Annotated in this window: 113 protein-coding genes, 5 pseudogenes and 4 riboswitches (1 of these 122 only partly in view); of the genes and pseudogenes, 87 read left to right on the forward strand and 31 right to left on the reverse strand. The window is 39.2% G+C overall.

All coding sequences use genetic code 11. From position 1 onward, the window contains the following. Both sigI and K7887_RS07390 read left to right on the forward strand, forming a co-directional pair. Positions 1 to 176: the 3' end of an RNA polymerase sigma factor SigI gene (gene sigI, locus K7887_RS07385; protein ID WP_223492896.1), read on the forward strand. 607 nt of this gene lie to the left of the window's left edge; only the last 176 of its 783 coding nucleotides appear in the window; its start codon lies off the left edge, out of view; its stop codon occupies positions 174 to 176. Next, complete coding sequence (locus K7887_RS07390; protein ID WP_223492897.1) at positions 145 to 1,320, forward strand: anti-sigma factor domain-containing protein; 1,176 nt, start codon at positions 145 to 147, stop codon at positions 1,318 to 1,320. Before sigI ends, K7887_RS07390 begins: the two co-directional genes overlap by 32 nt. A 91-nt stretch (positions 1,321 to 1,411) precedes the next feature. Here the strand turns inward: K7887_RS07390 and K7887_RS07395 are convergent, their stop codons facing one another. Continuing rightward, positions 1,412 to 1,600: an alpha/beta-type small acid-soluble spore protein gene (locus tag K7887_RS07395; protein WP_088017762.1), complete on the reverse strand. Its 189-nt coding sequence runs from the start codon at positions 1,598 to 1,600 to the stop codon at positions 1,412 to 1,414. A gap of 149 nt (positions 1,601 to 1,749) precedes the next feature. On the opposite strand from K7887_RS07395, the gene K7887_RS07400 reads away from it, so the two are divergent. From K7887_RS07400 to K7887_RS07425, 6 genes are all read left to right on the forward strand, one after another. Beyond that, positions 1,750 to 3,108, forward strand: a complete 1,359-nt coding sequence (locus tag K7887_RS07400; protein WP_223492898.1) for a TrkH family potassium uptake protein — start codon at positions 1,750 to 1,752, stop codon at positions 3,106 to 3,108. 159 nt (positions 3,109 to 3,267) lie between these two features. Continuing rightward, on the forward strand, positions 3,268 to 4,272 hold the full coding sequence (locus K7887_RS07405) for a LacI family DNA-binding transcriptional regulator (protein WP_223492899.1): 1,005 nt from the start codon (positions 3,268 to 3,270) through the stop codon (positions 4,270 to 4,272). 120 nt (positions 4,273 to 4,392) lie between these two features. After that, positions 4,393 to 6,495 (forward strand): amylo-alpha-1,6-glucosidase, encoded by a 2,103-nt coding sequence (locus K7887_RS07410; protein ID WP_223492900.1) that lies wholly within the window; start codon positions 4,393 to 4,395, stop codon positions 6,493 to 6,495. Positions 6,496 to 6,602: 107 nt separating this feature from the next. Continuing rightward, the gene (locus K7887_RS07415; protein ID WP_223492901.1) at positions 6,603 to 7,850 is read left to right on the forward strand and encodes an ABC transporter substrate-binding protein; all 1,248 of its coding nucleotides are present in this window, start codon (positions 6,603 to 6,605) and stop codon (positions 7,848 to 7,850) included. Positions 7,851 to 8,029: 179 nt separating this feature from the next. Beyond that, entirely contained in the window at positions 8,030 to 8,935 is a 906-nt protein-coding gene (locus tag K7887_RS07420; protein WP_223492902.1) for a carbohydrate ABC transporter permease, read from the forward strand. 12 nt (positions 8,936 to 8,947) lie between these two features. Then, positions 8,948 to 9,775 carry a carbohydrate ABC transporter permease gene (locus tag K7887_RS07425; protein WP_223492903.1) on the forward strand — a complete coding sequence of 276 codons (828 nt, stop codon included), beginning with the start codon at positions 8,948 to 8,950 and terminating at the stop codon, positions 9,773 to 9,775. A gap of 136 nt (positions 9,776 to 9,911) precedes the next feature. Here K7887_RS07425 and K7887_RS07430 read toward each other — a convergent pair whose 3' ends face one another. Continuing rightward, positions 9,912 to 10,259 (reverse strand): DUF3905 domain-containing protein, encoded by a 348-nt coding sequence (locus K7887_RS07430; RefSeq protein WP_223492904.1) that lies wholly within the window; start codon positions 10,257 to 10,259, stop codon positions 9,912 to 9,914. Between the two features lie 84 nt (positions 10,260 to 10,343). Between K7887_RS07430 and K7887_RS22945 the strand changes: the two genes are divergently transcribed. The 3 genes from K7887_RS22945 to K7887_RS07440 are packed head-to-tail and all read left to right on the forward strand — an operon-like array spanning position 10,344 to position 10,851. Further along, positions 10,344 to 10,475, forward strand: coding sequence for a hypothetical protein (locus K7887_RS22945; protein WP_263290341.1), 132 nt, complete (start codon positions 10,344 to 10,346; stop codon positions 10,473 to 10,475). 35 nt (positions 10,476 to 10,510) lie between these two features. Continuing rightward, on the forward strand, positions 10,511 to 10,666 hold the full coding sequence (locus K7887_RS07435) for a hypothetical protein (RefSeq protein WP_010192332.1): 156 nt from the start codon (positions 10,511 to 10,513) through the stop codon (positions 10,664 to 10,666). Between the two features lie 14 nt (positions 10,667 to 10,680). Then, complete coding sequence (locus K7887_RS07440) at positions 10,681 to 10,851, forward strand: hypothetical protein (RefSeq protein WP_223492905.1); 171 nt, start codon at positions 10,681 to 10,683, stop codon at positions 10,849 to 10,851. A 6-nt stretch (positions 10,852 to 10,857) separates the two neighbouring features. Here K7887_RS07440 and K7887_RS07445 read toward each other — a convergent pair whose 3' ends face one another. Further along, on the reverse strand, positions 10,858 to 12,621 hold the full coding sequence (locus tag K7887_RS07445; protein WP_223492906.1) for a B12-binding domain-containing radical SAM protein: 1,764 nt from the start codon (positions 12,619 to 12,621) through the stop codon (positions 10,858 to 10,860). Positions 12,622 to 12,950: 329 nt separating this feature from the next. Here K7887_RS07445 and K7887_RS07450 point away from each other — a divergent pair, with 329 nt between their 5' ends. From K7887_RS07450 to K7887_RS07465, 4 genes are all read left to right on the forward strand, one after another. Beyond that, complete coding sequence (locus K7887_RS07450; protein WP_223492907.1) at positions 12,951 to 15,161, forward strand: PAS domain-containing sensor histidine kinase; 2,211 nt, start codon at positions 12,951 to 12,953, stop codon at positions 15,159 to 15,161. A 30-nt stretch (positions 15,162 to 15,191) separates the two neighbouring features. After that, positions 15,192 to 15,680, forward strand: a complete 489-nt coding sequence (locus tag K7887_RS07455) for a methylated-DNA--[protein]-cysteine S-methyltransferase (protein ID WP_223492908.1) — start codon at positions 15,192 to 15,194, stop codon at positions 15,678 to 15,680. Positions 15,681 to 16,019: 339 nt separating this feature from the next. After that, the gene (locus tag K7887_RS07460) at positions 16,020 to 16,598 is read left to right on the forward strand and encodes a DUF2087 domain-containing protein (RefSeq protein ID WP_223493603.1); all 579 of its coding nucleotides are present in this window, start codon (positions 16,020 to 16,022) and stop codon (positions 16,596 to 16,598) included. A 223-nt stretch (positions 16,599 to 16,821) separates the two neighbouring features. Then, complete coding sequence (locus K7887_RS07465) at positions 16,822 to 17,166, forward strand: DUF6176 family protein (protein WP_223492909.1); 345 nt, start codon at positions 16,822 to 16,824, stop codon at positions 17,164 to 17,166. 201 nt (positions 17,167 to 17,367) lie between these two features. On the opposite strand, the gene mtnA is transcribed toward K7887_RS07465, so the two are convergent. Then, a complete protein-coding gene (gene mtnA / locus K7887_RS07470; RefSeq protein WP_223492910.1) occupies positions 17,368 to 18,417 on the reverse strand; it encodes an S-methyl-5-thioribose-1-phosphate isomerase in 1,050 nt (349 codons plus the stop codon). 3 nt (positions 18,418 to 18,420) lie between these two features. After that, the gene (gene mtnK / locus K7887_RS07475; protein ID WP_223492911.1) at positions 18,421 to 19,617 is read right to left on the reverse strand and encodes an S-methyl-5-thioribose kinase; all 1,197 of its coding nucleotides are present in this window, start codon (positions 19,615 to 19,617) and stop codon (positions 18,421 to 18,423) included. Positions 19,618 to 19,718: 101 nt separating this feature from the next. Further along, positions 19,719 to 19,878: riboswitch (SAM riboswitch) on the reverse strand. A gap of 319 nt (positions 19,879 to 20,197) precedes the next feature. Here mtnK and cspD point away from each other — a divergent pair. Next, the gene (gene cspD, locus K7887_RS07480) at positions 20,198 to 20,395 is read left to right on the forward strand and encodes a cold-shock protein CspD (RefSeq protein ID WP_010192350.1); all 198 of its coding nucleotides are present in this window, start codon (positions 20,198 to 20,200) and stop codon (positions 20,393 to 20,395) included. 376 nt (positions 20,396 to 20,771) lie between these two features. Here cspD and K7887_RS07485 read toward each other — a convergent pair whose 3' ends face one another. Next, positions 20,772 to 21,554, reverse strand: a complete 783-nt coding sequence (locus tag K7887_RS07485) for a carbon-nitrogen family hydrolase (protein ID WP_223492912.1) — start codon at positions 21,552 to 21,554, stop codon at positions 20,772 to 20,774. Between the two features lie 98 nt (positions 21,555 to 21,652). On the opposite strand from K7887_RS07485, the gene K7887_RS07490 reads away from it, so the two are divergent. The 7 genes from K7887_RS07490 to cbpA all read left to right on the forward strand — a co-directional run bounded on the left by K7887_RS07490 (position 21,653) and on the right by cbpA (position 28,807). Then, complete coding sequence (locus tag K7887_RS07490) at positions 21,653 to 22,825, forward strand: pyridoxal phosphate-dependent aminotransferase (RefSeq protein WP_223492913.1); 1,173 nt, start codon at positions 21,653 to 21,655, stop codon at positions 22,823 to 22,825. Between the two features lie 86 nt (positions 22,826 to 22,911). Continuing rightward, a riboswitch (SAM riboswitch) is annotated at positions 22,912 to 23,017 on the forward strand. 74 nt (positions 23,018 to 23,091) lie between these two features. Further along, positions 23,092 to 24,336: a 2,3-diketo-5-methylthiopentyl-1-phosphate enolase gene (mtnW, locus tag K7887_RS07495; RefSeq protein ID WP_223492914.1), complete on the forward strand. Its 1,245-nt coding sequence runs from the start codon at positions 23,092 to 23,094 to the stop codon at positions 24,334 to 24,336. Next, positions 24,333 to 24,998, forward strand: a complete 666-nt coding sequence (locus K7887_RS07500; RefSeq protein ID WP_223492915.1) for a 2-hydroxy-3-keto-5-methylthiopentenyl-1-phosphate phosphatase — start codon at positions 24,333 to 24,335, stop codon at positions 24,996 to 24,998. Before mtnW ends, K7887_RS07500 begins: the two co-directional genes overlap by 4 nt. Beyond that, the gene (locus K7887_RS07505; protein ID WP_223492916.1) at positions 24,995 to 25,633 is read left to right on the forward strand and encodes a methylthioribulose 1-phosphate dehydratase; all 639 of its coding nucleotides are present in this window, start codon (positions 24,995 to 24,997) and stop codon (positions 25,631 to 25,633) included. The genes K7887_RS07500 and K7887_RS07505 overlap by 4 nt, the downstream gene beginning before the upstream one ends. Before the next feature lie 18 nt (positions 25,634 to 25,651). After that, positions 25,652 to 26,185, forward strand: a complete 534-nt coding sequence (locus K7887_RS07510) for a 1,2-dihydroxy-3-keto-5-methylthiopentene dioxygenase (RefSeq protein WP_223492917.1) — start codon at positions 25,652 to 25,654, stop codon at positions 26,183 to 26,185. A gap of 516 nt (positions 26,186 to 26,701) precedes the next feature. Continuing rightward, positions 26,702 to 28,039 carry a CoA-disulfide reductase gene (locus tag K7887_RS07515; protein ID WP_223492918.1) on the forward strand — a complete coding sequence of 446 codons (1,338 nt, stop codon included), beginning with the start codon at positions 26,702 to 26,704 and terminating at the stop codon, positions 28,037 to 28,039. 129 nt (positions 28,040 to 28,168) lie between these two features. Further along, positions 28,169 to 28,807, forward strand: a complete 639-nt coding sequence (gene cbpA, locus K7887_RS07520) for a cyclic di-AMP binding protein CbpA (protein WP_223492919.1) — start codon at positions 28,169 to 28,171, stop codon at positions 28,805 to 28,807. 67 nt (positions 28,808 to 28,874) lie between these two features. On the opposite strand, the gene K7887_RS07525 is transcribed toward cbpA, so the two are convergent. After that, on the reverse strand, positions 28,875 to 29,648 hold the full coding sequence (locus K7887_RS07525; protein ID WP_223492920.1) for a divergent polysaccharide deacetylase family protein: 774 nt from the start codon (positions 29,646 to 29,648) through the stop codon (positions 28,875 to 28,877). Between the two features lie 234 nt (positions 29,649 to 29,882). On the opposite strand from K7887_RS07525, the gene K7887_RS07530 reads away from it, so the two are divergent. After that, positions 29,883 to 30,056 carry an aspartyl-phosphate phosphatase Spo0E family protein gene (locus K7887_RS07530; RefSeq protein WP_223492921.1) on the forward strand — a complete coding sequence of 58 codons (174 nt, stop codon included), beginning with the start codon at positions 29,883 to 29,885 and terminating at the stop codon, positions 30,054 to 30,056. Between the two features lie 30 nt (positions 30,057 to 30,086). Here the strand turns inward: K7887_RS07530 and K7887_RS07535 are convergent, their stop codons facing one another. Then, positions 30,087 to 30,818, reverse strand: coding sequence for a ZIP family metal transporter (locus K7887_RS07535; RefSeq protein WP_223492922.1), 732 nt, complete (start codon positions 30,816 to 30,818; stop codon positions 30,087 to 30,089). Between the two features lie 374 nt (positions 30,819 to 31,192). Here K7887_RS07535 and phnD point away from each other — a divergent pair, with 374 nt between their 5' ends. The 11 genes and pseudogenes from phnD to K7887_RS07585 all read left to right on the forward strand — a co-directional run bounded on the left by phnD (position 31,193) and on the right by K7887_RS07585 (position 40,024). Further along, positions 31,193 to 32,143, forward strand: coding sequence for a phosphate/phosphite/phosphonate ABC transporter substrate-binding protein (gene phnD, locus K7887_RS07540; RefSeq protein ID WP_223492923.1), 951 nt, complete (start codon positions 31,193 to 31,195; stop codon positions 32,141 to 32,143). 79 nt (positions 32,144 to 32,222) lie between these two features. Continuing rightward, entirely contained in the window at positions 32,223 to 32,996 is a 774-nt protein-coding gene (phnC, locus tag K7887_RS07545; RefSeq protein WP_223492924.1) for a phosphonate ABC transporter ATP-binding protein, read from the forward strand. After that, a complete protein-coding gene (gene phnE, locus K7887_RS07550) occupies positions 32,993 to 33,793 on the forward strand; it encodes a phosphonate ABC transporter, permease protein PhnE (RefSeq protein ID WP_223492925.1) in 801 nt (266 codons plus the stop codon). The genes phnC and phnE (K7887_RS07550) overlap by 4 nt, the downstream gene beginning before the upstream one ends. Then, a complete protein-coding gene (gene phnE / locus K7887_RS07555; protein ID WP_148964850.1) occupies positions 33,793 to 34,590 on the forward strand; it encodes a phosphonate ABC transporter, permease protein PhnE in 798 nt (265 codons plus the stop codon). Before phnE (K7887_RS07550) ends, phnE (K7887_RS07555) begins: the two co-directional genes overlap by 1 nt. 81 nt (positions 34,591 to 34,671) lie before the next feature. Beyond that, the gene (locus K7887_RS07560; RefSeq protein ID WP_223492926.1) at positions 34,672 to 36,252 is read left to right on the forward strand and encodes a bifunctional metallophosphatase/5'-nucleotidase; all 1,581 of its coding nucleotides are present in this window, start codon (positions 34,672 to 34,674) and stop codon (positions 36,250 to 36,252) included. Between the two features lie 106 nt (positions 36,253 to 36,358). Next, a complete protein-coding gene (locus K7887_RS07565) occupies positions 36,359 to 36,805 on the forward strand; it encodes a MarR family winged helix-turn-helix transcriptional regulator (RefSeq protein WP_223492927.1) in 447 nt (148 codons plus the stop codon). Between the two features lie 134 nt (positions 36,806 to 36,939). Then, positions 36,940 to 38,085: pseudogene (locus K7887_RS07570) on the forward strand (M3 family oligoendopeptidase); the annotation flags it as partial. A gap of 392 nt (positions 38,086 to 38,477) precedes the next feature. Then, positions 38,478 to 38,891, forward strand: a complete 414-nt coding sequence (merR, locus tag K7887_RS07575) for a mercury resistance transcriptional regulator MerR (RefSeq protein WP_223492928.1) — start codon at positions 38,478 to 38,480, stop codon at positions 38,889 to 38,891. Positions 38,892 to 38,935: 44 nt separating this feature from the next. After that, a pseudogene (locus K7887_RS22950) lies at positions 38,936 to 39,222 on the forward strand (putative mercuric transport protein). Between the two features lie 162 nt (positions 39,223 to 39,384). Beyond that, a pseudogene (locus K7887_RS23065) lies at positions 39,385 to 39,540 on the forward strand (heavy-metal-associated domain-containing protein); the annotation flags it as partial. Between the two features lie 22 nt (positions 39,541 to 39,562). After that, positions 39,563 to 40,024, forward strand: coding sequence for a putative iron-sulfur cluster-binding metallochaperone (locus tag K7887_RS07585; protein WP_223493605.1), 462 nt, complete (start codon positions 39,563 to 39,565; stop codon positions 40,022 to 40,024). 351 nt (positions 40,025 to 40,375) lie between these two features. Here the strand turns inward: K7887_RS07585 and K7887_RS07590 are convergent, their stop codons facing one another. Together K7887_RS07590 and K7887_RS07595 are read right to left on the reverse strand one after the other, a co-directional pair. Continuing rightward, on the reverse strand, positions 40,376 to 40,591 hold the full coding sequence (locus K7887_RS07590; protein ID WP_223492929.1) for a hypothetical protein: 216 nt from the start codon (positions 40,589 to 40,591) through the stop codon (positions 40,376 to 40,378). Then, positions 40,581 to 40,934 carry a hypothetical protein gene (locus tag K7887_RS07595; RefSeq protein ID WP_223492930.1) on the reverse strand — a complete coding sequence of 118 codons (354 nt, stop codon included), beginning with the start codon at positions 40,932 to 40,934 and terminating at the stop codon, positions 40,581 to 40,583. The genes K7887_RS07590 and K7887_RS07595 overlap by 11 nt, the downstream gene beginning before the upstream one ends. A 525-nt stretch (positions 40,935 to 41,459) precedes the next feature. Here K7887_RS07595 and K7887_RS07600 point away from each other — a divergent pair. Both K7887_RS07600 and K7887_RS07605 read left to right on the forward strand, forming a co-directional pair. Then, positions 41,460 to 41,828, forward strand: coding sequence for an ArsR/SmtB family transcription factor (locus K7887_RS07600; protein WP_223492931.1), 369 nt, complete (start codon positions 41,460 to 41,462; stop codon positions 41,826 to 41,828). Further along, entirely contained in the window at positions 41,821 to 43,959 is a 2,139-nt protein-coding gene (locus K7887_RS07605; protein ID WP_223492932.1) for a heavy metal translocating P-type ATPase, read from the forward strand. Before K7887_RS07600 ends, K7887_RS07605 begins: the two co-directional genes overlap by 8 nt. Positions 43,960 to 44,216: 257 nt before the next feature. Here K7887_RS07605 and K7887_RS22955 read toward each other — a convergent pair whose 3' ends face one another. The 7 genes from K7887_RS22955 to K7887_RS07635 all read right to left on the reverse strand — a co-directional run bounded on the left by K7887_RS22955 (position 44,217) and on the right by K7887_RS07635 (position 51,853). After that, complete coding sequence (locus K7887_RS22955; RefSeq protein WP_263290342.1) at positions 44,217 to 44,351, reverse strand: hypothetical protein; 135 nt, start codon at positions 44,349 to 44,351, stop codon at positions 44,217 to 44,219. 194 nt (positions 44,352 to 44,545) lie between these two features. Continuing rightward, complete coding sequence (locus tag K7887_RS07610; RefSeq protein WP_223492933.1) at positions 44,546 to 44,734, reverse strand: hypothetical protein; 189 nt, start codon at positions 44,732 to 44,734, stop codon at positions 44,546 to 44,548. Positions 44,735 to 44,814: 80 nt separating this feature from the next. Then, a complete protein-coding gene (locus tag K7887_RS07615; protein WP_223492934.1) occupies positions 44,815 to 45,564 on the reverse strand; it encodes a hypothetical protein in 750 nt (249 codons plus the stop codon). Continuing rightward, positions 45,548 to 47,290 carry a hypothetical protein gene (locus K7887_RS07620; RefSeq protein WP_223492935.1) on the reverse strand — a complete coding sequence of 581 codons (1,743 nt, stop codon included), beginning with the start codon at positions 47,288 to 47,290 and terminating at the stop codon, positions 45,548 to 45,550. Before K7887_RS07620 ends, K7887_RS07615 begins: the two co-directional genes overlap by 17 nt. An 11-nt stretch (positions 47,291 to 47,301) precedes the next feature. Beyond that, positions 47,302 to 49,947, reverse strand: a complete 2,646-nt coding sequence (locus tag K7887_RS07625) for a hypothetical protein (protein WP_223492936.1) — start codon at positions 49,945 to 49,947, stop codon at positions 47,302 to 47,304. Next, positions 49,944 to 51,260: a hypothetical protein gene (locus K7887_RS07630; RefSeq protein ID WP_223492937.1), complete on the reverse strand. Its 1,317-nt coding sequence runs from the start codon at positions 51,258 to 51,260 to the stop codon at positions 49,944 to 49,946. Before K7887_RS07630 ends, K7887_RS07625 begins: the two co-directional genes overlap by 4 nt. 53 nt (positions 51,261 to 51,313) lie before the next feature. Continuing rightward, the gene (locus K7887_RS07635) at positions 51,314 to 51,853 is read right to left on the reverse strand and encodes a helix-turn-helix domain-containing protein (protein WP_223492938.1); all 540 of its coding nucleotides are present in this window, start codon (positions 51,851 to 51,853) and stop codon (positions 51,314 to 51,316) included. Between the two features lie 319 nt (positions 51,854 to 52,172). Between K7887_RS07635 and K7887_RS07640 the strand changes: the two are divergent. From K7887_RS07640 to K7887_RS07655, 4 genes and pseudogenes are all read left to right on the forward strand, one after another. Beyond that, positions 52,173 to 52,721: pseudogene (locus K7887_RS07640) on the forward strand (M3 family metallopeptidase); the annotation flags it as partial. Positions 52,722 to 52,916: 195 nt separating this feature from the next. Continuing rightward, positions 52,917 to 54,407: a UDP-N-acetylmuramoyl-L-alanyl-D-glutamate--2,6-diaminopimelate ligase gene (locus K7887_RS07645; protein WP_223492939.1), complete on the forward strand. Its 1,491-nt coding sequence runs from the start codon at positions 52,917 to 52,919 to the stop codon at positions 54,405 to 54,407. A 116-nt stretch (positions 54,408 to 54,523) separates the two neighbouring features. Further along, complete coding sequence (locus K7887_RS07650) at positions 54,524 to 55,435, forward strand: polysaccharide deacetylase family protein (RefSeq protein ID WP_223492940.1); 912 nt, start codon at positions 54,524 to 54,526, stop codon at positions 55,433 to 55,435. A gap of 79 nt (positions 55,436 to 55,514) precedes the next feature. After that, positions 55,515 to 55,847, forward strand: coding sequence for a hypothetical protein (locus tag K7887_RS07655; RefSeq protein WP_223492941.1), 333 nt, complete (start codon positions 55,515 to 55,517; stop codon positions 55,845 to 55,847). A gap of 478 nt (positions 55,848 to 56,325) precedes the next feature. On the opposite strand, the gene K7887_RS07660 is transcribed toward K7887_RS07655, so the two are convergent. After that, positions 56,326 to 58,458, reverse strand: coding sequence for an ATP-dependent Clp protease ATP-binding subunit (locus K7887_RS07660; RefSeq protein ID WP_223493606.1), 2,133 nt, complete (start codon positions 58,456 to 58,458; stop codon positions 56,326 to 56,328). Between the two features lie 321 nt (positions 58,459 to 58,779). Then, a riboswitch (SAM riboswitch) is annotated at positions 58,780 to 58,893 on the forward strand. A gap of 71 nt (positions 58,894 to 58,964) precedes the next feature. Between K7887_RS07660 and K7887_RS07665 the strand changes: the two genes are divergently transcribed. The 4 genes from K7887_RS07665 (at position 58,965) to K7887_RS07680 (ending at position 63,710) form a co-directional block, all read left to right on the forward strand. Next, a complete protein-coding gene (locus K7887_RS07665; protein WP_223492942.1) occupies positions 58,965 to 60,284 on the forward strand; it encodes an O-acetylhomoserine aminocarboxypropyltransferase/cysteine synthase family protein in 1,320 nt (439 codons plus the stop codon). A gap of 16 nt (positions 60,285 to 60,300) precedes the next feature. After that, complete coding sequence (gene metX / locus K7887_RS07670) at positions 60,301 to 61,383, forward strand: homoserine O-acetyltransferase MetX (protein ID WP_223492943.1); 1,083 nt, start codon at positions 60,301 to 60,303, stop codon at positions 61,381 to 61,383. After that, entirely contained in the window at positions 61,371 to 62,576 is a 1,206-nt protein-coding gene (locus K7887_RS07675; protein ID WP_223492944.1) for a homoserine dehydrogenase, read from the forward strand. The genes metX and K7887_RS07675 overlap by 13 nt, the downstream gene beginning before the upstream one ends. Before the next feature lie 81 nt (positions 62,577 to 62,657). Beyond that, the gene (locus K7887_RS07680) at positions 62,658 to 63,710 is read left to right on the forward strand and encodes a YkvI family membrane protein (protein ID WP_223492945.1); all 1,053 of its coding nucleotides are present in this window, start codon (positions 62,658 to 62,660) and stop codon (positions 63,708 to 63,710) included. 597 nt (positions 63,711 to 64,307) lie between these two features. Here K7887_RS07680 and K7887_RS07685 read toward each other — a convergent pair. Then, positions 64,308 to 64,709, reverse strand: coding sequence for an ATP synthase subunit c family protein (locus K7887_RS07685; RefSeq protein ID WP_223492946.1), 402 nt, complete (start codon positions 64,707 to 64,709; stop codon positions 64,308 to 64,310). 103 nt (positions 64,710 to 64,812) lie between these two features. Next, positions 64,813 to 65,376 (reverse strand): CPBP family glutamic-type intramembrane protease, encoded by a 564-nt coding sequence (locus K7887_RS07690; RefSeq protein WP_223492947.1) that lies wholly within the window; start codon positions 65,374 to 65,376, stop codon positions 64,813 to 64,815. A gap of 115 nt (positions 65,377 to 65,491) precedes the next feature. Here K7887_RS07690 and K7887_RS07695 point away from each other — a divergent pair, with 115 nt between their 5' ends. From K7887_RS07695 to K7887_RS07705, 3 genes are all read left to right on the forward strand, one after another. Beyond that, entirely contained in the window at positions 65,492 to 65,611 is a 120-nt protein-coding gene (locus K7887_RS07695) for a DUF6254 family protein (protein ID WP_223492948.1), read from the forward strand. Between the two features lie 123 nt (positions 65,612 to 65,734). Next, on the forward strand, positions 65,735 to 66,499 hold the full coding sequence (locus K7887_RS07700) for a hypothetical protein (protein WP_223492949.1): 765 nt from the start codon (positions 65,735 to 65,737) through the stop codon (positions 66,497 to 66,499). Positions 66,500 to 66,516: 17 nt separating this feature from the next. Beyond that, positions 66,517 to 66,975, forward strand: coding sequence for a hypothetical protein (locus K7887_RS07705; protein ID WP_223492950.1), 459 nt, complete (start codon positions 66,517 to 66,519; stop codon positions 66,973 to 66,975). A gap of 70 nt (positions 66,976 to 67,045) precedes the next feature. Here the strand turns inward: K7887_RS07705 and K7887_RS07710 are convergent, their stop codons facing one another. Beyond that, the gene (locus K7887_RS07710; RefSeq protein ID WP_223492951.1) at positions 67,046 to 68,377 is read right to left on the reverse strand and encodes a DUF2254 domain-containing protein; all 1,332 of its coding nucleotides are present in this window, start codon (positions 68,375 to 68,377) and stop codon (positions 67,046 to 67,048) included. Positions 68,378 to 68,489: 112 nt separating this feature from the next. Further along, positions 68,490 to 68,535, forward strand: a riboswitch (PreQ1 riboswitch). A 128-nt stretch (positions 68,536 to 68,663) separates the two neighbouring features. Between K7887_RS07710 and queC the strand changes: the two genes are divergently transcribed. The 7 genes from queC (at position 68,664) to K7887_RS07745 (ending at position 73,651) form a co-directional block, all read left to right on the forward strand. Beyond that, positions 68,664 to 69,335: a 7-cyano-7-deazaguanine synthase QueC gene (queC, locus tag K7887_RS07715; RefSeq protein WP_223492952.1), complete on the forward strand. Its 672-nt coding sequence runs from the start codon at positions 68,664 to 68,666 to the stop codon at positions 69,333 to 69,335. Beyond that, a complete protein-coding gene (queD, locus tag K7887_RS07720) occupies positions 69,332 to 69,772 on the forward strand; it encodes a 6-carboxytetrahydropterin synthase QueD (RefSeq protein WP_223492953.1) in 441 nt (146 codons plus the stop codon). The genes queC and queD overlap by 4 nt, the downstream gene beginning before the upstream one ends. Continuing rightward, a complete protein-coding gene (gene queE / locus K7887_RS07725) occupies positions 69,769 to 70,488 on the forward strand; it encodes a 7-carboxy-7-deazaguanine synthase QueE (RefSeq protein WP_223492954.1) in 720 nt (239 codons plus the stop codon). Before queD ends, queE begins: the two co-directional genes overlap by 4 nt. Positions 70,489 to 70,505: 17 nt before the next feature. After that, the gene (gene queF / locus K7887_RS07730) at positions 70,506 to 71,003 is read left to right on the forward strand and encodes a preQ(1) synthase (protein WP_223492955.1); all 498 of its coding nucleotides are present in this window, start codon (positions 70,506 to 70,508) and stop codon (positions 71,001 to 71,003) included. 510 nt (positions 71,004 to 71,513) lie between these two features. Further along, complete coding sequence (locus tag K7887_RS07735; protein WP_223492956.1) at positions 71,514 to 72,527, forward strand: DUF3231 family protein; 1,014 nt, start codon at positions 71,514 to 71,516, stop codon at positions 72,525 to 72,527. A gap of 59 nt (positions 72,528 to 72,586) precedes the next feature. Next, the gene (locus K7887_RS07740; protein ID WP_223492957.1) at positions 72,587 to 73,255 is read left to right on the forward strand and encodes an oxidoreductase; all 669 of its coding nucleotides are present in this window, start codon (positions 72,587 to 72,589) and stop codon (positions 73,253 to 73,255) included. Between the two features lie 81 nt (positions 73,256 to 73,336). After that, a complete protein-coding gene (locus tag K7887_RS07745) occupies positions 73,337 to 73,651 on the forward strand; it encodes an AbrB/MazE/SpoVT family DNA-binding domain-containing protein (protein ID WP_223492958.1) in 315 nt (104 codons plus the stop codon). A 52-nt stretch (positions 73,652 to 73,703) separates the two neighbouring features. Here the strand turns inward: K7887_RS07745 and K7887_RS07750 are convergent, their stop codons facing one another. Then, entirely contained in the window at positions 73,704 to 73,886 is a 183-nt protein-coding gene (locus tag K7887_RS07750) for a YkvS family protein (protein WP_088017801.1), read from the reverse strand. A 350-nt stretch (positions 73,887 to 74,236) separates the two neighbouring features. Between K7887_RS07750 and K7887_RS07755 the strand changes: the two genes are divergently transcribed. After that, positions 74,237 to 74,437 carry a hypothetical protein gene (locus K7887_RS07755; RefSeq protein WP_399209418.1) on the forward strand — a complete coding sequence of 67 codons (201 nt, stop codon included), beginning with the start codon at positions 74,237 to 74,239 and terminating at the stop codon, positions 74,435 to 74,437. Positions 74,438 to 74,571: 134 nt separating this feature from the next. On the opposite strand, the gene K7887_RS07760 is transcribed toward K7887_RS07755, so the two are convergent. Then, positions 74,572 to 75,075, reverse strand: coding sequence for a sigma-70 family RNA polymerase sigma factor (locus K7887_RS07760; RefSeq protein WP_223492960.1), 504 nt, complete (start codon positions 75,073 to 75,075; stop codon positions 74,572 to 74,574). A 203-nt stretch (positions 75,076 to 75,278) separates the two neighbouring features. Here K7887_RS07760 and K7887_RS07765 point away from each other — a divergent pair, with 203 nt between their 5' ends. From K7887_RS07765 to K7887_RS07795, 7 genes and pseudogenes are all read left to right on the forward strand, one after another. Next, complete coding sequence (locus tag K7887_RS07765; RefSeq protein WP_223492961.1) at positions 75,279 to 75,605, forward strand: hypothetical protein; 327 nt, start codon at positions 75,279 to 75,281, stop codon at positions 75,603 to 75,605. A 145-nt stretch (positions 75,606 to 75,750) separates the two neighbouring features. After that, positions 75,751 to 77,271, forward strand: coding sequence for a spore germination protein (locus K7887_RS07770; protein ID WP_223492962.1), 1,521 nt, complete (start codon positions 75,751 to 75,753; stop codon positions 77,269 to 77,271). Between the two features lie 18 nt (positions 77,272 to 77,289). Next, positions 77,290 to 78,399, forward strand: a complete 1,110-nt coding sequence (locus K7887_RS07775; RefSeq protein WP_317849243.1) for a GerAB/ArcD/ProY family transporter — start codon at positions 77,290 to 77,292, stop codon at positions 78,397 to 78,399. Beyond that, on the forward strand, positions 78,386 to 79,468 hold the full coding sequence (locus tag K7887_RS07780; RefSeq protein ID WP_223492965.1) for a Ger(x)C family spore germination protein: 1,083 nt from the start codon (positions 78,386 to 78,388) through the stop codon (positions 79,466 to 79,468). The genes K7887_RS07775 and K7887_RS07780 overlap by 14 nt, the downstream gene beginning before the upstream one ends. A gap of 58 nt (positions 79,469 to 79,526) precedes the next feature. Then, a pseudogene (locus tag K7887_RS07785) lies at positions 79,527 to 80,470 on the forward strand (nucleoside hydrolase). A 91-nt stretch (positions 80,471 to 80,561) separates the two neighbouring features. Further along, entirely contained in the window at positions 80,562 to 80,939 is a 378-nt protein-coding gene (locus K7887_RS07790) for a cytochrome-c oxidase (RefSeq protein WP_223492966.1), read from the forward strand. Positions 80,940 to 81,060: 121 nt separating this feature from the next. Beyond that, positions 81,061 to 81,405 (forward strand): TIGR04104 family putative zinc finger protein, encoded by a 345-nt coding sequence (locus K7887_RS07795; protein WP_223492968.1) that lies wholly within the window; start codon positions 81,061 to 81,063, stop codon positions 81,403 to 81,405. Positions 81,406 to 81,447: 42 nt separating this feature from the next. Here K7887_RS07795 and K7887_RS07800 read toward each other — a convergent pair whose 3' ends face one another. Next, positions 81,448 to 81,603 carry a hypothetical protein gene (locus K7887_RS07800; RefSeq protein WP_010193242.1) on the reverse strand — a complete coding sequence of 52 codons (156 nt, stop codon included), beginning with the start codon at positions 81,601 to 81,603 and terminating at the stop codon, positions 81,448 to 81,450. A 290-nt stretch (positions 81,604 to 81,893) separates the two neighbouring features. Between K7887_RS07800 and K7887_RS07805 the strand changes: the two genes are divergently transcribed. From K7887_RS07805 to K7887_RS07835, 7 genes are all read left to right on the forward strand, one after another. After that, positions 81,894 to 82,673, forward strand: a complete 780-nt coding sequence (locus K7887_RS07805; RefSeq protein WP_223492969.1) for a hypothetical protein — start codon at positions 81,894 to 81,896, stop codon at positions 82,671 to 82,673. After that, positions 82,670 to 83,047 carry a GntR family transcriptional regulator gene (locus tag K7887_RS07810; RefSeq protein WP_223492970.1) on the forward strand — a complete coding sequence of 126 codons (378 nt, stop codon included), beginning with the start codon at positions 82,670 to 82,672 and terminating at the stop codon, positions 83,045 to 83,047. The genes K7887_RS07805 and K7887_RS07810 overlap by 4 nt, the downstream gene beginning before the upstream one ends. After that, entirely contained in the window at positions 83,044 to 83,736 is a 693-nt protein-coding gene (locus K7887_RS07815) for an ABC transporter ATP-binding protein (protein ID WP_223492971.1), read from the forward strand. The genes K7887_RS07810 and K7887_RS07815 overlap by 4 nt, the downstream gene beginning before the upstream one ends. A 12-nt stretch (positions 83,737 to 83,748) precedes the next feature. Then, positions 83,749 to 84,525 carry a hypothetical protein gene (locus K7887_RS07820; protein ID WP_223492973.1) on the forward strand — a complete coding sequence of 259 codons (777 nt, stop codon included), beginning with the start codon at positions 83,749 to 83,751 and terminating at the stop codon, positions 84,523 to 84,525. Positions 84,526 to 84,540: 15 nt separating this feature from the next. After that, a complete protein-coding gene (locus K7887_RS07825; RefSeq protein WP_223492975.1) occupies positions 84,541 to 85,458 on the forward strand; it encodes an ABC transporter ATP-binding protein in 918 nt (305 codons plus the stop codon). Between the two features lie 2 nt (positions 85,459 to 85,460). Next, positions 85,461 to 86,426 (forward strand): ABC transporter permease, encoded by a 966-nt coding sequence (locus K7887_RS07830; RefSeq protein ID WP_223492977.1) that lies wholly within the window; start codon positions 85,461 to 85,463, stop codon positions 86,424 to 86,426. Positions 86,427 to 86,569: 143 nt separating this feature from the next. Continuing rightward, positions 86,570 to 86,824 carry a hypothetical protein gene (locus K7887_RS07835; RefSeq protein ID WP_223492978.1) on the forward strand — a complete coding sequence of 85 codons (255 nt, stop codon included), beginning with the start codon at positions 86,570 to 86,572 and terminating at the stop codon, positions 86,822 to 86,824. A gap of 151 nt (positions 86,825 to 86,975) precedes the next feature. Here K7887_RS07835 and K7887_RS07840 read toward each other — a convergent pair whose 3' ends face one another. The 3 genes from K7887_RS07840 to K7887_RS07850 form a co-directional block, all read right to left on the reverse strand. Next, positions 86,976 to 87,431, reverse strand: coding sequence for a DUF2269 family protein (locus tag K7887_RS07840; protein ID WP_223492979.1), 456 nt, complete (start codon positions 87,429 to 87,431; stop codon positions 86,976 to 86,978). A 76-nt stretch (positions 87,432 to 87,507) separates the two neighbouring features. Then, a complete protein-coding gene (gene argS, locus K7887_RS07845; RefSeq protein WP_223492980.1) occupies positions 87,508 to 89,193 on the reverse strand; it encodes an arginine--tRNA ligase in 1,686 nt (561 codons plus the stop codon). 464 nt (positions 89,194 to 89,657) lie between these two features. Beyond that, positions 89,658 to 89,843: an aspartyl-phosphate phosphatase Spo0E family protein gene (locus tag K7887_RS07850; protein ID WP_223492982.1), complete on the reverse strand. Its 186-nt coding sequence runs from the start codon at positions 89,841 to 89,843 to the stop codon at positions 89,658 to 89,660. A gap of 351 nt (positions 89,844 to 90,194) precedes the next feature. Between K7887_RS07850 and K7887_RS07855 the strand changes: the two genes are divergently transcribed. Next, a complete protein-coding gene (locus K7887_RS07855; RefSeq protein WP_223492983.1) occupies positions 90,195 to 90,473 on the forward strand; it encodes a hypothetical protein in 279 nt (92 codons plus the stop codon). Between the two features lie 41 nt (positions 90,474 to 90,514). Here K7887_RS07855 and K7887_RS07860 read toward each other — a convergent pair whose 3' ends face one another. The 3 genes from K7887_RS07860 to K7887_RS07870 all read right to left on the reverse strand — a co-directional run bounded on the left by K7887_RS07860 (position 90,515) and on the right by K7887_RS07870 (position 92,038). Beyond that, positions 90,515 to 91,282 carry an alpha/beta fold hydrolase gene (locus K7887_RS07860; protein WP_223492984.1) on the reverse strand — a complete coding sequence of 256 codons (768 nt, stop codon included), beginning with the start codon at positions 91,280 to 91,282 and terminating at the stop codon, positions 90,515 to 90,517. Positions 91,283 to 91,286: 4 nt separating this feature from the next. Continuing rightward, complete coding sequence (locus tag K7887_RS07865) at positions 91,287 to 91,760, reverse strand: hypothetical protein (protein ID WP_223492985.1); 474 nt, start codon at positions 91,758 to 91,760, stop codon at positions 91,287 to 91,289. Positions 91,761 to 91,945: 185 nt separating this feature from the next. Beyond that, positions 91,946 to 92,038: a YjcZ family sporulation protein gene (locus K7887_RS07870; RefSeq protein ID WP_010192368.1), complete on the reverse strand. Its 93-nt coding sequence runs from the start codon at positions 92,036 to 92,038 to the stop codon at positions 91,946 to 91,948. A gap of 173 nt (positions 92,039 to 92,211) precedes the next feature. On the opposite strand from K7887_RS07870, the gene K7887_RS07875 reads away from it, so the two are divergent. The 12 genes from K7887_RS07875 to hutG all read left to right on the forward strand — a co-directional run bounded on the left by K7887_RS07875 (position 92,212) and on the right by hutG (position 107,870). Next, on the forward strand, positions 92,212 to 93,108 hold the full coding sequence (locus K7887_RS07875; protein WP_223492986.1) for a manganese catalase family protein: 897 nt from the start codon (positions 92,212 to 92,214) through the stop codon (positions 93,106 to 93,108). Between the two features lie 317 nt (positions 93,109 to 93,425). Further along, positions 93,426 to 94,451, forward strand: a complete 1,026-nt coding sequence (locus K7887_RS07880) for a C40 family peptidase (RefSeq protein ID WP_223492987.1) — start codon at positions 93,426 to 93,428, stop codon at positions 94,449 to 94,451. A 1,094-nt stretch (positions 94,452 to 95,545) separates the two neighbouring features. After that, a complete protein-coding gene (locus K7887_RS07885; protein WP_223492989.1) occupies positions 95,546 to 97,696 on the forward strand; it encodes a zf-HC2 domain-containing protein in 2,151 nt (716 codons plus the stop codon). Next, on the forward strand, positions 97,696 to 99,756 hold the full coding sequence (locus tag K7887_RS07890) for a hypothetical protein (RefSeq protein ID WP_223492990.1): 2,061 nt from the start codon (positions 97,696 to 97,698) through the stop codon (positions 99,754 to 99,756). Before K7887_RS07885 ends, K7887_RS07890 begins: the two co-directional genes overlap by 1 nt. Positions 99,757 to 99,841: 85 nt before the next feature. Further along, positions 99,842 to 100,144 carry an ArsR/SmtB family transcription factor gene (locus K7887_RS07895; RefSeq protein ID WP_010192379.1) on the forward strand — a complete coding sequence of 101 codons (303 nt, stop codon included), beginning with the start codon at positions 99,842 to 99,844 and terminating at the stop codon, positions 100,142 to 100,144. 113 nt (positions 100,145 to 100,257) lie between these two features. Next, complete coding sequence (locus K7887_RS07900; RefSeq protein WP_223492991.1) at positions 100,258 to 101,043, forward strand: SDR family oxidoreductase; 786 nt, start codon at positions 100,258 to 100,260, stop codon at positions 101,041 to 101,043. 40 nt (positions 101,044 to 101,083) lie between these two features. Then, the gene (locus tag K7887_RS07905; RefSeq protein ID WP_223492992.1) at positions 101,084 to 101,698 is read left to right on the forward strand and encodes a hypothetical protein; all 615 of its coding nucleotides are present in this window, start codon (positions 101,084 to 101,086) and stop codon (positions 101,696 to 101,698) included. A gap of 92 nt (positions 101,699 to 101,790) precedes the next feature. Then, positions 101,791 to 102,231 (forward strand): histidine utilization transcription antiterminator HutP, encoded by a 441-nt coding sequence (gene hutP / locus K7887_RS07910; RefSeq protein WP_223492993.1) that lies wholly within the window; start codon positions 101,791 to 101,793, stop codon positions 102,229 to 102,231. A gap of 136 nt (positions 102,232 to 102,367) precedes the next feature. Then, entirely contained in the window at positions 102,368 to 103,867 is a 1,500-nt protein-coding gene (gene hutH, locus K7887_RS07915; protein WP_223493607.1) for a histidine ammonia-lyase, read from the forward strand. Between the two features lie 120 nt (positions 103,868 to 103,987). Next, entirely contained in the window at positions 103,988 to 105,646 is a 1,659-nt protein-coding gene (hutU, locus tag K7887_RS07920; protein ID WP_399209679.1) for a urocanate hydratase, read from the forward strand. Positions 105,647 to 105,649: 3 nt separating this feature from the next. Next, the gene (hutI, locus tag K7887_RS07925) at positions 105,650 to 106,909 is read left to right on the forward strand and encodes an imidazolonepropionase (protein WP_223492995.1); all 1,260 of its coding nucleotides are present in this window, start codon (positions 105,650 to 105,652) and stop codon (positions 106,907 to 106,909) included. Further along, a complete protein-coding gene (gene hutG / locus K7887_RS07930) occupies positions 106,902 to 107,870 on the forward strand; it encodes a formimidoylglutamase (RefSeq protein ID WP_223492997.1) in 969 nt (322 codons plus the stop codon). Before hutI ends, hutG begins: the two co-directional genes overlap by 8 nt. A 43-nt stretch (positions 107,871 to 107,913) precedes the next feature. Here the strand turns inward: hutG and K7887_RS07935 are convergent, their stop codons facing one another. After that, entirely contained in the window at positions 107,914 to 108,801 is an 888-nt protein-coding gene (locus K7887_RS07935) for an NAD(P)-dependent oxidoreductase (protein ID WP_223492999.1), read from the reverse strand. A gap of 284 nt (positions 108,802 to 109,085) precedes the next feature. Between K7887_RS07935 and K7887_RS07940 the strand changes: the two genes are divergently transcribed. The 4 genes from K7887_RS07940 (at position 109,086) to K7887_RS07955 (ending at position 115,093) form a co-directional block, all read left to right on the forward strand. Continuing rightward, positions 109,086 to 110,933 (forward strand): PAS domain S-box protein, encoded by a 1,848-nt coding sequence (locus K7887_RS07940; RefSeq protein WP_223493000.1) that lies wholly within the window; start codon positions 109,086 to 109,088, stop codon positions 110,931 to 110,933. Between the two features lie 162 nt (positions 110,934 to 111,095). After that, positions 111,096 to 112,442 (forward strand): sodium-dependent transporter, encoded by a 1,347-nt coding sequence (locus K7887_RS07945; protein WP_223493002.1) that lies wholly within the window; start codon positions 111,096 to 111,098, stop codon positions 112,440 to 112,442. A gap of 259 nt (positions 112,443 to 112,701) precedes the next feature. Next, a complete protein-coding gene (locus K7887_RS07950; RefSeq protein ID WP_223493003.1) occupies positions 112,702 to 113,847 on the forward strand; it encodes a S8 family peptidase in 1,146 nt (381 codons plus the stop codon). A gap of 106 nt (positions 113,848 to 113,953) precedes the next feature. Then, positions 113,954 to 115,093 carry a S8 family peptidase gene (locus K7887_RS07955; RefSeq protein WP_223493004.1) on the forward strand — a complete coding sequence of 380 codons (1,140 nt, stop codon included), beginning with the start codon at positions 113,954 to 113,956 and terminating at the stop codon, positions 115,091 to 115,093. The last annotated feature ends 250 nt before the right edge of the window (positions 115,094 to 115,343 follow it).

The raw sequence follows: 115,343 nt of genomic DNA on the forward strand, positions 1-115,343 counted from the left end.
TGCTGCCAATGAAACAGTTGGAAGGCTTGGTGGATGTGAGTAGAAAAACAATAGAACGCAACCGGAAATACATTATTGCCGTTTCCATTATATTATCGGGGGATTATATATATTTGAAAGATTATTTAAAAGGGGCGATTACGAGTGAAAAAAGGGATTGTGCTCGAAGTTCATGATGAACATGTCACCATTCTGACCCCTGAGGGTGAGTTTTTGAAATCGAGAAAACAAAAGGGGCAAGTGGTTTTAGGGGAGGAGATCGTTTTTTTTCCTTTGCATAGGGCAGAGACCGCAAAAAAAGGGAAATTAGCTTCTGCTTTACGCGGGAAGTGGGCCATTATCAGTGTAATGACTGCTATCATTTTGGCTTTGACTCTGTATCCTAGATATGCAAGTAACCAAGTGTATGCGTACGTCTCCGTTGACGTCAATCCTAGTATTGAACTGGGCATAAACAAAGATATGAAGGTTATCTCAATGGATGCTTACAATAAAGAAGGCGAAGATATCCTTAAGCAATTGGAAAATTGGGAGAATCAGGATATCACAAGCGTGTCGTCAAATATATTTGATATTTTCCGTCAAAAGGGATTTCTTACTGAAAATAGCGAAGTGCTGATAGCTTCGGTATTATCTAATGACACTAATTCTGGATGGAAAACGTTGATGCAGAATAAAATAACGACCATCTCAGAAAAAGTCCAACAGGATAAGGTCAGTATTACAACATTGGAAACCACCATTGAAGAGCGTTCGGATGCTTTAAAAGAAGGGATTTCCCCTGGGAAATACATTCAAAAAGAACAAAAAACTGAATTGGTTGACAGTGAAGATACGTCCAAGTCAGAACCTGCACCCACTATGCCTTTAAACCAAAAGCCACTTGAAATAAAGCATACCAATGCAAATGAAGAGAAAAGTGGTCCGCCAAGTTTTGTAGTAATAAAGAAGAGCGAGAAAGAAGCGGAAAAAAATGAGCGTAAGGAATGGCAAGAACAGCAAAAAATAGATAAAAAAGAACAACAAGAGGTTTGGAAGCAAGAAAAGAAAGAATGGAAAAAAGAGAGAGAAGAACAGCGGGAAGATAGGAAACAAAAGGGGAAAGAACATAGGGAAGATAAGAAACAGCAAAAAGAAGAAAACCGAGTGGATTGGAAACAAGATAACAGGGGAAACAAGGGGAATGACAACGGAAATAATAGATCGGACAAAGAAAAGAAGGGACCTCCTTCTCATGCCAAGCCAAATACTAAACATGATCAAAATGATTCAAACAAAGGGAAAAAGAATCATGATGAAAAAAGAGGGAACGAAAGGTAACTTTTGTTGTCATAAATAACATACATCCAGAGCCTACATAATAAGAGGAACCCAGAGTATTTTACTCTGGGTTCTATCCATTCATATTAAATTATTTACCATTCATCTGAGATTGTGCTTGAGCTACTAGGCGTTTAGTGATTTCTCCACCAACAGAACCATTGGAGCGTGCAGCAGTGTCAGAACCAAGAGATACACCAAATTCTTGTGCAATTTCGTATTTGATTTGGTCAAGAGCTTGCTCGATTCCAGGTACGAGTAATTTATTGCTACGTGCCATTCTAATCACTCCTTTATGTGTTCAGCTTTTCATTTGAAAGCTGTAAAGTTAGTATGAGATATTCTTTCTAATCAATACTGGAAAGTATTAGACAAATACTGTAATATAAGTGATATTCCTTTGAAAAGTGAAAGAGTGAAAGGGCAATTATGATAAAATTTAAAAATACTATTACCAAGAAAATACATAGTCTTTCTCCAGCGCAGCTCATAGTCAGCTTTTATTTTATTGCTGTACTTATTGCAGTAACTCTTCTTAGTCTTCCTGTAGCAAGATATGATGGAGTTGATTGGAGCTTCATCAATGCTCTATTTACGGCAGTCAGTGCCGTTAGTGTTACTGGCTTGACTGTACTAAATACAGTGGAGACTTTTACAGTACCAGGGATCTTTATCTTGGCATTTGTCCTGCAATTTGGCGGGGTAGGAGTTATGGCGGTAGGAACTTTTATCTGGCTTCTTTTAGGGCGAAAAATTGGTCTTAAAGAGAGAAGGCTGATGATGATTGATCAAAACCAGTCCAATCTCTCCGGAATTGTGAAGCTGATAAAGCAAATTCTAGTTTTGATTCTCTCTATTGAGTTGCTGGGTGCACTTATTTTAGGAACTTATTTCTTGTCCTATTATGATACCTGGCAGGAAGCTTTTTTTCATGGTTTTTTTGCCTCAGTGAGTGCGACCACCAATGGTGGATTTGACATTACCGGTCAATCACTCATCCCATTTGCCAATGATTATTTTGTGCAATTCATTGTGATGATATTGATTACTGCTGGTGCTATCGGATTTCCTGTTTTAGTGGAAGTGAAAGAATTTATCGTCAACAAAAATGGAAGATTTCGCTTTTCTTTATTTACCAAAATTACAAGTATCACGTTTGCTTGTTTGATCACGTTAGGTGCACTGGCTATTATTATATTGGAATCTAACGCTTACTTCAAAGGGATGAGTTGGCATGAATCCTTGTTTTATGCGCTATTTCAGTCCGTAACTACAAGAAGTGGCGGGCTTGCTACAATGGATGTCAGTGAATTCGGCATTTCTACGCTTCTGGTCATGTGTGGTCTCATGTTCATCGGTGCATCACCAAGTTCTGTTGGCGGTGGTATCAGAACGACGACATTCGCCTTGAATATTTTGTTCTTATTTCATTTCGCACGAGGGCATAAAAATATTAAAATTTTTGGAAGAGAAATACACGAGGAAGATATTATTAAGTCGCTGGTTGTTCTTCTTCTTGCTATACTCATTTGCTCCTCTGCAGTGATTATACTAAGCGTCACGGAAGAATTTGCTCTTATACAAATCTTATTTGAAGTCTGTTCTGCTTTCGGAACAACGGGGCTTTCTATGGGGATTACACCTGATTTATCTTCAATAGGAAAGTTTATAATAATTTGTTTGATGTTCATCGGACGTGTGGGACTGTTGACTTTCCTGTTCATCCTTGAAAGTAAACAAAAACCACCGAACTACCGTTATCCGGTGGAAAGAGTCATTATTGGATGATGGATATATTATTTGTTGGAGAGGCCACAAAGTGGTCTCTTTTTTAGTACTAAAGCTTATGGTTATCGAAATTTTTTTTAAAAAAACTATTGCAATCGCTTTCAGAAACGTGTTATTCTTCTATTAACAAATTATCCGAAACGTTTTGGGAGGAAAACCATGACGACTATAAAAGATATAGCAAGAGTGGCTGGTGTTTCTGTCACAACGGTTTCCAGAGCTTTAAATGGTTATAGTGATGTGAATAAAAAGACACGACAAAGAATTGAAGAAGTAGCCAAGGAATTAAACTACAGTCCGAATACGGTAGCCAGAAGTCTTGTGATGAAGAAGTCCAAAACAATTGGGCTCCTTGTTTCTGATATGAACAGAGAAGGGGTCAAGGATAATTTCACCTTTGAGGTTCTTTGTGGCATTAACGAAGCTTCTGCCAACTCGGATTATGACCTTGTGCTTTTTAGTACTACATCATCGAAACAAAGCCAGAAGACATATACGCAGCTTTGTAGAGAAAGAAGAGTAGATGGCGTGATATTACAGGGGATTAAAACAGATGATCCTTATTTGCAAGAGGTTGTCGAAAGTGACATACCTTGTGTACTGGTGGATATCCCGCAGGAATCAGAAACTGTAGGCTATGTTACTACTGACAACGTAGAAGGTGCAAAAAAAGCGGTGGCCCATTTGATTGATCGTGGGCATAAGAATATCGCGATGATAAACGGACATGAAAAGGCGGATGTAAGTATTCGACGATTGCAAGGGTATATGGAAGTGCTAAATAATGAAAATCTGACATATAGACCAGAATGGATTAAAAATGGAGATTTCAAAGAGAAAGCGGCAGAAGAAGTTGCAGTGGAACTTTTGACGGAACACCCTGAAATTACAGCAGTTTTTTGCGCCAGTGATTTGATGGGGCTAGGTGTACTGAAGGCAGTAAACAAAATTGGCAAGAAAGTGCCGGACGATATAGCGGTGATCGGCTATGACGATATTATGCTGGCCTCCTATTCCAACCCAAGTTTATCAACTATACGTCAAGATAAGTTTAAATTAGGATTTGAAGCGGCAGTCCTACTTATAGATATGCTGGAGGGAAAAGAAAAGTCTCATGCAAGGATTATTGATACAGAGCTCATCATAAGAGATTCGACAAAATAAGGCACTGAGAGTGCTTTTTTACAAAGAAAATCCGAAACGTTTTGGAATAGTAGGGCGTTTTTATTTTTAATCGAGAACCAAAACGTTTCGGATGAACACAAGCACCTAGGAGGTAAGACAATGGATTATAGAGTGATTAAAGAAAATGACTTATTTTTACTAACTGACACGAACGGAAATATTCCCGAGCAGCATCCATATGGATTGGGATTGTATACAAAGGATACCCGTTTTTTGAGCAAACTGGACTTGAAAATAAATGACGAAGAACCAATTCTGCTACATTCAGATGCTGCAGAAAACTATATGGCGACGATACTTATGACAAATCCTCATATGGAGAGGGACGGCGAACTTATTTTATGGAGAGAGTCTGTCGAGATTAAACGGACCCGTTTTATCTATGATGATGTATTCTATGAGTCGCTTACTGTGAAAAACTATTATCCTAAAAGTGTAGATTTTGATTTAAGTGTTCATATGGATGTGGACTTTGCTGATATGTTCATTGTACGAGGCTTCCAAAATGGTGAAATAGGAAAAAGAACAGGGCAAACAGTTGATGGGGAGTCTTTAACTTTCCATTATGAAGGGGCGGACGATTTATTAAGACGAACATACATTGAGTGGGACAAGGAAACGACCTCTGTAGATGGAGAAAAAGGGGAGGTTCACTTTCAATTCAAGTTGAATCATGATGAAGAACAAACAGTCACTTTCAAAATACAGCCCCAGCATGGAGAGGAAAAGGCTGATAATATTCTATCGGCTTCTGTCGCTTTGGAAAAATTGAAAGAATCCTATAATGGCTGGAATACCAATGTTACAAAGGTGAAAACGGATTGCCTTCCACTACAGCGCCTTGTAGATAGAGGACTCGGGGATTTGAGAGTTTTATTGACAGACCTTGGATATGGAAAATTTCCTGTTGCTGGCCTACCGTGGTTTGGGGTTCCTTTTGGAAGGGACAGTCTTATCGCAGCTCTCCAGATGCTAGCGTTCCAACCAGAAGTGGCAAAAGGTACTCTCTATACGATGGCAAGTAAACAAGGTACAAAAGTAGATCCTTGGCGGGATGAACAACCAGGAAAAATTATGCATGAGATTCGTTACGGGGAGCTTGCAAATACCGAACAGATTCCATTTACTCCTTATTACGGAACGATTGACGCAACACCATTATTCTTAATACTACTGACAGAGTACGTTAAATGGACAGGGGACCTTAAAGTTGTTGAGGACCTAAATGCAAACATTGAAGCTGCATTGACATGGATTGACCAGTACGGGGACCGCGACGGTGATATGTTTGTGGAATATCATCAGGAGGCAAGCAAAGGAATTGCCAACCAAGGGTGGAAGGATTCAGGCGATTCTATCGTCCACCGAAACGGCGATTACGCTACGACACCGATCGCCCTTTCAGAAGTACAAGGATATGTGTATCAAGCGAAAATGGGTATAGCTTCTATTTGTGACAAACTTGGAGATGTCGAAAGGGCAGCAGCATTAAGGGAAGAAAGCACGAAGCTGAAAAACAAGTTTGATGAAGAGTTTTGGATGGATGATGTAAGTTTCTATGCAATTGCTTTGGATAAAAATAAACAACAAGTTGGAACGATTACTTCAAATCCTGGACATATCTTATTCTCTGAAATGCTTGATGAGGAAAGGGCTAATGCTGTTATTGAGACGCTTGTTTCTCCCAAAATGTTTTCAGGATTCGGGATTCGTACTATGGGAACCGGGGAAGCGGGATATAACCCTATGAGTTACCATGACGGCAGTATTTGGCCACATGATAATAGCATGGTGTTACTGGGAATGTCGAAAATTCAGAAGCAGGAAGCTGCCAACCTTGTAATTGAAGGACTTATTGAGGCTGCTGCCCATTTCGAATATGATCGTCTTCCGGAATTGTTCTGTGGGTATGATAAATCCGTTGGAAAAGCAGTCAAATATCCAGTTGCTTGTTCTCCACAGGCATGGGCTGCGGGAACACCACTTGTATTTGTCCAAACAATCCTAGGTCTTTTCCCTGATGCTTTGGAAAAGAAGATAATTTTATCTCCATTACTTCCAAACGGAATGAATGAACTGGATGTAGAGAAGGTTAAAATTGGTGAAGGTTATTTATCCCTTTCAGCTAAAAAAGGTGCTGAAGGAAATGTGGACCTGACAATTATTGAAAATTCTACAGGTTTTGAAATCGTTCAGAATTAGGTTTTACAGTTACAGAGGGGGCATTCCTCTTGAAAATGGCCGGATCCCAGTAGTTGCTGTGAACCTGGTCTATATAACCAATCAAAAACAGGAAGAGGGGTTTTAAGATGAAAGCAAAAAAATGGTTGGCTTCAATAGGTGTTACCACAATGCTTATAGGTGGAGTTTTGTCAGGTTGCAGCGGAGGAAGCAGTGGTTCTTCAGAAGGTTCGGGTGACAATGTAGAAATTACATTGGCCGGGTGGGGTGGGAACCCATCGGAAACACGTTTGCTGAAAGAAGCTCTGGATTCTTTTGAAGAAAAACACCCAAATATTAAAGTGAAACATGAAGTGATTTCCGATCAGTATATGGATGTTATGAAAACACGCTTAATTGGCGGCGAAGCACCTGATGTATTCTATTTAGATGCTTTCGAAGCTCCTGCTCTCATTGAAACTGGAGTACTGGAACCTCTTGATGATTATGTGACAGATGAGTTTAATGTAGACGATTTTGAACAACCGCTTCTGGAAGCTTTCCAAAAGGATGGAGTAACTTATGGATTCCCTAAAGATTATTCCACGCTTGCTTTATTTTACAATAAGAAAATGTTTGAAGAAGCTGGGGTAGAAGTACCAACAACATGGGATGAGCTTCGTGAAGTATCCAAGGAGCTGACAAAGGATGGGGTTGTCGGTCTTGGTGTAGCTCCGGAACTTTCAAGAATGTATTACATCGCTGAATCTCTTGGTGGAGAAGTGGTGAAGGACAATAAAGCAAACTTTGGGGATGAGAAGGTCATTGAAGCGTTACAGCCGATCATTGACCAACGCAATACAGATAAAACAGCTGTACAAGCTACAGATGTAGGAGCAAACTGGGGCGGAGAAATGTTTGGACAAGAAAAAGCGGCAATGGTAATCGAGGGTAACTGGGCGATTCCTTTCCTTGAGGATACATTCCCTAATGTTGAGTATGGGACAGCGGAGATTCCTACTGTAAATGGTGAACAATCGACCATGGCATATACGGTTTCCTACGTAATGAATGCAGCATCAGAGAAAAAGGAAGCCTCCTGGAAGCTAATTGAATATTTAACAGGTCCTGAAGGCATGGAGATCTGGACTTCAAAAGGATATGCGTTGCCAACTAGAAAATCTGTTGCGGAGAAACTTGGCTTTGATCAAGATGAGAAGCGAGCAGCACTGGTTGCTGGTGCGTCATATGCTACTGTCTGGGCAAATGGTGCAAACCTGCCTACTATCATGAACAATTTTAATAACCAATTCGTTTCAGCTTTCCTTGGAAAGCGTCCTCTTGATGAAGCATTAAAAGAAGCAGAGGAACAAGCGAACAGGGAAATTGGCGAATAATTGTTAGTAAAATAATATATGTTTGACTTCATAGGTGCCGGTTTAGCAATTGGGGTGATGACCGGCACCCGGAAGTCGCTACTGACTTCTTTGTGAAGAAGAATGACAAGATGTTTCTTCTTCAGAAAGAGTTCATGTAGAAAAAGAGGGACTCTTTGAAGGGAAAAGGAGTGAATTTAATGAAGAAAAAACGTACCTATTCAAAACGATCGTTAAGAGAAGCGTCACAAGGCTATTCTTTTATGGCTCCAACGATATTCGTGTTGGCTTTATTCATTATTGGTCCTATTTTATATGCTTTTTTCTTATCTTTTCATAAAGTTCAGCTGTTAGGTACGGCAACGTATGAGTTTGTTGGCTTGAGCAACTTTACGAACATTTCCGATGACAGTCGGGCTTTACGTGCACTCTGGAATACTTTTAAGTATGTTATTATCGTGGTTCCGATTCAAACGTTGCTAGCACTTATTTTAGCCGCTACATTAAATGCAGGATTGAAGGGACAAAGTATATTTAGAATTGTTTATTTCTTACCGACCTTGACATCCTCTGCTGTATTGACATTAATTTTCATGTGGATGTACAACCAAAATGGATTGGTAAATGAAATTTTATCGATAATAGGCCTTCCGACCTATAACTGGATGGGAGATCCGAGTGTAGCATTAATCGCAATAATGATCATGAACATTTGGGCAACGGCCCCGTTTTTTATGGTCATCTATCTTGCAGCCCTGCAGGATATTCCGGACTCGTTATACGAAGCTGCAGAGCTTGATGGAGCCAATGCCTTCAAAAAATTCATCTATATAACTGTGCCGAATTTACGTCCAGTTACTTCTTTTGTTGTCATTATGGGTTTGATCGGTACATTCCAGCTTTTTGACCAGTCTTTTATATTTTCAGGAGGTTCGGGTGGACCGGATAATTCTACATTGACTGTGGTTTTATTGATTTACCAATATGCGTTCAAGAGTCTTGGTACAATGGGCTATGCTGCTGCGATTGCCGTCATGCTTTCCATTGTGATTCTAGTGGCAACATTATTGCAACGTAAATTTTCAAAAGAAGAATCTCTATATTAAGGAGGCTGCGATATGAAGAAGAAACTTAGCGTTGGAAAAGCATTATTGTATGGGATTCTCGTTTTATATGCAGTCATCACTCTTGTCCCTTTTATTTGGGCAGTCTCTTCTTCCTTTAAGACTTTAGAAGAGATAGTAAGTGGGACCATCAATTTCATACCTAAGAATTTTACATTTGATAACTATAAGCAGATTTTCTTGGAACAGGAGTTATTTCCTCGTTGGCTCTTGAACAGCTTGATTATTGGGGTTGCAGGAACTTCACTAAATCTGCTATTTAATTCAATGGCTGGTTACGCTTTGGCACGTTTAAGTTTTCCAGGACGTAAAACATTGTTTATTATTATACTTGCGGTCTTGATGATTCCCGCACAAGTAACAATGATTCCAAACTACTTAATTCTTCGTGAGTTAGGTTGGTTGAACTCTTATCAAGGCATGATTGTGCCAGCGATGATTAATGCCACCTTTATCTTTATGATGAGACAGTTCTTCATCAATTTTCCGAAAGAACTGGAGGAAGCCGCAGAAATGGACGGGCTTAGCCGATTCGGAACATTTTTCAAAATAGTACTTCCTTTGGCTAAACCTGCCCTAGCTGCACAAGCTATTTTCGTATTTATGGGATTCTGGAACGACTTTATGCGGCCGTTGATTATCTTGTCAGACCCTTCGATGTTCACACTGCCACTAGGTCTGAATACTTTCAAAGGACAATATATCAGTTACTGGAACTATATCATGGCAGCATCCATGGTATTTACATTGCCAGTACTACTCTTATACGGTTTCTTTAATCGCTACTTCATCAAAGGAATCTCCTTTACAGGAGGAAAATAAAATCACTACGTAATAATCACAAAACAAAGCAGAATGGAAACCAGCAAATTTCCACTCTGCTTTTTTGTGTGCCTTCGACATAAGTGGATAAAATCCTTTGGGGGTCTGACCCCTTTTGGTAACTTTTTTTTATGAATTAGTCCCTGTCATAACTAACATCTTTGTCTGGGTGGGTAAATGGGAAGCCTTGGGGCTTTTTGGATTTCTCGACGAGCTCTCGGTTTTCAGCAGAGTTCCATCCGATATCGTTTGTGGGATGAACCCATTGGTCACCAGCCATGATAGCAGGATCAATGTCGTCGCTCCAGTTATTTAAAGGAGATTCTTCTGAATTATATTTGCTGTCCCCAATGACTACTCCATGTTCATTAATAAATGGCGGTTCCATTTTCATATTGGAGCCTTTGAAGGAAGGAGAGTTGATTTGATGTGGCATCGTTTCTTCCATGTAGGGGACTTCCAATGATTTATCTTTTTTAGACATTCATTTCACCTCCGAGGGATGTATAGTTTTAGCATTTCAATAAAATAAATAAGTATGTACTAAAGAAAATAGGAGGATACAAAAATGTCTAAGAAGTTTGAAATTGCCAACCTTTCACAGGATAAACTTGATCGCATTGCAGAGTATGAACAAAAATTGCAGGAAGAAATGGGAGAGGAAATAGTTTTGGTTGCTTATGAAGAATGTGAAAAATAACAAAGGGGCAATCTAATTGCACGGGGGTGATGGCATTGGCAAAGAGAAAAGTTGCTCATGATGCAGCGAAAAATAACAATAAAACTCCAAAGGAAAGCTTACCTGATACGGAATTCTCTGCAGAATATCAAAAAGAAGATATGATACGTGGAGCAAACCGTAATTCTAAACACGGCAGACAAGGAAAATAAGGGGGCTGACTCAAATGGATGCAAAAAAGAAAAAGCAAAAACAGGCACATGAATCACAGCATGCCATTTCTCAAGACAGTTTGAACGAGGAATTTGGTCCAGAATTCGGCGACCCAAATGCTGCGAAAGCCTTTGAAAATGCAATAGAATCCAATAACAAAAAGAATAAAAAGAAAAACTGCTAGCTGAACTCAGCTGGCAGTTTTTCTTGCTTTAGATCCTATAGGGTAAATTTCTGCTTTGTTAGTGTTTTGGTTGAAATAGACTAATACATAGCTTTCCTCTTCCATGATCTCATCATGATTAAGGTAATGTGCGAGATCGAACTGAAGGCTTTCAATCATCGTATGTTTATATAGTTCTTTTTCGTTTAGGTTATGAGCAGAGAATTGGTCACCCAATAACGCAGGGTTTTCAATCACTTGCTTGTAAATATTAGTTCTATCTTCTTTTTCAAGACGATCTTGCCACCAAGGTTTACGAGGTTTGAATTTCTGGTGACGGAGGTAATCGTATTTCATCATACTTTCCATTACAGACACTGCTTGAGGTTTATCTTCTTGTAAAAAGGAATACAGACGCTTGTATAAGTCTTCAAGTTGATGACCGATTCTTGACCAACCTTGTTGATCCCAATATGCGCCGAAATCTTGGAAGAAATCGAAAGGTGTTTCAAAGACATGGGTAACCAGATGTTCGACCGTGGCGTCCATTCGATGATCGTTCCAGAACTTTTCTAGAACGTCTTCCACTTGTTTGATTCGGATGATGTCATCAAAGCTTAGAATATTATTTCCGAGAATTTCATATGGAGCATGATCCATATAAATATATGCATGATCGTTCGAGCGAATCCTTAATCCTGTACCACGCAACATCTTCAAGAAACCAAGTTGCAGCTCTTCAGGACGGAGGGCAAATACATCATTAAAGGTTTTCTTGAATGAGTGGTAATCTTCTTCAGGCAACCCGGCAATCAAATCTAAGTGTTGATCTATCTTTCCGCCTTCTTTTACCATCGTGACAGTACGGGATAGTTTGGCGAAGTTCTGTTTGCGCATCACAAGTTCATTAGTGGAGTCATTGGTCGACTGTACACCGATTTCAAAACGGAACAGTCCTGCAGGAGCTTCCTGGTTCAAAAATTCAATAACTTCCGGTCTCATGATGTCCGCTGTGATTTCGAATTGGAAAACGGTGCCCGGAAGATGCTCATCGATTAAGAAACGGAACATTTCCATTGCATAGCTGCGACTGATATTAAAGGTGCGGTCCACGAATTTAATCGTCTTAGCGCCATTGTTCATCAGAAAGCGAATATCTTCTTTTACTTTTTCCCGATCAAAGTAACGAACTCCTACTTCAATGGATGATAAGCAGAACTGACAGCTGAAAGGACAGCCCCTGCTTGTCTCAAAGTATGTCACGCGTTTGCCAAGTTGAGCGAGGTCCTCGTCAAATCTGTATGGCGATGGCAGTTCCTTTAAATCCACTTTGTTTCGTTGAGGGGAGATTTTTTTGTTCTCTCCATCCCGGTAAGCAAGGCCGTTTATTGATTCGAAGTTTTGTTCACCTTGTAGCTCTTGAAGCAGTTGCTTAAAAGTGATTTCCCCTTCGCCGAGTACGATGAAATCGACGTCCGTTAAGCGGTCAAGCCATTCAGACACATCATAGGTCACCTCAGGACCACCGAGGACCAGGATAAGTTCCGGGTTGATTTTTTTTAACATGCTCATTACTTTGATTGTTTCTTCTATGTTCCATATATAGCAGCTGAAGCCTATGACATCCGGTTTCTTTTGGATGAGGTCAGATACTATATTCATGACAGGATCTTTAATCGTATATTCAACTAAATCTACATTAAATTCCGGCTCTGCATATGCTTTCAAATAGCGAATGGCAAGATTGGTATGGATATATTTCGCGTTTAATGTTGTGGCAATTATTTTCATTATAAATCCATCAAACTCCTAGTGAAAATTTCTATAACTAATATAGTTTATCATAATTAAATATAGTGAGTAACGATTTCATGCCTTTTTTCTAGGGCTAGTAAATCTTTCCTCTCTTCCATTATCAACATGAAATCTGGAATTATTACAAAATGATTTCTGAAATGACTTTTTTATTGCGTTAAATGTAGAACAAAGGAATTTAGGTGGGGGATGTAGAAGATTACATAGTGGTTGATTAATGAGTTTTATTACTAGTTACTTGTCCGTTGTCAATAACAATAATCTTTGAGAAAAGAACTTAAATATATGATAAGTGGGGGAAGGTCATGATCCAACACATGGTAAAGGAAGAAACCAGGAAGTTGGAGGCAGAAATAGAAACGCTAACTGCCAAGCTTCAAAAGCTGGAAAAGGAAAACAGGTTTCTGCAACTTACATTTGAACATGCCAATGATGCCATAATCTTATTCAATGAAAACGTCGAATTCTTTCAAGTGAACCCGAAAGCGTGTGAACTTTTTGAATTGCCTAAAGAGGAATTGTTACAGCGCAAGTTACATGATTTCCTAGACTTGATGCCCAAAGAGGAAGTAGAATACCAGGAAGCACAGTTAAATGAATTGGGAGAGTTGAAAAATGAATTAATTGTCCGTTTGGATAACGGAACAATCAAATTCGTGGAATATTCAGCTGTTCGCAACCCTGATGAAAGTGGACTTGATATATGTATCATCCGTGACATATCAACGAAAAAGCAATTAGAAAAAGAATCTAGCAAAAGTAAACAAATGTATCATGATGTAATAAATAGAGCAGTGGACGGAATTGTGGTGTTTGACAGAGATGGCATGTTTATCGATGTAAACCCTGCATTTTGTTCTAATTTTGCCATGCCTAAATTAGACCTCTTACAATCAAAGTTGGATGATTTTGTGGAAGACGGATTTCAATATAAAATGACAAAGATTTGGAACCTTTTAGATAATCATGGCCGGGTTAGGGGAGAGTTGCCGGTAGTTCTTCATACAGGTGAGCGTAAGACCTTTGAAGTCACCATTACCGCTAATATTTATGATGATTACTATTTAGCAATAATGAGAGATGTGACGGAAAAACGAAATATGGAGCTGCAGCTGAAGAAAAGCGAAGAGCGGTTCAGAGAAATGTTTCAACACGCATTAGACGCGATTGTATTGGTAGATAATAATGGCCAAATAAAACGGGCAAATCCTGCTGCAAGCAGAGCTTTCGAATTACCACTTGATGATTTGGTGCGAGCGAAGCTTCATGAATTTGTTCCTAAAAATGATAAAAAAGTATTTTCTATTGTAAAACAGTTTGGAGCAAGAGGCGAAATAAGAGAAGAACTTGAGTTTCATATGCCGAACGGACAGAAGAAACTGTTAGAGTTCACAGCTAATAAAGGAATAATTGATGGTTTTAACATGATAATATTTAGAAACGTCAGTGAACGAAGAAAGATGGAGAAAGACTTAAGAGAGAGCGAACAGAAATTCAGAAAGATTTTCAATAATGCCATGGATGGAATCCTTCTATGGGATAATAAATGCAATATTATAGATGCCAACCCTAATGCCAGCAAAATTTTAGGTTTATCCAAAGAAGAATTAATGAACAACTCCCTTCATTGGTATATTCAACATGATCAATTGGGTGAAATTCAGGAACAGTGGAAAGAGTGCCCTGAAAGCGAAGAGTTAAGTGGAGAAGTATGTTTGGATGGGGAGCGTGGGACGCAAATCATTGAATACTCTGCCAAAAAGAACGTCATTGAAGGATTGCACATGACCATTTTTCGAAATATAACGGAAAAAAGGGAAATGGAAGATCAACTTAGAAAATCAGATACCTTGACCGTCGTTGGAGAGTTGGCCGCAGGAATTGCCCATGAAATAAGGAACCCGATGACAGCATTAAAAGGATTTATCCAGCTTTTACAAAACAGTATGATAGAAGACCAATATGCCATGTATTTTGATGTAATCACCTCTGAACTAAAGAGAATTGAATCCATCATTACCGAATTCCTCGTATTGGCAAAGCCGCAGGCGATATCCTATCAAAGAAAAAATGCCACGGTCATAATGAAGGAAACACTGGATCTGTTAAGTGCCCAAGCATCTTTAGAAAACGTTCAATTTATTACATCCATTGAAGAAGGATTACCCGACATTTATTGTGAACCAAATCAACTAAAACAAGTATTTATTAATATATTGAAAAATGCCATCGAAGTTATGCCTAAAGGAGGAACTGTATCAGTTGGACTTGAAAAGATAGAAGGGGAGCAGGTACTGATTTCGATTAGGGATGAAGGAACCGGAATTCCGGAAGATAAACTGAAGAAACTTGGAGAACCTTTCTATACGACCAAGGAACGTGGAACAGGTCTGGGGCTTATGGTAAGCTATAAAATTGTAGAGGAACACAATGGTACCATTGAAGTCAGCAGTGAGCTTGGGAAAGGTACTACCTTCCATATAAAATTGCCGATAGGGTCACCTACCGTCCATTAAGTCGAACCGGAAGAAAGAGGGTATCTAGATATGTATCAGTACAGCAACACCACAACTCCAATAGGTACTATTTATGTAGTATGTGATGCAAACCATTTAGTTAGAATCGAGTTTGATAAGGAATTCCTTCAGAAAGATAAGGACGCTGATTTATACAAATACGCTCCTGATGATCCATTATGTGAGTTGGTTATCACCCAATTAGAAGAATATTTTGCGGGTATTCGTTCAGAGTTTGAAGTGCCTTTTCATTTGGAAGGGACAGTATTTCAAAAGGAAGTCTGGAAGGCATTGAGCAACATCCAGTATGGAGAAGTGAAATGCTATCAAGACATTGCGAAAGAAATAAACCGACCGTTAGCAGTCAGGGCGATCGGACAAGCGAACCGAAGAAATCCACTGCCTATTGTCATACCTTGCCATCGTGTCATTGGGAAGAATAAAGATTTGGTAGGTTATGCCGGAGATAAAATTGGGATGAAAGAAGAGCTGTTAAAATTAGAAGGCGTATTGGTATAGCGCTGAAAACGAAATAATGTGGAAACTATGTGCGATAGTGTTTATGCTATCGTATTTTTTTTGCTCGTAAAGAAGGAAGCATGTATCAATTTTTCATTTTCTTCATATAATTTACTAAAACTAAAAAAGTTGCTCAAGGGCAAAATTGGAGATGAACAAAATGGGAAAAAATAATAAAATCATCTTTTATACAGAGGTATTAACAAAACTAAACATTATCAGTGTCGAGGAAAAAGGGTCAATATTAAAAAAAGATAAGAAAAAAGGTTGATTTCACCTTGTAATTAGATTACTATCTAATTAGATAAGTATCTAATTAATGTGAAGGGGTGGATTATCCTGCAACTGGATAAACTCGTCAACTATTACAAAGTCATGGGCGATACAACTAGAATCAAATTGCTGGTCTTGTTATCTACCGAAGAACCACTAAGTGGACAAGAATTAGCAGAAAGATTAGGGGTAAAACCACCGACAATTTCCCATCATATCGCCAAGCTGAAAGAAATAAGTGCAGTGTACGAAAGAAGAGAAAAAAATACTGTCTATTATTACTTGAATCAAAAAGCTCTAAGACAACATAGTGAAGGTCTTTTTATCGTGTTAGAAAGAAGCGGAAAAGGGGAGAGGACAATGGAAGAGCAAAAAGAGAGAGAACAAATCTTGCAGAATTTCCTTGCTGAAGATGGAAAATTGAAAAACATTCCAGCCCAGAGGAAGAAGAAATTGATTATATTTGAACATATTTTGAAAGACTTAGAGATGGGTAAAAAGTATAGTGAAAAGGAAATTAATGAGCATATAAAACAATTTCATGAAGACTTTGCAACGATACGCAGGGAATTCATTATCAATCATTACATGTACCGTGAAGCAGGAATATACGAACTAAACCCAACAGAAATGTGGGCGAAATAAGAACAAAGGGTCATTCAAGACTATTAAACTTTAGTTGTTTGGCTAATTGCCGCTGTTACTTTCCGCAAATGGCTGCGCTTTCCGCGGGGCGACCTTGAGCCTCCTCGGCTTTGCCTGCGGGGTCTCAACATTGTCGCTACTCCCCCGCAGGAGTCTACGCCATTTGCTTCAATCCACAGCTAGAAATCAAATAGAAAAATATTTAAAAGGGGAGGCATATAAAATGAACGTAGAATTAACGAGATTTAGGGTTAAAGAAGGTAAATCAGACCGAGTAAAAGAATGGTTGAAGTTTTTGAAGGATAATATGAAAGATGTTCTTGTTACGTTAGAGGGAGAGAATATGTATGTTGAAACCATTTTTAGGGAGAATCTAAATGGTGAAGAGTTTTTATATTGGTATTCAGTGCAAGGTGAAGGAGGACAAGAAGTAGATCAATCAGAACATTGGATAGATAAAAAGCATTTAGAGTTTTGGAATGAATGTATAGACGCTACCTTTAAACCAATCGACTTAAAGACAGAAGTGATTATGATACCTCAAAAGGTAAGAAACAGTATGATTTAACCCATAATTATAATAAACATGCTAATAAGGACACCCTGTTGATTGCAGTGGAAGGCGCGAAGACTCCTATGGGAGGAAGGGACAGGGAAGACCCCGCAGGGCATTAGCCCGAGGAGGCTTCCGGACCGCCCATGGAAAGCGAAGCGCCTGAAACGGAAATCAACAGTAAGTGTAATTTTTACGTAATGAAATCATTGTCTATTAATCTTTAAAAAGTAAAGAAATTGCTTTTGTGTAATCGCCTCTGATGATGCCTTTTTCGGTAATGATGGCGGTAATCAGTTCGCTTGGAGTAACGTCAAATGCCGGGTTAAAAACTGAAATGTCATCTGGAGCAATTTGTTTCCCTCCGAGGTGGGTAATTTCCTCAGGGCTTCTTTCCTCGATTTCAATTTCCTCTCCAGTTTGCTTCGATAAATCAAAAGTAGATAAAGGTGCAGCTACATAAAACGGAATACCAAAAGCTTTAGCGAGAATGGCAAGTCCGTATGTGCCAATTTTGTTTGCGGTGTCTCCATTGGCAGTGATTCGGTCAGCGCCGACTATAACAGCTGAAATATTCTTGGTCTTAATGGTGTGCGCAGCCATATTATCGGTAATTAACGTTACATCCACTCCCGATTGTTGCAGCTCCCAGGCAGTTAATCGCGATCCCTGTAGAACTGGTCTTGTTTCACAGGCAAAAGCACTTAATGGGAACTCTTTTTCTTTTGCCAAATGAAATGGAGCTAATGCTGTTCCGTAACGGGCCGTTGCAATAGATCCTGCATTACAGATGGTCAGCAGTTTATCGTTTTTTTGAAACAAGGAAAGAGCATGCTCGCCGATAAGCCTGCATGTTGCTTCGTCCTCGAGTTGGATTTGAATTGCTTCATGAACAAGATTTGTTTTTGCTTCGTTCACGGAAGAAGCGTGCAAAGACACTTGTAGGAGTCGGTCGATTGCCCAAAAAAGGTTTACTGCTGTCGGACGAGAAGTTGCCAAGTAGTCCCGGTCCTTTTTCAACTGGCTGTGAAATTCATCTAAATTAACTATGTTATAAGAGTTTGCAGCGAGAACAAGCCCGTATGCTGCTGTTATGCCAATTGCAGGCGCCCCCCTTACTTTAAGAGTGACAATGGCATCATAGACATCGTTAATGGTATGCAAATCAATGAAAACCGTCTCTTGAGGTAATTTCTGTTGATCTAATAATCGAATATAAGAGTCTTTCCATTCTACAGATAGCGGTAGGTTAGTAGTAATTGTCATGATTTATCCATTCCCTTTTAGTTCATTCTTAAGAAGTGATTCTACATCTTGAATGTTACGGATATTTGCTGCATTTTTAATTAGTGTTTGCCCTAATAACAAAGCTTGTTGTTTTACTGAAATTTTGCGCTCATAAGGTTTGAGGCTATCAAGGTCAGCTACATGCGCCAAACCAATGGTTCGACGAATAACCTCACATCCGGCAAATCCAATTGCATCAGTAAAGACTTTTTTCAGGAAGAAATCCAAGTAGCCTGGTGTTTGCGTGAAATGTTCCACACTGTTTGTCTTCCATAAGTCAGAGAAGGTAAAAGTGAATCCTTCCCAAACTTGATAAAGGTGGGAAGTGATGCTGGCCCTTTGACTGTCGTCTCTGGTGATTGCTTGCAAGAGGATATTGGCAAAGAACTGTCCAACATCAAAGCCGATCGGTCCGAAAAATGCAAATTCAGGGTCAATAACTTTAGTATCGATTTCACTCGCAAAGATGCTTCCTGTATGGAGGTCCCCATGTAGAAGTGCTTCTCCGTTGGTTAAAAATGTGTATTTCAGTTTTGCCACTTCAAGCTTTAATTCCGCATCATTCCAAATATCCTCGACCGAACCAAGCAGCTCAGGCTCATAATCGTTGGTCTCACTTTCATAAAAAGGGTCTGTAAACACTAGATCTTCGGTAATCTTACAAAGCTCTGGATTTGCAAATGCCTGCTGAAGGTTTTTCTTCTCTTGTTGATTTAATCCAAAATCAGAAGTGTAAAACAATGTTTTCGCTAAGTATTCACCAATATGCTTTGACAGAAGCGGAAAGTCCTTGCCATCTAGAAAACCATTTCGAACGATTTCCAAATGGGAGAGGTCTTCCATGATCGTTATCGCTAATGCTTCGTTTGTATAATAAACTTTCGGAATAAGATTAGGTACCAAAGTAGCGGCGTTCTTCAAGTAATTTCCTTCTATTGTTGCTCTGTGCAAGGTCAACGGCCAGCTTTCTCCAACAACCTTTGCATAAGGCAATGCCTGCTTAATAATAATTCCTGTGTTATTTTCGTCTCTAATGTGAAAGACAAGGTTCAAATTTCCATCACCGATTTCACGGCAATGCAATAGCGCACCATCTTTGAAAAATTCAAGATCTTTCGCTAGTGAAATAGCGGTTGATTCTGTTAACGGCTCGTATTCTGTAGTTGCTGTAATGGTCATATTTATTACCCCCGTGTGATTTATTGATTAGTAACGGGGCATTTATTTAAAAATAAAAGCCCCTTTCCATAAGAAAGAGGCTTGAAGAGTAGACTTCTCCCCTCTTATCTGCCAGAAATAACTTCTGCTGGAATTAGCACCGTGCCTTATGAACTAATACGTTCGGCGTCCACAAATGTGTAACGCCCTGTTTCACAACAGTATTACGGTCGGTTGCTGGGTTTCATAGGGCCAAATCCCTCCACCTGCTCTTGATAAGAGATCACAATCATTAAATTGTGAATGTATGAAATTGTGTGAAAATTATTGCTTGATGAAAATAATAACAAGACGCCGGGAAAATTGTCAACAAGTTTTTTGAAAAATCTTTGTTGTAACCAATATCAGATTATTTAAAGAATTTAATGGAATTGTATGAATTGTTTGGTTAAAACCTTGAAAAAATGCTAGGCACCTGTTATTATTAAACTATTATTTTTGTTCGTGAATATGGAAAGTCAGAAACACGTTTTCGTCTTGAAATGTTTGAAAGAGCAAGAATAGTAATATTTACGTGGGTTAACCACAAGGAGGAACAAACATGTTACAAGGTAAAGTAAAATGGTTCAATGCAGAAAAAGGTTTTGGATTCATCGAAGTTGAAGGTCAAGACGACGTATTCGTACACTTCTCCGCAATCCAAGGCGAAGGTTTCAAAACTTTAGAAGAAGGCCAAGAAGTATCTTTCGAAATCGTTGAAGGTGCTCGTGGACCTCAAGCTGCTAACGTTACAAAATAATGCTAGCCAAATAGAAAAGGACTCCACTCCGGAGTCCTTTTTGTTTTGGAAGAATAAGAGAATATGTAATACAGTTGATTTCCGTTCCAGGCGCTTCGCTTGCCTGCGGGCCTTCCACTCCAATCAACAAGGTGGCTTCATTCATTTAAGGGTTAGTGAAAAGCCCTCTAACCGGGTTAGCTGTAAAAGGATTAACGTAACTTTACGCAATGTTCAGCTGTGGATTGGAGCAAATGGCGGAGACTCCAGCGGGGGAGTAACGGTAGGTTGAGACCCCGCAACGAAGTGAGGAGGCTCCAGCGCCGTCCCGCGGAAAGCGAGAAGCCAATTGCGAAAAGGAACAGCGGCGACTAAGCAATCAACTAAAGTAAAAAGATTAATAGTATTGTGGTCTTCGGTCTTCAAAGATTGGGATTCTTTTTCTTACTTCCTCCACCTTATCCAAATCTATCTCAGCTGTAATAATTTCCTCATCTTCCCCGGCTTCAGCCACAATTTCTCCCCAAGGATCAATAATCATCGAGTGCCCTGCAAAAGCATTCTTCGGATCAGCACCAGAACGATTACATGCAATTACATAGCACTGGTTCTCAATGGCCCTTGCAATAAGAAGGGTACGCCAATGATCAACCCTTGCCAAAGGCCACTCTGCAACAACGAATATCGCTTTTGCATCTTTAGTGGTATGCGCGCGGATCCATTCAGGAAAACGGATATCATAGCAAATGAATCCTGCACATGTTTCTCCGTCAAGCTCAAACATCCCATCCGTCTTTCCTGGCTGAAGGAAATGATGCTCGTCCATCAAGCGGAAAAGGTGTAATTTACTATATTCGCCGGCAACTTCGCCATCTTTGTTAACCGTAATCATCGTATTATAAATTCCTTTGTTCGTTTTTTTCGCGACCGAACCGCCCACAATGTGTGTTTTTAGTTCTTTTGCAGCAGATTTAAGGAATTTGGTCGTGACAAAACCGCCAGAATCGGCAATTTTATCAAGGCGCCCGAGATCATATCCTGTAGACCACAGTTCAGGAAGAACAATGATATCAGGTCGATCTTTTCCTGCAACTGTCAAAAGTTCACATGCTTTTTCTATATTTGCCTCGGGATCACCGAAAGCTACATCAAATTGAATACAAGCTATTTTCCATTTCATAATTTTATCCCCCCGTTGAAAAAGTACTTTACAAGTTGAATCTAACAATATATGATTTGTGACTAGGATTTCAAGAATTTTTTAAGTAGGTGAAAAAGGTGAAACACTTTCAACAATCTGAATTATTAAATACACTGCCTAAACAGTTCTTTGCTTCATTGGTTGAAAAGGTGGGGAAGGTTGTCGCACAAGGTCATGATGTGATTAATCTTGGACAAGGAAACCCTGATCAGCCGACTCCTGAACATATTGTAAAGTCGTTACAGGAAGCCGTTGAAAAACCAAATCATCATAAATATTCCCCGTTTCAGGGTCACCAATTTTTTAAAGAAGCGATTGCAACTTTTTATAAACGAGAATACGAAGTGGACATAAATCCCGATTCGGAAGTGGCCATACTCTTTGGCGGCAAGGCGGGACTGGTGGAAATTCCCCAATGTTTATTGAATGAAGGGGATACCGTTCTTGTCCCAGACCCGGGCTATCCGGATTATTGGTCTGGAGTCGCATTGGCTAAAGCTAAAATGGAATACATGCCATTAAGAGAAGTATATCATTTTTTACCAAACTATGAAGATATCAATCCGGAAGTCTTAAAAGCTGCGAAGCTCATGTTCCTCAATTATCCCAATAATCCGACAGGAGCTGTAGCGAATTCTGCTTTTTTCAAGGAAACCGTAGCACTTGCAAGTGAGCGCGATATTTGCGTTGTGCATGACTTTGCTTATGGTGCTATCGGCTTTGATGGAAAAAAACCGCTTAGCTTCTTACAGACCCCCGGTGCGAAAGATGTCGGCATTGAAATCTATACTTTGTCGAAAACTTTTAATATGGCAGGATGGCGAGTAGGGTTTGCAGTAGGGAATGAAAGTGTCATCAAAGCGATCAATCTCTTGCAGGACCATATGTATGTCAGTATTTTTGGCGCGATCCAAGAGGCGGCTGCAACTGCCTTGTTAGATAAACAAACATGTGTAGAAGAGTTGGTAGAGTTGTATGAGGAGAGACGAAACGTCCTTATTCATGGGTTACAGGAAATTGGCTGGGAAGTAATGGCGCCAAAAGGTTCTTTTTTTGCATGGTTAAAAGTTCCGGGAAGATACACATCTGAGGAGTTTGCAGACAAGCTGCTTGAAGAAGCACATGTGGTTGTAGCTCCTGGTATTGGCTTTGGATCATTTGGAGAAGGCTATGTGCGAGTCGGGCTATTAACCAGTACAGAAAGATTGCAAGAAGCAGTTCAACGAATCAGAGAGTTAAAGATTTTCTGAATAGTCTGTTGACATAAAGCCAGAATGATGGCATAATCTCAACTAGAATTCAGTAAATTTTTCAAAAGTGAATTTAATATAATCCAATCTTATCAAGAGCAGGTGGAGGGACTGGCCCGATGAAACCCGGCAACCGACTTATTCAATTAAGCACGGTGCTAAATCTTGCAGCATGAAGCTGATAGATAAGAGGACGTTAGATGGACTAACCTCTTCTTATCGAAGAGGTTTTTTGTGTTTTATCATCGATAGAAAGGGTGTACATAATGTCAGAAATTCTAGCAACCTATCTGGTTCATGATTATAAAGGGAATCTCGAAAAAAAAGCGGAAGGTATCGCACTCGGACTTACAATCGGGTCATGGACTGATCTCCCACAACTTGAGCAGGAGCAGCTGAAAAAGCATAAAGGCAGAGTGGTAAGCGTCAAAAATCTTTCGTCAAGTGACAGGGTGGATGCTTATTTTGGGAAGACGGTTACACGCGGCATCATCCAAATTGCGTATCCTAGTTTCAATTACAGCAACGACCTTCCAGCCATATTAACCACTGTATTCGGCAAGCTTTCACTGGACGGGGAGATAAAGTTGATTGACCTTGAGTTCAGTAATGACTTAAAGCAAGCATATCCTGGGCCGAAATTTGGAATAGAGGGGCTTCGCTCCATTACTGGCGTTCATAATAGACCATTCGTCATGAGCATTTTCAAAGGGGTGATCGGCAAGGACCTTGATTATCTTACTGATCAGTTGAAGGGGCAGGCACTTGGTGGAGTGGATTTCATCAAGGATGACGAAATTTTGTTTGAAAACGAACTTACCCCTTTTGAAAAAAGGATTACCGAAGGCAGAAGGATCCTGGAGGAAGTGAAGGAAGAGACAGGTCATCGTGCAAGATATGCCGTAAACCTGACAGGCCGTACGTTGGAGCTTAAAGATAAAGCAAAGAAGGCTGTAGAATTGGGTGCTGATTTTCTACTATTTAATGTTTTTGCATATGGACTTGATACCCTTCAAAGTTTGGCGGAAGACAAGGAAGTATCCATTCCGATCATGGCGCATCCGGCGGTTAGTGGAGCAGTTACCCCTTCAGAATTTTATGGGATTTCCAATGAATTGCTGTTAGGGAAACTTTTACGCTATGCAGGAGCTGACTTTTCTTTATTCCCATCTCCTTATGGAAGTGTTGCGTTGCCGAAGGAGCAGGCGCTCGGAATTCGGGATGCCCTAACAGTAGCAGACAATCAGTTTAAAACGACCCTGCCTGTGCCATCAGCTGGCATACACCCTGGACTCGTACCGATCCTTTATCAGGATTTTGGCAACGATGCGGTCATCAACGCAGGAGGAGGTGTTCACGGACATGAGCTTGGTGGGGCAGCGGGAGCAAAAGCTTTTCGTCAGGCAATAGCTGCAGTAAAGGCTGGGGAATCTCTGACAGCTTACGCACAAAAGCATCCAGAGTTAGAAGTTGCCCTGAAGCAGTGGGGAAGTGTGGAGGTTACAACATGACTGTCAATAAGCAGATGATTTTTTGTGACTTTGATGGAACCATCACCAATAGTGACAATATCATTGCCATCATGAAGAAATTTGCCCCAGAAGAATGGGACGAAATTAAAAACCAGGTACTATCCCAAGAAATCTCCATCAAGAATGGGGTAGGGAAGATGTTTGCACTTCTTCCTTCTGAGAAAAAAGAGGCTATTACGAAATATATATTAGATCACGCTGAGATACGGGAGGGGTTTAAGGAGTTTGTGGCTTTTACAAAAGAAGAGGGAATTCCCCTCTATATTGTCTCCGGCGGTATTGATTTCTTTGTGGAACCACTTTTAGAAGGATTGATAGAAGAAGCAAACATCTATTGCAATCGCTCCGATTTTTCTGGAGAAAAAATAAACATCCTTTGGCCGCATGCATGTGATGCATACTGTGACAACGATTGTGGCTGCTGCAAGCCATCGATTATCAGAAAACTTGCTGAAACAAACACCTATAAAATTGTGATCGGCGATTCCATTACAGATTTAGAAGCGGCAAAGCTAGCTGATCAAGTGATAGCGAGAGACTTTTTGATTAAAAAGTGTGAGGAGCATTCCATTGCCTTTTCCCCATTCGAAACGTTTTATGATGTGATGGATATTTTGAAAAAACGGGAGGTGACAGCATGAGTCAATTTTTAAAGAAGTGGACAGAGCTTTCGGAGGTTAAGGAAGAGCTGGCTTTTCGTGATTGGTTCTTTGGTACGAGTGGAAACCTTTCTATTAAAGTATCAGATACCCCACTGCAATTCTTGGTTTCCTCAAGCGGCAAGGATAAAAGGAAAATAACTTCAGAAGATTTCCTGCTTGTGGATGAACGCGGAAAGGCTGTAGAAAACACTGATTTGAAGCCTTCAGCAGAAACATTGCTACACCTGGAAGTTTACCGGAATACGAACGCAGGTTGTTCCTTGCATGTTCATACAGTTGATAACAATGTCATCTCTGAGTTGTATGGAGACCACGGTGAGATTAGATTCAAAGGACAGGAAATCATCAAAGCATTCGGCATATGGGAGGAAGATGCAGAAGTAAGCATCCCAATCATAAGAAACCATGCAGACATTCCAGCATTGGCAGATGAGTTTTCTCAATTTATAGATGGAGATGCTGGCGCTGTCCTCATCAGAAATCATGGTATCACTGTCTGGGGGAAAACCGCCTTTGAAGCGAAAAAATACCTAGAGGCCTGGGAGTTTCTATTTTCCTATCATTTAAAACTATTAAGTGTAAAAAACTTGGTCCAACCAAAAATATCTATTTAACCTAAGGAGGAAATGAACATGGCAGAAATCAGATTACACGAAACAGATGAAAGAATAAGTGGGAAAGAACAGGTAGAAGGCTTCCTAAATGATAATGAAGTAATTTACGAAAACTGGGACATTACGAAACTCCCTCAACACTTGCAGGAAAACTTTTCTTTAACAGATGAAAACAAAGAAGAAATCCTAACAGTTTTTAAAGATGAAATTGCTGCGATTTCTTTAAAAAGGGGTTACAAGGCACAAGATGTTATTTCTTTATCTGATACCACTCCAAACTTGGAGCAACTTCTTCAAAACTTCAATAAAGAGCACCACCATACAGATGATGAAGTACGTTTCATTGTCAGCGGCCATGGTATATTCGTTATTCAAGGAAAAGATGGTTCCTTCTTTGATGTAGAATTGGAACCTGGCGATTTAATCTCTGTGCCTCCGAATGTCCGCCACTTTTTCACCTTAATGGAGGATCGTAAAGTAGTCGCAGTTCGAATCTTCGTTACCACAGAAGGTTGGGTACCTATTTACGAAAAAGAAGAAGTAAATAACTAATTAAAAAAACAGATGACTTTGCTTTGGCGGGGTCATCTGTTTTTTTAAGTTAAGAAATAGCAAAATCCGGTTGATTTCCGTTCCAGGCGCTTCGCTTGCCTGCGGGCGGTCCGTGAGCCTCCTCACTCCGTTGCGGGGTCTCACCTGTCCCTTCCTCCCGCGGGCGTCTGCGCGCCTTCCACTCCAATCAACAAGGTGACTCATTTCCTTTAGGGTTTGTGAAAAATCATCTAACGGATTTAAGTGAGGAAGCACTAACATCTCGTTCACGCAATTTCTAGCTGTGGATTGGAGCAAATGGCGAAGACTCCTGCGGGGGAGTAACGGTAGGTTGAGACCCCCGCAACGGAGTGAGGAGGCTCAAGCGCCGTCCCGCGGAAAGCGAAGCCATTTGCGGAAAGGAACAGCGGTGATTACCCAACCAATTAAAGTTTTTTTCTTACTCTACATGACTACTTTATCTGTCTAGAGGGAATATAATGGTATGAAACAGAGATAGATTTAGGAGGAAAGCAAATGGAGCATGTGGTGATTATTGGTGGCATTGCAGGGGGAATGAGCGCTGCCTCCAAGCTAAGAAGACTAGATGAAACGATAAAAATCAGTGTATTTGAAAAAGATGAGCATGTTTCATATGGAGCATGCGGATTGCCATATTACATATCTGGTGTCACAGAATCTCATAAAGATCTGCTAGCTAGAACGGTAGAAGAATTTGAAGAACGAGATATTGCCGTGCATATCCATCATGAGGTGACAGATGTAGATCCCTCAAATAAAAGGGTGAAGGTGAAAAACCTTAAATCAGGTGAAGAAACATATGTCCACTACGATAAATTATTGATTGCAACAGGAGCCAAACCCATCGTTCCGCCTTTTATCCCGAAAGAGGCAAGCAATGTGCATACATTGAAGACACTGAATGATGGAATAGAAATGCGTAAGTACTATCAGGAGGAAAATATCAAAAGGGTAGGCATCATAGGTGGGGGATATATCGGAATGGAGCTTGTCGAAACCATGGTAGAGCTTGGCAAAGAGGTGTTCGTCATAGAGCTACAAAGTCAGATTCTACCAAATTATGATGAGGAAATGGCCAAGATTATTTCTGATTCCCTGCAAAATAGAGTTGGAATGCGAACAAGCCAAGAAGTAAAAGAACTTAAAATGGCACAGGGAAAAGTGACAAGCATTGTGACAGACAAAAATTCATATGAAGTTGATGCGGTTATTGTAAATATCGGAATAAAACCTAACACGGAATTTATAAATGAGTTAGGCTTAGATATGTTGGAAAACGGCGCGCTCATTGTTAATTCCCATCAAGAAACGAGCATCAAATCCATTTATGCAGCAGGAGATTGTGCAACTAGCAATCACCTTCTCTTAAATAAACCTGTAAACATAGCCCTCGGTACAACAGCCAATAAACATGGGAGGGTGGCTGCTGACAATCTTGCTGGTATTCCAACAAAATTTGATGGCATCCTTGGAACAAATGTAGTGAAGATTCTAGAGTGGACGGCAGCTATGACTGGAATCACCGAGAAACAAGCACAGGAGGAGAACTTAGATATTGAAACAGTGGTTATTGAAACAAATAATCATGCCTCCTATTATCCTGGTGCAGAAAAGATCCATATTAAGCTTGTATATGAAAAAGAATCACAAAAGCTCCTGGGAGCTCAGCTTGTTGGAAAAGATGAATCCATTGCAAAAAGGCTTGATGTTTTTGCGACAGCCATTACTTGCGGCTTGACGACAAGCCAAATTGCTATGCTGGATTTGAGTTATGCTCCTCCGTATGCTACCGTATGGGATGCCGTTCAAGTGGCTGCAAATGCGGCAAAATAAATAGAACAAATGTAAATAAATTGTGTTAATATTATGAATTTTCTTTACCTTAGAAAGGGAATATGCTACTGTTATAGTAGTTTTATAACTTACATATTCTAGAGAGAAACTGCCTAAGGAGTGAGAGACATGAAGGTGCGTTACAATTTTGTACCAAAGCATGATGTGGAGTTCTGTGAACCGACTTACACGATTAAGCAAGCTTATGAGAAAATAAAGGATACAGGCTACAGGTGCATTCCCATTCTTTCCAACGATGGGCATACATTTTTAGGCTTGGTGTACAAAGTTCACTTATTAGATTATCTATATGAACAAAAAGGAAGTCCCGACGATTCAGTTGAAGTATTGATCCAAAACCAAGATGCTTTTATTTTCGAGGAAGATTCTTTCTTTAAAGCATTTTTTACCATTAAACGACTGCCGTTTATCGCAGTGCTGAATGAAGAGAATGAATTTCTTGGAATATTGACACATGCAAACGTCATGGATGTTCTTGCTGATTCATTTGGAATGAAAACTGGCGGGTATACCCTTACAATCGCTACAATTGAGCACAAAGGAGCGATTAAGGATCTTGTTTCTATGTTAAAGGATGTCAATATCGACGGAATGCTTACACTTGATAATGGTGAAAAATATCTGCGTAGAATAATTGTCAATCTACCAGCAGAATTGCCACAAGAAAAAGTGAATAAGTTAGTGAAAAAACTTGGAGAAAAAGAATTCCGAGTCACACATGTCGATCAAATTGATGTGCAAAAATAAGAAAAAGAGCAGTTCCGAATGTGGAGCTGCTCTTTTGTTCGTTTTAGATGTAAATATGGCAGATTCATCAGTGGAGCAATATTTCTTTATCAATTAGAATGTTAGACAGTGTGACAATTTCCGCTTTTTCTTGCAGTTTAGGGATATATTGTTTTAGCACCCCTGCAGTCTTTTCCCCTACAAGTCCCACATGTCCAATGGCTATGATTTCATCATCCACTTCGGTTTTTTTGATGAGTTGATTGGTTTGCTTTACGATATGATTAGTTGTATAAACCTCATCAAAGAATAATTCATTCTCAAGAAATGGAACACCCAATTCGGTAGCTAATTCAGTAACAACACTCTTCTTGGTTGTTTTACTATCTAAATAATATAAGTTTCTCTCTTTGCAGATTCCTAAAATAATTCTCATGATCCGCTTGTCGGCAGTAATTTTAGAACCCATATGGTTATTAATCCCTACTGCATAAGGAACAGAATCGATAGCTGCATTAACTCTTTTATAGATTTCTTTATCAGTTAGATTAGAAGTAATGGCACCTGGTCCGAGCCAACTCCTTTTTCCTTTTAGGGGTTCCATGGGAAGATGAAGAATAACTTCATGGCCTAAGCGATGGGCCATTTCAGCGTCTTGTTCAGTGGTCGAAAGAAAAGGCATAACAGCTACGGTCAAAGGTACGGGTAAGTGAAGAATTTCCTCGGTGCCTTTCATGTTATTGCCAAAATCATCAATGACAATAGCCACTTTATTGCTAGAATGGACTTCAGCAGAAGACTTTACAGAAGGGAAACAAAGAATAAACATGCTACTCAACAGTACAACTAGTATTACTTTCATTTCTGCACCTACTTGTCTAATGATGTATTTTACTATTCGACAAAATTCGCACCAGATAATTTTTATAGAAGAGAATTAATCTCTACTCTCCCTAGATACTTTGTCCTATTATCCGCCTATTCTTAAAAAATAATTCCTTGAAAAATATGTCTAACTTTGCGATTCTATTTACATTTATAGAAATTATTGTAATAATTTCAATTGTGGAAATTGATAGAGAAGGGGCGAGTCACATTGTCTTATGAAGGGTATGTGGATCAACTGTTATTACTTATTAAAGAGAAAAGAGATACGATGATAGCAGTAGCCAATAAAACAGGTTACATAAGTGAACAAACGGTGAAATGCAGCCAAGATTTAGATAAGTTGATTTATAAATACCAAGAAATAATATTTGAGAAAAAATAATACATAAAAAAAACCGTCCAGAAGGAACGGTTAGAAAATCTGTGTTAAAAAGATCATAAATAAAAGTCCGATAATGAATGAGTAGGTGGAGGTCGTTTCATTCCCATCCCCATGACTTTCAGGAATCAATTCTTTATAGATGATATAAAGCATCGCTCCTGCTGCAAAAGCGAGCCCATATGGGACAAGAGATGAGACCACCGAAGTGAGATAGAATCCCAATAAAGCCATTGGTATTTCAACAGCCCCAGTTAAGGTGGCTACGATAAATGCCTTCCATTTAGTAATCCTCTGGTTCATTAAAAATAAAGCTACCAAAAACCCCTCTGGTGCATTTTGCAACCCTATTGCAAACGCAATTAAGTTCCCTGTATCTGCTGCATCTGATGCATAGCTTACGCCGACAGAAAGTCCCTCTGGTATATTATGTAGGGTAATCGCTGCAACAATAAGCATCGCTTTTTGGTCAAAAGCAATCCCTTTTCGATTATGTTCCAAATCAATATGGGGAATGGACCTTTCTAAAAGAGTCAAAGTAATTACCCCCAAAAGCAATCCAATTCCTAAAGGAACAAATCCTCCATATGAAAGTGCCTCCGGTATTAAACTCATGGTAGCTGCTGCCATCATGATACCAGCAGTAAATGCAAGAAGCGTATCTCTCCATCTGTGAGTCAATGTGTTTTTCAAAAATAAAATTGGTAAAGCACCTACACCTGTTGACATAGCTGCCAACACACTGCCTAATAATACTTGTGACATCGCATATATCCTTTCTCATCCTTATAAGGAAGATCTCTAATTGAGGTCTTTCGTTTTTTTATGTAACTAAGGATATTGTACCAATATTATTCTTAGAAACAAGTAAGGCGATCAGAAGAATTAGACGACATTTAAGACAAGACGTCTCTCATCTATCATCAGACATCTAAAGCGGCTTCGGAGAGGAAATATTAATTTATTGTAAATTTAATATAAAAAACTCTGTTAAAAAGTGAAAAAAGTGCAATGAAAAGTAAATATTTTTAACATTTTGTAAAAAAACAGAAAAAATTGTAGCCGTAGCCAACTTTAATTCGTTATACTTTTAATTGTGAGAGAAACACCATCATAATTTCTTAGGGGGAAAAAGAAACATGAAAAAGTTTTTAACAATCTTTTTGGTTGCAATCCTTGCAATCAGCCTTGCTGCATGTGGCAGTAACAACTCTAGCGGAGAGAACACAAACAACAATTCAGGTTCAGACTCTGCAACTGGCGGAGAGCAAATAACTCCAGAAAAAATCGTAATGGGATTTGTACCATCTCAAGAATCCGATACAATTGCTGACACTGTAGAGCCATTGGCTGATCGTTTAGGAGAAGAGCTTGGAGTTGAAGTGGAAGGTCGTGTAATGACTGACTATACTGCTCTAATTGAAGCTATGGGTTCAAATGAAGTTCATGTTGGTTTCATTCCTGCATTTGGTTATGTTTTAGCTAATGAGCAATATGGTGCAGAAGTAATCTTGAAGTCTATCAGATATGGCAGTGGTACATACAAGGCTCAGTACATCGTAAGAGCAGATTCTGGAATTGAATCACTTGCTGATCTTGAAGGTAAAATTTGGGCATACCCTGATGCTGCTTCTACATCTGGATTCCTATTCCCAGCATCTCAATTAATGGACGAGTTTGACATTGCAAGTGCACAAGATTTACAAACTAGCTTTTTCTCTGACACTCTTCAATCCGGTGGACATGATACAGCTGCAATCGCAGTATACGAAGGTGATGCTGATGTAGCAACTACTTTCGATGATGTTCGTACAGGTTTAGAAGAAGAATACCCAGACATTATGGAAAAAACAAAGATCCTTGGTTACACAGATGAAATCCCTAACGATACAATCTCTGTAACAAAAGAATTAGATGATGAATTAGTACAAAAAATTAAAGATACATTCCTTTCTTTCAATGAAGATGAAGATATGATCAAAATCATGAACGAAGTTTACAGCTGGGACGAAATCAGTGAAGCTACTGATGAAGAATACAAAGTTGTAAAAGAAACTTATGAGAAATTCAAGGATTCTATTTCTTTCTAATTTTATATGATTTGCAATCTAGGGGGAGGTTGCTTCCCCTATTTTGTTTTGTATGTTAAGAATTAAGGGGGTTTGCAACATGATACAGTTCAAAGATGTTTCCTTGGTTTATCCAAATGGAACGCAAGGGTTGAAGAATATTAATGTGACTATTAATGAGGGCGAATTTGTGGTAATTGTCGGCTTGTCCGGTGCAGGTAAATCAACATTTATAAGAAGTATTAACAGATTGGTTACTCCGACTGATGGAGAGCTAAATGTAGACAATGAAAATATTTTAACTTACCGAAACAATGACTTGAGAAAATTACGAACTAAAGTGGGGATGATTTTTCAGAACTATAATCTTGTAAAAAGATCGAATGTTTTGAAAAATGTACTTGCTGGTCGTTTAGGATATACAGGAACACTTCGTTCCACCTTTAACCTATTCAAAAAAGAAGATTTAGCACTTGCTTATGAAAGCTTGAAGCGTGTAAATATAGAAGAAAAATTATATAACCGTGCGGATGAATTGAGTGGAGGACAGCAGCAACGTGTAAGTATTGCCCGTGTTTTGACGCAGAAGCCTAAATACATCCTTGCAGATGAGCCGGTTGCCTCACTTGACCCTCCAACCTCTCATCAGGTTATGACGTACCTGAAAAAGATCAATAAAGAAGATAAAATTACAACCATTGTAAACCTTCATTTTATTGATATGGCAATGGAGTATGCAGATCGTATTATTGGCATGAGAGCAGGCGAGGTAGTATTCGACGGTCCGGTATCAGAAGTGTCCGAGAAAACGTTCGAACAAATCTATGGGCGTGCAATTCGTGAGGACGATTTGCGCGGAGGTGTAGAACAGTGAAGCTAGAGGAACAAAAATCCGCACCTTCACTCCTGCCTGCCAAAACAAAAGCCAGAATATCCGTCATATTTGCTGCAGTAATAGGTTTCTATATCCTTAGTACTGTCAAAACCGGAGCTACTATTGGAGATCTGTTGGATGGGATCCCGAATATGGGAAGAGTTATCGTAAAGTTCTTCCCGCCGAATTTCAACGTTTTTGTTCATATAATTGAACCACTGGCTGTTACCATTCAAATGGCTATTATTGCAACCACTGTTGCAGCCTTTCTTTGTATCCCTTTAAGTTTATTGGCTGCACAAAACGTAACATCTAATAAATTCGTTTACACGTTTGTTCGTTCCTTTTTAAATATTTTACGTACTATCCCTGATCTGGTACTTGCTGTTATTTTCGTAGGTTTATTTGGAATAGGTGTACTGCCTGGTATTCTAGCACTTATTATCTTTTCATTAGGTATTTTAGCTAAGCTGATCAGTGAAACGATTGAGTCCGTTGATATGAATCCGATGGAAGCGATGAGCGCATCAGGAGCAAACACATTGCAAAAGATCTCTTTTGCCCTGATACCACAAGTGTTGCCTCAATTTGTTTCTTTTGTACTTTATGTATTTGAAATCAATATTCGTGCCTCTGTTGTCTTAGGATTAGTAGGAGCAGGGGGAATTGGTATTGTACTGAGTCAACAGCTTAAGTTTTACAATTACCCGAACGCGATGTTAATTATACTTGTGATATTTGTTCTGGTCGTAGTTATTGAATACATCTCAACTAAAATCAGGGAGGCGATTGTATAATGGAACTAGTATTACCTCCCAAAAAGAAGAGATCTGGATTAAAAACGCTTAGGAATTGGGGGATTTTCCTCTTTCTTACGGTGATGTATATTTGGACTTTTACAGGAATCGATATTGACTGGGGACGCGCTTTTGAAAGAATGATTAATAACTTCCAACGAGTTATTCCTAAATTGTTCAATCCGGAATGGGCATCTATTGGGAAAGTGTGGACCGCAATGGTAGAAACATTATATATTGCGTTTGCAGGTTCCTTAATGGCAGCAATCATTGCTATTCCTTTAGGGTTTATGGCTGCTCAGAATATGACAAAGAGCAAAGTCCTTACTACATTTGGCAAATGGGTCCTTAGTGGTATTCGTGCATTTCCAGACTTGATCCTGGCTATCCTGTTTGTTGTAGCCGTAGGTCCGAATCCTTTTGCTGGTGTACTTGCAATTGCCATCGGTTCTACAGGAATGCTTGGGAAATTGTATTCTGAAGTATTGGAATCCATTGATATGAACATTGTCGAAGCAATGGAAGCAAGCGGGGCGAATAAAGTCCAAATCCTGTTTCATGGTGTGATACCGCAAATCATCCCTGAATTCTTATCCTATGCAATTTATCGTTTTGAGATTGATGTACGTGCTTCTACTATCCTTGGTATCGTTGGTGCTGGAGGTATCGGGACACTTATCCAATTTGCGCAGATGAATCGTAATTGGGAAGAGATGGGACTGATCCTTTTGGTTATCGTCGTGGTGGTTACCATCATTGACTTCCTTTCTGCATCAATCCGTAAAAGAATTGTATAATCTCTATTACTGTAGGGTTGATCATGATGATCGGCCCTATCTTTCATTCTGAAAATAAATCAGGTAAAGGAGGCATCCGTTTTGAAGCTGAATTTGACCATATTAGAAACAAGTGACGTCCATGGCTCCATCGTGCCGATAAACTATGGAAATAATGAATATACACCACTGGGCCTGGCAAAGGTGTCCACCATTCTAAAAGAAGAGAGAACAAATGGGCGGCATGTATTAGTTATAGACAATGGAGACCTTATACAAGGAACGCCATTAACCTATCACTATGTAAAAAAGCAATCAAATGAAGAAAATCCAATGATTCGTGTGTTAAATCATCTAAATTATGATGCTGCAGTAGTAGGGAACCATGAGTTTAATTATGGCATGGATGTGTTGAAACAAGCTGTTAAATCTTCTGCTTTTCCATGGTTGTGTGCCAATATTCTAAATGAGCAAAGTAGAAAACCCTTTTTAGGAAAGCCTTATATCATTAAACAATATGATTCTGTTAAAGTTGCCGTCCTCGGAGTGACAACCCATTACATACCTAATTGGGAGGACCCTTCTCATCTAAAAGGCTTAACGTTTGAAGAAGCGTTAAAATCCACGGAAAAGTGGGTAGATTTTATTAAGGAAAAAGAAAATCCTGATCTACTCATAGTCAGCTACCATGGTGGATTCGAAAAGGATCCTGCTTCTGGGGAAGTAACGGAAAACCTGACCGGAGAGAATCAAGGCTATGAGATCTGTGAAAAAATAGCGGGTATCGATATTCTCCTCACAGGTCACCAGCACCGTACCATTGCAACAACGATAAATGATGTTCTTGTCCTCCAACCCGGCGTTAATGGTCAAATGGTTGGTAAAGCAACCATTTCCTTTGAAAAGACAGCAGGGAAGTGGGAGATTGCGGATAAGAAAGCGGAGTTAATACCAGTAGAACAAGTGGAACCTGATAAAAAAATAACAGAATTAATTCAAGATGATGAAACAGCCACACAAAAATGGCTTGATACACCGATGGGAAAAATTAAAGGTGCTATGTTGGTCGAAGATGCACATCAAATTCGCTTAGGCGATAACCCACTAATCGAATTCATCAATAAGGTTCAAATGAAGGTATCCGGTGCAGATATTTCTAATACTGCTCTATTTCATAATAACTCTCCTGGGTTTCCAACGAGTGTAACTATGAGAGACATTGTTTCAAATTATATCTATCCAAATACATTGAAGGTAATTAAAATTACAGGCCAAGATATAAAGGATGCCCTTGAGAGATCTGCCTCTTATTTTATGATTGGAAAAAGCGGCGAATTAGAGGTGAACCCTTCCTTTACCACCCCAAAACCGCAACATTATAATTACGACATGTGGGAGGGTATTGAGTATATCTTGGACATCAGGAAGCCAATTGGGGAGAGAGTAGTGAAATTAGCAAGAGACGGGCGTGAAATCGATAGGAATCAAGAATTCGAAGTGGTTATGAACAACTACCGTGCAGGCGGTGGCGGTGACTATACCATGTATCGAGATAAACCGGTAGTAAAGGATATCCCTATGGACATGTCCGAACTAATTGCTAACTACATTCTTGAAGAAAAAGTGATAGAAGCGACAGTAGATCGGAACTGGAAGGTAATATGGAAAGATGAAGACAATTAATAGAACTTAAAATTTTACAATTTCTTGAATTTTAATTGACGAATCAAGTCAAGTACTATACCATTAGTCTTAATTCAAGATATTTTTTAAAAAAGGAATGACTATTATGGCAGAAAGACACGAGCTCGACACTTCACTCAAGTTATTTATTGTTCTTTCCAGAGCGTTTCGTGCATTGAATGACAAAGCAAACCAATCTATCCAAAGCTTTAAATTGAATCCAACCGAATTCGCAGTGCTAGAACTTCTCTACCACAAAGGGGAGCAACCATTACAGCAGATCGGCGGAAAAATATTATTGGCAAGCGGCAGCATCACATATGTAGTCGATAAATTGGAAAACAAAGGACTCCTTGTCCGGAAAGCTTGTCCAAAAGACAGAAGAGTAACCTACGCCCAAATAACGGACGAAGGAAAACAACTACTGAATGAAATATTCCCAAAACACGAACAGCACATCCACACCCTAGTGGACGGCCTCACCCAACAAGAAAAAGAACAAGCCATCCAACTCATCAAAAAACTCGGCCTAAACGCCCAACAAAAAGACTGACCTTTAGAGGTTGGTTTTTTTGTGGATTTTTGTTGTAAAAAAATTTCCTTGTGGGGTCAGACCCCACAAGGAATTTCTTCTTTCATGTCGAATACTTAGTAAGGTGAAGTCTGTTTGTAAAGGGGATAATACATATGAGATTTGAAGAGTTTGGTTATTCTCGTCCTAATATGGATGAGGTGGAGAAGAGGTTTATGGCTGCTGTAGAGAAGTTTGGGGCGGCAGATTCTGTTGAATTGCAGGAAGAAGCAATTAAGGAAATTAATGAAGTGCGAAATCAATTAAGTACAGATTTTAACTTAGTTTATATTCGTCACTCCATTGATACAAATGATGAATTTTACAAAGAAGAGCAAGATTTTCTTGATGAGATCGAACCGTTGACGCAGTCCCTCGAAACAAAATTTTATAAGGCATTGGTCAAGTCACCATTCAGAAAACAACTTGAAGAAAAATGGGGAACGCAGCTTTTCGCTTTAGCGGAATGTGAATTGAAGACATTCGATGATGCGATTATCGAAGACCTTCAACTTGAAAATAAACTTTCCACCAAATACTCAAAGTTAGTTGCTTCTGCAAAAATCAATTTCAATGGAGAAGAGCTAACACTGGCACAATTGGATCCGTATACGGAGTCAGAAGATCGTGCCATTCGCAAGCAAGCAAGTGAAGCGAAATTTGGTTTCTTTCAAGAAAACCAAGAAGAGTTCGACGAAATCTTTGATCAACTTGTCAAAGTTCGTACGAAAATGGCAAAGAAGCTTGGCTACGATAGTTTCGTGGAACTTGGATATGCGCGTATGACACGTACTGATTATAATGCGGAAATGGTTGCTAAATTCCGAGATCAAGTAAAAGATTCCATCGTTCCTTTAGTAGGAAAACTTGCTGAAAGGCAGCAGGAGCGTATTGGTGTAGAATCCATGAAGTATTATGATGAAGGATTTAAATTCAAAACAGGTAATGCAAAACCAAAAGGAACACCTGAGTGGATTATTGAAAATGGTAAACAAATGTATGAAGAACTGTCTGAAGAGACGAAAGAGTTCTTCCAATTTATGATTGACAAGAACCTTATGGACCTTGTTGCGAAAAAAGGGAAGGAAGCTGGCGGATATTGCACATATATCCCGACATATAAGGCACCGTATATCTTCTCGAATTTCAACGGAACAAGTGGTGACATTGACGTTCTGACACATGAAGCGGGGCATGCATTCCAAGTCTATATGAGCCGTGATTTTGATGTGCCTGAGTATAATTGGCCGACATATGAGGCAAGGAGTTATATTCCCTTTTTGATTGGGTGAAATTCGACTTTTTCACTTGTATCAAGTTTTATATTAATTTCCCCCAAATTGTGTTTGTGTGAAATAAATAAAATCTTCAATTTAATACCAATTATTTTAATTAAATATACATATTTATGAATATTTATTTCCTCCCCAACGAATTTCTTCTGAACCCACTTTTTTGAATTCCGAATAGAAATTCCATTTATTTTTCTTATATGTCTTTATGGGTTTTGCATTTTTTAGGTATGCTCTGTACTATGCTAATTTTTATCTTCGATTAATGAGGCAGTGTTATTCAAAAAAGTAATAAAATCTTCACATTCTCACTTTACCCTGTACTATGGTACAGGGTTTATAATTTATTTGAGGTGAATGAAATGAAATATCGCATAAGTGAACTTGCAGAAAGGTGTGGAGTCAATAAAGAAACCATAAGATACTACGAAAGGTTAGGTCTCCTTTCGGAACCTTTTCGTACAAAAGCAGGATACAGGATTTATCCAGAGGAGTTTATTAATCGGCTACAGTTTATTAAACGAATGCAAGAATTAGGTTTTTCTTTATCCGAGATCGACAAACTACTTGGAGTTGTTGATAAAGACAATGACCGTTGTAGGGATATGTATGATTTTGTTGTTCTAAAAATAGATGATGTACAAAAGAAAATTAAGGACTTAAAAAGAATCGAACAGATGCTTATTCAACTGAAAGAGTGTTGTCCTGACGAAAAATCTCTCTATGAATGTCCAATTATCGAAGACTTAATGGATGGAGAGAATATTGGTAATTAACTTCTAACTAATCTAAAAGGGGATAAAGGAAAGTGTAAACAAAAATTGCTTCTATCACATCGGCATTCACAGCTTTTTTCGCCATTATATGTTGAATTGGATTTGCTATATTAATACCACTTGGTCTAAGTGGCTTGGCAGGCACATTAGCGGTTACATTCGCTCCCTTTCGCATGGTGTTTATTGTCCTTACTGTGATACTACTTGGGATCGCCCACATATTTTATTGGAGACAAAAGAATAGGTCAAAGAAACAGAAAAAAGGTTATGGACAGCTACAGTCCTTTCGGGCTTCTTACTACTTTACACCTTTTTGTCGCAAGGATTTTAGGAGGTATGATATGAGATTTACTTTAACTCTAAGTATTATTTTTCTACTAATTGGATTAACTCTATCTGGATGTGGTAATCAGGTAAACAAGTTTCGACACAACCTGAAAATTTAAAAACTGTATCGTTTATGATAAAGGGATATACATGAGAACATTGTACAAAAACAGTAGGTTCTGCTGTTAAAAAATTAAAAGGGATTGAGAAATTCGATTCGAAAGTGTCTGGCGAGTCTACGGTTACTTTTGACAGTTCAAAAGTTTCGTTTAAAAAGATTAAAAAAGTCATTACTAAGTTAGGATATGAAGTGAGTGAATAAAAACAAAAAAGGTGGGAGAAACATGGCAGATTGTTGTAGTAACCCTAAAGAAATAAAAAAGGAAAGCGTTGTTGAGGAATGCCCATCTTGTCGAAGGAAGGCTAAAAGTGTAAAGCTGATCACACTAAAATCCATGCTGAAACCATCTTCGTTAGAGACGCTGAAAGCTAAAGAAAATCACTTTTTTTGTGCAAGTGAAGACTGTGATGTTGTTTATTTTGATATGCTAAAAAAAGCATATCTTATATCCGACTTAAAAGTTGCTGTTCATCAAAAAGACAATTCCCCAACTACGCCGATTTGTTATTGTTTTGATTGGACTAAAGAAAAAATTAGTGAATATGTCGAAAATGGAAATGCTAATAAACCCGTTGAGCATATTCGTCAAAATATTAAAGAAAATCGGTGTGGGTGTGAAGTGAACAATCCACAAGGCAGTTGTTGTTTAGGTAACGTAACAGCTTTTATCAAAGGAATATCATAAATACTATCCTATTTAACATCGAGGGGCTATAGTTGAAGATGGAATTATTAGGAAGCGTGACAAAAGCAGGGGGATTTCCCTGCTTTTTCAATTTTTATGATTCAAAAGAGAGCGTCTTATTTTTTGATGCTATTATCATTTTCTATTATTCAAAGTTGCTATTGCTTTCTCTAATTTGTCGATTATTTTGCTTAATCCCATATTGGGAACTGAGGTCTTTGGTAGCTTTGTTTTCCGTTTTAGTGTTCGTTTCAATCCAAGAGCCTCCTAATTAGATTGAGTTTCTTAGCGAGCTTCTTGGTGGATGCAAATGTATTAACAATGGTATCTTTTTTCGCCTTTTCTTCAATTTCAGCCCTTCTTTCCAAAACGCATTCGGAGGTAAAGCGTTACATCGAATTCTCTCTTAGCTTGTAAGAAATGATCCATACAGATGATGTAATAAATCAAATCTTCTTTCGTCATGTTTGGAAATTCAGCTTTATCACTTTCAATTGCTTTATGAAAGAATTCTATTTTTTCTTCTGCTGACACAATGCGACCAGGGAAATTCGGTTCATCTTTCACGAAACTGTTCCTCCCATTTAAGAAACTCCACAATAAATTCAGGATCTTCACTTAACTCCTTCAACCGATCAGATGCCTTTTTGATAAGGGGATCACGCTTAAAAATCTCTCGCATTATCTGTTCCCTCGTCAAACTCTCAACGATCATAAGTGAACTCGGATTTTCTGGTTTCACATCAGGATAATGGAGTTCATGGTGTTTCCTACACATGGAAAAGTCACACTCTGCCCAATGAACAACATCTCCATTGGGATCATAGTCAAATCGATATTTTACAATGGATGCCTCACATTCTGGACACTCAAACAATTCAAACCCTTCGGGATAAAATGGCTCCTTCATGAAAACACTCTCCTGTATGTAAGTTATAATGTGATTATACCATAAAAAGAACATGTGTTCTATAAAAATGTAAATTTTTTCTAATTGTGTTGCTATGGAAACAACATCACATCAAAATGAAAAAAACACTCCATAGGTTTGACACTGTATCCCGCAATGTCGTTGGAGTGGTTTTTGTGTCCGTAGCACTTCTGTCAAAAAAGCTCGGCACTGATTTTCCCTTTGGAAAACCTAACCTTATTTTATCACATCGGAAATATAGTTTCCTCATCAAAAGGTTTCTTTGAGGAAATTATTTTTTCCGTCTTAATACATATTGTTTTCACCTCGATTATGTAAAGTTTTAATAGATTTCTCCAACTTTTGTGATGATTGATAAATCGGGTAGTATGCGGTTGCTTAGTCTTTCTTAAACTAAAAGAACATTAAAGAAATTTTAATTTCATTCAAGTAATCACTTGATTATTGATTGATAAAGTGTATATAATATATTCAAGCAAATACTTGAATGAATGGAGTGAGAACATGAGTAAGAAAGATACATGTGAGATTTATTGTTATGATGAAGAAAAGGTAAATCGAATACAAAATGATTTACAAACAGTTGAAATATCTGGTGTTGCTCAGTTGTTTAAAGCAATAGCTGATGAAAATAGGGCAAAGATTGCCTATGCCTTGTGTAAGGATGAAGAACTCTGCGTTTGTGATATAGCACATATTATAGGGAGTACCGTTCCAAATGCATCCTTCCACTTACGAACACTTTATAAGCAAGGAGTTGTAAAGTATAGAAAGGAAGGAAAACTTGCGTTTTATTCTATAGATGATGACCACATTAAACAATTAATTATGATTGCTATAGCTCATAAAAAAGAGGTGAAAATAAATGCCTAAACAACAAGTAAAAACAGCAGACCAAGCAACAAAAACATATCGAGTAGAAGGATTCACTTGTACCAACTGTGCAGGTATTTTTGAAAATAACGTTAATAATTTAGAGGGTGTAATTGATGCAAAAGTAAATTTTGGAGCATCAAAAATTACCATACAAGGAAATACCACTATTGAAGAATTGGAAAAAGCGGGAGCATTTGAAAACCTTAAAATACGAGGTGAAAGAGAAAAGGCAACTGAACGAGGGCCTTTCTGGAAGCAAAAAGAAAACATTAAGGTATATATTTCAGCTATTCTTCTTGCTGTAAGTTGGTTTTTAGGAGAGCAATACGGCGAAGAACATATCCTACCAACAATCGGATATGCTTTGTCTATCCTTATTGGAGGATACTCTTTATTTATTAAAGGGCTGAAAAATTTAGTTCGTCTCAAATTTGATATGAACACCCTGATGACAGTTGCAATTTTAGGTGCATCAGCCATCGGAGAATGGGGAGAAGGAGCAACCGTTGTTATTCTCTTTGCGGTCAGTGAGGCATTAGAACGCTATTCAATGGATAAAGCAAGACAATCGATTAAATCATTAATGGATATCTCTCCAAAAGAGGCATTAATCAGACGTGGCAATCAAGAATTGATGGTTCCCGTTGAAGATATTCAGATAGACGACATTATGATCGTGAAACCAGGACAAAAATTAGCCATGGATGGTGTGGTAATTAAGGGAACTTCAACCTTAAATCAAGCGGCCATTACAGGTGAATCCGTTCCAGTTGCTAAAACAATCGATGATGAAGTATTTGCAGGAACTTTAAATGAAGAAGGATTATTGGAAGTTAAAGTAACAAAACGAGTGGAAGATACAACCCTTTCAAAAATCATTCATTTAGTTGAAGAGGCTCAGGCAGAGAAAGCTCCTTCCCAAGCATTTGTGGATCGCTTTGCAAAATATTACACACCAGGAATCATTATTCTGGCTCTTTTATTAGCAGTCATTCCCCCATTATTTATGGGTGGAGATTGGAGTGAATGGATCTATCGTGGTTTAGCTGTTTTAGTCGTAGGCTGTCCTTGTGCATTGGTTATTTCAACACCTGTTTCTATTGTAACGGCTATTGGAAACTCAGCTAAAAATGGGGTTCTTATTAAAGGTGGTGTCCACTTAGAAGAAGCAGGAGCATTGAAAATTATCGCATTCGATAAAACAGGAACCATCACAAAAGGCGTTCCTGCTGTAACAGATATTATCAATTATGATGGTGACGAACGTGAATTATTGACTATCACAACGGCAATAGAAAAAGGATCTCAACATCCATTAGCATCGGCTATTATCCGAAAAGCAGAAGAAGATGGATTAAATGCAAATAGTGTCGTAGTTGAAGATTTCCAATCCATTACAGGTAAAGGCGTAAAAGCAACTGTAAATGGTGACATCTATTATGTAGGTAGTCCAAAATTGTTTGAAGAAATTCTTCCAAATAATATTGCATCTGATATTAAAGAACAAATTACTACCCTTCAAAAACAAGGAAAAACCGTAATGGTTTTAGGTACTGAAAAAGCAATCCTTTCCTTGATTGCTGTAGCTGATGAAATAAGAGAATCATCAAGAGAAATCATTAAGAAACTTCATGAAGTTGGTATCGAAAAAACAGTGATGCTAACAGGCGATAATATGGCAACAGCAGAAGCAATCGGAAAACAAATCGGAGTATCCGAAATTAAAGCAGAATTGTTACCAGAAGACAAATTAAACTATATCAAAGAGTTACGTAAAGGTAATAAGAGTGTTGCAATGGTCGGTGATGGTGTCAATGATGCCCCTGCACTTGCATCTGCAACGGTAGGTGTTGCAATGGGTGGTGCAGGAACGGATACGGCTTTAGAAACAGCCGACATCGCTTTAATGTCAGATGATCTAAGTAAATTACCATACACCATCAAACTCAGCCGTAAAACGTTGGCTATAATTAAACAAAATATCACTTTCTCATTGGCCATAAAATTAGTAGCACTACTATTAATCGTTCCTGGTTGGTTGACCTTGTGGTTAGCGATATTTGCTGATATGGGGGCAACATTAATCGTTACTCTCAACAGCTTGCGACTTTTAAAAGTTAAAGAATAACTATTGAAAAAAAGGGATACATCCTTGCGATGTTATCCCTTTTTCCTTGTTTGATACCTTTTTTATTTTGATAGTCATAAATTCCTCCTTGTCGCCCGATAGTAGCCAACCAATAATTATTGGTAGTGTTAAACCAGGTGGGAGGAAATCAGATGTTAATATCGGATGGTATGACTCTAATCGTTCTTATAACGAGCTATGTCAAAAGTTACGGGTGCTGATTCCCCTATGGAAACCATACAATTATATATCATATATTATCCAAATGAGCCTTTTATAGCACGAATATACTTTAATGCTTGCTTGTTTAATTTATCTAACTTGGTTTCACCTTTGAAATGTGTAATTCCCCTTGGAGTAACGTTGCCAGGTTTTGCTTTTGCTTTTTTCATTTTAAACCAATCCTTTACAGATGTTTGTTTTAAGCCATTAAAAGGCTCAAATTTAGATTCTTGCTTTAAATGACTTTATACCACTTGATAATTAAAATCGCCCTTCTACAAGGCAAATAAACGGCAATAATCGTAAAATAAACCTGACTATCTTTATTATTGATTGTATTTGTAGGTCGATATGGATTCGAATTTTATTTATCAGACGGACTTAGTAAATCTACGAAGATAAAAGAGCCTTTCTTTTCGTAATTTCTAACCAAGCTGTGTAAAGCCATAACTACCAATTGGTTTTGCTTTAACCCTACTTCTTTTGCCATTTCCTCTAATTCATCTTTCAAGTTGGCGGGAAGATAAACTGACAATCGTGTGGTATCATCCATTTCAAAATCACTCCATTTTAGCGTTAATTTAACGTTATTACAGTCATTTATTGTGTTTTAACCTGTTGTGTTTGAATGGACTAAACCTCTTTTGAGTCAAATTCTTCGGATGCTTGATGAATTCTGCTTTTTCTGATTGGTGTAACTACATTATCCTTCTTCACTGTATCATGACTGTTCTTAACATTTTTTCGATAATCCTCAAATTTATCGTAACCCTCTTTTGGATTCGAAAAAGCTGTATCAAAAAACAAATCAACTATTTGATGCCTTGATTTTCCTGTAGTTAATAGGTTGATTAATGGAACATCTGATTTTAGACTTGCGTTGAACCATGAGAACAATACCGTTTGGTATTGTTTGTTTAATCCTTTTAATATCTTTTTATCCTCGTTCAGAGCTTCAATTGTGCTTTTTAGGGCATCAATTTTTTCTAAGAGGTCATTATAGTCTTTTGCTTTCTTTTCATTTATTTTTAAGGCTTCTATGAGTCTTTTTTTATCAGATGGTTTACCATTAAAGAATTTATTAACACATTCTTCTGTGTCCACATAAACATCCGATTTTGAGGTCTTTTTATTTACAATTGTAGATTCATATACTTTGTTTTTCTTATCAATAGTTTCTTTTCCTTGCCGACCATCTCTTCTCCAATAGTCTTCGCTAAATTGATAGGGGATTTCACCGTTCTCGTAAAGCTGTTTTGTATAACGATATACTTCCGAATACTTAATCCAACCAGATACCTTTGCTTCTTGTGTAAAACGGTAAATCAGATTGTCAATTTCCTCTTGTGGATAAATTTTAGGTTTTCTACCTCTTGTTTCCAATAGAATCGATCCTTTCTTTAACCTTTGAAAGATTGATATATTTGTGTATTGCCTTGTCAATACGCTTTGATTGATTAATTAGTTGTTTTTTTATTTCAGGGTTATCGGAAGAATAATATTCATCAGAACCGATATTGGCGTAAATCGCTTGATATAAGTCTTTGAGATTCTCAATCACTTCATTGATGTATGATTGGTTATTTTTTATTTTTTCCTCCAATATATGTTTTTTCTGTATGAATTCCTCCTGTGTGATTCTCCATGAATCACACTCCCAACAATCTTCCACCATGCAATTTTGTGAAGGATCGGTACAGTAACCGTCTTTCAATTTTATTTTGCATCCAGTGCTTGATGGTCTAAGAACAAATTTATTTACGAATTCTAAACCGAGAGAATGACCGAATGAGTTCGATTCAGTAGGAGACATACTATCTAAATCAGTCTTTGTAATCAATTCGAGTATTTCAAGGTCTACAAAATTTTTTAGGTGATTAAAATAGTGTTCTTGTGATTGGAGGGAGGTATGACCGCCCATTCTTGCGATTTCAACTGGATGATAGCCCTGTCTTTTCAAGTTAATAAATGCAAGGTGGCGAGTATCACCAGGAATTAGTTTTTGGCTAATAGTCATCGAATTACTTTCAATCAATGAGTCATTTTCTGGTAAGTATGTTACACCGTATTTACCAAATACTACTCTGTCATAAAACATTTCTAATGTTTTATAAAAAATTCCAGTTGAGAATTTATTAGGATTTAACTTCTTTTCGTGCCGTTGTGCAGAAGAAAAATGAGGGATTGACAAATAGGAAATTAAGGTTTCGGTCTCCCCGAATTCATCTGTTCTGTTTTTGTATTCTTCAATTTTATGGTAAATGGTATCGGGTATATATAGTTCATCCATAATTTGGATTTTTTTTGATGAAGGATCATTTTGCTTTTTTCTTGGTAGTTTTATATAAAAGTTATCATCTTTCTTTATAAGACAGTTTCGCTCTATATCCGCATATTCACTTGGGCGAAGAGGTATTATATTTGTTATCTTCCACCATAACCAAACAGGAAACCATTTAAGATAATCCTGCTCAGATAAAGGGGTTGAGAAATAATCTTCTAATATTTTTGAAAACAGTAGAATATCTTTTGAAGGCGGTAGTATTCTTGTGTTTTTGCCTATTTTATATTGATTTTTTAATCCGTAGAGAAGAGTTAGAACTTCATCTGTTATTTCTAAATCAGTGTAAAAATCAAAGAAATTAAGAGCGGAAATACAAGTCGTTTGCTTTGTTTTCTCACTTAAAGATGAAAAATGATCGGAAATATCATCTTTATTTAAGTTAGTCAATCCAGTAGTGATGGATAAGAAGGTTTCTAATCCCCTAAGACTTGAATGAACCGTATGTGAACTCATAGATGGTATAAGGGATGCACTCCAACATTTTACAACAGAAACGAATAAATCCGTATTTATTTCCTTATTAAAATAAATCGTTTCCTTTAATTCATCAAAGTTCAGCCAACGTCTTCCTTGTTCCAAAGATTCTAATTTCCAGGTATTGTCGGTAAAATTGCATTCGCTTAATGGAAATTCATTCATTTCTTGGAGCAGAATTTCTTTTGCTATTTCTATAGAACTATCTAAATCAAATTTACTATCATTAAACTCCTGAATATTTTCAATTAATTCTTCACTTATTACAAAAGCGGTTGTATTGACTCTCATAGTCTACTCCTTTAAATGTATTGGGGATCTGGAAGTAGTTTTAATTGGTGGTCAAAATCCTTAAATTCCATGTCCAAAAAGGACTCAACGATTTCTACTCCGAATTTTTGCTTGGCTTCACGTACTTTGATATAATCCATAATCAAAATGTTGTATAGCTTATTTAATTCCCCTTCGGGGATTTCATTGTCTTGGAGTGCATTGCGGTAATTGTCAATTATCCTCTTAATTCGTTCGCAAATAACGGTTAGTGAATAGAAATGTGGGATGGAGAAAGCACATCTACTACATTCCTTCTTTGAAGCGATACACTGTGCAAAAAAGCACTGGTAACTCTCTTCTTTTGCAGGGGAAAGCCCTAAATTAATTAAGTTCATTTTCTTTTGCAACTCTTCTTTCGGTAATTCGTCTAAATATTTTCCTAAATCTTCACGCTCTTGGGAGAGGTGCAATAGATACGAAGACATGTCATCCAATTTCACCACATCTCCTAATAATTCCCGTATTGTAATTGATCTCTGCGTTTGTTCTGTCCGAGTTTCAGGAGATTCCGCAATTAACAACTTCCCGACCTGATCGTAAATATAACCAAAATACCCCGTATCAAAAAGCTGTTTGGTTATAAAGTCTAAGTGCTGTTGAGGTATTACGATATAGCCGTTTGTGGTTTCTTTTGTTGTGTGTCCTCTTAAATGGCGGGCTATTTCAATCGGATCGCCAGTAGAAAAAGCGGTAGCGTTTATTACTGATTCCATCAAAGTCAAAACTGTTCTATTCATTTTTCTTGATTCAAACCTAAATCCATCTATAAAACCTTCAAAAAAAGTATTATGAACAGTAGGATTGATTGTATTATGCTTGGTGTAAAAATGAATAAGAGTTTTTTCCTCATGAACGTGTAACATACGGCATCTAAACTCACAAATCAGGATGGCGTATGCCATGGGAATTGTTAGAACGCTTGAACAATAAAACTCTGCTTTTTCTTTTGTTTTGTTGTGTTCAAACCATTGGACTCTATAATAATTCACTATTTTTTCTGATTCTAAATAGGTTAATTGTAAATTTTCAAGTGATTCTATCGAAGTTAAATTGTATTTATCAAATAAAGGGAATGAAAGCCTTGGGAACTCGATAATATCTTGTCTACGCCAACCATTGTTTATATGAAGTAGAACAAATAACCAAAAAGAATCATATTTTCTGTATTTCTTTTTGTTCGTTAATGCAGTACCAACATCTTTGATGGCTAATTTTTTATGCCTTTCGTAATCGCAAACAAAAGAATGTAATGATATATATTCATCAATGGAATAGACTTCCTTTTCCTGGCTCTTAGTTGCAGTCAACTTCGGATCAATTTTTTTCAAATCAAACAATTTTTTTCCATATGTTACAAGTGTGTCGTTAGCGGTTGATATGAAAATAAATAGTTCTTTTCTATAATTTTTTGGTACATTAAGACTGAAAAGCCCTAAATTTAATTCCATCTCGGAGAATTCAAAGATTTCCCTTGATTTAATAAAATTGATAAGAGTCGTGGTTGTTTTGCAAAAATTTGAGGCTCTCCTAATGCAAGTTTCATAATTACCGCTTTGGTTTGATAATTTCCAATTTACATATTTGAACCAAAGCTCTTTAGTTAATTTAGCTTCTTCCGAAAAGGTTACGTTTTCCAAACTGAAAAGTTCTAAAAATACATGATAATAGTCAGAACTGGTTGAATTGAGAATTTGACTGATTTCTTTTTCTTTTTTTATTTTCTGTAAATATTGATCAAACTGAATTTTTTCGAATAAGGATATTTTCCCATCGAATTTTTTTATTTGTGCAATATGTGGGATATTATGACGGATAGTTTTTATGAATTTATTATCCACTTTCACAGTTCCTATCTCATTAGAAAGTGATGTAATTTCCTCATACGAATAGTAATTTTGTTCTAAGTCAGTATATATTTTTTCTTGTTCATTCAAGAGGGATTTTAAATCCTGTTTAGATAATCGACCTAAATAAGAAGTGATGTTATATTCCCTCAAAATTTCATAAAAGTTCTTTGGTGTGTTTATATTGAGTATTTTTTGTGCATCGGTGACGCTGACTCCATCAACGATTAGTTTCTTTTTGATTTCTTTTAATGCATCTTTCTTTATATACATAAATTCATGTAATTTCAGGAATGTTAATATCTCATATTTTTCTTTTATAATATATCTTGTGAAGGTGTAAGAATCTTTGAAATAGCTGAGTTGTAAATGTGCATCTGCTATAGAAATATAATTTTGAACAAATTGCTCATAACTTGATTTTTTGATTAAGTATTTCATGGTAAGTGTGGGTGGTATTTCCATTATCAATATATCCATGCAAGCACTTTTGCATAGATTCAAAAAACGACCATAGTACATATTATCAGCTTTACTACCCATTGTTTTTTCAATAAGCTCGCCAATGGTGTAGTAATCGTTTCTGATTTGTTCAATCTTAGAAAGGTATGTTTCCAGTGATTTAATTGAATAATACGTTTTTCCATCCGAGCTTATGGTTTCTAATTCACCTGCATCGACAAGTGCTTGTCTTTTTTCTGGTCGTTTTAATCCTAAACCGCTAAGATCAAACAATTTTACAAGTTCATTGTACGATACAAAATCATTCATTTAATTCCCCTCAAATCTTCTACAGTAATATTGTTTTTCCTATCGGATACAAGGGGAGCTTTTGCAATGAGTTCGGTAGCTTCAACAGTCTTTTTCCTTACATTCATTGCCTCAGTATAGCTTTTTGCGGAATCAACAAAGCTATCCCCTCTGGCAATTGCTACTTCTTCAGGACTCCACCCAAGTAAGAATGTGAGCATATTGGTATAAATTCCACGCCCCATATGAGTAGACCAAGGTTTTGATGTTAAAATTTCATAATCATCCGTACTCTGTTCCAAAACAACTTCCAGAAATCTGTCTCTTACTTTAGTGAATCGTTTCCAATATTCCTTCCCTGAGATGGGATTGCCTTGGTTTGAAACAAAATAAGCAAATTTGTTTTTTATTTTCTTTGTTTTTTCTAACCGTTTTAGTCTTTCTTCATGATTTTCTAAGAATTCCAAGACAATATCTGTTTTAAACACTGCTTGTAATCTTGGTTTTTTTACTTGCTCCGAAAGTGTACTTATTTTATTGGGAAAGAGTATTTTCCAATTGTCTTTTATATCAAGATTAAATTCTCCTGAACCGTTCTCTTTAGGCTTTTTTATACTGCTTCGCATTAAATTGATTACTTCGCCTCGTCTTAACCCTCCATAGAATTGAAAAGCAATTCCTAATGCAATTTCAGGAGCCTCTAACTCTGCTACTCTTAAAAATGTATTTACAAGATTCAATTTCCCATCACCGAAATCGTGTAATCTTCTTTCTTTAATCTTTTCACGACTTTCTCTTGCAGGAAATTCAACACTAAGGTCAAATCCCCTAAAAGGAGATCTTGGAATGTATATTGTTTTACCCTTTATTTTCCTTGGATCATAAATAATGTTAATTTTTTCATTTATGATGTTTTGGTCAATCAAGTACACATAGAACTTTGTGAGTAATCGCTCTGCGGTAAATACGGTATTAGGTTTAATCTCATTCAAATCAACTCTATATTTCAGATAGGTTAGATATTTAGCACCATGGATCAATCCTAATCCCTTTAATCCTTCGTCTTCCAATGGGAGGAATAATTCATCTTCATCATCAATACACTCCAAAATGTAATTTAGAAATTTTTTTACTTCTTCTGCATAGCTCTTTTGGGTTGTAGGGGCATGAGACAGGTCAACGGATTCCCCTTTAATAAAGTTAGTCAATGGGTGAGGATAAATGATACCTGTATCTCTATCTTTTACACATATGAATGTTTTTGCAGATGAAACCATTTTGTTATTTTTTAGCTCTTTTATTTCTTTTTGGATTACGACAAATTCATAATTCATAATTGCATTCCTCTCTGCGTTAATTGTGAATTTAACTTAAATAAATTTTTTGCTCAATCCTCTTCCAACCAGTTGTAAAAAGGGATAGACCTTTGTTCGTTCTCAGGTGATGTAGTCCTTTGGATTCTCGTAAAGTTTCTCTCTTTCTTGATTGGTAAAGTAGAAGGAGTCCACCCTTTACTAATTGCCTTTTTAATAAACCCTTCGGGATTCTTGACTTTCTTAGGTGATTGTTGCATTGTAAGCAATATTTCCAAAGTTCGTTTGATTCCAATATGACTAAGAATGTTAATCATCGTTTGGGTAGGTGAAGTCATAGTAACTGCTTGATATGCTAATAAAACTAATTCTTTTGAATGTCCATCATGTGTTGGGTAAAGCGGTTCTTGATCCAATGCATTATTCACTTTAATCGGTGAATCTTGATTTTCGGTTAGTAATGTATGGATGTCTTGCTCTGGTATTTGCCAACCTTGCTTGTCGGATTCTTTAAGAGCATTCGGAAACTTTCCAGTACGAATCCATCTTTTAACGGTTTCCTCGCTTTTTTGAAGCCTCTCAGCTACTTCTCTAACGGAAAGGAACTTGTTCATTATTTGCCCCTGCTTTCATTAGTAGATTTCTTATTTATTGCCTGTAGGCAACATACGTTCTGTTTGCGGTTAAAAAATTACAACAACACGTTTATGTAAAATTGTTGTTGTTGTAAAAGAGGTCTTATTAGAGTCTTAAAGTAGTCTATTAATATGCAATATCTTATACATCTTTATAATAAACTATATAACTATTTATTTCAACACAAAATTAGGTGTATTGTTAAAAATAAAAGGTGTAACAAATATTGCTACACCAATGGTTAGGTTATATGATTTATTGTTATTTATTTTCACTACGGAAAAAAGGGAATATAAGTGTGAAATCCACTCAATGAGCATGGAATTCTTCACTTGGCCGTGGATGAACCTGTTCTTCAAAGAGGATACAGAAAAATATAAGTTCTCTCATTTAAGTGGAGCAATCTCCTTCTTGCCATATGGCGTAGCAGTTGACGAATTCCAACATTATGTATACCAATACCCAGATGCTTCTCCAGCCGAAAGAAATCAAGCATGGAGAGAGATTGAGAAAAAATACCTGCCAGGCCGTGATTATGATGGAAATTCTTATTTAGAAGCAGGTGGATTCTGGCAACGTCAAGGCCATATTTACCGCTCTCCATTCTATTATATTGATTACACACTTGCCCAAATTTGTGCACTGCAATATTGGAAGCTTTCACAAGAAAATCCTGAGTCTGCATGGAACTCTTATTTAGAGCTTTGCAAACAAGGTGGCAGCAAATCATTTGTCGACCTAGTTAAATTTGCAGGTCTACGATCTCCGTTTGAGGATGGTTGCGTAGAGTCAGTTGTCGGAGAGATTGAAAACTATTTGAATGAAGTAAATGATAAAGCGTTATAAGAGATAAAGCTGTCGTACACTCCGGCAGCTTTTTCTTTCACTTTTACCGCAAATTTTGTAGAATAAAGGGTATACTTTAACCAAAATAGATCTAAATACTCTTAAAATTATTAGTAAAAATCGGTAAGCTACATAAAGATTTTTATGAAGATACTATTATTAACACTTTTAGTATCAGAAAAGGAAGTGACTGTTATGAAAACGAATGTATTATTTTCCAATGTTTCAACACTAAAAGTTTACGGTGATTTCCCTTTATCCGTTTCTAATATTTTTTCTGATTCTAGACAAGTAACGACAGATTCCGTTTTTGTTTGTATAAAAGGTTATACGGTGGATGGTCACCTCTACATACCTTCTGCAGTTGAAAAAGGTGCAAGTGTGATTGTAGTACAGGATATGCCGGAACAATTAGTGGAAGGAATCTGCTATGTGCATGTTCGAGACACAGAGCGCGCATTGGGTCAGTTAGCAAATGCATTTTTTGATTATCCATCCACAAAACTTCGCATTGTCGGGGTAACAGGAACAAATGGAAAAACGACAGTCTCAAGTGTCATCAATAATGTAATGAGAAAAGAAGGATATAAAACCGGGCTAAGCGGTACCATTGAGATTGATATTGATGGAGAGAAATTTGAAAGTAAAAATACAACAAGTGACGTTTTAACCATGCAGCGAATGCTTAAAGATATGGTAGAAGCTGGTGTAACCGATGTGGTAATGGAAGTATCCTCACATGGTCTCGTACTTGGTCGTCTCGCAGGAGTGGAATTCCAAAACGGTGTGTTCACTAACCTGACACAAGATCATCTCGACTTTCATGGAACGATGGAGAATTATAAAAATGCCAAAGGTCTCCTCTTTGCTCAATTAGGTCAAGATCTTCGCAAGGACAAAGCTGCTATATTAAATGTGGACGATGAAGCAACCAAGGATTATATTCAAATGACAGGTGCTAGAATCATCACTTACGGAATTAAGAATGATGCGGATTTTAAAGCGCGGGACATAAAGTTTTTTGAAAATAAGACAAGCTTCATACTTGAAACTAATTTTGGCGAATTTGAGTTGGAAATCCCGTTTGTTGGGGAATTTAATGTTTACAATATTTTGTCCGTCATTTGTGTTCTTTGGGACAAGGGAATGCCGTTTGAGCGTATCTTGAATCATTTAAGAGAGACTGCACCACCTAGTGGACGAATGCAGACACTTGAGACAGGTGACAAACGAAATGTCATCATCGATTATGCCCATACAGAGGATGCAATCGGCAAAGCGTTGGACAGCATTCGCATGTTCTCCAAACATAAAATCATCTCCATTATCGGCACAGGTGGAGGAAGAGACAAAGACAAACGCCCTAAAATGGGGAGAATCGCAACAGAAAAGTCGGAATATGTCATCTTTACTACAGATAATCCGCTGGATGAGCCTGGGGAAGAAATTGTCCAAGGGATGGCTGCAGGAGCCATACATGAGAACTTTGAATGTATCCCTGATCGCGAACAAGCAATCATCAGAGCTGTTGAAATTGCAGGAGAAGGGGATGTCATCCTAATCGCCGGCAAAGGTCATGAGAATTATCAATTGATCGGAAGCGAATCCGTTCCATTTGATGAAAGAGAAATTACAATAAATGCAGTAAAAGCCTTTCCACTTACAGAAACCATTCCTACAACATAGAAAAAAAGGATATAGGCTGACTTGATGATAGGCTCACATATTTACAAAGTGAGTCTTTCATCTGGTCATCTTTTTTTTAGATATAAAACTAATGATATACAGGGGATGGAAAATATATGGGGAAAAAGTCATTGGTCTTTATGTTTATTCTGATGGTTACAATGGGCTGTACATCAAATGTGAACACGAGTGTAACCGAACAGAATGATAATGAGAGCAACACGGTTCAAGAAGAACCACAAAAAGAAGTGTCAGCAGAGGAAATAAGTGAAAATCCAGACAGTGAAACCACAGAGAAGAACAATCAAAAACAGGAGTTGGAGGATCTCGCATTAGAAGTGAATGGACAAGTCTATAGTGATTCGTCGCAATTTTCTGAGTATGTAACCGGAGTTAAAACACGACTAAATACGGAGGAAAAAGTGATAGCTCTTACTTTGGATGCTTGCGGCGGTGAAAATGGAAGCGGATATGATGAAGAATTAATAAGCTTTCTAGTGGAAAACAACATAAAAGCGGATCTCTTTGTCAATGCAAGGTGGATCGATGAACAATATGAGGCATTTGTAGAGCTTGCAGCAAACCCTCTCTTTACTATACAAAATCATGGAACAGAACATAAGCCGCTTTCTGTCATGCCTCGAAGTGCATGGGGAATTTCAAGTACTTCTTCTCAAGAAGAAATAGTGGAAGAAATAATGGAAAATCAAATGAAAATATTTGAGATAACAGGAGAAATCCCGCAATATTTCCGATCCGGTACAGCATTTTATGATGACACAGCCGTTCAAATTGCGGAAGACTTAGGTGTACAAGTAGTAAACTTTGATGTCATTGGGGATGGTGGCGCAACTTTTACAAAGGAGGAAGTATCGCAGGAAATGTTAAAAGCACAACCAGGTTCCATCGTCATTCTACATATGAACCAACCACAAAGTGAAACAGCAGAAGGAGTAAAAGATGCAGTACTGGCTTTATTGGAACAGGGTTTTAGTTTTGTCCATTTAAATGAATATGATTTAGAGTAGATTACAGTTTTGTAACAAATGGGTGGAAATCACATATTGATGAGGCTGTGGGTCACGATAAGAGTGGGAGGTTAGTATCGTGGCTTGTATGTTTCATGTAGTATTTTCCATTGTCTTGCTTTTTAATGTTTCGGCGTGTCAATCGAAAACGAAAGTGGAGAACGCCAATTCCATTATGAATGAAAAAATCATCCAGCAGGAGATAGTGGATGTAATAATAGATCCGGACAATGATTTTCAGGAAACGTTTAGTTTGTTGACCCTGCAAGGCTTCACAAGGTACAATTTGATTTTTATCGGCAGTGCAGGGCATTCAAAGATGAAGTTTTATATTCCTGAATTCAAAAGCAGGGGTTTTCGTATTTACAGAAGAGGACTAGGACTGGACCTAAACAGAGAACTTGATATTTAGGTGAATTTTGAGAGCACCGAACAAAAGCCATTGTCCGTTTATAGCATTAAACATTAGTTAGTGGTTAGGCACCGCTGTTCCTTTCCGCAAATGGCTTCGCTTTCCGCGGGACGGCGCTTGAGCCTCCTCACTTCGTTGCGGGGTCTCAACCTACCGTTACTCCCCCGCTGGAGTCTCCGCCATTTGCTCCAATCCACAGCTTGAAATTTCGTAAACGATACCTAAATGCTTATTCAGTTAACTAGGTTAGGTGCTGTTTTAAAACCCTTAGATGAATGAAGTCACCTTGTTGATTGAAGTGGAAGGCGCGCAGACGCCCGCGGGAGGAAGGGACATGTGAGACCCCGGAAGGCGAAGCCTGAGGAGGCTCACGGACCGCCCGCAGGCAAGCGAAGCGCCTGGAACGGAAATCAACAGTATTTTATATACTTTCTTATCAATCAAAAAAAGACTGCCCGGTTCGGACAGTCTTTTTTGATTATTTGCCGTTTACGACAATTTGGTCATCTGTTACATCTACATCGATTTTCGCAAAAGTATCGCCATCCAATAATAGGTCTGTAATTGGATCTTCAATATGCTCTTGGATGATTCTGCGCAATGGTCTTGCACCAAACGCCGGGTTATATCCAAGCTCTATCAACTTTTCTTTTGCAACATCTGAAATGGTAAGTTCACAATCACGTTCTTGGCTGAGCATTTCAGATAATTCATCGACCATAATGTCGACAATTGCCAACAGGTGATCTTTTTGAAGCTGTGAGAACTCGATGATACTGTCAAAACGGTTTAAAAATTCAGGTTTAAAGTAATTCGATAAGCTTTCGATAACAGAACCCGTTTCAGGCGTGGCCTGTTTTTCAAAGCCTACAGAAATCTTCTTATCCGTCACACCTGCGTTACTTGTCATGATGATAACCGTATCCTTGAAACTTACGGTTCTGCCTTGGCTGTCGGTAAGTCGTCCATCCTCCATCACTTGTAAGAACAGGTGTAGAACGTCCGGATGAGCTTTTTCCATCTCATCAAGCAGAATAATGCTGTAAGGATTTCGGCGAACTTTTTCTGTTAGTTGCCCCGCTTCCTCGTGACCAACATAGCCAGGAGGGGAGCCTATCAGCTTGGAAACTGCGTGTTTCTCCATATATTCACTCATATCAAATCTGATGTAAGCATCTTTCGTTCCAAAGAGCTCTTCAGCCAGTGATTTGGTCAATTCGGTTTTCCCTACCCCTGTAGGTCCAACGAATAAGAAAGCACCGATTGGACGCTCTTTTCTTTTCAAGCCAGCACGGCTTCTGCGGATCGCTTTTGTAATTTTATTGACAGCTTCTTCTTGTCCAATGACTTTTTGGTTCAAGTTTGTTGCAAGGTTTTTGAGTTTTGCCTGTTCATCAACTTGCAATTTACCAATTGGAATTCCTGACATCTCTTCCATGATGACTTGGATGTCTTCCAATGTCACTTGACCGCGCTCGTAATCCGCTTGATCGTTGGAGTTTCTTTTTTCTTCAAGCTTTTCCTCTTCGTCTCTTAACTTGGCAGCTGTTTCGTAATCCTCTTTCGATAAAGCTGCCTTCTTTTCTTCTTCAATTTGAGTCAGACGAGCATCAATTTGCTCCAAATCAATCGTATTTAACGTTAGATTTTTTCTTGATCCTGCTTCATCTAAAAGATCAATCGCTTTGTCTGGTAAGAAGCGATCTTGGATGTAGCGGTGTGAAAGCTCTACGCAAGCTTTGATGGCATCATCTGAATAGGTAACCTGGTGGTAATCTTCATATTTTGATTGAATGCCTTTAATAATTTTTAATGCCTCATCCGTAGACGGCTCTTTGACGGTAACCGGTTGGAAGCGGCGTTCAAGTGCCGCATCTTTTTCAATTTGGCGGTATTCTTTCAATGTTGTTGCCCCGACCAATTGGAGTTCGCCTCTTGCCAAAGCAGGTTTTAAAATGTTTCCTGCATCCATTGAGCCTTCAGCAGAACCAGCACCGACAATAAGGTGTAGCTCATCTACAAAAAGAATGACATTTTTTCTTTTTTGCAACTCTGTAATTACTTGTTTAAGACGCTCTTCAAATTGACCGCGAATTCCTGTGTTAGCGACAAGGGAAGCTACATCCAACAAATATATTTCCTTGTTTTTTAATTTTGAAGGAACATCGCCTTCTACAATTTTCAAGGCTAACCCTTCCACTATGGCAGTTTTACCTACACCTGGTTCCCCGATCAGGACAGGGTTGTTTTTATTTCGCCTATTTAAAATTTCAATCACACGTTTAATTTCTTTATCACGGCCAATGACAGGATCAATGAGACCTGTTTTGGCAATGTTGGTTATATTTTTACCTAGCTCATCAAGAATGCTTCCACCTTTTTTGCTTCCTAGTGATTGGTTTTGAGCCGTCCCGTTTACATGGCCTTCATCATTAGACGAGCCATTCCCAAAAGGAAAGTCAGAGAAAAAACTAGTGGGCGTCGGTGATGTCATTTGTGCTCTTACTTCTTCAAAGCAGGAAGAGCATAAGACAAGTTGTGTCTGCTCGTTATTTGAACGAAATTTAAATTGAATCGTTGCGTTATTTACTTCACATTTTTGACATTTCATCATCATGCTACCTCCTAATATTGTTGTGATATGACCCCTTATTTTGCAAGGGAAACATTTCACCTTTGATAAAAGTTTGACTTATTTTGACCTTTAAAGGTTGTAAGGTTATTATACTTTGACCTTTTTTGACTTTCAAGTAGTATGCTTACAGGAAATTAGTGGAATACAAAAGTTATGTTGAAAAGTTCAGAATATTGTATTGACTTTATTGCGTTACAGTTGCTATAATTGCAAAAAGTTTTAGTAATAATTATTTCTCCTTAGAAATATCGTAGATTATATAACTATTATGTTTTAACGTATTAACCAACTAAATAACTCTTATCCAGAGTGACTGAGGGATCAGGCCCGATGAAGTCCGGCAACCTTCAAGAATTTATTTTCTTGAGTTGGTGCTAATTCCTGCAGGCAATGTAGCCTGAGAGATAAGAGGAGGAATGTTAAACCTCTTCTTAGGAAGGGGTTTTTATTTTGTGGAAAATAGAAAAATGGAGGAATGTAGGATGACAAAACCAAACTATGATGTGGAAACAGTATTATTGCACGGAGGACAAACGCCAGACCCGACGACAGGTTCAAGGGCCGTACCTATTTATCAAACAACTTCCTATGTTTTCGACAACACCGACCATGCTCAAAATCTTTTTGCGTTAAATGAATTTGGCAATATATACACGAGAATCATGAATCCAACTGTAGATGTGCTGGAAAAAAGACTTGCTCTCTTGGAAGGAGGGGCAGCAGCTGTTGCGACAAGCTCAGGAATGTCAGCCATTGCTTTTGCGATTTTGAACATTGCCCATGCCGGAGATGAAATTGTTGCTGCAGAAAACTTATATGGCGGAACTTATAATCTCTTTGCTGTAACACTTCCAAAGTACGGAATTAAGGTAAAGTTTGTAGATGCAACAGACCCGGAAAATTTCCGCAACGCAATTACACCTAAAACGAAGGCGATATTCGGAGAAATCATTGGAAACCCAAGCTTACGCGTACTGGATGTAGAGGCGGTAGCAAAGGTGGCTCACGATAACTCTATCCCATTGATCATTGACAATACCTTTGCTTCCCCTTACCTTTGCAATCCTATCAAGTGGGGAGCGGACATCGTTGTCCATTCTGCAACGAAATGGATAGGTGGCCATGGAACAACCATTGGCGGAGTAGTAGTGGACGGTGGGAACTTTAACTGGGACCATCCGAACTTCCCTGGATTTACGGAGCCGGATGCAAGCTATAACGGAATTAAATATGCACAGACTTTTGGGAATCTGGCATTTGCTGTGAAGCTAAGAGTGCAACTTCTAAGAGATTTTGGCGCATGCTTGAGTCCTCAAAATGCATTTTTACTTTTACAGGGACTTGAAACCTTGCACTTACGAGTAGAAAAGCATAACGAGAATGCCCTGGAATTAGCGAAATACCTACAAGATCACCCTGCAGTGGAATGGGTTTCCTATCCTGGACTGCCAGATCACCCGGCACATACTCTTGCGAGAAAATATTTGGGTAGAGGCAATGGTTCCATTGTAAACTTTGGAATTAAAGGTGGAAGAGATGCAGGGAGAAAGGCGATTGACAGCATTAAACTCTGGTCTCATGTGGCAAATGTCGGAGATGCAAAATCTTTAATTATTCACCCCGCTTCCACCACACATCAGCAGCTAACAGGTGACGATTTAATTAAATCCGGTGTGACAGAAGATCTGATTCGCTTATCTGTCGGAATTGAGTCGCTAAAGGATCTGCAGAATGATTTAGATCAGGCACTATTCGTGGCTACTGGAAAGTCCAAACAAGCTGCAGTCAGTCAAAACATATAGAAATGAGTGGGATTTTGTGAGCTGTCAAACGGAACATACCAAAAAGGTATCGATCGGAACGCTGCTTTTAGAAAACGGAAAAAAACTCCCTAATGTGGAGATAGCATATGAACGAAAAGGAAATCCATCGGGTGAAGTGATTGTGGTGTGCCATGCTCTATCGGGAAATCAAGCTACTGTCGGTTCAAAAGAAAACCCTGGTTGGTGGAATAAATTTATCGGACCAGATCTTTATATCGACACGAACAGGTATCAAGTTATAACAATGAATGTACTTGGTGGATGCAATGGTAGTACGGGACCAACGAGTATTGACACTGAAACTGGTAGAAAATACGGCGCAGCCTTTCCTGCCATCACCATCAGGGACATGGTGCACTCCCAATATAAAGCCTTGCGAAAGTTAGGAATTGACCGAGTAAAGGCAATTATCGGGGGATCGCTTGGTGGAATGCAGGTGCTTGAATGGGGACATTTGTATCCAAACTTCACAGAAATTCTCATTCCAATGGCGGTGACACCATATTTTACAGATTATGCCCTAGCATACAATTCAATAGGCAGGCATGCGATTAAATCAGATCCTCTGTGGGATAACGGAAACTATTCTGAAGGGACTATCATTAAAGGGATGGAGATAGCGAGAATGGTGGGGGTGGTCACCTACCGCTCGGAAAGCCTATTTAATGACCGTTTTAACAGGGAAAAGAAAGAAAGTGTAGATATAGAATATCAGGTTGACTCCTATTTGAAATATCAGGGCCAGAAATTTTCCAAACGGTTTGATGCAAACAGCTATCTTATTCTCCTTCAGGCAATGGATCAATATGATCTCGGGTTTAAAAGAGGAGGGTGGCAACATGCGCTGGAGAAAGTGGAGGCAAAAGTTTGTATGGTCAGTTTTTCTGGCGACCTTCTTTATCCTCCACCTTTAGCAGAAGCGTTTATTAAGGAACTGAATAAACGCAATAAAAATTCGGCCTATATACAAGTTGAAACAAGGTTCGGGCATGACGGGTTTCTTGTGGAATTTGATAAATGGGGACATCATGTCAAAAACATATTAGAGAAAAAGGAAGTGACAGAATGTCTCATTTAAATATTGCAATCCTAGGATTTGGTACAGTCGGTAAAGGAGTTCATCATTCCATTAAATCTCACCAAACGAGGTTAGAACAGGTATTGGGGAAAAGTGTGAGGGTAGTGGCAATCCTTGTTAAGAATATAGAAAAACATGAACAATCTCGTGAGGATGGAGTTATACTTACGACAAACTACGAAGAAATTTTGAATATTGGGGAACTAGATGTAATAGTAGATGCCATTGTGGGCTGTGAGCCGGGACACACCTATTTAACACAGGCATTGGAAAAAGGAATACACGTGGTGACAGCGAACAAGGAAATGTTTGCTCATCATGGAGAGGAGCTTCTTGCCCTGGCCAAAAAGAATGGTGTTTCGGTAGGGTTTGAGGCAACGGTAGCTGGTGGTGTACCTGTTATTCAAACTCTGAAACAACTTTTGCAGGTGAACCGAATTAAAAGAGTTGAAGGTATATTAAATGGAACGTCCAACTTCATCTTATCCAGCATGAGAAAAGATGGTCATTCTTTTGAAGCAACCTTACAAGCAGCACAAGAAAACGGGTATGCAGAAGCTGATCCTTCTAATGATATTGAGGGATATGATGCATTTTATAAGGCTGTGGTTTTAAGTCAGCTTATCTATGGGGAAAAACCTGATGAACAGTCAACCATCCGAAAGGGTATTACAGACATTACTGCAGACTATGTGGAAAGTGCTGTTGAGCTTGGATTACGCTTCAGGCATATTGTCACGTTATTTAGAGGGGAAAAAGGGGTTCAGTGTAAGGTGGAGCCGGTGTTGATTTCTACCGAACATCCATTTTATCAGGTCGATGGGGTGCAAAACGCGGTTTCCATAGAGACCGACCTTGTTGGTAATGTTCAACTACAAGGACCTGGAGCGGGTATGTATCCAACAGCAAGTGCTATCTTGGAAGACATCATCCAGATCAGCCGTCCTGTTTTTACAGAACCAGCTTACCTGGAGTATCAGGAGGATGTTGCGAATTCATCTAAATGGGTGCTTTTTAGTAAGAATAGAAAATTAGAAATTCCTTATGACATCAAAGTTTTAGCTCGTCTATCTGATAAAGCGGCTGTTGTTGAAACAGAAGAAGTGGAAAGGATTCTTTTAGAAAATCCATTGCTCGCTCATTTTGAACTTAAAGGAAATTATCAGCATAGAGTGGAAACAGTAAACGTATAATCTATCAGCTCGTACAATTCTCTCTTCTTTCTTACCAGCTTGTCTCATATATATGTGACAAGCTGGTTTTATTTTGGTGGAATGTATATGGGAGAAGAGGGTGTGGCAATCGTGAAACGCAGCTGGCTTAGTGCTTGTCAAATAGGGGCAGTGTATGTAGGAACCATTGTAGGTGCGGGTTTTGCTACAGGCAAAGAAATTGTTCAGTTTTTTACGCAATACGGGTGGATCGGATTTATTACGATACTTATGAGTGGTTTTTTATTTATTTGGCTGGGAACAAAAATGATGCTGATTTCCAAAAGAATCAAAGCAAATTCCTATAAAGAGTTTAATGAATATTTATTTGGTATGTCTGCGGGAACGATAGTCAATCTTTTTATGCTGGTCATTTTGATTTGTGTGGGGGCAGTGATGCTTTCCGGAGCAGGTGCAGTTTTTGAGGAACAACTTGGATGGTCCTTTCAGCTTGGTTTACTCATTACGGTTGTGCTTTCAGTATGTGTTGTCCTATTCGGAGTAAAAGGGCTGGTTGGGGTCAACATTATTGTAGTTCCCGTAATGATTATATTCAGTTTTATTATTGCAGGAAATTCCATTGCTGATAATGGTTTATCTTTTTTGAGTCTGGATCCTGTAAAGGACAGTTTAAAGGGATGGTTGGCACCTTTCATGTATGTATCATTTAATCTTGCAATGGCACAACCTGTTCTTGTTCCGTTGGCAACGGAGGCAAAGGATGATTGGGTCATTAAACGTGGCGGGTTCATCGGTGGATTGGTCTTGTGTTTTATTTTATTGACGTGTCATATATCGATTGCTTCGCTTCCTGATTTTCATACGTTTGAAATACCAATGGCGGAAGTGGTGAAGTTGAGTATGCTTTCGTTTTTTGGCATTTATGTTTTTGTGATTTATGGGGAGATTTTTACGTCGGTTGTGAGTGATATTTTTGGGTTGCAGCGGCAGTTGGAGAGTATGTTGAAGGTGTCGAGGTATGTGGTGACGATTGTGTTGGTGAGTATTATTTATATGATTAGTCAGATTGGGTATGGTAGTTTGATTGAGCATTTGTATCCGTTTTTTGGGTATGTGAGTATGGCGTTTTTGGTGTTGTTGGTTGTGAGGAAGTGAGGGGGAAATTGGTAAACTCCCTGTTGATTTCCGCAAATGGCTTCGCTTTCCGCGGGGCGACCTTGAGCCTCCTCACTTCGTTGCGGGGTCTCAACATTGCCGCTACTTCCCCGGAGGAGTCTTCGCCATTTGCTCCAATCAACAGGGTGGAACGGTATCATCACAATTCTCTTACTAACTCCCTGTTTCCTTTCGTTCCAGGTGTTCGCTTTCCGCGGGACGGTGCTTGAGCCTCCTCGGCTTCGCCGTGGCCACTGAAAAAGTCTTTGATTTTATATTTTGTTAAGACACCGCTGTTGATTTCCGCAAACGGCCTCGCTTTCCACGGGGCGACCTTGAGCCTCCTCGGGCTACGCCCTGCGGGGTCTCAACAGTGTCGCTACTTCCCCGTAGGAGTCTTCGCCTTTTGCTCCAATCAACAGCTATAAATTATCAAAAAGTTAGGTTATTAGGTTTTTCAGTGGCCTTGCTTCGCCTGTGGGGTCTCAAGCTACCGTTTCTCCCCCGCTGGAGTCTCACACCTTGCACACCAGTCAACAGGGTGGGTAGGTATCTTCACAAATATCTTACTAACCCGTTCACTTCCTCAAAAGGTGCTTATCGTACGAATGTAGCGACGATTGCAACGAATGGGATGGCGGTCATTAGGACATTGCCGATTAGGAAGAATGTCATCAGTTTTTCTTTTAGTTCAGGTGCACCGCTGACTAGTTCACTCTTTTTCATTAAGTTAAGAATAAAGTTCACTAACACACTCACTGCCACAATTGTAATTGGAATGAATAAGTTGACTGTGGAATCCATCAAAGTCATAAAACCGAAGACAATAAGAATTAGTGGCAGTGCTTCAATGACAGCTACATAAATGAAGAATCTAGATTGAATTTGTGCAAAGGTTTGAGGCTCCAACACAAGTTTTTCCATGCTTGAGCGTAAAACAATCGAAATTCCAAAACTTGCAATCACAGCTGCTATAACAAATAAATATAAAGCATCCATCAAATTTCCCCTCCTGAAATATACAGAATAAGTATATATTTTACCTTATTATTTCCAAAAGAGATATCAAAAGTTTAATGGGAATATGACAAGTAACCATAAATCAAATACAAGGTGGGAGATGATTATAAGAGCAAGGGAGTTCTTCCATACATATAAGGCTCCCCAAGCAATTCCTGCCGTGGCTGCTGCGGCGACCAACATCGGATTGCCTGTCCAGATGTAATGCATACAGACATGCCCCTGCAATAACCCCCATTAACATGCCGTATCTATCTACTAGTTTAGATTGAAGATACCTTCTCCAGAAAACTTCTTCTCCTGGAATAATGATTAGAACCAATACTAAGTAGTGCCACCATCTACTTGGCCCTACAATCAGATATAGTTCCTTCACAAAAGTAATGAGTGGAAAGGGAAATACTTTAAGTAATAAATAAGCCGCTAAAAATAGTCCATATAAAATCGTCCCGGTTAAGATTCCGTACGAAATATCATGAATTGTTAAAAGTCGTTCATTAAGATGAGTGGGTTTCTTTTCTTTCAGGCTAATTAAAATAAGAATGAATAATGAGACGGTAAAAAGAATCCAAAAATAATCAGTTAGCAAAAAGCTGATAGCAAGTAAGATGTTTGCTAATGCTAAAAACAAAAGAATCTTTTTCATATTAGTTTCTCCTAGTTTTGAGGTTGACCTTATTTTAACAGGAAAGCTCTTTCTAATAAACGAACATACTAAGGAGGAAAAACACTTATTTTAAGTTAGGAGATGAGATGGAAGAATGACACAATCCAAAAGCCAACAGGAAAGACAAAGAAAAGTTAGAAAGCAATCACAAAATGATCATGGTAAAGTGAAGAGTTTCGAACAGCTAGCTGATGAAGCGGGGAAAAATAAATAATTTAATGATGTCGGTCATTCCTGTATCAGGGGATGACCGCTATTGCTACATGAGCTCAGGTGAATATTGAGTGCGATATAAAAGCATACTATTGGAAGATATTACAGAAATGAGGCTTAGAGTATGGGTAATCAGCATGAAAAAAAGAGATATGTTGCCATCTTAAGTCCTTATACTACAAGTCTTTTGCATTATCGCAAGCCTTTTGTAGTGGCTTGGTGGGGTGCGGCATTTCCAGGATTTGGACACTTTATGTTATCAAAATACCTGACAGCCTTCATATTAATTTCATGGGAAGTCGTTAGTAATTCATTGGCTCATTTAAATGAAGCTATATATCTCTCTATGACGGGGAGATTTGATGAGGGAATGGCAGTTCTTGATACGCATTGGATTATTTTGTATGTGTGCATGTATGTGTTTTCCATCTGGGACAGTTACCGCCTTACCATCGAAATGAATAAACATTATTCGTTAGCTTACCATGAAGGTTTTCCACTACTTATCAAGAATACATCTTCCATTGAGATTAACGTCCTTGATAAGAAGAACCCTTTGCTTGCGATTATTTGGTCTCTATTAACTCCAGGATTAGGTAATCTTTACGTAACAAGGGTCTTGTCTGTTATTTTTGTCTTAACATGGTGGTTGATCATTACATATCAAGCAAACGTCTTTCCAGCCATTCATATGACGCTTGTCGGAAATTTCCAAGGTGCTACCGATATATTAGTACCTCAATGGTTTTTATTCATCCCGTCCATTTATTGTTTTGCTGCATATGATTCCTATGTGAGTGCGGTGGAGCTCAATAAATTTATTGATAAGTATCTAGCAAGAGAATTAAAAGATAAGTACCAGGATATTCAGTTTAAAATGCCGATATAGAAAAGAGCTGGAAAGTAATGTACATTTTCGCTACATTTAAATACAACATGGAAATGGAACTTACATTACGTGAATTAGAAGAGCTGGGGCTAACGAAAGAACAAATCTTAGTGGTGCCGCTCGATAAGATTAAATACCAAACGAAGGCGATTGATTCTATGCATCGTTCAGATGGGAGAAGTCTAATCGATTTAGCTGCTATCTTTGGGATTATCTTTATGCTATTAGGGGTTATTTACGGGTATATCTTCTATCTGGGTCCCATACTCTGGGGACTTTTCGGACTAATATTTGGTGGTCTTTTTGGTTTTTTGGTTGATTATTATTTTACTAAAAAAAGTGAAAAAGCATTGAAGAAACGCGGATCAGATGCAGATATTATCATTATGATTCAATGTTCAAAAGATAGGCAGGAAAGAATTGAGGATATATTGTGGAATAACATGGTGTTGGGGGTTGGCGTTTTAGAAAGGTAAAAGAGTATATTGCGATAAAAAGCCAATCCCAGGAGAGAGGGATTGGCTTTATGCTTTTACTAATAGAGACTCATACCCAAATACGTTCAAACTCCTTTCCGTGCCCGAGGGAAAAACAGAGTTCTTTTAAGTATCTATTCAAGCGTTCTTTTTCCAGTTCAAAATATTTTTCGCCTTTAATCGATTCTATTGTATGCTTTGTATACTTCCAGATAGCCTCTTTACGAAAGTCTGGCGAATGATCTGCTATGGTTTTTAATACATGAATGGTAGAGGAGATAACATCAATGTCCATTTTCCCATAGCGAATGATAGGGGAGAAGGCAATATCAAGGTAATCAAAAAAGTCTGGAGTTTTGACAATCACTCGCAAGTTTCTATGTCTATCATTGAAATAGGGTTGTGGTCCTTGCATGGACGCTAGTTTTGAAAGCAGAGTGCCAAGCTGTTCGATACAATGAACTGCTGTGCTTGGATCGTTGATGCCAGACGAAAGGGCTCTTACGCCTATTTCATTTACTTTTCTGATGCCAAATTCCACATCCTCCAAAGGAGCACGGGCGATGGAGACGGTGATTAATGAGCGGAAGGACTCTTTGTCAATCTTCTTCCCCGATCCCCAAACAGAAAGAAGCGGTGTATGTTCATTGATATAATCGCCTTGCTGCCGTTCGACACGTACAATGCAATCTGAATTATAGGCTTCTTTTACTAAAGCATCTACATCAATATACTGAACATATCCAGGCTCTTTGCTCATGATTGTCACTGGTTCTTTTGTAGAAATTTCCTGGCTCTCCCAGTCATCCCATGGCGCGTCGTGTATGGACGCATCACTTTCTACAAACAGTTCTTCCATACAGTCCATCGTTTCAACGGTGATGTTATGGAGTAAATTGCTTACTTGAATCCACGTGGTGACATGTTGGATGAAAAAGACGAATACAATTAAGCAAAGGATAGCAATAGCAACTGCGAATGAAGGGACGAGAAATAGCTGATTTTCGGTTGTTTCCTTTAAAAATAGAAGTAAAATGATGCAATAAATGAATCCTGCCGTAAATATTCCAAGTACCCTTTGGGTGGAATGATCCGTTATGAAGTTTTGCAATGCCCTTGGGGAAAACTCTGACAGATACGTGGTAAGGACTACCAGGATTGTAGAGAATGTAATGGTCGTCATTGTTAACAATGAAGAAGCAATGGAGCTGAGAATGGTTTGGGAGAGCCCGATATCTGATAAAAAAATGGCTGGTATCTGATTCTCTGCATCCGTAGTTGAAAGAATAAAATTATCAAGAAATAGCGTGCAGATTGCTAGAAGGAAAGCTAATACCCCATAAAACGAAGGCAAATACCAAAAGCTTGTTCTCAAACGTAATAGATTTGCTGACCGTGCCATTTTTAACACTCCCTGAAATTAAAGTACTCTTGAAGAAAATGTAGATACTTTTATGAAAATATGTTATAGTAACAAAGTTAAATTGAATAAAGTCTTACGCCGATTCTAGGCGTCAGGAGAGGTTCTAGCAAATACCCTCTATAAAAAACTAAGGACAGATACCAAACTATATTCCTTAGGATATAGTTTTTTTATTTTTTCTGATGTTATGCGCTAGCCTCCATTATTTTTGGTTAGCGTTTTTTGTATGACTATAGATAGTGATAATTAAAGGAGTGAAGACACGATGAAGCAACAGGAAAAAGCGATGGTCGTGTTCAGTGGCGGTCAGGACAGCACTACTTGCCTGATTTGGGCAATGAAGGAATTTGATGAAGTGGAAGCTGTCACGTTCCATTATGGACAGCGACATGAACTAGAAATTGATTGTGCGAAAAATATTGCAAAAGAACTTGGAGTAAAACACCGCATTCTTGATATGTCTCTTTTAGGGCAATTAACACCAAATGCCCTTACAAGAGATGATATTGAAATAGAAGAAAAAGAAGGAGAATTGCCTAGTACGTTTGTAGACGGAAGAAATCTTCTATTCCTTTCCTTTGCAGCGGTAGCAGCAAAACAGATTGGAGCGAGACATATCGTGACAGGAGTTTGTGAAACAGACTTCAGCGGGTACCCTGACTGTCGAGATGTTTTCATCAAATCCATGAACGTGACGTTAAACCTTTCTATGGATTATCCATTTGTCATACACACTCCATTGATGTGGCTGAACAAGGAAGAAACATGGAAACTGGCAGATGACCTTGGTTCACTCGATTTTGTAAGAACAAAGACTTTGACTTGCTATAATGGGATAATCGCGGATGGGTGCGGCGAGTGCCCGGCATGTAAACTGAGAAAACGTGGATTGGATGACTACCTTGCTAAAAAAGATAAAGGGGTTGTGTCCTCATGATGCAACAAATTTATCCACAAGTACAACATGACTTCTCCTATGAATTGAATAAGGATATGCAAATAGCAGCAGCGCATTTTGTTCCAACAGATGCAGCAGGGAAATGCAGACAACTGCATGGACACACCTATTTCGTCAATGTGACAGTTGCAGGAGACAACTTGGATGAGGCTGGTTTTCTTGTTAATTTTCAAGTGTTGAAAAAGCTTCTGCATGATAAATTTGATCATACGGTTTTAAATGATCATAAAGATGTCTTCAATGATCACGATCCAAATTATTTTCCAACAACGGAAGTAGTAGCAAGAACGATGTGGGAAACGATAGAAAAGCATTTGGAGACTCTTCCTTCCAAACCTACCTGTCTACAAGTGTATGTAAGGGAAACACCGACAAGCTATTGTATTTACCGTCCTAAGAAGGGGAAAAAGAAATGAGTAGTCTAATACCGGTTTTAGAAATATTCGGCCCAACCATCCAAGGAGAAGGGATGGTCATTGGTCAGAAAACGATGTTTGTTCGAACGGCTGGTTGTGATTACCGCTGCTCTTGGTGCGATTCCGCTTTCACGTGGGATGGAAGTGCCAAGGATGACATAGTAATGATGTCACCTGAGGAGATTTATAAACAGTTGTTTGAGATAGGTGGGAAATCCTTTAATCATGTAACCATTTCTGGAGGAAACCCGGCTCTTTTAAAAAATATCGGGGAACTAGTAAAACTTCTTCATGAGAAAGATATTAAGGTGGCACTTGAAACACAAGGAAGCAAGTGGCAGGATTGGCTGAGTGAAATAGACGATTTGACCATTTCACCGAAACCACCAAGCTCCGGAATGGATACCAATTTCACTATACTTAGTGACCTGATAGAAAGAGTTAATAGAAGTTGTGTGTCTCTAAAGGTAGTGGTATTTGATGAAGACGATTTGGCTTATGCTAAAGGGGTTCACAAGCGTTTTCCGGATATAGCTTTTTATGTACAAGTAGGAAATGATGATACAACCACCGAGGATGATGAAATGTTAGTCAGCAAATTGTTGACTAAATATGAGTGGTTGATAGATCAAGTAATGAAAGATGATGAAATGAATAATGTCCGCGTGTTGCCACAATTGCACACACTAGTATGGGGTAATAAGCGCGGGGTTTAATAAAGGAGAGAGTGAATATGTCAGGAAGAAAAGATTCAGAATTGGAAGGTGTAACATTGCTAGGGAATCAAGGGACAAGTTATTTGTTTAACTATTCCCCGGATGTTTTGGAAACCTTTGAAAACAAACACCCAAACAGAGATTATTTTGTAAAATTCAATTGTCCGGAGTTTACAAGTTTATGTCCAAAAACGAATCAGCCGGATTTCGCCACTATTTACATTAGCTATATTCCTGGTGAATTGATGGTGGAGAGCAAATCATTGAAGTTGTACCTATTCAGCTTCCGTAACCATGGAGATTTCCACGAAGACTGTATGAATATCATCATGAATGATTTAATCGAACTAATGGATCCACGCTATATCGAAGTATGGGGTAAATTCACCCCGCGCGGCGGAATTTCCATTGATCCATACACCAACTATGGAAAACCAGGCACAAGATACGAAGAGATGGCACAATACCGCCTGATGAACCACGACCTATACCCAGAAAAAATCGATAACAGATAAATCATCCAAGAAAACACAGCTTCGGTTGTGTTTTTCTTTTTTTAGAGGTATGTGTGTAAACCAGTTGATTTCCGCTCTAGGCGCTTCGCTTGCCTGCGGGCGGTCCGTGAGCCTCCTCGGCTTGCAACCTGTGGGGTCTCACCTGTCCCTTCCTCCCGCGGGCGTCTGCGCGCCTTCCACTCCAATCAACAAGATGGATTCATTCACCGAGGGTTTATAAAAGGGGATCTAACCGAGTAAACTGAAAAAGCATTAACATATCCGTCTACCTAATTTCCAGCTGTGAATTGGAGCAAATGGCAGAGACTCCAGCGGGGGAGTAACGGTAGCTTGAGACCCCACAGCGCAGCGAGGAGGCTCAAGCACCGTCCCGCGGAAAGCGAAGCCATTTGCGGAAAGGAACGGCGTCGATTAACCAAACAACTAAGCTTTTAGTTTTAAAAGAACCAAAACTTATACTAAAATCCCTCCCAATTGAAAATAATAACAGTAAAATAGGAGGGGACAAAAATGACAAACCATACAACAGAATGGTCTTGTGCAGAAACCAGCACACTATGGACACTGTACCTAAACAACTCCATGTCAGCATGTGTCTTAAGATACTTCCTTGAAACAGTAGAGGATAAGCAAATTCGAACAATCATTGCAAAAGCCTACGATGTAGCATCCTCAAATGAAAACGAACTAAAGGCCGTTTTTTGGAAGGAAAAATACCCACTGCCGTTAGCCTTTTCAGAAAATGACATAAATCTTAAAGCGCCTAGACTCTTTTCAGATACGTTCCAACTAGCTTACGTTTTACAAATGGCCAAAATCGGAATGGTTACATATGGGGCAAGTCTTAGTGCAATATCAAGGAAAGATATCAGAACGCTTTATAAGACATTCCTGCAGCGAACTATCGAGATATATGATATTACAACTGACCTGCTATTAGAAAGAGGTTTGTATATTAAGAAACCTAGTACCGTTATTCCTGATAGAGCTTATTTAGTGGAAGACAAAAAATATTTTAGCGGGATAAATCCTTTAGTGAACAAACGTACATTAAATACGATCGAAGTGACCCATCTAAGTATGAATATCGAAACTAATCAGATTGGGATGCTACTGTGTACTGCATTTTCCCAGACCGCTGTCAGCAAGGAAGTTCGTGAATTTATGGTAAAGGCTAAACAGATGGCCCATTCTCATATAAAAACATTTGTAGATATATTACTGAAGGATGATATTCAAGCACCAATGGCAGCAGATTATTCTGTAACCGCTTCTCACATACCACCTTTTTCTGATAAGTTAATGATGTTTCATAATAGTTTGATGGTGGCGGCCGGGATTGGGAATTATGCCACTGCATCCTCTGCAAGTCAACGTACAGATCTTGCGATAAAATATGAAAAGCTCTCTTCGGAGTCGGCATTACTAGCAAAATCTGGTGCAGACATCATGGTTACTAATCGTTGGATGGAACAACCTCCTTCCACTGCTGACAGAGAAGAATTGTCTAAAGAGCGTGAATAGTTGTAGGAGAGCGTTAATTCTGTTATAAAGTAATTAACAAAGGCAGAGGAGAACCATTCATGAACTCAAATAGAAATGCTCTTTTAATTGGAGCAACCGGTTTAGTAGGTGCGTACGTAAAAGAAGAGATTTTGCAAAATTCAGATTACAACAATCTAACGACATTTGTAAGGAACCAAACGAATGAGAATCATCCAAAACTAAAAGAAGTGAAAATTGACTTTGAGAACATGTCTGACTATAAAGAACATTTCAAAGTAGATGATTTGTTCATTTGTTTAGGGACAACTAAGAAAAAAGCAGGCACACAAGAGAAATTTCGTAAAGTGGACTATGACTATGTAGTGGAGGCAGCTCGTCTGGCCAAAGAAAGTGGAGTTACTAAAATTGCTGTAGTATCAGCAATTGGGGCGGATGAAAATTCTAGATTTTTTTACAATCAGGTAAAAGGGGAGATGGAACAGGCAGTATCAGCTATCGGGATTACGTCTACGTACTTCTTTAGGCCTTCCTTACTTCTCGGAGATCGAAATGAATTTAGGCTAGGAGAAAGAGTAGGGGAAGTGTTGGGTACGGTCATTCAACCTTTATTGCGCGGAAACTTACAAAAATATCGTTCTGTTCATGGGCAAACAGTTGCAAAAGCAATGGTTAAATTTTTAAAAGATGGCAGAGATGGTGTTCATACTGTGGAATCAGATCTTATCGCTAAAATAGGTGAGCTCTGACATTTATTATATCTTTATAGGTAAAGTTCGTTTCATTTCAGCGTAGCAGGGAATAAGAAATAAAAAATAGGAGTGTCCACTATGAGCCAAACGAAAGAGCTTAGAAGAATTCGTAAATCTGGCCATTTAACCATTCCCAAGTCAATTAGAGAACAACTTGAAATTTCCGACGGCGATGTTTTGATGATTATGGAACAACCTTTAGGATTAGTAATGAAACCGATAAATGAAGAACACATTTATAATGAATCCATTGTTTCCAATAACGGGAAGGTAAACATTCCTATTGAGATTAGGCGTAATCTGAATATTAATGAAGAAACACATTTTTCTGTTCGACTTGATAAAGAAAGTTCTGCCGTTATATTGGAAATTTTAGAAGAGGAAACTGGCTAGCAACAAAAAGACTTCCCCGCCTGATTTGGGGAAGTCTCTTTTCAATTTAAATCTATAAGGACTTTACTATTTTATAGTTTTTATGATTAACCACGGTTCGTTGTTCCAATTCTAAATCACGATAATTGTTCATATAGGTAAGGTCCACTATGACAGAGTTTTCATTTACTTTCTCTACCACCCCTTGAAGACCTTCACGAAATTCTATGATGTTACCCACTTCTGCTTTTTTCAACGATATCTCCCCCTAAATAGAGTTCACCGACAGGTACTGACTCTGTCTGGCTTTTTTTATTTTTGTGAAATAGTGGATTTAAAAAGTGTTACATACAGTTTGCATTATTTTTGCAGAAACGTAAATAGTTTCATGCTATTTTTTCTAAATTTTCTTTTAATTTATTTTTTTTTACATTGTGACCGTTACACATTAGAGTGCATATATAATAATAGGGCTACCTAATTGCCCCATTCGATTTATTCCTTATCCCCCATGGAATCCCTTCATTAGAAGGGGTTTTTTCATGCTTATTTTCACATTAGGTCAATAGTGATAAAATAAACAGTAGTATTTTGAAAGATGGAGTGATGATTGTGAATGAAAATTTAGCATCAGAAATATTGGACAAGCTTAAAAATGGAGAGCTTCATGAATATAGAATTCAAAAAGAGGATTTTATGATTTTTCGTAAAGTGCTGGTTGCACGTGATGACTTTAAACACTATAGAGGCATTGCCAAACACAAAGGTGAAGTAGTATACCAATATATGCAAGAAGCAAGAAGCTAGTTCAATACAAAAACCAAGTTGATCGCAGTGGAAGGCACGAAGACTCCTATGGGAGGAAGGGACAGGGGAGACCCCGCAACGAAGTGAGGAGGCTCCCGGACCGCCCATGGAAAGCGAAGTGCCTGAAACGAAGATCAGCTGTTTGGGATAATCTTATCGTTACACCGCATAACTTTCCGCCTAAGTTTCTTCAGCGCCTCTGCCCGCCACGACTTCACCGCACTTACCGTAACCCCCTCCTGTACAGCCACCTCCTCCATCCTTTTACCTTTTATGATGCACTCTACCACCCATTTCTTCTGCTTATCCGTTAAATGGCGAGTATATTCCTCCAACCCAACATCAGCAGCGTCCCCAGTGAAATCAAATCCCTCTTCCGGCAGCTCCTCCACAAACGTGTGCGTATTTTCCCACCTCACCTCTTTTTTTAAGAGATTAAGCAATTTTCCGCGTATTGATGAATATGCATAAGAAGTAAATGAACCCTTTCTGTAGTCTTGTGAACAGAAAGCTTCCCATAATGCGATGGTTGCTTCATGAACGTATCGATCTTTCTCTTTGTATATATTCAAAGTGTTAATAATATGGTGTATCATGGGAGTGTACTGATCTAATACCTCTTCAAAAGTTGGTTTCATTAGGAGTTCCTAACGAAAAGCTAGCTTTTCTCTATTACCGGTATCTTTACTATAGTGGACGGTTATTTAGTTGACATGTCAGGATATGAGGAATAAACTGTGAAGTAGCAGTGGCATATGACTTGTACAGTTGTGTGTTATGAAGAGTATGGAGGTTACCTGTAAGAGAGTATCAACGATAATGTAAAAAAGGGGTAATTGCCATGGAACATAAAAAAGAGGATAAACTAGCGAATCAATCCATGTTTCTATGGAAAAATGACGCCGACCGGACAGTACAAGGATTTTTATTGTACCCGGAAAACATTCCGGATATTCAATATATCAAAAAGTTATTACGTCATATGTATATGGCAAAGGAAATCTTCAAGATGTCGATCTGGTTTGAAGGGGACGTCATCCAAATTACTGGTCGAATACAATCTTTCCGCTATAAAGCCAACAAACTTACCATTAAAGATGTGGATAAGAACATTTATCATATTCGTATATTTGATGTGGTTGAGATTATTAGAAAGTCACAAAAATAGCAGTACTCAAGAGTCCAAATAGGGCTCTTTTTTTTATGCCCATCATTATTGCCTCCATTTAACAGTTGGTATATTACATAACTTTATAGGAAAAATAAAAGGAGAATTGTGAAGACCATTATTTCCATAGAGAGGGGGGAGTTCAATGAAAAACCTACTGAAAAAACTGTTTACACCTAAAAGCAGTCAAACATCCAACAAAGTAGAGGATATGTCTGTTACACAATTATTATTACAAATGGAAAAGTCTGTTGATTTTTTGAGATTTACTAATCAGACCAATGATGGTAGCAGGAAGGTCTGGATTAACTATTACTATACATTAGTGGATACTGATTTCCTGCATCGTGATATATTACATAGGATTTCTACTAGTTCCTGGAGCAATTTACAGGAATTAAAAAATATTCTACCAATCGAAGTAGTGACCATTAGCTCCGACCCGAAGGAAATAAGAGAAAAGCTGTTAACAGGCTTTATTTTTGTTCAAGTGGGAGAGAAGGACAAAAAAGGGTTGTTAGTCCGATCGGAGTTTGTGCAGACACGTGCAGTATCCCTTCCGGAAGTTGAGTTTAGTGTTATTGGCCCTAAAGAGTCTTTTGTTGAAAATATAGATTCTAATATCAACTTAATAAGACGACGCTTAAGCACTCCGATGTTGACTGTTGAACAGAAAATGTTAGGGACCATTTCCAGAACAAGAATTGCCGTGATGTCTCTGGATGGAATTGCGGATAGAGACAATGTGCAAACGGTCACGCAAAGACTTGATGAGGTGGAGTTTGATCATATAAATGACAGTTCCTATATAACACAACTAATATCGGATAATGGAAACTCCATTTTTCCGCTTCTTTTAGATACGGAGAGACCTGACCGGATTGTGTCCGCATTAACGGAGGGAAAAGTAGTGATTATGGTGGACGGTTCTCCTCACGGCCTTATTGGTCCTACTACTCTTGTGGAATTCTTCTCTTCCTTTGAAGATTATTATTTAAGCTATTGGCTATCATCTTTCTTCCGTCTAATCCGTCTGTTCGGGGTTGCGTTTTCCATCTTAGTAACTCCAGTCTATGTAGCAGTTCTAAGCTATCATTATGAATTGATTCCTAAAGATCTATTGAGTACATTGATATCTTCAAGGCGTGAGGTTCCATTGCCACCTATACTTGAAGCGATATTTCTTGAATTGACTATTGAATTGCTAAGGGAAGCGGGAGCAAGACTTCCTACAAAGGTAGGTCAGACAATCGGTATCGTGGGTGGAATTGTTATTGGGACGGCTTCGGTTGAAGCTGGTCTGACAAGTAACGTACTTTTAATTATCGTTGCGCTTGCTGCGCTTGCATCCTTTACGACACCAGTTTATAAGATGGGTAATACTATCCGACTCTTGAGATTTCCTTTTCTATTGTTTGCGGAATTATGGGGATTGCTAGGCATTGTTTTTTGCTTCTGCATTTTGGCAGCGCATCTGTTAAGGCTGACATCTCTCGGAAGGCCTTACTTGGAACCCATTTATCCTCCTAGGGTAAAAGATATGAAGGATGCTTTGTTACGACTACCTTTTTCGATGCAAACAGAAAGGCCAGGGCAATTAAGAACTAATAAACCTCACAGAATGGCCAAAACACGAAAAAAACCCAAAAAGGATATTGATGAATAATGAAATAAGAAGGGAGGCATGACATTGCAAAAAATTCCAAAGCAGTTCCAAGTTTCATCCTTTTTAGTGTTTTACTTAATTCATAGCACACAGTTTGGAGTTGGGGCACTTGGCTATCAGCGGATTATTGCAATGTCTGCCGGCTACGATGCTTGGATGGGGATTATCCTTTTTGGTGGGATTACCCATATTATTATTTATATGATATACAAGATATGTGAAAAAAGTAACGGAGACTTGGCGAGTGCCCATCGAATGGCTTTTGGGAAATGGTTAGGTAACCTTCTAAACCTCTTTTTTGTTATCTACTTCATCATGACAGCTGTTACCGTGCTGCGAACATATATTGAGGTGGTACAAGTTTGGTTATTTCCAGATTTGAGCACGTGGTTTTTTTCACTAATATTTTTACTCCTGGTGTATTACATCATTACAGGTGGATTTAGAGTCATTACAGGGATAGCCTTTTTGGGAGTTATGCTACCTTCTTATTTAATCTTAACAATTGTACTTCCACTTGAGTATGCAGATTTTCGAAATTTGCTACCAATATTCGATCATTCCCTTAAAGACATTATTCTGTCAGGCAGGGATATGACTTTAAGTATGCTTGGATTTGAGACGCTATTAATGTTCTATCCATTTATAAGCAAACCACAACAATCCAAAAAATGGGCTCATTTAGGAGTGTTTGTCACCTCATTCATCTATCTAATATTCGCGTTAATCACGTTTGCCTATTTCAGTGAAGGGAAGCTGCAAAAAAATGTATGGGCAACGCTCTCCATTTGGAAAATCATTGAGCTTCCATTTGTAGAACGTGTAGAATATATCGGAATTGCCAATTGGTGTCTTATTATCCTTCCTAATGTCTGCCTGTTTCTATGGTGTTCTAGCCGGCTTGCCAAAAGAATGACCAAATTGAAACACAGAACCGCATTAACAGGCATAACAGTTGTGGTGTTTATTATCATGAATCAATTCGAAGATAGAAAATTAATCAATGAATTAAACTCTTATTTGGGACAAGTAGGATTTTATATGGGCTATGTTTATATTCCCTTGTTATTTTTAGTTATTACATTTGTGCATTGGAGAAGGGGGAAAAAAGAAGATGAGAAAATATAATTACACCTGGGTTATTTCCATCTCAATCTGTCTCTTTCTTACAGGGTGCTTGGAAAAGGAAATAGTGGATGATATTAATATTGAATCAGTGGAGGGCTTTGATTTAATAGGGGAAAACGAAGTGATGGGTACTTTCGTTGTCCCTGTATATCAAGCCGATAAAAAGATTGTCAATGAAACATTTACCGCAATCTCCCAGTTGAACAAAGATATATTAAGGAGTGCGCAGAAAGAATCATCCGTCCCGATTGTTAACGGGAGCTTAGAGCTAGTGTTGTTCAACAAAGCGATGGCAGAAAAGGGTATTCTCCAACTAGTGGACGGTTTACAACGGGATGCAAGTATCGGAACAGGTTTATACTTGGCAATTGTGGATGGAGAGACAAAGGAACTATTAGAACAAAACCTTGGTACCAGGGGGACAGGGGATCATCTTTTCAACTTGCTTAAACACAATATAGAGAGACGGGACGTTCCAAAAACCAATTTGCATATTTTCCTGTCAGATTATTTTCAAAAGGGGAAGGATCCCAACTTACCTATTTTAAAGAAAACAGAAGATAGTGCAGAAATTGTGGGAGTCGCAGTTATGAAAAAAGATAAATATGAAATGACCATTCCGAATGAAAAATTGTTTTATTTTAAAACACTCGTGGACAAGCATTCCGATGGGACCGTTTCTTTAGAAGTGGACGGGAAAGAGGAATTCGTTTCTATTCGCAGTATTAAGACAGATAGGAAATTTAAGGTGAAATGGGAAGATGACACTCCTTCTATTAAAATAACAGTAAGATTGGATGGAGCGGTGAGAGAATATACCGGTAACAAAGTAACTCCAAAGGAATTGAAGGAGTTCCAAAAGTTGTTGGAAGATAAAATCATCAAAGAATCGCAATCAATGATACAGGAATTTCAGGAAAAAGGGGTAGATCCGATTGGCTTAGGATATGAAGCAAAATCTCGTAAAAGGGGCTTTGACTATAAAAAATGGAAAGACGAGACCTATCCAACTTTAAGGGTTCAAGTGGAGGCAGATGTGAGGCTTATCAGCACAGGTATTACGGAATAGGTCAGATGTCCAAGTGTGTTGAATATAATAGGATAACATCTGATAAGGGGGGCTAAACATGCCTCAGAAGATTCTGTTGTATTGTGATCCCGGGATTGATGATTCCCTGGCCATTATTTATGCGTTGTTGAACCCGGAAATTGAATTGGTTGGTATTGTGACAAGCTATGGCAATGTCGATCAAGAACAAGCAACGCAAAATGTGGCTTATCTTCTCGAACTTGGCGGCAAGAAGGATATTGTATTGATTGGCGGGGCGAAAACACCATTATCTGGTGAGTTTACTCCCTATTATCCTGAGAAGGATTAGGGCCAATTAAACCTCCGGCCACGATAAAAGGAGAATTATTAAACTTTGATGCAATCTTTAAATTAATTGAGGACTATGGAGAAGAATTGATCATTGTGGATGTTGGGAGGTCCACTTCCCTTGCCATTTCCTTTAACCTAGCTGGTGCAGAAACGATGAATGCAATTAAGGGTTTTTATTTAATGGGAGGTGCCTTTCTTACTCCAGGAAATGTAACCGCAGGAGCGGAAGCAAATTTCTATGGTGATCCGATTGCTGCAGGAATTGTAATGGAAAAAGTGAAAAATGGTGTTCTCTATCCGTTGAATGTCACGAAAGAAGCAATCATCACGCCGGAAATGATTGATGACATTATTAAGGAAGAAAACAACCCGTATCAAAGTCTTATCAAAGAGATATTTGATTATTATTTTAAAGCTTACCAAAAGCTAATACCAGGTATAGAAGGAAGTCCTTTGCATGATGTCATGACATTGTTTGCTGTGACAACGCCGCAAGCTTTCAAATATGTGGAGAAAGAAGTCAAAGTTGGGTTAGATGAGGGGAATTTAAGAGGAGTTAGTATCGCGGATTTTCGTCCAAAACCAGATGAGAAAGGAAATAAAGTGACTATTGCACTAGAGGTGGATCCAGAGGAATTCGCTGAAAACTTCGTAAAGGTCATGTCCTCGCCTATTTCGAACGAAAATTGATTATTGTAATATTTGGTAGTAAACAGTTCTATAGACTCATGACAGTACGTACTATAGTAGTGTGTGAAGTTATAGAACTGGAGGGATGATAATGGGAGTTAGGTTGATAAAAATTTCCGTTATCTATTTTTTGATAGGTGTTGGTATCGGTTATTATATGTCAACGTCACATGCATACAATTTGACGCCTGTACACGTTCATATTAATCTTCTTGGATGGACCGCTCTGACACTTGCTGGTATCATTTATATTTTATTTCCTGCAGCCGGAAAAACGAAACTTGCAACATGGCATTTTTGGTTACACAATATTGGATTGCCATTGATGATGGTTGGGTTGGCGTTTGTCGTATACGGTAATGAGTCTTTATTGATTTTGACAATTGTCGGGGCAAATTTAACAACTTTAGGTGTGTTATTGTTTGTGATAAATGTATTAAAGAACGTCAAGCAACCTGAAAGTGAATGATTTTTAATAATTGTCCAGTGCCCTAAAGGTGTACTGGATCTTTTTTGTTTTGCAACTATTCCTTTAGCATGGCTTTTGATATCATGAAATGTAAGAGCAATATGAAGAAGGGGTCGATTACATGTCATTTCACCAATGTCCAAACTGTCAAGAAGAAGTAAAATATAAAACCAAGTTAACCTCTGTCTTTTTTGGGTATCGCCCAATCAAGTGTGAGGGGTGCGAAACCGTTTATGAAGTAGATGAAAAATTCCGTTTCATCTTATCTCTTTATACTGTGCTAATACCGATTCTTATTGCTTATATGCTAAGTGCGATGATGGGGGTTTTACATACAAGATGGAGCCAAGTGCTTATTGTGTTAGTCTTTGGTTCAGCCGGGGTGTTTTATGCAGCAACCAAAGTGCGTTACAAGAAATCAAAGCTACAGCCGGCAGAAGAAAAGAAAGAAGAAAAAGCTAAATAAAAAACGAGAAGGATTTCGATTCCTTCTCGTTTTTTATGTTTTTTACACCTGATCTAGTACCCAGATCAGGAAGGCGGCCACTATGACCAGTGAGATAGCATGAAGTACAAAAGAACCGATAAAATCTTTTAAGACAATTAAATAATGGAATTGACTTTTCTTATTATTACGTACAATTCTTCTCGCTCTCGTATCCATCACTTCACTCCTACACACATGAAGAAATTTGTAAGTATATTATACAAAATATTCTAACAAATAATAAGTAATTAAGTAGAAATTTGTAAAAAAAACTAAATATATGTACACCAGTGTCATTTTACCACATAAAAGAAAAGTGGGTAGTTATTTTATCGGAATAATGATAAGGATGTTTAGCATGAGATTGTATATCTACGTCTTGTAAAATAATTGAAATAAAGATTGACGTTCCAATTTGTCTTAGTGTACTATCTAACTAGAACACTAAAACGCAAAGGGGAGTTTTAATGGAAACCAATGCTTTTAAAGGGTTGATGAGAAAAGAATGGCTGATTACAAAAAACCATTTTATTTTCCTTACATGTTTCAAGCTTTTTATTTGGGCAGCTGTATTGGGTGGGAGTTTGTTTACCAAGAACCATGAACTTTTGTATATTGCGACATCTATGATTATCGGAATTCATGTGATTTATATCACCATGATTGTAGGATCAGGACTGAGCTTAGAGGAAAAGTCGCAAATGTGGCTGCATAATCCACGTTCCACAACCATGATGTTAGGCAGTAAACTTCTGACAGGAATTTTGCTCCAAATCATCAGTCTATTTATGGCTTTCCTGTTATTAGGGTTAACGGTGTTCTTTTTGGATAGTCCAGGTGAAAACTTCTTAACAGCAGGGTCTATATTTCAAATGAGTATACAATTAACGTTTAGTGGCTTGGAACTTGCTATTTTTTACACGTTTTATTGGACAGTTTACCATTCGATGGGCAAGTTCGTTTTTTTAGCTAAGTTTAAAGTGGTTCTTTTCACGTTGTTTATCATTGCTAGCGTCCTTTTGATTCTATTTATTGAAAAGCAGTTGTTGGCAGGACTGCACTCGATTTTACCTTTTCCGGTTGAAATGACAAAATTCATGAATGTCTATATTGAAGAAGAGGGCCTCGGGATCAGATCTGGCAGCGAAAATATTTCATTGGCAGGTCTACTTATTTCTTCTATAAAAATAATTGGTCTCTTTTTTCTATCAAGTTGGCTCTTAAATAAGGCGGTGGAAGTCAAATGACAGCAAAATACGATGCTGATAAACCGATTTATTTGCAGATCATTGATCGGATAAGTAAAGAAATCGTTCGCGGTGTGTTAAAACCTGGAGATAAACTTCCTTCCGTGCGGGAAATGGCAATCCAGTCAGGTGTAAATCCAAATACCATTCAAAGAACATACAGTGAAATGGAGAGGATGGAAATCGTGGAAACCAAGAGAGGTCAAGGGACATTTGTTATAGATGATGAGGGGATGCTCATGAGGCTGAAAAAAGGCATGGAAACTAAAGTCGTAGAAAGTTTTGTCCAAAGCATGAGGGAGATCGGTGCTTCAGAAAAAGAGATTGTTGAAAGTGTGGAAAGATTTTTGGAGGAGGGGGAGAATCGGAAATGATCAAATTCAAACAGGTTAGTAAAAAATACGGCAATGATATTGCAGTGAAGAATGGGGACCTATCCTTTGAAAAAGGAAAAATCATAGGATTGCTTGGTCCAAACGGAAGCGGAAAATCTACCAGTCTGAAAATGATCGCCGGTTTGGTAAGGCCTGATAAAGGCAAGGTGACGGTGGATGGTGAGATAGCCGACAGACAGATTGCCAGAAAGGTAGCCTATATGACAGAACTTGACGTATTTTATGATGCCTTATCGGTAGAGGACATGGTCAAATTCTATGCGTCCCAATTCAAAGATCTCGATAAAGTGAAGGCGGAAGAGCTCTTGGTGTTCATGAAACTTGATCCATCCAAAAAGATAAAAACGTTGTCCAAGGGTAACAGAGGCAGGCTTAAGCTTGTGCTGGCCCTGTCCAGACAAGCAGATTACATTCTATTGGATGAGCCGTTTTCAGGATTGGATCCCATGGTGAGAGATTCAATTGTGAAAGGACTTCTAACCTTCCTCAATTTCGGCAAACAGACGATTATCATTGCGACCCATGAAATTGATGAAATTGAATCGCTGCTCGATGAAGTGGTGTTAATAAAAAATGGAAACTTTATTGCCCATCAAAACGTAGAACATATTAGGGAATCGAATGGATTGTCGGTTAAAGACTGGATGATTGGAAATTTACAGGAATAGGGGGGAGAAGGAATGGGCTATTACACGGGGCTGTTATTAAAAGATTGGAAGCTTTCGATGAAGGGACAGCTGCAGAATTATCTTTTTATTCTAGTGCTGTGGATGATAGGTGTTGGTGTATCGTTAAGACTGGATGAACCGGAAGTTTCCATAGCTGTTGGGCTGACTTTAATATGCATCCATATTTTCTACATGGGAACCGATATGGTGATGAATCTTTTAAAAGAGCAAAGATTAAAGATGTGGTTATATAATCCTAATCCTGCTCGATCTCTGCTTTCTAGTAAATTGGTAATCTCATTGTTCAACTGCCTGATTTCTATTACTTTTGCCATCGCATTGTATGCGATTTCCTGTTTCATCAGTGGCCAGCCTTTTTTACAAGGTAAGGAATTTATTGAAGGCTTTGCATTAATAGGTACCATTATAGGTGTTGGCATGTATTTAGCGATTTGGGCCATTTTTTTCTGGTCCCAATATGCTGCTGCAAAAGGGAAGCGCTTTGAGTATGTGCGTATCGCATTCAGCGGGTTAATTGCGTACTTTATTTTTCAGATACATCAAGGTTTCATGTTCAGTTCTTTATATGAACGACTCAAGGATGTTGGCAGTTTTCCTTCCGTATCTTTAGGTACTATAGTCACAAATGAAACGCAAGATGGGTATCAGGAAATTTCGCTAGGAGTTAGTTTGTCAGAGTTTTCCCTTGCGCTGTTTACGGTATTTCTAGCTGTAAGTGTATTGGTTTTTTTCCTCTCAGTAAAAAATATGAAGAAAATAGAAGTATAAAAGGAGCTATGTAGCATGAGTGATGTGGCAGTAAAGCTTACAAACGTTTGCAAGGACATAGGTAGCAAGGAAATCATTAAAGATGTATCTTTTGAAGTGTATAAAGGAGAAGTTTTCGGTTTTCTTGGACCAAACGGAGCCGGAAAAACGACAACCATTCGAATGATGGTTGGATTAATGAGTATTACTTCAGGTGATATTTACATCGACGGAGCAAGCATTAAGACGGATTATGAGAAGGCGGTTCGCCAAGTGGGAGCAATAGTCGAGAATCCGGAAATGTATAAGTTTCTGACGGGATATCAGAACTTGAAACAATATGCCAGGATGATGCCCGGGATTACAGCAGAACGATTGGATGAAGTAATAGAATTGGTCGGATTAACCGGTAGAATCCGTGAAAAGGTTAAAACCTATTCATTAGGGATGAGGCAACGCTTAGGAATAGCGCAGGCCTTATTACATAAACCGAAAGTGTTGATTCTTGACGAACCAACAAACGGGCTGGATCCTGCAGGTATACGTGAGATACGAGATTATTTACGAAGTCTTGCCAGGGAAGAAGGAATGGCGATTGTTGTTTCAAGTCATCTACTATCCGAAATGGAACTAATGTGTGATAGAGTCGGTATCATCCAAAAGGGTGAGTTAATTGATATTCAAAGTATAAGGGACTTTATAAACGATGGCGGTAAAACTTTGTATCAACTGGAGTGTGAACCGGCGGAAGAGGCGATGGAACTGATGCGTGAAATGGATATGCCTCATAATCTTGCAGAGGGCAGATTGCAGGCGGAGATGGATCGTGCAGCTGTCCCTATGTTTATCAAAAGTTTAGTAGATCGAGATATTGCTGTTTTTGAAGTGAAGGAAGTAACGAAAACCTTAGAAGACAAATTCTTAGAAAAAACGTCACAGGAGCGAGGTGTCTAACAATGAAAAATTTAATCCAAAATGAACTAATTAAATGGTTTAGAAGGCCAAGCTTTTATGTGATGAGTGCGATTTTGGTGTTATTGTCGGCCGTTGGAGTCATTTTTACTATCATGATGGGATCAATGCTGGACGATGCGAGAAATGAAGGAGGTGCGAATGGCCAAGAGCTTAGCTGGGAGGAATCCTTAGAGCAGGAAAATCAATACCTGGAAATGACTATTGAAGAGTCAGAGGAAGGGGATAGAGCCAATCTCGAGCGACAGTTGGCAATCAATGAGCACCGCTTGGAAAATGATATGGAACCCACAACTGGGAACACTGTGTGGACATATATGAATGAGAATTTTGGATTGACAAGCCTGATTACTCTATTTGTTGTCATCATTGCGGCAGGTATGATTGCTAGTGAATTTACTTGGGGGACCATCAAGCTCTTAATGATCAGACCCATAAGAAGAAGTAAGATTTTGCTGGCAAAATACATCAGCGTACTTGTGTTCATGGTCATTTTTTATACAATCTTTTTTGTGAGTACATTTGTAACGGGTGCTATTGCTTTTGGTTTTGATAGTACGCCTTCCCTATTGTATGTTGGTGGTGAAGTGCTTGAGGTTCATCCATTTTTATACTTACTATTAAAACTGGCATTAAGCAGCTTAGGGGTAATCATGTTCGCTACTATCGCCTTCATGATATCCAGTGTATTCCGGAATAACTCGCTTGCAATCGGGATTTCTCTATTCCTACTTTTTACAGGAACCCAGATTACTACGCTGATTGCCATGAAGTTTGAATGGGCCAAGTATTCTCCTTTTGCCAACATTCATTTTGAAACATTGCTTGAAGGAATGCAAATTGTTCCAGGAGTTAGTTTTGGCTTCTCTTCGGTCATGTTTTTAATCTATTTTGTGTTGTTGCATGTGGTTAGTTTCTGGACATTTGTGAAACGTGACATTGCTGCTTAACTATTTAGCTTAGTGGAACGGAACTGGTTGACATAATATAGTGTATGGTAATAATGGTGTATTTAACGAGTATATGTGGTATTACAACTATAAGGTCCTTTGCCTGTCATTTCGACCAATCCTTAAACAAGTAGGTGATGTTGATGGAACTGGTGAATATTTCATATTTGAAAAAAGGGCAGATACAAGGTTTTTTTGATAAGTTTCCACATTCCAAAGTGCTCTTTTCTCCCATCCGGAAGTATTATTTTGTCTCTTATGTTTACTGGGATGAACGGGACCCGATAGTATTGCAGGAAGATTTGGAGAAAATGGAACTGCTCTTTAACAGCTATATGGGGAGAGAAGCATTTTATCGAAAGAGAAAAAGAGCGGATAGTGGAGTGGGAGGTGCCTGAGATAATAGGTGCCTCTTTTTTTGCGCGTGGGTATTGGGCCTCGAGCAACCAATCTTCCCATCCAATCGCTTAATCAATATAGGCCAACACCTCCGCCTTATAAAGCCCATAAGCCCAAAACTTTCATGCTGCAAAGGAGATGACCTATAGATTAAGATGGTTTGATGATCATTAAGATAAAGATGAGAAATCCCAAAATGCAGGTCAACCAGTAGAGATTACTGATTTTGTATAGAGTGGCATCCTGCTCGGCTGGCAGTTGAGTAGAGGCTCTGTTTTCAGGGTGTAGTAACCAACGCTGAAGTTCACTAAGTGCAGGAGAGATAAATCCGATCACAATGACTTGGATGGAAAGGTATATAACGAGAGAACCAAATAGCCACACTTGGAGGATAGAACCATAGTTGCCAAAGAGAACTAGCAGTATTCCAGTTATCACCGCAAGTGTTCCACCAATTTTAGGGAAGTAGTCAAGTTTGTGTTGTAATAGGATGTTGTGTCGAAGGTCTGAAATGGTCTGATGTTTTCTAAGGAGTATATTTCCGAAAAATGTGGGACCAATTCCAATGACGGCAACCAAGACATGAATCAGTACAAGCCATTTCATAGGCATCCCCCCAATATTATTGATACTTCAATATATGAGGGGAATGCTGGATTCATGTTCTTAATACCGATATCTGTTACATTTCTTGAGGAGCCTGAATGCCGAGTAAACGCAATGACTCTTTAATGACGATTGCAGTAGCGGATACAAGTGCAAGTCTGGCACTTTTTTCAGGATCCTCTTGAAGGAATTTCACATTGCCATACCAACTGTTAAAAGCTTGGCACACATCAACAATATGCTTTGCGACCAACGAAGGATCGTAGGCCTTATTTGCATTTGCAATAACCTCTGGATATTCTTGCAGAAGTTTTGTCACTTCCCACGAATAGTTATCTCCTAATCCTTTGTCAATTCCTTCACCAGTCCAATTGCCTTTTTTCAAGATGGAATTAGCCCGTGCATAAGTGTATTGAACATAAGGTCCTGTTTCTCCTTCAAACTTCAACATATCTTCTAGGGAAAATTCAACAGAGTTCACACGGTAGTTTTTTAAATCATGAAAAATGACGGCACCGACACCAACCTGGCGGGCCACTTCCTCCTTATCAGCAAGATTAGGGTTTTTGGATTCTATATTTCTTTCAGCAAGTTGAATGGCTTCTTGCAATACTTCTTCTAATAAAACAACTTTCCCTTTCCGTGTGGACATTTTTTTGCCATCTTTTAAAAGAAGTCCAAATGAAATATGGTGCATTTCTCCTGCCCAGTCAAAGCCAGCCTTTTTTAGTACTTCCTTTACCTGTTGGAAATGGATAGATTGCTCCTGACCGACGACATATAGTGCTTTTGAAAATTGATAAGCCTTTTTTCTATATAGTGCTGCAGCAAGATCGCGAGTTGCGTATAGGGTAGCGCCATCCGATTTTTTTATGAGACATGGTGGAAGGGAAGGGTCATCAAGTTCCACCACTTGCGCACCATCTGACTCTTTTAACAAGTTTTGTCCTTCAAGCATTTGTACTACTTGGTCCATTTTATCGTTATAAAACGCTTCTCCTTGATAGGAATCAAACGTGACGCCAAGAAACTGATAAATTTTATGAAATTCTTTCAAGGACTCTTCCCTGAACCAATTCCATAAGAAAACAGCTTGTTCATTTCCTTCCTCAAGTTGCTTGAACCAACGGCGCCCCTCATCATTCAAGTCTGTGTTTACTGATGCTTCTTCGTGAAATTTGACATAAAGCTTTAACAGTTCAGGAATCGGATTAAGCCTGATTTTCTCTTCTTCTCCCCATTTTAAATAAGCGGCAATCAGTTTGCCGAATTGTGTGCCCCAGTCACCTAGATAATTTATACGTACGGTCTCAAAGCCTGACTTTTCCAAGATGTTGGCGATGGCGTTCCCTATCACTGTCGAGCGTAGATGCCCCATGGAAAATGGCTTTGCGATATTTGGAGAGGACAGATCTAAGACGATGGTTTCTTTGTTTTTGAGATGAATGGCGCCATAGTTTTCTTTTTCTTGCAGGATTTTATGAACGACCTTTTGTTGGATTATGTCCTTTTTGAAAAAAATATTAACATAAGGACCGACTGCTTCTGTTTCTTCAAACATAGAGCTGTTAAGTTGTGTTGCAATTTCTGCTGCTAGGAGTGGAGGGGCGGTTCTTTTAATTTTTGCTAATTCGAAACACGGGAAAGCCAGGTCGCCGTGTTGGGCATGTTTCGGTTTTTCTAAAAGTTTGGTAATCTTATCTAGTTGGATCTCAGGAATAACACTATGCAGCGTTTCTGCTGCAAGATCAGCCAGTTTCATTTCAATCGTCTCCTTGTAAAAAGTTGTTGGTTTAAACACCGCTGTTGATTTCCGCAAATGGCTTCGCTTTCCTAGGGGCGCTGCTGGAGCCTCCTCGGCTTACGCCTGCGGGGTCTCCACCTAGCGCTATCTCCCTCAGGAGTCTTCGCCTTTTGCTCCAATCCACAGCTGTAGAATTACATAAAAAAGCCCGCCTCTTCAAATTGTTGAAGAGACGAGCTTGTTATCATATGCCCGCGGTACCACTCTAATTACTTTTCATTTTTTGCCTGAAAAGCCGCTTATCATCGTTATAGGGGATGTGCCCATTTCATTTCAAAAGTGCGCTTCGTCCATAGACTTCCATCAGGCTTCCACCGTCCCTGATTCGCTTTGGTTTGCCATCTATAGAGTACTCTCTTTATCATCAATGATTAATTTATAAAAGTTTGATGTAATTATACACAATTTTAAAAATGATGTAACTATTTTTTTATTGGTTTTGGTTTATTATTTTGTTGTTCTTCGTGATGTGGAGGAATAAAGACATTTAGCATTTCATCAAGCTCTTGACTTAGCCTAACGGTTTCTACAGAAGTCAGTCCGGTTTTAAAAGCTGTTTGCATCATTTGGCTGCGTTTTTTTTCTACGGCAAGTTCAATGAGTCTCATCCTTATCACTCCCTCTTCACAATTTCCTATATTATAGTCGAAAAATCTTTGTAAGAAAATAGGTTATGTGTAAAAAGTAGGTATTATCGTGAAAAACTTCGGAAATCGAAAAGCTACATCTCTTTTACTACTTTTAATTCGATGTTTTAGTAGTTTTTTCGCAACAATATTTGTTCCTAGTAGGGAGGGATTAGGTCGAAATTTTTGTGGTTGTGACTTGTTTCGTCGAAGAGAAGGAATTACCCAATTATCATAGAATAATATAGGTAAAGGATGTATTAGGTGTAAAAGCATGCTTTATCCCTTTCTCTCATATTTATTAACAAAATGATTTTATAGGAGGAGTGCGTCATGAATCAGAAGGTAGAAGCCGTGGAGAAAATGAATGTCTATGCAAATGAGTTGGTGAAAATGATCGTTAAAGACGGGAATGCCCTCCAAGACGAAAAGCTTCGGATTGCTTTTGAAAATGTTGTGAGGGCGATGGTAGATATGACAAATATCCAATTAGACAAAGAAAAAGATGCAAATGATACGCTAAAGACCACATTAAGCCGCATGAAAATTGCTCACAATTGCATGAATCCTAACTCCTCTAAACCTGATAATAAAACCACTACCATTTCATAGTTTTAGCTAGGGAGTTAATTGACTCCCTTTTTTTCTATCATTTAATTATGGATAAACCTTTTAATAATCATATTTAACACTGTAGAATGCTTAGTAGGTATTTGGTGTCTGGCCCCGCTGATGTAGACAACCTTTGTCATGTGATGACGTGTCATAAATTTATACTGATAATGATGAACATAATAATCCCGTTGACCATATATCAGAAGTATGGGACATTTAATAGATGGAAGGCTATTCGTACAATTGTAGGAAAGACCTTTTAAGTACATCTGATAAAGGGTGTCTGCATCTGCTTGTAAGAAATATTCGGCCATTTCCTGACCAAAATCCTTGGAGTATGCATGCGCATTTGAAATTACATTTGCTAACAGATGTTTCATGTTTAATTTGGATGCCATGATACCCAATAGAAATTCGCTTCCTAACAAGAATGAATTTACTTCAGAAAATGCCCCGATTAAAAATAGCCTCTCCACTAATTTCGGGTATCTTATTGCCATTTCCATAGCAATGGAGGCTCCGTTTGAATATCCACATAAAACCACCTTCTCTATTCCTAACTCATGACATACATCATAAAGGTCTCGAGATAAAAGTGAGAATCGGATCGGTACATTTCCTTTGTCACTCTTCCCATTTCCTCTTAAGTCTACATAGAGCAGACGAAATTCATCTGACAAGGGGAGTTGCTGTTTGAACGTGATATGGCCCATTCCAGGTGGATGGATAAATAGTATGGTAGTAGGCCCTTTTCCAATTAATCGGTAAAAAATCCTTACATTATCCCTTGTATATACATACCCCATATCCTCAACCTCCTTGAACTTCTTTTTTGGTGGCAAACAGTAATATTGCCCGCACCAGAAAACCGACAGCAAGTCCAGGTATAACAAATAACATAGACATCCAGACAGGGCCTGCAATTACGCCAAATAGTTTTATTTTTCCTGATAGCATCAGGCCAACTGTAACAAAATAAGCACAGCTAACGAAGGGAAGAAAGGAATAGGGGGATTTTCCACCGCCCGCATCTTTATAAGCATCCCACATCGCAAAAAAATACAAACAAGGATAAAACATGAGCCACAAGTAATTTGCTTCTGTTATTGCCATATCAATTTCTCCATTAAAACTATACATAATAATGGAATTAAAATTGGCTTGGACATTAATTAAGAACTCCAAGATGATAAAGGTGAGTCCTTTAACATATTTTTTGTTGAGTAATTGGCCAAATCCAGGAAGCGCTATGCTCCATAGCAAACGCTCAAGTGGATTGTTCATATAAGAAGGGCCCTGTATTAATATGTATGTCCATATGTTGATAGCATTTTTCTTGCATATAGATTCCTCCAGCCATTACTCTCTCCTTAGCTTGACCTATCACTTCTGAATTATGTTCATTACACGCATATTCCTCATGAAAAAAACGCAGGGATATTGGTTCCTGCGTTTTAGTGTGTGTAGGTTTAATATATATAAGCCGCTCCGATGATGATAAGAAGAATAAATAAGATGATGAAAAGTGTGAAGCCTGCTCCACAGCCTGCGTCTTTGCCCATTTAAACATCTCTCCTTTTGACGTTGATAACATACCTTATGTCACAAACACCCAAAGTGTATAGGCGAATGTCCTGTATCCATGATAAAAGCCTCTTTTTGGTTATAGGACAATTCCCAGAAATCATACAAGTAAATAGAGCCTTTTTGATTGGTTAAAGGAGGGTAAGAGAAGATGTTCTGTCGTTCAAATCGATTGCTGATTCCGTTGCCTAAGCCGAAAAATCCAGATCCAAATGGTGCAGCGGCTGTTCAAGAGTTGCTTGGCGGGAAATTTGGTGAAATGTCCACACTCAATAACTATATGTTTCAATCATTTAATTTCCGCAATAAAAAGAAGTTGAAACCATTCTTTGATTTGGTTGCAAGCATTACAGCAGAGGAGCTTGGTCATGTTGAGCTGGTAACGACGACGATAAACCTGATGCTTGAAGGTGTTACATATCCTGCACCACCGGATGCGACGCCGTTAAGAGACACCAAAGATTTCCGCAACACATATCACTATATCGCCAATGCACAAACGGCACTCCCTGGAGATTCAATGGGCAGGGCTTGGACCGGTGATAATGTCTTCAACAGTGGCAACTTGGTGTTGGATCTTCTGCATAACTTTTTTCTGGAATGCGGGGCAAGAACCCACAAGATGAGAGTATACCAGATGACAGACAACCCAGTGGCCAGAGAAATGATCGGCTATCTCCTCGTTCGCGGTGGGGTGCATGTGGTGGCATATGCAAAAGCTTTGGAGATTGCAACAGGAGTAGACATTACAAAGCTTGTTCCTATTCCAAGCTTGGAAAATAAGGCGTTCGAAACGACAAGAAAGTTCGAAGCAGAAGGAGCACATCGTAAGCTATACACCTTCAGTCCAACTGATTATAAAGATGTAGCAATGATTTGGAAGGGGAATCACCCAGAAGATGGCGGGAGGCTTGAAGTTATCCAAGGATCTCCACCTGGTGCACCAATGCCAGACCTCCAAAGTGTCCCAGAAGAATTCGCACCAGGAATCTCCCAAGAAGACTTCATGGAAATCGCCAAAAGACTCCAACGATCAGCCGGGATATAAACAAAGAGTTTAGTATATGAGGATTTCTAGCTGTTGATTGGAGCAAAAGGCGAAGACTCCTGAGGGAGATAGCGCTTGGTGGAGACCCCACAGGCGTAGCCGAGGAGGCTCCAGCAGCGCCCCTAGGAAAGCGAAGCCATTTGCTGAAATCAACAGCGGTGTATCACCGCTAAAAAAGCTTGTAGATACTTTGGTTCTACAAGCTTTTTGTCGTTTTTGAGGTAAATGTGAAGAAAAAGCTATATTATTGTTGAAAAATTCGTGCTACTATACAACTATACATAGAAAAAGTAAACAAAGAGGAGAATAGAACAATCATGAAAAAGAAAGTAATGGCAGGTGCCCTCGTAACTTCCATCATGTTTTCTGGACAAGCTTATGCTTCCGATTATGTTGTGAAATCTGGTGATTCCTTATGGAAGATAGCTAACAACAATCAAGTTTCCGTTAGTAATATCAAGTCGTGGAACAACCTTAACAGCGATCTTATTTTTCCAGGTCAAAAGTTATTTCTAAAAGCAGGCGGCTCCACATCTCAACCAACACCAGCACCAGCTCCGAGCCAACCTACTTCTATTACGTACACGATTAAAGCCGGAGATTCTTTGTCCATCATTGCAAGGGAACATCAAACAACCTTAGCCAATCTTTTGAAACTGAATCCCTCCATTAAAGACGTTAACAGAATCTATATAGGCCAGAAAATAAATGTTGCAGCACCAAATAGCACGGCACCGAGCCAACCTGTCACGCCTGCTCCTAGTCCAAGCCAACCGGCGCCTAAGGCTAGTACATATACCATCAAGAGCGGGGATAACCTTTCATCTGTAGCAAACAGACATGGTGTAACACTTAATGCCTTGTTGTCTGCAAATCCTTCTATCCAAAATGCAAACCGTATTTATGTTGGCCAAGTTATCAATATCCCAGGAAATGTAACTGCTAATCCTGGAAATGACGCGTCTTGGGAAGCGAAAGCGGATGCAATTATTGAAACAGGAAAAAAGTATTTAGGTGCTAAATACTTGTATGGTGCTTCCACAAACCGTACGGATGCATTTGATTGTTCTTCCTATACGGTAAAGGTATTTGCTGAAAACGGGATCAACCTACCAAGAACTTCCGCGCAACAAGGGAATGTAGGAAAGGAAATACCATTGAGTGAGATTCGTAAAGGGGACTTGGTATTTTTTGATACAGAAGGCGATGGTGTCATCAACCATGTTTCCATCGTGACGGATTCAAACACTCTCCTTCATGCAGCTACTAGTACAGGGGTTGCTTTCTCTTCTTATAATACTTATTGGAAACCGAGAGCGGTAAAAGCGGTTCGTGTTCTTTAAGCTTTACAAAATGTTAATATAACCATCAAACCAGTTTAACAAAGTAGAAATATAATGTTTTTTTAAGGTTGTTTCACAACTTTAGTAGAACAATGCTGTTGCCTTGTCTAACATGTCATGAATTACTCCCCTTTTTCATAATGAATAGATGCAACGGAACAACCTTTACCCTTTATCATTAAAATTAGGCTACTTTCACAAACTTGATGCCAGGAAAAAAGAGATGGATCGGATGCATCTCTTTTTTTCGTGGCTTTTTTCTTGAGATAAGAAAGCATATAATTCGGTTGATTTCCGTTCCAGGCGCTTCGCTTGCCTGCGGGCGGTCCGTGAGCCTCCTCACTCCGTTGCGGGGTCTCACCTGTCCCTTCCTCCCGCGGGCGTCTGCGCGCCTTCCACTACAATCAACAAGGTGACTGTGTTCACCTAAGGGTTTGTGAAAAGGTATTTAACCGAGTTAACTGTATAAGCACTAACATTTCGTTCACCTAATTTCTAGCTGTGGATTGGAGCAAATGGCGAAGACTCCTGAGGGAGATAGCGCTAGGTGGAGACCCCACAGGCGTAGCCGAGGAGGCTCCAGCAGCGCCCCTAGGAAAGCGAAGCCATTTGCGGAAATCAACAGCGGTGCATGAACAAGCAATTAAAAAGGACATGGCGTTTTTGCTCGGTTTTTCTTATCTCCTCCTCAAGACTTAGTATCTTTCGGTATAAAGCTGGAAATGACTGTAGGTAAAAGAATGAAAGAAAACCATTCTGCAGTATGTTATCGAAAACAGCGTAAAAATCTATACTAAGAGTGAGAACAAAACAAAGGAATGATGGAGGATGAAAACAATGTTAACATTACTATTCGGAAGAAAAAATGAGGAATTGGCGAAAAAGCATGAAGCATCGATGGATGAAAAAAGAATAGAAATATATCTAAAAAGTGATTTCGTTCGAAGATTCTAATGGGAGCTGCTGAAAATTGGTGGCTTCTTTTTTTATGGCCATTTAATTAAAGAATACATTCATTTTTCTGAAAATACACCTTGTAAATGGTATAATTGTTGATATAAGACAAAAGATTCATAAAAAGGGTGAAAAAGGATTTGAATGAAGAAAGTCTAGAAATAAAAGAGATATTAGCTGGCAGCAAAGATAAATATTTTCAACTAATCGATCGCTATAAGGACAAGCTTTTTGCAGTAGCTTATCATATGTCTGCAAGTGAAGCAGAAGCAGAAAAAATAGTAGAAAAAGGTTTTATTGAAGTTTATCAAAACCTAGAAAAATACGATGATTCCCTCTTTTTTTCTGATTGGCTTTACGAACGATTCATTCCAATATTATGTGTGAAGAGAGACAAGGATAGTACCCAACAGGCCAAACTGCCTTTTCATAATCCGCATTATATAGAGATGGAAGAAGCCCTTCATTCCTTGGCATCTGAAGCAAAGTTTCAATTCCTACTAATGAAGCTGTTGGATTTCCCTACTGCTAAACTCTCGGGACTAATCGGCATAAGTAAAGAGGAAATAGAAGAAAATTATTCCAACTCATTAAATCAAATTCGACGTTCTACATTATCAAATGATATCAAACTAGAAGGCGAAGAATGCCATAGTGAGGAAGAGCTTTCTTTGTATTTTGATGGGAAGTTAAGCAATGAAAAGTTACGGAAGATAGAGGAACATTTAGAGTTCTGTCCGGATTGTAGAGAAGTATTACATTTTCTTAAACAAGAAGAATCTACGTTAGAGAAGGTATTGGAATACCCAAAACTTAATGAATCATTTAACGATCAAGTATTGAGGAAGCTCGACCCTTATGTTCCAGCTAAACCAAAGCATCGCACATGGAAATATCAACTTAGTGCAGTGGGAATATTAGGCGCAATCTTCTTATTCAGTGTCGTTATTTTACCAACCCTTAAGCCGCTTGCATCCATGGTGTCTACATATATGCAGCATGGAACCATTTATAATGTCTGGACGGAAGGTACATATGCAGTAACCGATGAAGAAATTACTTTAGAGATCACAAAAGTGGAAATTGATTCCCTATACATGGCTGTTTACTATGAGATTAGCAGAGAAGGAGAAGAACTACCCAAGACATTTCCAGTTGAAGATGTGGATTTTTATAGCTCTAAGCCATTGAGGATTGTAGATGAATCTGGGAAACAATACCCAGTTGACGCAACGATCCCAGACCATCTTCGGTATGCTAGTAGTCTTGCTGAAGAGGAAGGGGTGGAAAAAGAAAGACCCTACTATCTTTTGAAAATGCCTGATAAGCTACCTGACGAGTTTAACCTTGAAATAAACTTTGCAAGGCTTCAAGGACAATTTGGGAAATGGAACATAGAAATTCCGATAAGGTATGACAAGGTGGAAGACACAGCTGTGACAGTTAAACTGGACAAAACATTGAATATTGACGATAAAGCAGTCGTTGAGATAATGGATGCTACCTATAGTAAAAACGGCAGCAGATTAAGGTATAAAATTAATCACACGGATGAAGAGGAAGCTAGATTAATGAAGCTCCTGAAAGAACATGATCAAGAATATCGGATGGAAGAAATACTACAGGGACGTCATGTCGGACTGCATGTTACAACGGAAGAAGAACATCTTGTCTTGCCTAACTACTTTCACTTTATGGACCCTTATGGACCCAATGAACCGGTAGAATTATATTTTTCAAATTATTATATTGGCAATGAGGAACAGATACAAATGGGGAGGCATCAAATAGAGGGGCAAATAGAAAATCCAATGGAAGAACTTTATATAAAAATGTTGGGTGCTTCTTTTCAAGAACCGACATTCTTCTCTCTGGAAGTACCACTTGAAGAAACAGAGACTACTCCCTTGGAGGGTACCATCAATAACTACAAGTTATCGGATTACAGTCTAACTCCTGTTAAAGACGGAGAAGGAAATATCACGAAGTATGCGCTCATAATTAATGGGGAGAACCAACAAAAGGGAGCAAGTGGAGATATTGGTTGGGAACTATCTGATCAATCTGGTAATTATATTCCAACAGAAGGCTGGTATCATTACGAAGATATGCAAAAAGAAGGCGTCAAAAAGTTGCTGCATGTTGATATCGTCCCACATAACACTGGAAACGAATTTCCTGAAAATTTGGTGATAAAAGCGGATTATATTTATACACATTACAATGAAAAAGAATGGGAAAAGATCCCTTTGTTCGATGAAGAAGAGAAAAACGATAGTGAGTCAGAGTGATGGATGAAAAAATATATGTGAAAAGAGTACTAGCAGGTGACTTGGAAGCTTTTGACCCAATCATTGAAAAATATAAAAACAGTGTGTACAGGGTGGGGTATTGGTTATCAGGGAGTCAGGCATTAGCTGAAAAAGTTACAAATAAATGCTTTGTAAAAGTGTTTGGAAACCTATCAAACTATCAAGAAAAGGAACTGTTCTCGTTTTGGTTGTATCAGGAGGTATTACCTCTCCTGAAAGAGTTGCCTATATTGGAGGATGGAAAGGGTTTTGGAAACTGGCTTTCTGATAATCCACATTATATGCAGTTGCAGGAAGAGATACTTTCTATAAGAAAGGAAACGAGGGTTCCCTTGTTGATTTCCTATTTACTCATTGAGTTAACGGATGAACGGAAAGCGGTCCTTTCTGAAAATAGCGTGAGAGAATTCACTGGGTATCTATTGGAAGCGAAAAAAATAATTAGGCAGAACTTTGTTTCCCAAAATGAGAAGCCTACTGATTCCTGCTTGGGAGTGGAAGAACTAATTGCCTATCAAAACGAAATACTGGAGAGTCCGGAAAAGATTCGGATGGATGACCATCTGGAATTTTGCCCGGTATGCAGAGAATTGCTTCAACATTTAGAGCGGGAAGAGGGAATGTTGCAGCATGTGCTTCAAGCACCGGCGCTGGAAGATGATTTTAATGTAAAGGTCTTAGCGCAATTGACACCATATACAGTCAAGACACCTAAACAACGTACCATGGCTTATCAGTTGGGTGTGATTGGTGTGATGATCTCTGTGATTGTCGGTGGGTTTGTTGTTTTGCCGACTGTTATCCCATGGACAAAGATGGTAAGCAATTATTTAATTTACGGTAGTTTTTATAATGTATGGGCAGAGGGAACTTACACAGCAGAAGACAATGATATTACGGTGGAAATAACAGGCGTTGATGTGGATCCTTTGCATATGGTCGTTCACTATGAAGTATCCAGTGAAGTAAAGGAATCAGGTGCGGGTGGGGTTGACAGGTTTACCGTTTATGCCGTAGATGAAGATGGTAAAACGTATCCGATGGAGGCTGCATCCGCAAAAGATAGTCTTATGGAGAAAACCGGAGCAAGCCAGGAAAAGAAAAGGTTAGCTGACACCAATTTTTATGTAAGAGCAATGAACGAAACAGCCCTGCCGGATAAATTTACGCTTATCATTCGATACCATATGTTGAACAGCAGGGGCGGAGATTGGGAGATTGAGGTTCCAATAGAATATGATAAAGCAATGGAAGATATAGAAGTGCTGGAATTAAATGAAATACTAGTTGTTGATGAAAAAATTGAACTTGAAATCCTTTCTATAGAAAAAGGAAAGTACGGGAGCAGATTGAAATATGATGTAAGACTGAAGGAAGAGGAAATCGAGAGAATTGATACCAACCTGAAACGGACAAATCAGAAATATGATGAACAGTTTTTTATGAGTTATCACGATGTGTATGCCTCAGTGGTATTGGTCAACAATCAAAATGAGTACCTGATTCCAATCGGTTACCCTTCTATAAATAATATGAGCTCCCTGTATCAAATTGATTTTTCAAATGTTTACGCTGATCAGGACTTAAAGGGAATTAAAGGTGTAGCTACAGGGGATGAAAAGCTGTTTGCAGAAATTAAGGCCATCTACTACCATGAACCGGGCTTTTATTCTCTTACCGTTCCTTTGGAGGAAACAACGGAGAAACCATTAAATATTGATTTAGATGGATACACTTTAGACGAGCTTTCTGTAAAAAAACAAGAAGGTGAACCTACCAACGTTTTGATAACAGGCCAACGAACACAAAATTATAAATCTCGCAACTTCCATTGGGAGTTTTTTGATGATAACGGGCAAAGGATGAATGTGTACAATATACCTGACTATGATTGGTTTGATCGACAGGAAGTAAACCGCAAAGTGGAATTGATTAACGTGGAAGTAGATCCTGAAGAATCACAATTAATGATACAAGCCACTCAAATATCCAATGATTATTTTTTTGAAAAAAAGGAACATAGAATTCCAGTAAATTAATGCGTTGGCGTATGAATGTCCCAATTGCTCATCTTTCTTGGTATAATGGGGAAAAGATGAAGTGGACGATGAAGGAGTATTTTATATGAATGAAAAAGCGATCCAAACCTTTCGGGATTGTATCCCATTATTCCAAGTACTGGCGGATGAAGCGAGACAGGATATTATTCTGCTATTGGCAGAAAAAGAAGCATTGACTGTAACAGAAATCGCAGAAACATCCAGGCTTTCAAGGCCCGCCATTTCCCACCACTTGAAAATATTACGGGATAATAAACTGGTGGAAATTGAGCAAAAGGGAACTCAACGAATTTATTCTCTGAGTTTGGAACCATCCGTTGCCATGCTAAAGGATTTGATTGGAATTGTGGAGAGTGAGTGTTTATAGTTTATAGGGGAAGCAGCCATCAGAGTGTGGCTGTTTTTTTATGCCTCATTCGTTACAACACAAATTGTAAACGTTATAATAGAAGTATTATAAAAGGAAGGACGTGTTGTTTGGTGGAAATGAATCTTAAAGGAAAAACGGCTTTAGTTTTGGCTTCTAGCCAAGGTCTTGGAAAGGCGATTGCCTCTTCACTCATTGGCGAAGGAGTCAATGTGGTTCTTGCTAGCAGAAACGAAGAAAAGTTAGCTGATGTGCAACGTGAATTAAGAGGAATTGATGGTGGTCAAGCTACTTATATTCAAACGGACATAACAGAGCCTTCTCAGATTAAACGTGCCGTAAATCATGCGGTGGATACATATGGTCGACTAGATATTTTGGTGAACAACGCTGGGGGTCCCCCTGCAGGTTCATTTGAACAGATAACAGATGAGCAGTGGCAGCAGGCTTTTGAATTAAATCTATTAAGCTATATCAGAACTATCCGCGAAGCACTTCCCCACCTTAAGAAAAACGGAGGGAAAATCATCAATATTGCTTCGTCATCCATCAAGGAACCAATTCCCGGCTTATTGCTGTCCAATACGTTCCGTACAGGAATCGTTGGTTTGACCAAGACTTTAGCTGGTGAGCTTGCGGGAGATAACATTTTGATTAATACTGTCGCACCGGGGAGAATTGCTACAGACAGAGTGGCATTTTTGGATGAAGTGAATGCGGAAAAACAAGGTATCACGAAAGCGGAGATGGAAGAGAAAGTTAAAGGGGGAATTCCGCTTGGTCGTTACGGTGAGCCGGAGGAATTTGCAAAAGTGGTAACGTTTCTTGTGTCAGATGCAAACAGCTATATGACGGGAAGCTCGTTCTTGGTTGATGGCGGCATGGTCAAATCCATATAAAATAGTAGTAATTGTTTAAGAGAAGGGAAGCTAGGGAGTTATGAAGAATTTATTACTGTTAATACTTGGAGGGTTTGCAATAGGAATTCTCTTGGGAGTTCTGAATGTTCAATTCAACTTCTGGATATTTGTTGTGCTCCTTGTTTTAGCATTTATCGCCTTATCTTACAGGGATGTTAAATATATGTTTTTATCCCGGGATGTGGAGAAGATAGAGAAATATTTAGAAAAAAAGCGTCATGAGCCGTATTATGGGTTTGTTTTAGAATTGGCAGACGGGAATTTGACTGGTGCCAAGAAAGAGCTGGAGGAGCTTGAACGGAAGTGGAAAGGAAAAAAGACCGCAGTCTTTTGGGCTCAGTATTATTTAAGAGTCGGCAACTACACAAAGGCGAAAGAGCAAGTTGTAAAAGTGGATCAGCACGAAATTAAGACGTATATCACGGCTGGAATTGCCGTGGCAGAAAAAGATTACAAGAAGGCGGAAGAGCTTAGAGGCGAAGTGAGAAAAGATTGGATGAAGTTTGCCATCGATACGGAGCTTGCTTTAAGCCGCAAAAACTATACACTTGCAAAAGAAAAAAAGGAACAGGCACTAGCGGCCACAAAAGGTTTGCAATATTATATGATGTCCAAGGAGTTTCAAGAAATTTAAAAGGAGAAACTCCTTGACAGGAAGGCACGGACAAATTTACACTTGAGGTAGACATTAGTTATTAGAAAATTTTCAGTATTGAGGTAATGCATATGGTACTAGCGATAGATCGACGAATTGGCAAATATGCAATACTTCTCGCGATGAACGGCGACCAGGAGGAATTTCCGGTAGCAACACCGCCACAATGGAAAAGCTGTATGGGAAAAGTCGGTTCCATGGATTCGCAAAAAGTGGTAGCAGCTATTGAAACTGCCGCCAAGCGGGAAGGTATCATCAAATCCGATGGATACCGGGAAACACATGCACTATATCATGCCATCATGGATGCTCTTAGTGGAGTGACACGCGGTCAAGTCCAGCTTGGTTCTGTCATGAGGACCGTAGGCTTGCGTTTTGCCGTTGTAAGGGGAAATCCTTATGAGGATCTAGAAGAAGGCGACTGGATTGCAGTTGCACTTTATGGAACGATTGGGGCTCCTGTCAGGGGATCGGAGCATGAAACAATCGGTCTGGGAATAAATCACATTTAAATATTTTTGCCCATAGTTGCTGATAAATAGGGGGCTGTACTTTGATCATCTTACATGGTCGAAGTATGGCCTCTTTTTGTGTGGGAAAAGGGGGAAATCGTCTATGGAGAAACAGCGGGAAAAGGGGAGAGTCGCAATGATTACATTAAACGGCGAATCGTTGACACTTGATAAATTGAACGGAATTTTATTTGAAGATGATCAGGTGGAAGCATGCAAGGACGCAATGGTGAAGGTTGTCGGTAGTCGGGCAGCGGTGGAGAATATTGTGCATAAAGGGGAAGTAGTTTACGGGATTACAACTGGCTTTGGGAAATTCAGCGATGTTTTGATTCCATTTGAAGAGACGGCAGACTTGCAAAGGAATCTCATTCACTCTCATGCATGTGGAGTAGGTGATGCCTTTGATGAGGTGATAGGGCGTGCAATGCTGGTTTTACGTGCAAATGCCCTTCTGAAAGGTTATTCCGGAGTCCGTCCGATCGTCATTGAACGGCTTTTACAATATGTAAATGAGAGAATACATCCCGTTGTTCCCCAGCAAGGATCGCTAGGAGCAAGCGGAGATCTTGCGCCATTGTCGCATTTAGTATTGACCTTGCTTGGCGAGGGAGAGGTCTTTTATGAAGGTAAAAGAAGAGATACTGCAAGTGTGCTGGCGGAAAAAGGGATTACCCCGATTGAGTTGAAAGCAAAAGAAGGTCTTGCTTTAATAAATGGCACCCAGGCAATGACGGCTGTTGGGGTAGTCGCATACCTGGAGGCGGAGAAAATGGCTTTCCAAGCGGAGTCGATTGCAGCAATGACCTTTGAAGGGCTTGAGGGAATTGTGGATGCATTGGACCATGATGTCCACAGGGTCCGAGGGTACAAGGAGCAAGTGGAAGTCGCAGAGCGGTTCAGAAAGTTGTTGGATGGAAGCAAGCTTGTGACAAGGCAGGGTGAGAAGCGTGTGCAGGATGCCTATTCATTAAGGTGTATCCCACAAGTACATGGAGCGTCCTGGCAGGTGCTGGGTTATGTAAAAGAAAAACTGGAAATAGAGATCAATGCGGCGACAGATAATCCATTGATTTTCGATGATGGAGGCAAGGTGATTTCTGGAGGCAACTTCCACGGCCAACCTATTGCCTTTGCGATGGATTTTCTGAAGCTTGGCGTGGCGGAGCTTGCAAATATTTCCGAGCGCAGAATTGAACGGTTGGTTAACCCCCAGCTGAATGACTTGCCCCCTTTCCTAAGTCCAAAGCCAGGACTACAGTCAGGTGCCATGATCATGCAATATTGTGCCGCATCGCTAGTTTCAGAGAATAAAACGTTGGCACATCCGGCAAGTGTGGACTCCATTCCGTCCTCTGCCAACCAAGAGGATCATGTGAGCATGGGAACGATTGGTGCTAGGCATGCCTATCAGATTGTTGCCAATGTGCGAAGAGTCCTTGCCATCGAATGGATGTGTGCGATGCAAGCCCTTGAATTCCGCGGAGTCTTCCTATCTGCACCACTCATGCAAAAATGGTACCAAGAAGGGCGCACCATCGTCCCAAGCATCACCGAAGACCGCATCTTCTCCAAAGACATCGAAGCACTTGCCGCGTGGATGAAGGATGAGGGCAGCGTTCTATGTAGAGCGTGAAATTCCTAGGGGGGTCTGACCCCCCTCAGAAATTTAATATTCACGCAACAATCCTGTAACATGATCTAAAACCAAAATTTATGAATCTATCAAAGGGGATGAATTGATATGGAAAAGGAAATGGTGAAGGTTATTCGCGCTCCTAGGGGCAGTGAGTTAAATACGAAGGGGTGGGTGCAGGAGGCTGCATTGCGCATGTTGATGAACAATTTAGACCCGGAAGTCGCAGAAATTCCAGAAGAATTAGTGGTGTACGGTGGAATCGGGAAAGCGGCAAGAAACTGGGAGAGCTTTGATGCCATTGTGGAATCACTTAAAAACTTGGAAGAAGATGAAACATTACTTGTTCAATCAGGTAAGCCGGTTGCAGTGTTCCGCAGTCATGCAGATGCGCCTCGTGTATTGTTGGCAAACTCCAATCTTGTACCAAAATGGGCAAATTGGGAACATTTCCATGAGTTAGATCAAAAAGGGCTGATGATGTATGGCCAGATGACTGCAGGTTCTTGGATATATATCGGTACTCAAGGGATCCTACAAGGAACCTATGAAACGTTTGCGGAAGCGGCCAAGCAATCATTTAACAATACTCTAAAAGGTACGATTACTGTAACAGCCGGACTTGGAGGCATGGGTGGTGCACAGCCGCTTGCCGTTACCATGAACGGTGGGGTGTGTATCGCGATTGAAGTGGATGAACATCGTATTGACCGCCGCATTGAAACGAGATATTGCGATGTGAAGGTCAAAACAGTGGATGAAGCCATACAAAAGGCGGAAGAGTATAAGAAGTTAGGAAAACCTTTATCTATTGGACTTTTAGGAAATGCAGCAGAGGTCCTTCCGCAACTAGTTGCAAGAGGATTTACACCAGATCTTTTGACAGATCAAACTTCTGCTCATGACCCATTAAACGGTTATATTCCGATTGGAATGACTTTAGAAGAGGCAGCAAAACTAAGAAAAGAAAAACCGGCACAATACGTGAAGCTTGCAAAAGAAAGTATGGCAGAGCATGTGAAAGCAATGCTTGACCTGCAACAAAAAGGTGCGATCACATTTGATTACGGTAACAACATCCGCCAAGTCGCTCTGGATGAGGGAGTGGAAAATGCATTTGATTTTCCTGGATTCGTACCGGCATTCATCCGTCCGCAATTTTGTGAAGGAAAAGGACCTTTCCGCTGGGTGGCACTTTCTGGTGATCCGGAAGATATTTATAAAACAGACGAAGTAATTTTAAGAGAGTTTTCCGATAACAAGCATCTTTGCAATTGGATCAAGATGGCAAGAGAAAAAGTAGCATTCCAAGGGTTGCCTTCAAGAATCTGCTGGCTGGGTTATGGCGAGCGCGCCCGTTTTGGAAAAATCATCAATGAAATGGTTGCAAATGGGGAGCTGTCTGCCCCAATCGTCATTGGGCGAGATCATCTGGATTGCGGATCTGTAGCGTCACCGAACCGTGAGACAGAATCGATGCTTGATGGAAGTGATGCGGTAGCGGATTGGCCGATACTGAATGCCCTGATCAATGGTGTCAATGGTGCGAGCTGGGTTTCCGTTCACCACGGTGGCGGAGTGGGAATGGGGTACTCCCTTCACGCAGGCATGGTGATTGTGGCCGATGGAACGAAAGCAGCAGGAAAACGATTGGAGCGTGTACTTACTTCAGACCCTGGAATGGGTGTAGTGAGACATGCGGATGCAGGCTATGACCTTGCGAAAAAAGTGGCCAAAGAAAAAGGCGTGCACATTCCTTTACTAAAGGAGAGTGAGTAAACCATGCAACTGGATACATTACTGATCAACTGCGGTCAACTGCTTACGATGGATCATGAATCCGATATGGTGAAAGGAGAGCAGATGAAGGCTCTTCCGCATATAAAAGATGGAGCTATCGGCTGGAAGGACGGAGTAATTACGTTCATTGGCACCACGGAAGAAGCGAAGAATTTACCATGTGATCATGTGATAGATTGCAAAGGGAAACTTGTGACACCTGGACTTGTTGATCCCCATACCCACCTTGTATTTGGTGGGTCGAGGGAACATGAAATCGCGCTAAAACAACAAGGTGTCCCTTATTTAGAAATTTTGAAGCAAGGCGGAGGCATCCATTCGACTGTAAAAGCGACTCAAGAAGCAAGTTTTGAAGAACTTTTGGAAAAAGCCGAATTTCATTTAAAGCGAATTTTTAGTTATGGAGTAACTGCCGTTGAAGCCAAGAGTGGTTATGGATTAAATCGAGAAACAGAACTTAAACAACTAAAGGTGGTCAAGGAACTTCAAAAAAAATACTCCATGATCATGGCTTCGACTTTCTTGGGTGCGCATGCCATCCCGAAGGATTTTGAGGCGGATTCAGATCTTTTTTTAGAAGAAATGGCAGATTTATTTTCTACGCTAAAAGAAGAAAATCTGGCAGAGTTTGTAGACATTTTCTGTGAAGAAGGTGTTTTTACAATAGAACAATCGAAGGAATATTTAACAAAAGCAAAACAAGCCGGATTTGCTGTGAAAATCCATGCTGATGAAATTGTTTCTTTAGGTGGGACAGAGCTTGCCATGGAACTTGGGGCTGCCTCTGCTGACCATCTCATTGCAGCGTCAGATGAAGCGGTCAACATGTTCGGTTCATCCGATACCATTGCGGTTCTTTTACCAGGAACGACCTTTTATTTAAACAAAGACACGTATGCAAATGCGCGCGGTATGATTGACGGAGGCGGTGCGGTGGCACTTGCAACAGATTTCAACCCGGGAAGTTCGCCTACTGAGAACATCCAATTTATTATGAACCTGGCAATGTTGAAGCTAAAAATGACATGTGAAGAGATTTGGAATGCGGTAACGGTTAACTCAGCAAAAGCGATTCATAAGGAGGGTGTTGCCGGAAGACTTCAAATCGGCCGACAAGCAGATGTGGTCATCTGGGATGCGCCAAACTATCAGTACGTCCCGTATCATTACGGTGTTAATCATGTGCACAGCGTATTTTTAAATGGGAAGGAAGTGGCAAAAGGGGGAGCTTTTCTTGAGTAGACCGACATTTTTGCAAACCTCAGGGGCTCCTCCCTTTATAGACAGACATTATCCAAAGGCAACAGAGCTGGTACAACTTTGGGACGGAAAGAAGAAGCTCGATGGGACGACCATTATCGGCGTCCCTCTTTCCAAACCGTCCATCAGTCATTCCGGAGCGAGTTTTACTCCTGGCATTGTCAGGAAGCTTATGCAATCCTACTCCACCTATGCTGTGGAAGGAGAGGTGGATTTAAGAGATTCGAACGTGCTTTTGGATGCCGGAGATATTCATATGCATGCAACGGATATAAAGGAATCTTATCGCAGAATTGAAGAGACCGTAACTACTATTTTAGGAGAAAATAAAGAGTGCATCCCGCTTTTCATCGGTGGCGATCATTCTATCTCCTATTCGACCCTGAAAGCAATGAATGAGGTCAAAACGGGTAAAATCGGAGTCATTCAATTTGATGCCCATCATGACTTAAGGAACACAGAAGACGGCGGTCCAACGAATGGAACCCCTTTTCGCCGGCTCCTTGAGGCTGGTGTGTTAAAAGGGGAGCATCTCGTTCAAGTGGGAATTAGAAACTACTCGAACAGTGCCTATTATCATCAATATGCAATGGAAAATGGCATCAAAGTTTATACGATGGCTGACGTTAAGAAGAATGGGATTGGGGAAGTTATCCGCGAGACTGTCGAATATTTAAAAGATAAGGTGGAGCATATTTACCTATCCATCGATATCGATGTACTTGATCAGGCATATGCCCCTGGTTGTCCTGCTATCGGGCCTGGCGGGATGACAAGTGAACAGCTTCTTGAAGCAATTTACATGTTAGGGAAAGAGGAATCGGTTTGCGGGTTGGACATTGTGGAAATAGATCCAACGATTGATTTCCGTGACATGACGAGCAGGGTGGCCGTGCATTGTCTGTTGGACTTTTTAAGGGGTAGAAGTGTGCTTAACAGATAAAGAAAAGGCGACTGCGTCTTGTGAATGCAGTCGCCTTTTTGATTTAGTTTGCTGAACCTTTTTGGAAAAGCTTATAAAGTGCTTGCGTCCCGCTATTTTCTTCTCCACTAGCAGAAAGCTTCACATACATTTCTCGTGCCAAGGAAAGCCCTGGAACTTCAAGTCCCATTTTGTCTGCTTCATCAAGGGCGATTTCCATGTCTTTAATGAAATGTTTAACGAAAAATCCTGGTTCATAGTTTCCTGCGATAATGCGAGGAGCAAGATTGGATAGAGACCAGCTTCCGGCAGCCCCGCTTGAAATACTTTTTAGGACATCTTCAGGATCAAGTCCTGCTGTCTCTGCATATGCCAAAGCTTCGCACACACCGATCATGTTCGTGGCAATAGCAATCTGGTTGCACATTTTAGTGTGCTGTCCCGCGCCTGCTTCCCCTTGGTGGATGATGTTCGAACCGAATGCTTGGAAGATAGGCTGGCATGCCGCAAAAGCATCTTTGTCCCCACCGACCATTATGGTGAGCCGAGCTTCCCTCGCGCCGATATCGCCACCAGAAACAGGGGCATCCAAGCTATGTAAGCCGTGTTCCTTCGCTTGCAAGTAAATTTGTTTGGCAAGTGTCGGAGTGGAAGTGGTCATATCGATCAAGTATGCCCCTTTTTCAGCATTCGTTAAAATACCGTTGTCTCCCAAATAAACCTCTTCCACATCTTTAGGGTAGCCGACCATGGTAATCACAACATCAGCACCGCGAGCTGCCTCACCAGCACTTGCCTTCCACACCGCACCGCGCGAAACCAAACCCTCAGCCTTCTCTTGCGTCCGCGTAAACACACTCACCTCAAACCCTCGATCCAACAAATGCCCCGCCATACTACTGCCCATCACACCCGTACCAACAAAAGCAACCTTATGTAATTCTCTGTTCATGTGCAAATACCTCCTGGGGTCTGACCCCTTTTTGTCTTTTTTTTTCTACTTTTTTATTCCCCTATTATACAGGTTTCTTTTGGGTGGTGGTAGATTGGGAGGTGGTTGGGGGGGGAATCTATTATTTTGGGAGGATTGAACTAGGGTAATTAGTTATAATATTTAGAAAAATAAAGAAATTTGTAGTATAATAGGGGATATTGAAAATTGAGGACAATTTGGTTTTATAAAAAGGTTGTTGAAAGATAAAAGTTCACGATAGATTACGAAGGGAGGAACGTGTAATGAGTACCCCTGACTCTTTATTAAAAAAGGAGAATACAAAATCTGTTGAATCCATTTCTAAGGTCCAGCTTATCATTGTCGTTTCCGATGTAGGAGATATACAATATGTCTCTTCCACCTGTGAAGCGCTATTAGGATATGCCAGGGCAGACCTGATAGATACGAGGTTAGAGAACTGGATCAATTCAGAAGACCTGTATTTAATAGAGAGCTTAATCTACCAGCCCTCCCATCAAACTCACTGTTATTTTCGCATGAAAAAGAAGGATGGAACTCTTGTTTGGATGGAAGCGGTACTGTCTGAAGTCAAATCATCTACAGGGGAAGAAAAAGAAATCGTTTTAATGCTTTCCCGTACATCTGATTATCAGAATTCGACTAATCAAGATAGAGGACCGACCATCGCTATGCCTACTAGCCAAAGGAGAAAAAATGAGGACCTCCAAATAGACGAAGATTATTCTGCCTATGACCTTATTGAATACCTCCCGAATGGTGTCTTCATTTTTGTTGATGGAATTATAAAGTATGTGAATGAAGCAGGTACGTCCATGCTTGGGGCATGCCATAAAGAACAAATTCTTGAGACCTCTGTTTATGAATACATAGAAGAAAATTATCATGAAATTGTGGAAAAGAGAATCAAGTCGGTCCAACAAGGATACCGAGTGGGGCAAATGGAACAACGCTGGAAGAGATTTGACGGACGGGCAATTGATGTGGAGATTACTTCTAATCATACTACTTTCAAGGGGAAACCAGCTTCTTTTGTCATGCTTGTGGATATTTCGCACCGGAAGAGCTTTCATAAAATTCTGCAAAACAGTCGAGAACGATTCCGAAAGCTGGTGCAGAATTCGATTGATACAATCGGCGTGATTTGTGAAGAAAAATGGACGTTTATTAATGAATCCGGACTTAAGATGCTTGAAGTTGATAATTATGGGGAGATATTTGGGAAAAGCATTTATGATAATCTCCCGAAAGAAGATTTCGATAAGATATGGCAAGAAGTGCATGAACAACATAATGGCACGAAATTGCCGACATTTGAACAAGAATGGAAGACGATGAAAGGAAATGCCATTCATACCGAGCTCGTTGGAATCCCCACGACTTATTTAGGAAAAGAAGCCATGCAAGTCATTATCCGTGACATAACAGAACGGAAGCAAGCCGAAGCGTTGATGCTGCAATCGGAAAAGCTTACTGTCGCAGGTCAATTGGCTGCCGGAATAGCGCATGAAATCCGCAATCCTCTTACAGCTATCAAGGGCTTTTTCAAACTTTTAGAAAGAGAGATGGAAGAAAAGAAAGAATACTTCCACATTATTGAGTCAGAGCTAAGCAGGATCGAACTTATTTTAAGTGAGTTACTGTTGCTCGCAAAACCGCATCAAGTTTATGTGCATCCGGTTTCCGTTCATTCCTTGCTTAAGGATGTAACGACGCTTTTAGAAACGCAGGCAATCATGAACAATGTATGGTTTGATTTAAAATTGAAGGCAAATTCTCCAACCATAAAATGCGATGAAAATCAGATGAAACAGGTGTTTATCAATTTAATTAAAAATGGGATAGAAGCAATGCCGAGCGGAGGAACTATCTATATTGATACAGAGGATTCGGGTGATGAAGTAGTGGTTACGCTTCGTGATGAGGGGACAGGCATCTCAGAAGATATCATCAAAAGGCTGGGGGAACCATTTTTCACAACCAAAACTACGGGAACCGGCTTGGGATTGATGATTACATTTAACATCATTAAAAATCACCATGGAACTGTAAACGTAACAAGTGAAGTGAATGAAGGAACCCAAATAGAAGTTCGATTTCAAAAGGCGTGAAATTTTACAATAACTTGAGGTTAAGGAATATCCTGTGCTGAAAGTGAGAATCCTTACAATGTACAGGGGAAGAGTAGGTTGTACTTTACAGAAAATTCCCTATACATTTTTAAAAAAGGATAGTATTATAGGAGACTAATCTTGAAATAGGAGTTTTAGTATATGAAACAGCATGAGCAATGGACGTCAAAGATTGGCTTTATTTTAGCAGCTGCAGGGTCCGCTATCGGTCTCGGCGCAATATGGAAGTTTCCGTATATGGCGGGCACAAATGGTGGAGGAATATTCTTCTTATTGTTTATTCTCTTCACACTCATTATTGCTACGCCAATGTTATTGGCTGAGTTTATAATAGGCAGGTCTACTCAAAAGGATGCGATCACAGCGTATAAGACCTTAGCGAAGGGGTCTAAATGGCATTATATCGGAATTCTAGGAGTGGTTGCCTCCTTCATTCTTTTATCATTTTACAGTGTGGTAGGAGGATGGATTGTTACATACTTAGGTAAAAGTATTACAGGGGGACTTTCCCAATTTTCACTTGAGGAGTACGGAGGTCTTTTCGAACAGACAATAGCTAATCCTACTCAAGTGTTAATCTCTCAGTTTATCTTCCTTGCCATTACGATTTGGGTGGTCCAGGCCGGAGTGCAAAGTGGAATCGAAAAGGCCAGCAAAGTATTAATGCCTTTATTATTTATTATTTTTATGGTGTTGCTGGTTAGGTCGCTTACACTGGAAGGCGCATCAGAAGGGATCCTTTACTTTTTGCAGCCGGATTTATCTCTTATCACTCCCAACACATTCTTAATGGCGCTTGGACAAGCTTTGTTTTCACTAAGTGTTGGTATATCAATTATGGTTACTTACAGTTCCTACTTGGAAAAAGGAGAAAACTTAGTTCGATCTGCTGGTTCAGTGGTTTGGTTGAATATCATTATCTCGCTTTTATCAGGACTCGTCATTTTCCCGGCGGTATTTGCTTTAGGACTGCAACCTGATGAAGGCCCTGGTCTCGTATTTGTCGTATTACCGGCAGTTTTTGATCAGTTGCCACTTGGCGGAATCTTCTTGACTATGTTCTTGGTCTTGTTGTTATTTGCAACTTTGACCTCTGCGTTTTCAATCTTGGAGATAATAGTTGCAGTTATCGTAAAAGACAATCAGGAAAAGAGAAGGAAAATTGCAATTATAGGAGGTATGATCATTTTCATTCTAGGCATACCTTCCGCATTGTCATTTGGTGTCCTATCCGGTATTACCATTGGAGACCTTCTCATATTTGATGTAGCTGATTTTCTCGTCAGTAATATTGCCTTGCCTGTAGGTGCATTCTTCATTTCCATTTTTGTCGGATATCGAATACCTAAAAACATCCTGGAAGATGAGTTTTTCCAAGGCTCTACAGTGAAAATAGGGTTATTCCAAGTTTGGTACTACCTGCTCAGATATGTGATCCCGGTAGGAATACTTCTTGTATTTTTACAGTCGTTCGGACTTTTTGGTTAGTTAAATTAAATTACCTATGAAAACACACTCGACTTTCTTGGTCGGTGTGTTTTTTTGCATTCCACCTACAAGTTACAGGGGAAAGAAGGAAGTTATGACAGATATTCCTATTGGGAAAATAGTGCTCGTTTTTCTGGTTTAATAGGGTGTTCCATTGCTCGTTTTCCCAATATGAAATAGGGGTGACAGGTGGTAAACTGTTCATAACGATTCTTAATAGTAAGAATTGTTAAAAAACTTTATTCAAGGAGTGAATTTATTGAAAAAGTGGACGAAAGGTTTATCAGTGATACTTATTGCAATTCTTGCTTTCTCGTTAGCTTTTGGATCTGCACAAGCAGCAACTTCAGATTCGAGTGCTAATGTTAAGAAAGAGTACTTAGTAGGGTTTACGAAAGGAAATAAAGCAAGTGCGCAGTCTTCCAAAAACTTAATCAAGGCGGCAGGTGGCGATATTCAACATACCTTCCAGTTCATGGATGTTGTCGAAGTCAGTTTGCCTGAAAAAGCAGCATTAGCTTTAAAGAATAACCCCAACATTGCATTTGTAGAGGAAAACGCAGAAGTTCATGCTACTGCACAAACAGTTCCTTGGGGAATTCCTCATATTAAAGCAGACAAAGCACACGCTTCAGGTGTAACAGGAAGTGGAGTAAAAGTTGCGGTCCTTGATACAGGAATTGATGCAAATCATGCTGACCTGAATGTTAAAGGCGGAGCAAGCTTTGTTTCCGGTGAGCCGAATGCTTTACAAGATGGTAATGGCCATGGAACGCACGTCGCAGGAACGGTTGCTGCATTGAATAATACAACAGGAGTGCTTGGCGTAGCGTACAATGCTGATCTTTATGCAGTTAAAGTTCTTAGCGCTTCTGGTAGCGGTACATTAAGTGGAATCGCACAAGGAATTGAATGGTCCATTGCTAATGATATGGATGTTATCAATATGAGCCTTGGTGGAAGTTCAGGATCCACCGCCCTTCAGCAAGCGTGTGACAATGCCTATGCAAGTGGTATTGTAGTGATTGCTGCTGCTGGAAACTCCGGTTCAAAAGGTAAGAGAAATACTATGGGTTACCCTGCAAGATACAGTTCTGTTATCGCAGTTGGAGCGGTGGACAGCAGTAACAACCGTGCATCTTTCTCAAGTGTTGGAAGTGAGCTTGAAGTAATGGCTCCAGGTGTTAATATCCTTAGCACAACTCCTGGGAACAATTACTCTTCATTCAATGGTACGTCTATGGCTTCTCCGCACGTTGCAGGAGCAGCTGCATTAATCAAAGCAAAATACCCTAGCATGACAAATGTACAAATTCGTGAAAAACTTAAAAATACAGCCACAGATCTTGGTGATCCGTTCTATTATGGACATGGTGTAATCAACGTTGAAAGTGCTTTGCAATAACTAAGTTATCCCCCCTATGAATAGAAGCACCAGAATCAACTCTGATAATAGAGAAGACACTGGTGCTTTATTATTTTTATAAAAAAATTAAGGAGAGTGAGTTTTTATGAATAAGTCTTTAAGAAAAATAGCTACCTTATTTTTAGCCGTAGTAATGGTTTTATCCTTCTCATTCACGCCAACAGATGCAAGTGCACAAGGAAAGCCGTTGATGAAAGAATATCTGATTGGCTTAAAAAGCGGTCCTTCGATAGCCAAAGCAGATAAGTTAGTATCCACTCTCGGCGGTTCGGTGGAACATCAATTCAAACATATGAATGTGTTACATATCACGTTGCCGGAAGTGGCAGCTGCAGCGCTTGAGAAAAATCCGCTTGTAGCATATGTAGAAGAAAATATTGAAATGCATACGACAGCACAAACAGTTCCTTACGGAGTCCCACATATTAAAGCAGATGTGGCACATGCTCAAGGAGTAACAGGATCTGGTGTAAAAGTGGCAGTACTTGATACAGGAATCGATGCAAGTCATGAGGATCTGAATGTAGTAGGCGGGGCAAGTTTTGTTTTCGAAGAACCCGATGCCCTGACAGATGGCAATGGCCATGGTACACACGTGGCAGGAACAATTGCAGCAGTAAATAATAATACGGGAGTACTTGGAGTCGCTTATGATGTAGATCTTTATGCTGTAAAAGTTTTAAGTGGAGCGGGAAGTGGGACACTTGCAGGTATCGCTCAAGGAATTGAATGGGCGATTGATAACGATATGGATGTTATCAATATGAGTTTAGGAGGCAGCACAGGGTCAAGTACATTGAAGCAGGCAAGCGACAATGCTTATAACAGTGGTATCGTTGTAGTGGCTGCCGCTGGAAACAGCGGTTCCTTCTTTGGATTGATTAACACCATCGGATATCCTGCTAGATATGATTCTGTTATTGCTGTAGGAGCGGTGGATTCCAATAATAACCGCGCTTCCTTCTCTAGCGTCGGCAGCCAGCTTGAAGTGATGGCTCCTGGTGTTTCCATCAACAGTACATTGCCTGGCAATCAATACGGGGAATTGAATGGAACATCCATGGCATCTCCTCATGTTGCAGGTGCAGCGGCATTATTATTGGCGCAAAATCCAAACATGACAAATGTGGAAGTTCGCGAAAGATTACGCAGTACGGCAACCAACTTAGGATCGACTTTCAACTATGGCTATGGTGTCATCAACCTAGAAGCGGCATTACAATAATCTAACAAACCATTAAGCTAAGACCCTCCCTTTTATCACGGGAAGGGTCTTTTCTAATTTAACGAATAAGAGTGTAATAATACGGTTGATTTCCGTTCCAGGCGCTTCGCTTGCCTGCGGGCGGTCCGTGAGCCTCCTCACTCCGTTTCGGGGTCTCACCTGTCCCTTCCTCCCGCGGGCGTCTGCGCGCCTTCCACTACAATCAACAAAGTTACTTCATTCACTTAAGGTTTATGAAAATCATCAAACC

Source organism: Sutcliffiella horikoshii (genome assembly GCF_019931755.1).
GTDB classification, from domain to species: Bacteria; Bacillota; Bacilli; order Bacillales; family Bacillaceae_I; genus Sutcliffiella_A; species Sutcliffiella_A horikoshii_E.

What these genes read in the sequence shown, in the direction of transcription:
- phnE (WP_148964850.1), top strand. Translation starts at nt 33,793, where the DNA reads ATGGAACTAGTATTACCTCCCAAAAAGAAGAGATCTGGATTAAAAACG.
- hutP (WP_223492993.1), top strand. Translation starts at nt 101,791, where the DNA reads ATGGTACTAGCGATAGATCGACGAATTGGCAAATATGCAATACTTCTC.
- K7887_RS07690 (WP_223492947.1), bottom strand. Translation starts at nt 65,376, where the DNA reads ATGAAAAAGATTCTTTTGTTTTTAGCATTAGCAAACATCTTACTTGCT.
- hutU (WP_399209679.1), top strand. Translation starts at nt 103,988, where the DNA reads ATGGTGAAGGTTATTCGCGCTCCTAGGGGCAGTGAGTTAAATACGAAG.
- K7887_RS07500 (WP_223492915.1), top strand. Translation starts at nt 24,333, where the DNA reads ATGACTGTCAATAAGCAGATGATTTTTTGTGACTTTGATGGAACCATC.
- K7887_RS07650 (WP_223492940.1), top strand. Translation starts at nt 54,524, where the DNA reads ATGGGGAAAAAGTCATTGGTCTTTATGTTTATTCTGATGGTTACAATG.
- K7887_RS07430 (WP_223492904.1), bottom strand. Translation starts at nt 10,259, where the DNA reads ATGTCTAAAAAAGATAAATCATTGGAAGTCCCCTACATGGAAGAAACG.
- K7887_RS07905 (WP_223492992.1), top strand. Translation starts at nt 101,084, where the DNA reads ATGAAGAATTTATTACTGTTAATACTTGGAGGGTTTGCAATAGGAATT.
- K7887_RS07625 (WP_223492936.1), bottom strand. Translation starts at nt 49,947, where the DNA reads ATGAATGATTTTGTATCGTACAATGAACTTGTAAAATTGTTTGATCTT.
- K7887_RS07700 (WP_223492949.1), top strand. Translation starts at nt 65,735, where the DNA reads ATGGGTAATCAGCATGAAAAAAAGAGATATGTTGCCATCTTAAGTCCT.
- K7887_RS07765 (WP_223492961.1), top strand. Translation starts at nt 75,279, where the DNA reads ATGGAACATAAAAAAGAGGATAAACTAGCGAATCAATCCATGTTTCTA.
- K7887_RS07875 (WP_223492986.1), top strand. Translation starts at nt 92,212, where the DNA reads ATGTTCTGTCGTTCAAATCGATTGCTGATTCCGTTGCCTAAGCCGAAA.
- K7887_RS07880 (WP_223492987.1), top strand. Translation starts at nt 93,426, where the DNA reads ATGAAAAAGAAAGTAATGGCAGGTGCCCTCGTAACTTCCATCATGTTT.
- K7887_RS07510 (WP_223492917.1), top strand. Translation starts at nt 25,652, where the DNA reads ATGGCAGAAATCAGATTACACGAAACAGATGAAAGAATAAGTGGGAAA.
- K7887_RS07440 (WP_223492905.1), top strand. Translation starts at nt 10,681, where the DNA reads ATGGATGCAAAAAAGAAAAAGCAAAAACAGGCACATGAATCACAGCAT.
- K7887_RS07680 (WP_223492945.1), top strand. Translation starts at nt 62,658, where the DNA reads ATGTATATGGGAGAAGAGGGTGTGGCAATCGTGAAACGCAGCTGGCTT.
- K7887_RS07840 (WP_223492979.1), bottom strand. Translation starts at nt 87,431, where the DNA reads ATGAAATGGCTTGTACTGATTCATGTCTTGGTTGCCGTCATTGGAATT.
- K7887_RS07805 (WP_223492969.1), top strand. Translation starts at nt 81,894, where the DNA reads ATGGAAACCAATGCTTTTAAAGGGTTGATGAGAAAAGAATGGCTGATT.
- K7887_RS07820 (WP_223492973.1), top strand. Translation starts at nt 83,749, where the DNA reads ATGGGCTATTACACGGGGCTGTTATTAAAAGATTGGAAGCTTTCGATG.
- K7887_RS07535 (WP_223492922.1), bottom strand. Translation starts at nt 30,818, where the DNA reads ATGTCACAAGTATTATTAGGCAGTGTGTTGGCAGCTATGTCAACAGGT.
- phnC (WP_223492924.1), top strand. Translation starts at nt 32,223, where the DNA reads ATGATACAGTTCAAAGATGTTTCCTTGGTTTATCCAAATGGAACGCAA.
- K7887_RS07745 (WP_223492958.1), top strand. Translation starts at nt 73,337, where the DNA reads ATGAGCCAAACGAAAGAGCTTAGAAGAATTCGTAAATCTGGCCATTTA.
- K7887_RS07410 (WP_223492900.1), top strand. Translation starts at nt 4,393, where the DNA reads ATGGATTATAGAGTGATTAAAGAAAATGACTTATTTTTACTAACTGAC.
- K7887_RS07865 (WP_223492985.1), bottom strand. Translation starts at nt 91,760, where the DNA reads ATGAACAATCCACTTGAGCGTTTGCTATGGAGCATAGCGCTTCCTGGA.
- K7887_RS07870 (WP_010192368.1), bottom strand. Translation starts at nt 92,038, where the DNA reads ATGGGCAAAGACGCAGGCTGTGGAGCAGGCTTCACACTTTTCATCATC.
- K7887_RS07445 (WP_223492906.1), bottom strand. Translation starts at nt 12,621, where the DNA reads ATGAAAATAATTGCCACAACATTAAACGCGAAATATATCCATACCAAT.
- K7887_RS07645 (WP_223492939.1), top strand. Translation starts at nt 52,917, where the DNA reads ATGAAAACGAATGTATTATTTTCCAATGTTTCAACACTAAAAGTTTAC.
- hutI (WP_223492995.1), top strand. Translation starts at nt 105,650, where the DNA reads ATGCAACTGGATACATTACTGATCAACTGCGGTCAACTGCTTACGATG.
- argS (WP_223492980.1), bottom strand. Translation starts at nt 89,193, where the DNA reads ATGAAACTGGCTGATCTTGCAGCAGAAACGCTGCATAGTGTTATTCCT.
- K7887_RS07660 (WP_223493606.1), bottom strand. Translation starts at nt 58,458, where the DNA reads ATGAAATGTCAAAAATGTGAAGTAAATAACGCAACGATTCAATTTAAA.
- K7887_RS07825 (WP_223492975.1), top strand. Translation starts at nt 84,541, where the DNA reads ATGAGTGATGTGGCAGTAAAGCTTACAAACGTTTGCAAGGACATAGGT.
- K7887_RS07620 (WP_223492935.1), bottom strand. Translation starts at nt 47,290, where the DNA reads ATGAGAGTCAATACAACCGCTTTTGTAATAAGTGAAGAATTAATTGAA.
- K7887_RS07780 (WP_223492965.1), top strand. Translation starts at nt 78,386, where the DNA reads ATGAGAAAATATAATTACACCTGGGTTATTTCCATCTCAATCTGTCTC.
- K7887_RS07610 (WP_223492933.1), bottom strand. Translation starts at nt 44,734, where the DNA reads ATGGATGATACCACACGATTGTCAGTTTATCTTCCCGCCAACTTGAAA.
- K7887_RS07895 (WP_010192379.1), top strand. Translation starts at nt 99,842, where the DNA reads ATGAATGAAAAAGCGATCCAAACCTTTCGGGATTGTATCCCATTATTC.
- K7887_RS07860 (WP_223492984.1), bottom strand. Translation starts at nt 91,282, where the DNA reads ATGGGGTATGTATATACAAGGGATAATGTAAGGATTTTTTACCGATTA.
- K7887_RS07685 (WP_223492946.1), bottom strand. Translation starts at nt 64,709, where the DNA reads ATGGATGCTTTATATTTATTTGTTATAGCAGCTGTGATTGCAAGTTTT.
- K7887_RS07485 (WP_223492912.1), bottom strand. Translation starts at nt 21,554, where the DNA reads ATGAAATGGAAAATAGCTTGTATTCAATTTGATGTAGCTTTCGGTGAT.
- K7887_RS07935 (WP_223492999.1), bottom strand. Translation starts at nt 108,801, where the DNA reads ATGAACAGAGAATTACATAAGGTTGCTTTTGTTGGTACGGGTGTGATG.
- K7887_RS07630 (WP_223492937.1), bottom strand. Translation starts at nt 51,260, where the DNA reads ATGAATTATGAATTTGTCGTAATCCAAAAAGAAATAAAAGAGCTAAAA.
- K7887_RS07810 (WP_223492970.1), top strand. Translation starts at nt 82,670, where the DNA reads ATGACAGCAAAATACGATGCTGATAAACCGATTTATTTGCAGATCATT.
- K7887_RS07955 (WP_223493004.1), top strand. Translation starts at nt 113,954, where the DNA reads ATGAATAAGTCTTTAAGAAAAATAGCTACCTTATTTTTAGCCGTAGTA.
- K7887_RS07890 (WP_223492990.1), top strand. Translation starts at nt 97,696, where the DNA reads ATGGATGAAAAAATATATGTGAAAAGAGTACTAGCAGGTGACTTGGAA.
- merR (WP_223492928.1), top strand. Translation starts at nt 38,478, where the DNA reads ATGAAATATCGCATAAGTGAACTTGCAGAAAGGTGTGGAGTCAATAAA.
- K7887_RS07790 (WP_223492966.1), top strand. Translation starts at nt 80,562, where the DNA reads ATGGGAGTTAGGTTGATAAAAATTTCCGTTATCTATTTTTTGATAGGT.
- K7887_RS07735 (WP_223492956.1), top strand. Translation starts at nt 71,514, where the DNA reads ATGACAAACCATACAACAGAATGGTCTTGTGCAGAAACCAGCACACTA.
- K7887_RS22945 (WP_263290341.1), top strand. Translation starts at nt 10,344, where the DNA reads ATGTCTAAGAAGTTTGAAATTGCCAACCTTTCACAGGATAAACTTGAT.
- K7887_RS07705 (WP_223492950.1), top strand. Translation starts at nt 66,517, where the DNA reads ATGTACATTTTCGCTACATTTAAATACAACATGGAAATGGAACTTACA.
- K7887_RS07455 (WP_223492908.1), top strand. Translation starts at nt 15,192, where the DNA reads ATGTATCAGTACAGCAACACCACAACTCCAATAGGTACTATTTATGTA.
- cbpA (WP_223492919.1), top strand. Translation starts at nt 28,169, where the DNA reads ATGAAGGTGCGTTACAATTTTGTACCAAAGCATGATGTGGAGTTCTGT.
- mtnK (WP_223492911.1), bottom strand. Translation starts at nt 19,617, where the DNA reads ATGACCATTACAGCAACTACAGAATACGAGCCGTTAACAGAATCAACC.
- K7887_RS07740 (WP_223492957.1), top strand. Translation starts at nt 72,587, where the DNA reads ATGAACTCAAATAGAAATGCTCTTTTAATTGGAGCAACCGGTTTAGTA.
- K7887_RS22955 (WP_263290342.1), bottom strand. Translation starts at nt 44,351, where the DNA reads ATGAAAAAAGCAAAAGCAAAACCTGGCAACGTTACTCCAAGGGGAATT.
- phnD (WP_223492923.1), top strand. Translation starts at nt 31,193, where the DNA reads ATGAAAAAGTTTTTAACAATCTTTTTGGTTGCAATCCTTGCAATCAGC.
- K7887_RS07465 (WP_223492909.1), top strand. Translation starts at nt 16,822, where the DNA reads ATGAACGTAGAATTAACGAGATTTAGGGTTAAAGAAGGTAAATCAGAC.
- K7887_RS07800 (WP_010193242.1), bottom strand. Translation starts at nt 81,603, where the DNA reads ATGGATACGAGAGCGAGAAGAATTGTACGTAATAATAAGAAAAGTCAA.
- K7887_RS07770 (WP_223492962.1), top strand. Translation starts at nt 75,751, where the DNA reads ATGAAAAACCTACTGAAAAAACTGTTTACACCTAAAAGCAGTCAAACA.
- K7887_RS07850 (WP_223492982.1), bottom strand. Translation starts at nt 89,843, where the DNA reads ATGAGACTCATTGAACTTGCCGTAGAAAAAAAACGCAGCCAAATGATG.
- K7887_RS07710 (WP_223492951.1), bottom strand. Translation starts at nt 68,377, where the DNA reads ATGGCACGGTCAGCAAATCTATTACGTTTGAGAACAAGCTTTTGGTAT.
- K7887_RS07425 (WP_223492903.1), top strand. Translation starts at nt 8,948, where the DNA reads ATGAAGAAGAAACTTAGCGTTGGAAAAGCATTATTGTATGGGATTCTC.
- K7887_RS07400 (WP_223492898.1), top strand. Translation starts at nt 1,750, where the DNA reads ATGATAAAATTTAAAAATACTATTACCAAGAAAATACATAGTCTTTCT.
- K7887_RS07515 (WP_223492918.1), top strand. Translation starts at nt 26,702, where the DNA reads ATGGAGCATGTGGTGATTATTGGTGGCATTGCAGGGGGAATGAGCGCT.
- K7887_RS07605 (WP_223492932.1), top strand. Translation starts at nt 41,821, where the DNA reads ATGCCTAAACAACAAGTAAAAACAGCAGACCAAGCAACAAAAACATAT.
- K7887_RS07395 (WP_088017762.1), bottom strand. Translation starts at nt 1,600, where the DNA reads ATGGCACGTAGCAATAAATTACTCGTACCTGGAATCGAGCAAGCTCTT.
- K7887_RS07775 (WP_317849243.1), top strand. Translation starts at nt 77,290, where the DNA reads ATGACATTGCAAAAAATTCCAAAGCAGTTCCAAGTTTCATCCTTTTTA.
- K7887_RS07415 (WP_223492901.1), top strand. Translation starts at nt 6,603, where the DNA reads ATGAAAGCAAAAAAATGGTTGGCTTCAATAGGTGTTACCACAATGCTT.
- K7887_RS07635 (WP_223492938.1), bottom strand. Translation starts at nt 51,853, where the DNA reads ATGAACAAGTTCCTTTCCGTTAGAGAAGTAGCTGAGAGGCTTCAAAAA.
- K7887_RS07665 (WP_223492942.1), top strand. Translation starts at nt 58,965, where the DNA reads ATGACAAAACCAAACTATGATGTGGAAACAGTATTATTGCACGGAGGA.
- K7887_RS07830 (WP_223492977.1), top strand. Translation starts at nt 85,461, where the DNA reads ATGAAAAATTTAATCCAAAATGAACTAATTAAATGGTTTAGAAGGCCA.
- K7887_RS07600 (WP_223492931.1), top strand. Translation starts at nt 41,460, where the DNA reads ATGAGTAAGAAAGATACATGTGAGATTTATTGTTATGATGAAGAAAAG.
- K7887_RS07405 (WP_223492899.1), top strand. Translation starts at nt 3,268, where the DNA reads ATGACGACTATAAAAGATATAGCAAGAGTGGCTGGTGTTTCTGTCACA.
- K7887_RS07940 (WP_223493000.1), top strand. Translation starts at nt 109,086, where the DNA reads ATGAGTACCCCTGACTCTTTATTAAAAAAGGAGAATACAAAATCTGTT.
- K7887_RS07450 (WP_223492907.1), top strand. Translation starts at nt 12,951, where the DNA reads ATGATCCAACACATGGTAAAGGAAGAAACCAGGAAGTTGGAGGCAGAA.
- K7887_RS07565 (WP_223492927.1), top strand. Translation starts at nt 36,359, where the DNA reads ATGGCAGAAAGACACGAGCTCGACACTTCACTCAAGTTATTTATTGTT.
- K7887_RS07675 (WP_223492944.1), top strand. Translation starts at nt 61,371, where the DNA reads ATGTCTCATTTAAATATTGCAATCCTAGGATTTGGTACAGTCGGTAAA.
- queE (WP_223492954.1), top strand. Translation starts at nt 69,769, where the DNA reads ATGAGTAGTCTAATACCGGTTTTAGAAATATTCGGCCCAACCATCCAA.
- K7887_RS07945 (WP_223493002.1), top strand. Translation starts at nt 111,096, where the DNA reads ATGAAACAGCATGAGCAATGGACGTCAAAGATTGGCTTTATTTTAGCA.
- K7887_RS07815 (WP_223492971.1), top strand. Translation starts at nt 83,044, where the DNA reads ATGATCAAATTCAAACAGGTTAGTAAAAAATACGGCAATGATATTGCA.
- queF (WP_223492955.1), top strand. Translation starts at nt 70,506, where the DNA reads ATGTCAGGAAGAAAAGATTCAGAATTGGAAGGTGTAACATTGCTAGGG.
- K7887_RS07760 (WP_223492960.1), bottom strand. Translation starts at nt 75,075, where the DNA reads ATGAAACCAACTTTTGAAGAGGTATTAGATCAGTACACTCCCATGATA.
- hutH (WP_223493607.1), top strand. Translation starts at nt 102,368, where the DNA reads ATGATTACATTAAACGGCGAATCGTTGACACTTGATAAATTGAACGGA.
- K7887_RS07835 (WP_223492978.1), top strand. Translation starts at nt 86,570, where the DNA reads ATGGAACTGGTGAATATTTCATATTTGAAAAAAGGGCAGATACAAGGT.
- K7887_RS07525 (WP_223492920.1), bottom strand. Translation starts at nt 29,648, where the DNA reads ATGAAAGTAATACTAGTTGTACTGTTGAGTAGCATGTTTATTCTTTGT.
- K7887_RS07595 (WP_223492930.1), bottom strand. Translation starts at nt 40,934, where the DNA reads ATGAAGGAGCCATTTTATCCCGAAGGGTTTGAATTGTTTGAGTGTCCA.
- mtnA (WP_223492910.1), bottom strand. Translation starts at nt 18,417, where the DNA reads ATGACAATTACTACTAACCTACCGCTATCTGTAGAATGGAAAGACTCT.
- K7887_RS07695 (WP_223492948.1), top strand. Translation starts at nt 65,492, where the DNA reads ATGACACAATCCAAAAGCCAACAGGAAAGACAAAGAAAAGTTAGAAAG.
- K7887_RS07505 (WP_223492916.1), top strand. Translation starts at nt 24,995, where the DNA reads ATGAGTCAATTTTTAAAGAAGTGGACAGAGCTTTCGGAGGTTAAGGAA.
- queC (WP_223492952.1), top strand. Translation starts at nt 68,664, where the DNA reads ATGAAGCAACAGGAAAAAGCGATGGTCGTGTTCAGTGGCGGTCAGGAC.
- K7887_RS07855 (WP_223492983.1), top strand. Translation starts at nt 90,195, where the DNA reads ATGAATCAGAAGGTAGAAGCCGTGGAGAAAATGAATGTCTATGCAAAT.
- K7887_RS07755 (WP_399209418.1), top strand. Translation starts at nt 74,237, where the DNA reads ATGATTGTGAATGAAAATTTAGCATCAGAAATATTGGACAAGCTTAAA.
- cspD (WP_010192350.1), top strand. Translation starts at nt 20,198, where the DNA reads ATGTTACAAGGTAAAGTAAAATGGTTCAATGCAGAAAAAGGTTTTGGA.
- K7887_RS07585 (WP_223493605.1), top strand. Translation starts at nt 39,563, where the DNA reads ATGGCAGATTGTTGTAGTAACCCTAAAGAAATAAAAAAGGAAAGCGTT.
- K7887_RS07795 (WP_223492968.1), top strand. Translation starts at nt 81,061, where the DNA reads ATGTCATTTCACCAATGTCCAAACTGTCAAGAAGAAGTAAAATATAAA.
- mtnW (WP_223492914.1), top strand. Translation starts at nt 23,092, where the DNA reads ATGTCAGAAATTCTAGCAACCTATCTGGTTCATGATTATAAAGGGAAT.
- K7887_RS07420 (WP_223492902.1), top strand. Translation starts at nt 8,030, where the DNA reads ATGAAGAAAAAACGTACCTATTCAAAACGATCGTTAAGAGAAGCGTCA.
- queD (WP_223492953.1), top strand. Translation starts at nt 69,332, where the DNA reads ATGATGCAACAAATTTATCCACAAGTACAACATGACTTCTCCTATGAA.